This is a genomic window from Burkholderia sp. MSMB1078WGS (genome assembly GCF_001528895.1).
Lineage (GTDB): Bacteria > Pseudomonadota > Gammaproteobacteria > Burkholderiales > Burkholderiaceae > Burkholderia.
Genome location: NZ_LPDI01000025.1, coordinates 115,344 through 230,686 on the forward strand (window position 1 = coordinate 115,344; position 115,343 = coordinate 230,686).

The window sequence follows — 115,343 nt, forward strand, 5'->3', positions numbered from 1 at the left end:
AAACGCCGCCGGTCGCGATACAACCTGCGCATCCGCCCGAGATGCCGGCCGTACTCGCCCGTCTCGATGAAATCGGCCAGCGCAAGCTGCACATGGCGCGTCCCGCCGCGCAGCATCTCCGGCAACGCCGGCCGCACGGCGGCCAGCAACGCGTCGGGCAGCACGAGAAAGCCGATCCGCAGCGCCGGAAACATCGTCTTGCTGAACGAGCCGAGATAGACGACCGGCGAATCGGGCGCGAGCCCATGCATCGCGCCGATCGGCTCGCCGGTGTGACGGAATTCGCTGTCGTAGTCGTCCTCGATGATCCACGCGCGATGGCGGCGCGCCGCATCGATCAGCGCGAGCCGGCGCGAGATCGACAGCACGGCGCCGGTCGGGAACTGGTTCGACGGCGTCGTGTAGACGAGGCGCGGCGGTCGCTCGCGCCAGTCGTCCGGTTCCGCGCGCAGCCCTTCCGCGTCGACCGGCATCGGCACGACGTCGAGGTCGGCCGCCTGCATCGCGGTGCGCGCGCCACGATAGCCGGGCTCCTCGACCCACACCGTATCGCCCGGATTCGTCAGCAACTGCGCGCACAGCGCGATCGCCCCCTGCGCGCCCTCCGTGATCACGATCTGCTCGGGATCGCAGCGTACGCCGCGCGTGACGGCCAGGTGGCGCGCGATCGATTCGCGCAACGCGGGCTCGCCGAGCGGATCGCCGTACGCCAGCAGGTCGCGGCCGGCGCGGCGCAACGCGCGGTCGATCGCGTGCCGCCACGCGTCCACCGGGAAATGCGACAGCGCCGGCACGCCCGGCCGGAAGCCCTCCGATTCGCCGGCGCCGACGAGGCTCGCGCGAATCCGGCCGAGCCGCTGCGCGACGGTCGGCGGCGCGGCACGCCGGCGCGGCGGCGCCGGCCGCGACAGCCCGACGACCCGCGTGCCGCGACGGTCCGACTGCAGGAAGCCTTCGGCGACGAGCTGCTCGTACACGGCGGCCGTCGTATTGCGCGACACGCCGAGCGTTTCGGCCAGCGCGCGCGTGCCGGGCAGCCGCGTGCCGGCCGGCATCGCGCCGCCGAGAATCGCGTCACGCACGCGGCGCAGCAACTGGCGCTGCAGCGAAGGTGCGCCGGGCGTGCGCGCCAGCGGCGCATCGAGCGGCAGCAACGGCGCGCCACCGGAAGGAAAGGCAGTCGTCATCGGGACATCGCAACGTGAAAAGGTCGAACGTACGGTGAGCGGCGCACGGCTGACATGCCACCGATCGTGGCACCATAAATTTGCCGTTCGCTGGCGCTTCTCATGGTACCTCGCCAGGACTACGATCGTCTGCACGCCGGCATGTCGCCGGCCGCCAACCGAAGCGAGATCGACCTTGCCCACGCTCACCAACGCTTTCCAGCAGCCCATCGGCCACCCCGTTCCCGACTGGTCCGCGCGTCCGCGCCCCGAGCGCATCGCGCTCGAAGGCCGCTACTGCCGGCTCGAACCGCTCGACGCCGAGCGCCACGCGGCCGACCTGTACGCCGCCTACGCCCAGGCGCCCGACGGCAGCGACTGGACCTATCTGGCGCACGGCCCGTACGCCGACGAGTCCAGCTACCGCGATTACGCGCGCGGCGCGCAGGCGAGCACCGATCCGCTGCACTACACGGTGATCGACCGCGCCACGGGCCGCGCGGTCGGCACGCTCGCGCTGATGCGCATCGATCCGGCCAACGGTGTGATCGAGGTCGGTTCCGTCACGTTCTCGCCGCTGCTCAAGCGCACGCCGGTGTCGACCGAAGCGCAGTTCCTGCTGATGAAGTATGCGTTCGACACGCTCGGCTACCGTCGCTACGAATGGAAGTGCGACGACCTGAACGCGCCGTCGCGCAAGGCGGCCGCCCGGCTCGGGTTCCGCTACGAAGGCACGTTCCGGCAGGCGATCGTCTACCGCGGCCGCAATCGCGACACCGCGTGGTTCTCGATCATCGACGGCGAATGGCCGGATGTCCGCGCCGCATTCGACGCATGGCTCGCACCGGAGAACTTCGACGCGCAAGGCGAACAGCGACAGTCGCTCGCCGCGATTCGCCACGCGCAGGCCAGCGCGCGCGACGCCGCCGGCCGCGCGAACGACGCCACGCGCGTCACGGTGCGCCCGCTCGTCGCCGCCGACGAAGCCGCGTGGCGTCCACTGTGGCAGGGTTACCAGAAGTTCTACGACACCGCGCTGAGCGACGCCGTGTTCGCGACGACGTGGGCGCGCCTGATGGATCCGGCCGAGCCGATGTTCGTGCTCGGTGCGTTCGACGCGTCGGGTGCGCTGGTCGGGATCGTGCACGCGATCTACCACCGCTCGTGCTGAACCGAAGGGCCGTACTGCTACCTGCAGGATCTGTACACGGCGCCCGACGCGCGCGGGCAAGGCGCGGGCGGCGCACTGATCGAGGCCGTGTACGAACGGGCCCGCGAAGCCGGCGCGAGCCGCGTGTACTGGCTCACGCACGAGACCAACACGACCGCACGCGCGCTGTACGACAAGCTCGCGAACAACGCCGGTTTCATCCAGTACCGGCACGATCTGAAGAAGTAACGTCGCCCGCGGCCGGCCGACGTTCAGCCATGAACATCGGCCGGATGGCGGGCGCCGCCGTCCTCCGGCACGTCGTCGCGCGTCGCATCGGCCATGCCGGGCACCGCTGCCGGGCGGATCATCTCGTCGCCATTGGCCGGCACGGGCCGCCGTACCGGCCGGAACACCGGTTCGCCGGGCTCGATCGGCTGCCCCGAGAGCGCGCAGCGACCGGGCTGCAACGCGACGCGCAAGCGCCAGCGTTGTTCGCCGTAATGACACCGGCCGCTCTCGACCCATCGCACCAGCAGTCCGTCGTGCCCCGCCTCCAGCACCGTGACGAACAGTTGTGGGCGCAACGGCGACGCCGCGGCCGTCGCGTGCTCCGGAATCGGCGCGCGCCCGATCGTCACGAGCGAATGCGCGACCACGCCGCCGCGCGACGGCATCGGATCGTCTTCGCCGAGCGCCGACGCGGGCACGTCGCACGACAGGTCTTCCTCGCAGATCGGGCTTTCCATGATGTTGAGCATGCTTGACGGATTTCCGTGCAGGTTGAAAGACGCCGGCGCCGCACTCAGCGCCGGCCTATCGGTTCGCGCAGCAGGCACAGGCCGATCGCCGCGCCGGCGACGGCGGCCGCGAGCATCAGCCCGACACCGCCCGACCAGCCGAATGCCCCGACGATCGCGCCGATCGTCAGCGGCCCGATCACCTGGCCGAGATAGTTGCCCTGCACGACCCAGCCGATGCTGAGCGGCGCCAGCGACGGCGACGGTGCGGAACCCGGCGCGCACGCGAGAATCGTCGCGGGCAGCATCCCGGCCATGGCCGAGAACGCGAACCCGAGCGCGACCGCGAGCGGTGCGGGCGTCGCCGCGCTGAAAAGGCCCGCCCCCGCCGCGCCGATCGCGACCGACGTCGCGGCCATCACGAGCCCCGGGCGCGCACCGCGCGACAGCAACCAGCCGGCCGTCAGGTTGCCGATCACGCATGCAGCGACGATCGCCGCACTGATCAGCCCGGCCGCGCCGACGGCAACGCCGAGACGCTGCATCAGGAACACCGGCAGGAACGTCATCACCGCGAAGAACTGCACGTTGTAGGTCGCGAAACCGAGTGCGAGGAGCGTGGTCGAGCGCGCCGCGAGCACGGTGCGCAGCGCGGGCCCGACGGGTGCCGCCGCGGCCTGCCGCGACGGTGCGTCGGCCGACGTCGTGACCGGCACCGCGGCTGCGGCGACGAGCGTCAGCGCCGCGGCCGCGAGCCAGCCGTTGCGCCAGCCGCCGAGCAGCGGCCCGACCAGCATCGACAGCGCCATGCCGGCCGGCATGAAGGTGCTCCACAGGCCGAACGCGAGATTGCGCCGCTCGGGCGGCGTCACGCGGTTCAGCACGGCGGGCGCGGCAACCACCACGATCACGAACCCGAGCCCTTCCGCGAAGCGCGTGGCCAGCAGCAGCGCGAAGCTGCCCGCACATGCGCCGACGATGCTCGACAGGCCGAGGATGAAGAGGCCCGTCACCAGCAGTCGCCGGTCGCCCCAGCGCCGCACCAGCAGCCCGGCGGCGATCCCGCCGAACACGCCGACGAACGGAAACACCGACATGATCCCGCTCAGCGACGCGAGCGAGCCGCCGAACTCGTGCTGCAGCGACGGCAACGCGATCGTCGCCTTGCCGACGTGCAGCGCCGACACGATGCTCGCCAGCACGACGTTCGCGATGGCGGCCCGGTAGCTGCGCGACGGCAGCGTGGCGGCCTCGGCCGCGACAGGCGATTCGGTCATCGTCACCTCCGTTGAGGCGGCCGCGTGCAACGGGATGTCTCGCGCGGCCGCAATCGGACCGGCGCCCATGATACAAATTGAAGTTAACTTCAAGTAAAGGGGTAACGCGTGCAACGATTCGTTTCGGTGATCGTGACAATGGCTGGCACGGCAAGCGACGGCATCCTCGGCTAAGCTGTCGGCTTCGCTCCGACAACGCCCGCCCGAATGCCGACCGCCTCCCCTGCACCGGCCACGCTGTTCCCGCTCGACGAAGCCTGGTCCGCCTTCCCCCGCCGCAAGGCCGCCGTGCGTACGTTCATCGCCGGTTACTGCGCTGCGCGCGACCGGCGCGATGCGCCGCTGCACGACGGCCCGGACGGCCATGTCGTGCAGTTCGACGACGCGATGGGCCGGCCTTTCGAGCATTTCATGATCGAGGGGGCGCCCGAGTCCGGCGCCGGCCCGTTTGTCGTCGGTGCGTGGATCACGCGCTATGGCGCAGTGCCGCTGCCGTCCGCGCTGCACGGCAGGACGCGCCGGCTGACCGACGAGCACTTCATGGCCGCCGATATCGACCGTCTGCCGGGCGACGACGCGCTCGCGCAAGCGCTCGCCTGCGACACGCCGGACGCGATCGACGCGTTCAACGCCAGCGGCGCCTTCCCGCCGTTCCACCCGAATCCGGCCGCGTTCCTGTTCGCGCATCGGCTCGACGGGCAGATCGCGGCCACCGCGCGCTACGGCTTCGCGTCGCCGCACGATATCGTCGTCGATCGCGTCGCGACGGCGGACACATACCGCCGCCGCGGCCTCGCGACGCAACTGCTCGCCGCGATCGTCGCCCACGCACGGCACCGGGGCGCGCACCGCGTGTGGCTCATATCGACCGAAGCCGGCCAGCCGCTGTACCGCGCCGCCGGATTCACGCCGCTCGCGACCGTCGCCGTGGACGAAGTCGTCGCCTGACCGCGAATCGAACCGCATCGTCCGTCACCGTTCGCCACCGTCCGTCACCGTTCGTCTCGCGCTTCGTCTCATCGCGCTGAGACGAACGTCCCGGCGTCTCAGCGGATCCGATGTTGCGCTATCGCAGCAAATCCGACGCACCATTCCTTCCGAATCCCGGCCGGTCGGCATAGAGCGACATGGTGCAACGCATCCAGCGCCGCCTTTCGATCGCCCCGTACCGCCCCGATTCACGCTGGCCCCGTTCCTGCATACCGGTCGATTGCGCAATCGCGCGACGGGCACACCGGCAGCGTTGCCGCGCGCCCGACGACAACCCGACGGAGACAGCAAACGTGAGTACACCCGCACCGATCACGCCCCCCAGCATGAAGGCCGCCGTCTGGCATGGCCGCCACGACATCCGCGTCGAAGCGGTTCCCGTTCCGGAGCGCCCGCCCGCGGGCTGGGTCACGATCCGCGTGCACTGGTGCGGCATCTGCGGCTCCGACCTGCACGAATACGTCGCCGGGCCGGTGTTCATCCCGGTCGACGCACCGCATCCGCTGACCGGCCTGAAGGGCCAATGCATCCTCGGTCACGAGTTCAGCGGCGAGATCGCCGAACTCGGCGCGGGCGTGTCGGGCTTCGCGGTCGGCGACCGCGTGACGGCCGACGCGTGCCAGCATTGCGGCACCTGCTGGTATTGCCGGCACGGGATGTACAACATCTGCGAGAACCTCGCGTTCACCGGGCTGATGAACAACGGCGCGTTCGCCGAATACGTGAACGTGCCGGCCGAACTGCTGTACAAGCTGCCCGACGATTTCCCGACCGAGGCCGGCGCGCTGATCGAACCGCTCGCGGTCGGGCTGCATGCGGTGAAGAAGGCCGGCAACATCGTCGGACAGACCGTCGTCGTGGTCGGCGCGGGCACGATCGGCCTGTGCACGATCATGTGTGCGAAGGCCGCGGGCGCCGGGCGCGTGATCGCGCTGGAGATGTCGGCCGCGCGCAAGCGGAAGGCGCTGGAGGTCGGCGCGAGCGTCGTCGTCGATCCGAAGACGTCCGATGCGATCGCCGAAGTCAGGGCGCTGACAGGCGGCTACGGCGCCGACGTGTCGTTCGAATGCATCGGGCACACGGCCACCGCGAAGCTCGCGATCGACGTGATCCGCAAGGCCGGCAAGTCGGTGATGGTCGGCATCTTCGAGGAACCGGCGCCGTTCAACTTCTTCGACATCGTGTCGACCGAGAAGGAAGTGATCGGCTCGCTCGCGTACAACGGCGAATTCGCGGACGTGATCCGCTTCATCGCGGACGGCCGCATCGACGTGCAGCCGCTCATCACCGGACGCATCGCGCTCGGCGACATCGTCGCGCACGGCTTCGAGGAACTGGTCAACCACAAGGACCGCAACGTGAAGATCATCGTCCGGCCGGCCGTCTCCTGACCGCACGCGCGGCCGCGGCATCGATGGAGGCCGCGCAGGCTGCCTGCCCGCCCCGCCGCCGAGCGTCGCACGTGCGGGAACGGCGCGCCTGCGCGGCGCCGCCCTTCCCGCTATCGCCTCGTCCGAAGCGGCCGCCATGTCGAGCTCCATCCGGATGCGGCATGCAGCAACATTCGCAATCGCTAACTCGGCGCGATTCTTCGATATACTGGACCGAACCCTTTTCGGGCAACCGGGGGCAACCACGCGTTTCGCGCGTTCGCCCCGACCTGCGTGGAATGGCGCACCGTGAAACCGCGAGCCGGCCTGATTCTCGAACTCTTCGTCAACCTCGTGCTGCCTTGGGTGGCCTACCGGGTCGCGCATCCGTATTTCGGCGAAACCGGCGCGCTGTACGCATCGGCGGTTCCGCCGATCGTCTGGTCGATCGTCGAATTCATCCGCTCCCGCCGCGTCGACGCGGTGGCGGCCATCGTGCTGCTCGGCATCACGCTGTCGATCGTCGGGATGGCGTTCGGCGGCAGTCCGCGCACGCTGCTGATGCGCGAATCGATCGGTTCGGGCACGATCGGCGTCGTGTTCCTGCTGTCGCTGTTCCGCGAACGCCCGCTGATCTTCTATCTGGCCCGCGCGACCGTGGCCCGCGAGATGGACGGCGGCGCCGCCCACTTCGAAGCCGTCTGGGACGCGCAGCCGGGCCTGCGCCAGATGCTGCGGCTGATGACGTTCGTGTGGGGCGCCATCATGACGCTCGAGATGCTGCTGCGCTGGTGGATGGTCGTCAGCTGGCCGGTCGAGCGCGTGCTGGTCGTGTCGCCGGTCATGGGCTACACGGTGTTCGGCTGCCTGCTGCTGTGGACGTTCTGGTACCGGCGGCGCATGCGCGTGCGCAACAGCGTCGACATCCCGGGCGCCGGCGGCGTCACCGAAACCGCTGGCCGCTGACACACGGCTGCCCGGCCGTGCGGCGGCGTGTCACCGCACCTGCTGTATGATGCGCGGCGTCTCGTCCGCCCATCCGTTTCCCGTCATGTCCCTTTCGCTCCTTCCGTGTGCCACGATCTGGCTCGCCCTGTTCGCGGCCGCCGCATTCGCGTGGCATCGCCCGCTGCACGGCCTGAGCATCGGCCTCGCCGTGCTGGGCTATGCGGGCGCCCTGGCGTTCGGCCAACTCGCGCCGATCACGCTGGCGCCGTTCGCGCTGCTGATCGCGGCCGGCTGGGGCGTGTTGCCCGAGCGCCCGCTCGCGGTGCGCATCGCCGCGCACCTCGTCTTTGCCGCGCTCGCGATCGCGCTGAGCCTGCACCTGCTTCCCGGCTTCCACAATCCGCGCGTGATCGGCCCGACCCGCTTCACGCCGGACGCCGCGCCGTTCACGATGTACCTGAATTTCGACAAGCCGCTCGTCGGCTTGTGGCTGGTGTGGGCGCTGCCGTGGGTGGCTCCCGACGTCGCGCCGTTGCGCGCGCTGCGCACCGGTGCGGTGGCGGCCGTCGCCACGGCCGCCGCGTGCCTGGCCGGCGCGCTCGCGTTCGGGATGGTCGGCTGGGCGCCCAAGTGGCCGCCGTCCGGCTGGCTGTGGCTCGTGAACAACCTGTTGCTGGTGACACTCGCCGAGGAAGCGCTGTTCCGCGGCTACGTGCAAGGCGGCCTGACCCGCGTGTTCCGCGCCTGCTCGTGGGGCCCGTGGGTCGCGCTCGCGGCCGGCGCGGTGCTGTTCGGCGCCGCGCACGCGGCCGGCGGCTGGCAGTGGATCGTCCTCGGCACGGTGGCCGGCGTCGGCTACGGGCTCGCGTGGCGGCGCGGCGGCCTGCTCGCCGCCGCGCTCGCGCATGCGGGGCTGAACGTCGTCCACTTCGGCCTGTTCACCTACCCGATGCTCGCCGCCGCGCGCTGATCGCGGCGCCCGCGCGGCCGCTCAGTTGAACCCGGCCACCGCGTGCGGCACGTACGGGCGTTCGAGCGCAGCGATCTCGTCTGCGGTCAGCTTCAGCGCGAGCGCGCCGAGCGCATCGTCCAGTTGCTGCGGCTTCGAGATGCCGACGATCGGCGCGGTCACGCCGCGCTTGTGCGCCACCCACGCCAGCGCGACCTGCGCCCGCGGCACGTTGCGCGCGGCGGCGATCGCGGCGACGGCCTCGACGACCGCCTTATCGGCGTCGACCGTCGCGTCGTACAGCCGCTGGCCGACATCGTCCTTCTGCTGCCGTTCCGACGTTTCGTCCCAGTTGCGCGTCAGGCGCCCGCGTGCGAGCGGGCTCCACGGAATCACCGCGATGCCTTCGTCCTCGCACAGCGGCAGCATTTCGCGCTCCTCTTCCCGATACAGCAGGTTCAGGTGGTTCTGCATGCTGACGAAGCGGGTCCAGCCATTCTGCTTCGACGTATGCAGTGCCTTCGCGAACTGCCACGCGAACATCGACGACGCGCCGATATAGCGCGCCTTGCCCGCCTTCACGACGTCGTGCAGCGCCTCGAGCGTCTCCTCGATCGGCGTGCCGTAGTCCCAGCGGTGAATCTGGTAGAGATCGACGTAGTCGGTGCCGAGCCGCTTCAGGCTCTGGTCGATGTCGGTCATGATCGCCTTGCGCGACAGGCCGGCGCCGTTCGGCCCCGGCCGCATCCGGTAGAACACCTTCGTCGCGATCACGACCTCGTCGCGCTTCGTGAAATCGCGCAGCGCGCGGCCGACGATCTCCTCGGACGTCCCGTCCGAATACATGTTCGCGGTGTCGAAGAAGTTGATGCCGGCCTCGACCGCCCGCTGGATGATCGGGCGGCTTTCCGCTTCCGGCAGCGTCCACGGGTGCGTGCCGCGCGACGGCTCGCCGAACGTCATGCAGCCCAGCACCAGCTTCGACACGTCCAGCCCGGTCGATCCGAATTTCACGTATTCCATTGCACGCCTCTCCATTCGAGTCGGGTTTGCGGCCGGATGCGCTCCGCGCATCCGCCAGACGTCGCATGGTATCCCGCATGCCGCGAACGCGTACGACCGCGCGCCGCATGCAGGCTGCGTGAAAGGAAGACGAACCGGAAAGTCCTGCTACTTGACCTGGTCGGCGAGCGGCTGCAGGAACGCGGAGAAGCCGGTCAGCATGATCTGCACGCCGATACACAGCAGCAGGAACGCCGACACGCGCTTCGCGACCTTGGTCCCTTCGCTGCCGAGGTAGCGCGCGAGCAGCGCGGAGCGGCTGTAGACCTGCCAGATCACGAGCGCGACGAGCACGGACACCGCGATCGACACGATGCTCGACAACATGAATTCCGACAGCTTGTGCGTGCGGTTCGCGTTCAGCGCGATCGCGGTCGCGATCGAGCCGGGGCCAACCGTCAGCGGCACCGTCAACGGGAAGAACGCGCGCGTCATGATCGCGTTCGCGTCGATCGGCTTGACCGGCGTGTCGCCGCCGCCCGGCCCGTCCGGTTCGTTCAGCATCTGCCAGCCGGCGACGGCAACCGCGAAGCCGCCGCCGATCCGCAGCGCTTCCATCGAGATTCCGAAGAAATGCAGCACCGGCGTGCCGGCGAAGAACGCGACCATCAGCACGACGAATGCGTTGAACGCGACCTTCCTCGCAAGCAGATCCCGTTCGTGCGCGGTGAGCGCCTCGGTCCGTTCGAGAAACAGGAACGCGATACCGATCGGATTGATGATGCCGATCAGGCCGGTAAAGCCGAACAGGATCTCGGAGACGAGGCGATTGACGATCATCGTGCGAAGCAGCGGTCGGGACGGGGGCCGGCAGCGCGCCGGGGGTCACGCATTGTAGTGCAAGCGCCCGCGCCCGAGCCGCAAAATGCGGCCGGCCCGGTTTCGCCGTCGATCGTCGTGAACGTGCGGCGCGCAGCCTTATTCGGCGGCCGCCTCCCAGGCCGGCGGCCGCTTCGCGAAGAAGGCCGCGAAGCCTTCCTTCGCTTCCGGCGTCGCGCGCACGCGGGAGATCGTCTGCGCGGTGAACGCCGCGCGTTCGTCCGACGGCGGGTACTCGCCGATCGCATCGAAAAAGCGCTTGATCTCCGTCAGCGCGTGCGGGCCGTTGCGGCCGAGCTCCGCGAGCGTCCGCTCGAGCGTGTCGTCGAGCGCATCGAGCGGCACGGCCTGATGAATCAGGCCGATCGCGACGGCTTCGGCAGCCGCGAGCTGCGTCGCGGTCAGCGCGAGACGGCGCGCCTGGCGCTGGCCGACCGCCTCGACCAGATACGGGCCGATCACGGCCGGCAGGATCCCGAAGCGCGCCTCGCTGACCGAGAACCGCGCGTGATCGCTCGCAATCACGATGTCGCAGGCGGCGCACAGGCCCACGCCGCCGCCGAACGCGTGCCCCTGCACGCGGGCGACCGTCGGTTTCGGGCACTGCCGGATCGCGTGCATCATCGCGGCGAACCGCTCGGCGTCGCGCAGGTTCGCGGCCGCATCGTTCGCGCTCGCGCGCTGCATCCACTGCAGGTCGGCGCCCGCGCAAAATGCGCGACCGTCCGAACGCAGCACGATCGCGCGCACGTCGTCGCGCCGGCCGAGCGTCGTGAACGCGTCGGTGAGCTCCGCGATCATCGTCTCGTCGAACGCGTTCAGCACGTCGCCGCGCCGCAGCGCAACGGTCGCGATGCCGCGCGCATCGACCGCGACGGCCAGGGTCTTCAATTCATCCATCGAACAGGTTTCCTCGGGTAGAACGATGCACACATCGAAATCAGGCGGCCTGGCGGCGATCGATCACGCGGCGCGCCTTGCCGGTCGCGGTCGCGGGGATGCCGCCGGCCGCCAGCACCGTCACGCCGGCCGACACGCCGACCATCGTCTTGATCCGGTGCTGCAGTTCGCGCGCGAGCGCCGCGCGCTCGCCGTCGGTGACGGACGCCCCCGCTTCGGAGCGCAACTCGACCGCGAGGTCGAGCCGGTCCATGTGACCGTCGCGCGACAGCGTGATCTGGAACTGGCCCGACAACTGCGGCAGCGCGACGACGATTTCCTCGATCTGGCTCGGGAACACGTTCACGCCGCGCACGATCAGCATGTCGTCGGAGCGGCCCGTGATCTTCGCCAGGCGCCGCATCGCGCGCGCGGTCGGCGGCAGCAGCGCGGTGAGGTCGCGCGTGCGGTAGCGGATCACCGGCATCGCCTCCTTCGTCAGCGACGTGAACACGAGTTCGCCCTGGCTGCCGTCGGGCAGCACTTCGCCGGTGACGGGATCGATGATCTCCGGGTAGAAATGATCTTCCCAGATCACCGGGCCGTCCTTCGTCTCGACGCATTCGCACGCGACACCCGGCCCCATCACTTCCGACAGCCCGTAGATGTCGAGCGCGTCGATACCCGCGCGCGTCTCCACTTCATTGCGCAGCGCCTGCGTCCACGGCTCGGCGCCGAAGATGCCGATCTTCAGCGACGATTCGGCCGGGTCCATCCCCTGCCGCACCATCTCGTCGATCAGGTTCAGCATGTACGACGGCGTGACGAGGATGATCTTCGGCTCGAAATCGCGAATCAATTGCACCTGCTTCTCGGTCTGCCCGCCGGACATCGGCACGACCATGCAGCCGAGCCGCTCCGCGCCGTAGTGAATCCCGAGACCGCCCGTGAACAGGCCATAGCCGAACGCGTTGTGCAGCGTATCGCCCGGGCGGCCGCCGGCCGCGCGGATCGAGCGCGCGGTCACGTTCGCCCACGTGTCGATGTCGCGCGCCGTGTAGCCGACCACCGTCGGCTTGCCGGTCGTGCCGCTCGACGCATGCACGCGCACGACCTGCTCGCGCGGCACCGCGAAGAGGCCGAACGGATAGTTGTCGCGCAGGTCGCTCTTGGTCGAGAACGGAAATTTCGCGAGATCGGCGAGCGACTTCAGGTCGTCCGGATGCACGCCTGCCGCCTCGAACGTGCGCCGATAGTGGGGGACGTTGTCGTACGCGTGGCGCAGCGACCATTTGAGGCGTTCGAGCTGCAGCGCCTGCAGTTCGTCGCGGCTGGCGGTCTCGATCGGATCGAGGGCGGCGGCGGGATGCGTCGGGTGAGTCATCGGGGTGCTCCTCCAATGGAGTGATGTCGTTGTCGTGTTCGAGGTGACGGGGCCGGTCACGACCGAAACGTGCGGCCGGCCGCGTGCAGCGCGGCGAGGCGCGGCGACACGCGATAGCGGTCCTCGCCGTAGCTCGCCGCCAGATTCGACAGCACGCGATGCACGCGGCCGATGCCGATCGCATCGGCCCACGCGAGCGGGCCGCACGGGTAGTTCACGCCCTTCTCCATCGCAAGATCGAGATCGGCCGGCGAGCACACGCCCTGGTTGACCGTGTCGGTCGCTTCGTTCGCGAGCATCGCGACGGTGCGCATCACGACCATCCCCGGCACGTCCGCGACGCCGACGACGCGAAAACCCGCCTGCTGGAACAGGCCGACCGCGTCCGCATACGCCGCGTCGCTGCACTGGAGCGCGCGCGTCAGCGCGACGAGGCCGGCCTGCGCGTAATCGCGCGCGAGATCGACCAGCACGAGATCCGCCACGCCCGTTTGCGCGGCGCGCGCGGTGGCCGTCCGGCCGTCGGTCAGCGCGATCGACGCGCGGCCGGCCACGGCGAGCAGATCGTCGGCATGCGCGTCGTTGCGCCGCGCGTTCGCGATGCGGTCGACGAAGCGCGCATGCAGCGCGGCGGCCGGGCCATCCTGTGCAAACAGCGCGACCTCGGCCGGCGCGGTGCGCGAAGGTTCGAGATCGGGAGCGGGCGGCGTCGCGCCGTCCGCATACGAGTAGAACCCGCGCCCGGACTTGCGCCCGAGGAAGCCCGCATTCACGAGTTCCTGCTGGATCAGCGACGGCGTGTAGCGCGGGTCGTTGAAGTACGCGCGGAACACCGACTCGGTCACCGCGAAATTCACGTCGTGGCCGATCAGGTCCATCAGCTCGAACGGCCCCATCCGGAAGCCACCGGCTTCGCGCATCACCGCGTCGATCGAAGCCGGCGCGCCGCCCTGCTCGTTCAGCACGCGCAGCGCCTCCGCGTAATACGGCCGGGCGACGCGATTCACGATGAAGCCCGGCGTCGATTTCGCCATCACCGGTTGCTTGCCCCACGCGGCGGCGGTCGCATGAAGCATCCGGGCGATCTCGGGCGCGGTCGCGAGCCCGCTGACCACCTCGACGAGCGCCATCAGCGGCGCCGGGTTGAAGAAATGCAGGCCGGCGATGCGCTGCGGCACGCGCAGCCCGGCCGCGATCGACGTGATCGAGATCGACGACGTGTTGGTCGCCAACACGCATGCGTCGTCGACATGGCGTTCGAGGGTCGCGAAGATCTCGCGCTTCACGTCGAGCCGTTCGGCCGCCGCCTCGACGATCAGCGCGGCGCCCGCGAAATCGGCCAGCGCGCGCACCGCGCGGATCCGGTTGCCGGCCGCCTCGGCCCGCGCCGGTTCGAGCCGGCCCTTCTCCGCCAACCGCGCAAACTGTGCGCGGATGCCGGCCAACGCCTTGTCGCAGGCCGCCTCGCTCAGGTCGTACAGCAGCACCGCATGGCCGGCCGCCGCCGCGACCTGCGCAATACCCGCGCCCATCGCGCCGGCACCAATCACGCCGACGACGGCCGACGGCGCGAGCGCGCCCGAGTTCACCGAATGTGCAGAGGAAACAGCCATCGCTTGCGATCCGTCATGAAGTGGAAGTGCGAGCGATTATAAACCGACCGGTCGGTAGATTTATGTCAGGGCGAGCCCGAATGTGTTGGGCAAAAGACCGTTACGAAACCTGCAACGACAAAAAATCGAAAGATCAGGGCAACTTTTTGTAAACCGAAAGGTCAACGTAAGGCATCGAATATGAGATAGTACCCCTCGAACGCCTGATAAAATTCGACAAATTGCCGGATTTCAGGGGGAATACGTGTCGCGCCGTCATCGCCGTCCATCGCCCCTTTCCGGGGTCGAATCGAGCTTCCGGACCGCGCGCCCCCACGTGTGCTCGTCTCGCTGTCCGCGGACAACCGCTTCGAACCGTTTCATCCCGCGACGGGCTTTGGCCCACCCGCGCCCCTCGCCGCCTCGCGGCAGCGAACCCAGGGCAGCGCCGTTGCGTGCCGCCCCTCTTCGGTTTCATCGTCTTCGTTCGGCGGATAGTACGGCCGGGCTTCGTCAACCCGTGACGGCGCGTCGCGCGCCGCCACTCGCATAAGGAAACCCTCATGCCGCTCTCGTCCAACCAGCTCCCGCGCTGGACCCTCTGGGCCCCGCTTGCCGCCTGGCTGGTACTCGCGCTGTCGCGCGTCGTGCCGGTCGAAGGTCTCGTCATCGCGGTGTTCGCCGCCGCGCTCGCCGGCGCCGTGTTCGCCGCCGTCCACCATGCGGAAGTCGTCGCGCACCGCGTCGGCGAACCGTTCGGCACGCTCGTGCTCGCGGTCGCCGTGACCGTCATCGAAGTCGCGCTGATCGTGTCGGTGATGCTCGGCGCGGGCCCCGAGAAATCGGGCCTCGCCCGCGACACCGTGTTCGCCGCCGTGATGATCATCTGTAACGGCATCGTCGGCATCTGCCTGCTGGTCGGCGCATGGAAGCACGGCGAACAGGACTTCCAGGGGCGCGGCGCGAGCAAGGCGCTGGCGGTGCTCGCGTCGCTGTCGGTGCTGTCGCTCGTGATGCCGAACTACCTGAACGCCGCGCCCGGCCCGTTCTTCTCGAAATCGCAGCTCGCGTTCGCCGGCGTCGCGTCGCTGGTACTGTATGGCGCATTCGTGTTCGTGCAGACCGTGCGCCACCGCGACTACTTCCTCGCCGCGCACGACAGCGCGGACGAAGCGGTACACGCGGCGGCGCCGAGCAACCGCACCGCGATCATCAGCATGGTGCTGCTGTTCGCGAGCCTCGTCGCGGTCGTGCTGCTCGCGAAGCTGCTGTCGCCGGCCGTCGAGCATGCGGTGCTGAAGCTCGGTGCGCCCGAAGCCGCGGTCGGTATCGTGATCGCCGCGCTCGTGCTGCTGCCGGAAGGGCTCGCGGCCGTCACCGCCGCGCGGGCGAACCGCCTGCAGACCAGCATGAACCTCGCGCTCGGTTCGGCGCTCGCGAGCATCGGGCTCACGATCCCGACCGTCGCGGCCGTGTTCATCTGGGTCGGCCAGCCGCTCACGCTCGGGATCGGCGCGATGGAAACGGTCCTGCTGGCGCTCACGCTGCTGGTCAGCACGCTCACGCTGAGCCAGGGGCGCACGACGGTGCTGCACGGCGTCGTGCACGTCGCGCTGTTCGCCGCGTATCTGTTCCTGTCGATCACCCACTGACGTCCCGATGCGCGCGGGCCGGCGGATTCTCGCCGCACGGCCGCGCGCACGTCTTCCAGTCCCTTTCCCCCTCCTCCGCTCCACGCCGCCGTTGCCGGCTGCAGTCGCACGATGCTTCCGGATCGACGGCGCGTTACCCGGCACTAGCGGCGGGCACCCGTTCGCGCGAGCAAGCGCGGCTAGACGCCCGTGTCGTCCGTGTTCTGGGTCAGAAACCGCTCGACCATCGCGTTGAACACCGGCAGCGCCGGATTGTCGTTGTCCGCGCGCCATGCGAGATACAACTCGGCCGCCACGTTGACGCCCGCCAGCGGCCGGAACACCACGCCGTCCACATGAAGCTCGCGTGCCGACGCGGGCACGAGCGCCGCGCCGAGCCCCGCGCGCACGAGGCCGAGGATCGTATGCGTCTGACCGACGTAATGCAGGTAGTTCGGCAGCCGCCCGGCACCCGCGAACATGCCCGAAATCATGTCGTGGAAATACTTGCCCTCGTTCGGCGAATACGCGATGAACGGCTGCCGGTCGAGCTCGTCGGGGCCGATCTGCTCGTAGGCCGCGAGCGGCGCGCCTTCCGCGACCGCGACGAGCATCGGTTCGCGCTGCACGAGCCGGTATTCGAGCGGTTGGCGCGCGGCGCGCTGGCGCACGAAGCCCGCGTCGAGCATCCGCGACGCGAGCGCGTCGATCTGCACGGTCGACACCATCTCGCGCAGTTCGACGTCGACGTCCGGCAACGCATGCGCCGCGTGCGCGAGCAGCACCGGGATCATCCGGTACGCGCTGACGGCCGTGAACCCGAGCGTGATGCGCCCGGCCCCGCCATGCGCGACGCGCTGCGCGGCCTGCTCGGCCCGTGCGGAAAATTCGAGGATGTGCCGCGCGTCACGCAGGAAGCGTTCGCCGGCCGCGGTCAGGCTGACCTGCCGGCTGCTGCGCTCGAGCAGCGCGATGCCGAGCGCGTGCTCGAGCAACTGGATTTGCCGGCTGAGCGGCGGCTGGGTCATGAAAAGCCGCCGGGCCGCACGGCCGAAATGCAACTCTTCGGCCACCGCGACGAAACAGCGAAGCTGATGGAGCTCAATCATTCAAATCTTGAATCAATCGATAGTCTTTCGATGTTAGACCGATATCGATGCGATTTCTATACTCGGTTCCACCTGATCGGTAACTTCGCCGGGATCGTCACGCCGCTGCGATCGGCTACTTCGTCGCCAGCACGGGTTCGTTCGCCGGCGCGTTATGGTTCGTCGCCGCGCACGGGCTGATCGGCATTGCGGCGTACGCCTGGCTCGCGGGCCGCTTCGAGCGGATCCGCATCGCGCCGGCCGCATGAGCGGCGCGGCGGCACGCAGGCGCCGTCACGCGGACTGGCGGCCGCCCGGCATGTGCTCCGTCGTGAGTCGGTCGAGCTCGCGCAGATCGTTCTCCAGCGCCGGCGTGAGCGTCGTGCGCAAGTGATCGAGGAAGGTGCGGATCTTCGCATCGAGATAGCGGCGCGTCGCGTAGACGGCATAGACGCTGACCGTCTGCAGCCGGTACTCGGGCAGCACGCGGATCAGGCGCCCTTCGCGGATATCGTCGAGCACCGTATACAGCGCCACGCACGCGATCCCGCGCCCGGCGCGCACCGCGACGCACAGCGCGTCCGGCACGTTGACCTGGAACGGCGCCGGCTGCAGCGCGTAGACGGTTTCCTCGCCGTCGCTGCGCTCGAGCCGCCATTCGCCGGCCGGCGACGCGGGCGTGTCGAGACGCAGGCACACGTGGTTCGGCAGATCGTCGGGCGTGTGCGGCGTGCCGTGCCGCGCCAGATATTCGCGCGATGCGACGAGCACGCTGCAGCTCGTGCCGCAGGTCTGCGCGACATAGCCCGAATCGGGCAACTGCGACGCCGTCACGATCGACACGTCGTAGCCCTCTTCGACCAGATTCGGCATCCGCTGCGCCAGCGTCAGCTCGACCGACACGTCGGGATTGTCCGCCTGGTAGCGCACGATCGACGACACGACATGACTCTGCCCGAGCCCCGTCATCGCATGAATGCGCATCTTCCCACTCGGCCGCAACAGCGCGTTGCGCGCCTCCGCGTTCGCGTAGTCGAGTTCCGCGAGGATCGATTTCGCGCGCTCGAAATAGCGCTCGCCGCTTTCGGTCAGGCCGAGGTGGCGGGTCGTGCGATGCAGCAGGCGCGTCTGTACGTGGGCTTCGAGGTTCGAGACGGCGCGCGACACCTGTGCGGTGGTCGCGTCGATTTCCTTCGCGACCGCGGTAAAGCTGCCGGCTTCGACAACGCGCACGAACAGGCGCATGTTTTCGAGCATGTCCATTGAATTGGCTTGGGGAAAGTCAGTGGGGAGGCGTCGGCGGCGCTCGCGTCAGAGGAGCAACGGAACGCGGCCGCGAACCGCGCCGAATCGATCGCCGTGCCGGGGAAAAGGCGGGAGAGCAGGCATCGCGGACGGGGTTCTGGCATGACGGGGGGAATTGACTGCGCCGAATTGTACGCCGCTGCAGACAAATTTGCGCGATGACGCGCGCAGAAGCTCTCACCCGACGAAAGGTTTTTGCAAGACTCGCGCGTCGCGCGCGTGCACCGGCTTGATGCGGCGCGACAACATGTATCACAACGCGATATAATTCCGCGCTTGTCGCCCGCCCCGCGCCGTCATTTCTACCGCTTACCATCCATGTCGTCAGGTTCCTCCCCGTCGCGCCGCACGTTGCGGCAATGGCTGCACAGCTTCATTCCCCATCCGATGACGCTCGGCTGGCGCGAGCGCCTGCGCTCGTGCACCGGCGCGCTCGTGGGCATTGCGACGGTCGGCGTCACGATGCGGCTGCTGCCCGGCGTGCCGGGCCTCGTGCCGCTACTCGTCGCGCCGATGGGGGCATCGGCCGTGCTGCTGTTCGCGGTGCCGGCGAGCCCGCTCGCGCAGCCGTGGTCGATCATCGGCGGCAATCTCGTCGCGGCGACGGTCGGCGTCGCGTGCGCGCAATGGATCGCCGATCCGATCACGGCCGCCGCGGTCGCGATCGCTTGCGCGATCGGCGGCATGTTCGCGCTGCGCTGCGTGCATCCGCCGTCGGGCGCCGTCGCTCTCACGGCCGTGGTCGGCGGCCCCGCGATCCATTCGCTCGGCTTCGGCTTCGTCCTGCAGCCGATCGCGCTGCAATCGGCGATCCTGCTCTCGGCCGCGCTCGTCTATCACGCGCTGACCGGGCACCGCTATCCGCACGGCGGCGTGCGCCCCGAAGCGAAACAGCAGGCCGGCGCCGCACCGGCGCGCGGCGGCTTCACGCGCGGCGACCTCGACGCGGTGCTGAAGCGCCGCAGCGAATGGCTCGACGTCGATCCGGACGATCTCGAAGCGCTGCTGCGCGAAACCGAAATGCAGGCCTATACGCGCACGTTCGGCCAGTTGAAGTGCGCGGACCTGATGACGAAGAATGCGATCGAGGTCGCGCCGTCGACGTCGATCGCGGCCGCACTGACGCTGCTCGACCGTCACCGCGTGAAGGCGCTGCCCGTGGTCGACGGCGAAGGCCGGCTGACCGGCATCGTCACGCGCGCCGACCTCACGCGCCAGTTGCGCCGTCCGACCCCGCTGTGGCAGCGCCTGTCCGCACGGCTGCCGCAATCGTTCGGCGGCCGGCCCGCGAGCGTCGCGTCCGTGATGACGCGCGACGTCGCGTCGGTGCCGGAAACGATGCCGATCACGGCGCTCGTGCCGCTGTTCACGCATTCGGGCCACCACCATATTCCGGTCGTCGATGCGTCGCGCCGGCTCGTCGGCATCATCACGCAGACCGATCTCGTCACGGGCCTTTATCGGCAGACCCAAATGCTCGAGGCCGCGTAGCGCGCATCCCGCGCCGTCACCGCCTGCGAAATGCGAAATGCGAAATGCGAAATGCGAAATGCAGCATTCCGCCGCATTTCGGCCATTTACATCATGTTGTGATATATTTGCCGCAACCGTAACCGACTGCCCGACCGACCTCGATGAACGATACCCGACGCGCGCTCGCGAAAAGCGATTTCCAGCAACTGTCCGAGTTCCGCTATCAGATGCGCCGCTTCGAGCGCTTCTCCGAACGCGCCGCGCAAAGCGAAGGCGTGACGCCGCTGCAATACCTGCTGCTGCTGCACATCAAGGGCTATCCGCATCGCGAATGGGCGACCATCGGCGAGCTCGCGGAACGCCTGCAGGCGCAGCACCACGGCGTCGTGGCGCTGGTGACGCGCTGCGAAGCGCTCGGGCTCGTGAAGCGCAAGCCGAGCGAGGCCGACCGTCGCCAGGTTGAAGTCCACCTCGAACAGGCCGGCGAAACGCTGCTCGCCCGTCTCGCGGCCATGCACCGCGCCGAGCTGAAGTCGCTCAAGGGCGCGTTCCAGGTTCCCCAGATCGATTACTGACCCTTGCCCTCGCCACGCCGATGAACGCACCACACAAACGCGATTTCTCGATCAACGAACGCCTGCCCAGGATCGCGTTGCTTGCCGCCGGGATCGGCCTGCTCAGCACGCTTGCCGCGTTCGTGCTGTTGAGCCTGATCCACCTGTTCACGAACCTGTTCTTCTTCCAGCAGTTCTCGTTCGCCGACCATTCGCCCGCGAACAACACGCTCGGCGCATGGGTGATCGCCGTGCCGGTGATCGGCGGGCTGATCGTCGGCCTGATGGCGCGTTTCGGTTCGGAAAAGATCCGCGGCCACGGCATTCCCGAAGCGATCGAGGCGATCCTGTTCGGCAAGAGCCGCATGTCGCCGAAGGTCGCGATCCTCAAGCCGCTGTCGTCCGGCGTCGTGATCGGCAGCGGCGGCCCGTTCGGCGCCGAAGGCCCGATCATCATGACGGGCGGCGCGCTCGGCTCGCTGATCGCGCAATGCGTGCACGTGACCGCCGCCGAGCGCAAGACGCTGCTCGTCGCCGGTGCGGCCGCCGGCATGACGGCCGTGTTCGGCACGCCGGTGGCCGCCGTGCTGCTCGCGGTCGAACTGCTGCTGTTCGAATGGCGTCCGCGCAGTTTCCTGCCGGTCGCACTCGCGTGCGCGGTGGCAGGCTTCGCACGCGCGGTGTTCTTCGGCGTCGATCCGCTGTTTCCGGTGACGACCGCCGCGCCGACGCCCGTCGCGCTGCTGTCGTGCATCGTCGCGGGCCTGCTGTCGGGCATGCTCGCGTGCGGCCTGTCGGCGGCGCTCTACCGCGTCGAGGACACCTTCGCGAAGCTGCCCGTGCACTGGATGTGGTGGCCTGCGCTCGGCGCGATCGTGATCGGCATCGGCGGCTGGCTCGAGCCGCGCGCGCTCGGCGTCGGCTACGACGTGATCGGCGACCTGCTGCACCAGCACATCGCGCTGAAGGTCGCGCTCGCGCTACTGATCGTGAAAGCCGTGATGTGGGTGATCGCGCTCGGCTCGGGCACCTCGGGCGGTGTGCTCGCCCCGCTGCTGATGCTCGGCGCCGGCCTCGGCACCGTGCTGTCGCCGGTGCTGCCGGGCGGCGATCCGGTGCTGTGGCCGCTCGTGTGCATGGCCGCGACGCTCGGCGCGACGCTCGGCGCCCCGCTCACCGCGATCGTGTTCGCCTTCGGCCTCACGCACGACGCCAACGCGCTGCTGCCGCTGCTCGCCGCGACGCTCGTCGCGCACGGCTTCGCGACCATCGTGATGAAGCGCTCGATCATGACGGAAAAGATCGCACGCCGCGGCTACCACATCTATCGCGAATACGGTGTCGATCCGCTCGAGCGGCACGATGTCGGCGAAGTGATGACGTCGGCCGATCGGCTCGTCGCGATCGACGGTTCGGCGACGCTCGATACCGTCGAGACGCAATACTTCGGCGCGAAGCAGGCGCACCGCGCGTATCCGGTCGTGCAGAACGGCCGCCTGCTCGGCCTCGTCGATCGCGCGACGCTCGACGCCCAGCGTGCACAGGCGAGCGCCGATACGCCGATCTCGGCCGCATTCGCCGATCGCGCACCGGCCGTCGCGCTGGCTCACGAAACGTGCCGCGTCGTCGCTTCGCGTCTCGCGATGCTCGGCCTCGAGCGCCTGCCGGTGGTCGCCGACGAGCAATCGCTGCGCATCACGGGCATCGTGTCGCGCAGCGACCTGATCAAGCCGGCACTCCAGCACTTCGACGACGAACACAAACGCGAACGCTTCCGTCCGATCGTCCCGGCCAACCTGCGCGAGGTCGGCTCGCGCAAGATCGGCTGACACAACCCGCGTGCGCGGCGCCCTGCCGCGCACCGCTTCCCCGCCTCACGTCGCTGCACGATGCCGCGCGCCCGTCGCGCGCCGCGTCGCATCGCGGCCACCTTATCCGTTTAAAGTTGGTTAACAATTCGGCGGACGAAAGTTTGTCATCATGGTGTTCATGCGACGGGGCCATCCATCAGCCATTCCACTTCGTCATTCAGATAAAGAGTCGCGGCGCGGCATGCAGCACATGCCGCCCGCCGCGGCCGTCACCTCACCACACCACGACCGGGCAGCGCACCGACCGCCACGCATGACGTCGAGCCATACGCGACGCATGCGGCGCCGCAGCAACATGCGCAGCATCCGAGCCGCCGTTTGGCAAGCGCGTTAACAACTTGTTTCGGAATGACCGGAACCGAGCCTGCCAGATGCGATCTCACTTGAACGCAGCACTGCTGCGCATCCCACTCAATCAATCACGACTCGAGGGAGATAACGTGAACGTGAAATACTTACCGCTCATCGCATTGACCGTGGCAATTTCTGCTCATGCCGCCGAATCTGCCGTGCAGAACGTGGGACAAAGCCAGAAAGCGGCTCCCGACGTCTCGGCGTGCATCGCCAAGACCTGGGCCGACAAGTCGCAACAACAGGTGATCTCGCAGAACGTGCTGGCCAACGGCCTGGCGACCGACGTGTACGCACCGGGCCAGCAGCCGCCGAACGGCGCCGCCGCGATGGTTCGTCCGTCGTGGAAGCCGGGTGCGAAGACGTGGGTCGGCGTGCGCGGCGACGCAGCATCCGCCGGCGACATCAACGCCTGCCTGTGACGACGTAACGAGAACAGGCGCTCCGGATGGCCTTGCGCCATCCGTTTGCGACGAGCCCCGCTTCGGCGGGGCTTTTTCTTTGCTGCGCGGAAAGCGTCTTACAGGTAGCTGCAGACGTAATCGAGCGTCTCGAGCACTTCGATGTCGAAGCGGCTCTTGCCCGGCACGGAGAACGATTCGCCGGCGCCGTAGGTCTGCCATTCGCTGCTGCCGTCGAGCTTCACGCGGCACTTGCCGGCCTGCACTTCCATCAATTCGGGCGCGTCCGTGCCGAAGTTGAGCGCGCACGGCAGGATCACGCCGAGCGTCTTGCGCGTGCCGTCCGGGAAGAGCACGGTATGCGACACGCACTTGCCGTCGAAATAGACGTTCGCGCGCTTGACGACCGATACGTTGTCGAATTGGGTTGCACTGGTCATGTGATGCCTCTGATTGCTGGATGCCGGATGGCGATGGAGTGGGAGGCCGGCCGTAGCGGCGGGCCGGCCGCTATGATACCGGCTCGCGCAACGTGTGTCGGAATCGCATGCGGCCCGCACATGCCGGGCACACGATCGTCAGGATCACTACGTGATCTGCGCGGGGTGACGGCTCACCGCAATCCCTTGCGCCGCGCGGAATCGCGCAGGCAATCGAGCAGCATCGCCGCGGCCGGCGTCAGCGGGCTGTCGCGGCGCGTGACGACCTGCACCGATACGGCCGGCAAGCGCTCGCGGATCGGCAGTACCGCGAGTTGATCGCGCGCCCATTCGCCTTGCAACAATTGCTCGGGCATCGATGCGATCAGGTCGCAACCGGTCATCAGGCTGTGCGCGAGACCGAAGCTCGGGCATTCGACGACGCGCGCCGGCACCGGCAACCCGTACGCGACGAACGAGTTGAACAGCACCTGTGTCGAGCTTTCCGGCGACGGATTCATCAGCCAGTCGGCTTCGACGAGATCGGCGAGCGACGTGGCCGACGCGAGCGGATGTCCTTTGCGCGCCACGATCAGCGAACGGCTCGCATAGAGTTCCGCGTGATCGAACTCGGCCGCCAGCAACTCGGGGACGACGACGGCCACCGCGAAATCGAGCGAACCGTCGTGCAGTCGCGGCAGCGCGACGCCAGGAAATCCTTCGATCAGATTGACGCGCGCCACCGGAAAGCGGCGCCGGAACGCACGAAACGCGTCGGGCAGGATCGTCACCGCCGCCGCCGGCGTGATCGCCGCCGCGACGGAACCCGTCATCGCGCCCTGTGCCTGCTCGATGTCGTCGCGGGCGCGCTGCATTTCGGCGACGATCAGCCGCGCGCGCACCTGCAGTTGCTGGCCGAACGCGGTCAGCTGCACGCCGCGTGCGGTGCGCACGACGAGCGATACGCCGAGCGCGATCTCCAGTTCCTTGACCGCCTTCGTGAGCGCAGCCGGCGACACGTTCAGGCGCCGCGCGGCCGCGCGAATGCTCCCTTCTTCCGCGGCGGTGACGAACGCTTTCAGCTGGTGATATTTCATGGCGGCAATGCGTGATCCGTGGAAACCCTGTGCGGCCGGTCGCGCAATGGCTCAGGGTATTCCCGAGCGGCAACCGGCGGTGTGCACCAAAGCAATTTAGCAGCTTCTGGTACGCAAAAGAAATTTATATGCTTGGTCGTCACATGCGCGTCAAACGCCCCGGCCCCACAGGAGACACCATGCTGCAAGCCGCGAACCCCGTCATCCCGGCCATCGCCGCCATCGCCCCCGAGCTCGTCGAAGTGCGCCGCCGAATTCACGCCCATCCCGAACTCGCATTCGAAGAAACGCTCACGAGCGACCTCGTCGCCGAGCTGCTCACCGGCTGGGGCTACGAAGTGCATCGCGGTATCGGCAAGACGGGCGTGGTCGGCGTGCTACGCGAAGGGCAAGGCACACGCACGGTCGGGCTGCGCGCCGACATGGACGCGCTGCCGCTCTCGGAAGCCACGGGGCTGCCCTACGCAAGCCGTCACGCGAACAAGATGCATGCATGCGGCCACGACGGTCACACCGCGATGCTGCTGTGCGCGGCGCGCCACCTCGCGGCGACGCGCCGGTTCTCCGGCACGCTGAACCTGATCTTCCAGCCCGCCGAGGAAAACTTCGGCGGCGCGAAGGCGATGATGGACGACGGCCTGTTCGACCGTTTCCCGTGCGACGCGATCTTCGCGATCCACAACATGCCGGGCCGCGCGGCCGGCAACATGGCGTTCCGCACCGGCGCCGCGATGGCGTCGGCCGACCGCGTGACGATCACGCTGCGCGGCGTCGGCGGCCACGGCGCGATGCCGCATTTCGCGCGCGATCCGATGTCGGCCGCGGGCAGCATCATGGTCGCGCTGCAAACGATCGTCGCACGCGAGGTCGACGCGCAGCATGCGGCCGTGATCACCGTCGGCAGCGTGCAGGCCGGCGAAACGTTCAACATCATTCCCGAAACCGTCGTGATGAAATTGTCGGTGCGCGCGCTGAACGCCGACGTGCGCGCCCTGCTCGCGCGCCGCATCGAGGCGCTCGTGAAGGGCCAGGCGGAAAGCTTCGGCGTCACCGCGGAGGTCGACTACGACTATGGCTACCCGGTGCTCGTCAATCACGCGGAACCAACCGCGTTCGCGGCCGACATCGCATGCCAGATGCTCGGCGCGGAACGCGTCGAAACCAACACCGCGCCGCTGATGGGCAGCGAGGATTTCGCGTTCATGCTCGAAGCGCGCCCCGGCTGCTACGCGTTCATCGGCAACGGAATCGGCAGCAAGGGCGGCTGCATGGTGCACAACCCCGGCTACGACTTCAACGACGACATCCTCGCGATCGGCGCGAGCTACTGGGTTCGCGTCGCCGAAGCCTGGCTCGCGGCCTGACAGCCTTTCAACACGCAGTTCCGCGCTCAAAGCAAGGGAACCCATGGAAACGTCCGCCATTTCATTCGCCGGCACGCCGGTCGATGCCCGCGCCGCCGCGAAGAAGCGCCGTCTGATCGCGGCCGCCGCCGTCGGCAACGCGCTCGAGTTCTACGACTTCACGGTCTACAGCTTCTTCGCGATCCTGATCGGCAAGCTGTTCTTTCCCGTGCATTCGTCGTTCGGACAACTGATGCTCGCGGTCGCGAGCTTCGGCGTCGGCTTCGTCACGCGTCCGCTCGGCGGCCTCGTGATCGGCATGTATGCGGACCGCGCCGGCCGCAAGAAGGCGATGATCCTCACGCTGCTGCTGATGGCGCTCGGTACCGCGACGATCGCGGTCGCGCCGACCTTCGCGCAGATCGGCATCGCCGCGCCGCTGCTGCTCGTGCTCGCACGGCTGCTGCAAGGGTTCGCGTCGGGCGGCGAAGTCGGCGCATCGACGACGCTGCTGCTCGAACAGGCACCGCAGCATCGTCGCGGTTTCTATGCGTCGTTCCAGTTCTCGAGCCAGGGGCTCGCCGCGCTCGCGGGCGCACTCACCGGCGTCGCGCTGACGTCGACGCTGAGCGCCGCGCAACTCGAAAGCTGGGGCTGGCGCGTGCCGTTCATCATCGGCACGCTGTTCGTGCCGCTCGGCTACTGGTTGCGCCGCACCGTCGAGGAAGTGCCTGCTGCCGCGCCGGCCGCCACACACGACGAGCCGGTCGCATCGCTGCCGCTCGCCGACGTGCTGCGCCATCACGCCAAGGCCGTATTCGCGGGCCTCGGCGTGACGATCGGCGGCACGTCGGTCCACTACATCATCGTGTTCTACATGGCGATCTATGGCGTGCAGGTGCTGCACTTGCCGACCTGGCTGTCGATGACGGCCGGCTGCGTCGCCGGTGCGATCCTGATGCTCGTGACGCCGATCGGCGGCCTTCTGTCGGACGTGTACGGGCGCAACCGGATCGTCTGGTGGACACGCATCGTGCTGATGGCCGCGATCTACCCGGCGTTCATTGCCCTGAACCGTTGGCCCGGCGCCGTTTCGCTGCTGTCGATCATCGCCGCGCTGTCGATCGTGCATGCGATCAACATCGGTGCGACGGGGGCAATGCTCGGCGAGTTGTTTCCGCGGGCAGTGCGTGCGACGGGCGGTGCGCTGGTGTATAGCGTCGGCGTCGCGATCTTCGGCGGCTTCGCGCAGTTCTTCGTCACGTGGCTGATCGCGGCGACCGGAGATCCGAATGCGCCGGCGTGGTATGCGATCGGCTGCGGCGCGATGACGTTGCTTGCGATTCGTTTCATGGACGAGAAGGCCGGGAAGGCGCTGGATTGAGCGGCGGACGATGCGCGACACGTGAACCGTGATTGACGTCACGCGCGCGCATCGGGCATCATCGAGCCATGCACCGCGCTCCGATCACCCTTTCGACGACCACGCGCACGACCGCCATTGGCGGGCCCGTGCGGCGAGTGCGCGCAAGATCGTAGCGTCACCGATTCCCACAGGCCCCGCCGGTTCCGGACGGGGTCTCGTCGTTTCTCCGTCTGCATCGGCCACTCAGGAGAAACGCGATGTCCGAAGCCCCTTCCCCGAAACGCGCGCTGCTCGTGATCGATATGCAGGTCGGGTTGTTTCATGGCCCCGATCGCCCGCATGACGGCGAACGCGTGCTGGCCAATATCAACCGGCTGATTTGCCGTGCGCATGACAGCGGTGCCCCCGTGTTCGCCGTGCGTCACGTCGGCCCGGCCGGCTCGCCGATCGCATCCGACGCGCCGCTGGCCGCACTGCTGCCGGAGCTTGCGATCGATACCGCACGCGACATCGTGTTCGACAAGACGCGGCCGAGCTGCTTCGCGGGCACGCGGCTCGCCGAGTGGTTGCATGCGGCTGGTATCGGCGAGATCGTGATCGCGGGGATGAAAACGCAGTACTGCGTCGATACAACGTGCCGTGCGGCCGCCGATCTCGGCTTTCGCCCGGTACTCGTTGCCGATGCGCACACCTGTATGGATACACCAGCGCTGCCGGCCGAGCGGATCGTCGCGCACCATAATGCGACACTCGGCGGGCCGTTTGCGACGGTGACGACGACCGACGCATGCGTGTTCTGAAGTACGGCGCCGATCGGACGGCGATGCGCGAGCGTGCGCATTGCAATCGCGTCGGCATGAACCGTCAATTTACCGAGCTCGCCATGTCGATCGCTCGACGCGTCATACCGACTTTCGAGAACAGGACTGGCCTCGAAGCAGGTGAGTGCTTGTCGAAACCATATCGCGTCACGTCCCGGACAGCAACGATACGGCAGCCGGCGTAAACGCAAAAAGGCACGGACCTTCACCGCCCGTGCCTTCTTCACCTACCCAAACCGCCCGTGCTCAGAACGTATGCATCATCCCCACATACGCGCCCGTCTGCGACTCGCCCGTCATCGGGCTCGTCCCCGACGTCGCGTCACGCGGCGTCGCGAGCAGCGAGAAATTCGAATTCCCGCCGTTGCGCACATACGCAACCGTGCCGTACAGGAACGTGCGTTTCGACAGGTTGTACGTGGTGCCGAGCACGTACATCATCGCGTGCCCTGACGGGTCATGCGACGCATCGCCACCGCCGTCGCCCACCTTCACGTAATACCCGCCGCCCGTCACGGCCCACTGCGGCGTCGCCGAATAGGTCGCGCCGAGCCAGTAATGATCGGCACGGTCGGCAACACCGGCCGGGCTGTCCGGCGCCTGGTAGTGCGTATACGCCCCCTGGATCTTGAACTTCGACACCTTCACGTTCGCGCCGACGAAGTACTCGCGCGACGCGGTGAAGATATTGCTGAACTTGCCGTTGTTGTCGCGCAGCTCGTCGTAGATACCGCGCACGTCGAGCACCGGCGAGTGGTACGAGATCATGATCCCGTCCGAGCGGCCGAAATCGTCGGCCGCACCGTAGTTGAAGCCGCGCGACTGATTGCCGAACGCGTATTGCGCCTGCACGTCGAAGCCGCCGATCACCGGGCTGTGATATTCGATGTTGTTGCTGGTCTGCTGCCAGTTGCGGCCACGCACGAGCGACGCCGACGAAAATGCCTGCTGGACGAACGGATCGAATTCCCACACGCCGTCGCTGTCGATGAACAGGTTGCGGCCGGCCTGCAACTGGCCCCACGTGTTGCTCTTCAACCCGACGTATGCGCGCCGCGACCACATGCGTCCGCCCCCCGTCTGGCCGTTCATCACCTGGAACGCGGTTTCCAGGTTGAACACCGTCGACAGCCCGCCGCCGAGATCCTCGACGCCCTTCAACCCGAACATGCTGGTGCCCCAGTCGCCGCTTTCCGCGCTCCAGCGCGTCCCGCTGCCGCCGTTCGGCTTCGCGATGTGGTTCAGGTATTCGATGCCGCCGTCGATCCGGCCATACAGCGTGACGCTCGTCTGTGCAAACGCAGCCGCTGGCGTGGCGGCCGCAATCAGCCATGCGAAGTATTTGAGTCGCAAAATGATGCCCCCTCGAAGTCTCGACCGTCCGACGCGCGCCCCATGCACGCGCCTCGGGTCTGCTTATCCGCGATCGAGCGAAAAACGTCCGGGGCCGGCCGCGCAGAGCGCGAGCAAGCCGCCCGAGATCGCGATGTTCTTGTAGAAATGAATCATGTTGTTGATCTGCTCGCCGCCCGTCATCGTCCAGTAATGGTGACCGATAACGGCGGTGCCGATCGTATACAGCGCAAGCAACAGCGCGAGCGGCCGCGTCTGGAAGCCGATCAGGATCGCAATCCCGACGAACAGCTCCATCACGACGGAGATCGCCGCCGAGATGATCGGCGCCGGCGCGCCCTCGCTACCCATGAACGCGATCGTACCGGAGAAGTCGATAATCTTCTTCCAGCCGAACATCACGAACAGGATCACGATCAGGATTCGGGCAAGCAGCAGCAGCACATCGCGCTGAGACGCGAGAAACGGTTGATTCGGTGTCATGGTGTGATCAACGAAAACGATGCGCGCAATCGCACGCACCGGATTGCCTGTGAACCGGGGCGGACGGCCATCCGCGCCGCCGCCCCGCTCTGCAACAACCGGCATCGGGGCCTGCCCGATGTGCTGTGCTCCTCCTCTTTTACGTTGTCGCCCTGCTTCGTCGCGTGTCGCGTCAGCGCAGCTTCGCGACGTCCTGCTCGGTCACCTTCGCGGCCGGATTGCCGAACTGCCCGGTCAGGTAGTTCGTCAGCGCGGCGATCTGCGCATCCGACAACTCGTGGCGGAACGCCGGCATCCCGACGTCCTCGCTACCGGCCTTGCGCTGCACGCCGTTCAGGATCACCTGCACGAGGTTGGTCGGATTCGACGCACCGACCGTCGAGTTATGGAACAGCGGCGGGTAGTAACCGTCCGGCGTGCCCTTCCCCTGCATCTGGTGACAGGTCGCGCAGTTGCCGAGATACAGCCGGGCCGGATCGATGCCCGACGACGCGAGCGCCGCGCCGCGCAGCTTCAGGCCGTCCTCGGCCGGCTTGCCCCACGACGAGCGCGACTGCTTCGCGTCGCCGCTGGCCACGGCCGGCACCGTGCGGATGTACGTCGAGATCGCGCCGATGTCGGCTTCGGTCATCTTCGAGAAGCTGTGCTCGATCGCCTCGGCCATCGGGCCGGCCGCCTGCGCAAGGCCCGGCACGCTGCCGGTGCGCAGATACTGGACGAGCTGCTGCTGCGTCCAGCCGCCGATCCCCGCGTTCGGGTCGGACGTGATGTTGTAGCCGTCCCAACCCGCGAGCACCGAGCCCGACAGGAAGCTGCCGCCCGTTTCGTCGAGCGACTTCTCCTGCATCGCGATGCCGCGCGGCGTATGGCACGTGCTGCAGTGCGCAAGGCCCTGCACGAGATACGCGCCGCGGTTCCACTCGGCGCTCTGCGCCGGCTTCGGCTGGTAGACGCCGTCCTTCAGGAACAGCCAGTTCCAGATCTTCAGCGGCCAGCGCATGCTCAGCAGCGCGGGGATCTCGTTCTTCGGCGGCGCCTGCTTGACCGGTTCGACGCCGTGCATGAAGTACGCGTACAGCGCCTGCACGTCGTCGTCGTTGATCTTCGCATACGACACGTACGGCATCGCCGGGTACAGGTTGTCGCCGTTCTTCGACACGCCATGACGCACCGCACGCTCGAAGTCGTCGAACGTCCAGGTGCCGATGCCCGTATCGGGATCGGGCGTGATGTTGCTCGTATAGATCTTGCCGAGCATCGGCACCGGCATGCCGAGGCCGCCCGCGAACGGCTTGCCGCCCTTCGCGGTGTGGCAGGCCATGCAGTCGCCCGCGACCGCGAGGTATTCGCCGCGCTTGACCTGCGCCGGATCGGCCGAGTCGGCCGCGCGTGCGAGGCCGGGCAGTGCGAGGCAGCCGGCGAGGAGGAAGGTGAGAGTAGATTTCCGCACGGTCAGACTTCCTTCTTCAGCGTGTCCGACATCCGCAGCGCGAGCGCCGCGATCGTCAGCGTCACGTTCACCGTACCGACGGTCGGCATCGTCGAGCTGCTCGAGATGAACAGGTTCGGATGGTCGAACGTGCGGCAGTCCTTGTCGACGACCGAGTCGCGTGCATCCGCGCCCATGATCGTCGCGCCGGTGATGTGGTTGTTCGGCGCGAACTCGTCGTTGAACACGACGTCGGTGCCGCCGAGCACCTTCGCGGCCGTCGCGTAAACCTCGCGCGTGTGCACGGCGCCGCGCTTCACGTAATCGTCGATCGCATACGTGATCTCGGGGCGCGGGATGCCGATCGCGTCGGTGGCCGTCTTGCTCGGCACGATGCGGTTCTCGGGTTGCGGCAGGATTTCGTGGAAGCAGTCGAACTGCACGTAGCGTGCGGAACGGTCGCGGATCTGCGCGTCGAGCTCCTCGTGCTTCATCAGCTTGCCGGCCTTGAAGATCTTCTGCGTCTCCTGGTTGATGCGCGACATGTTCGACAGGTGGATCTTCTTCGCGGCTTCGGTCGCGCGGAACGGGCCATCGCGGAAACCGATCAGCGACGTCATCTCCTGCGGGCCGCGGCCCGGCCACAGCTTCTCGCTCGCGTAGAACGATACGCCGGTGCCCGGGTGGTCCATCAGGTTGCGCCCGACCATGTCCGAGCTGTTCGCGACGCCGTTCGGGAAATCGCGGTTCGCGGACATCAGCAGGATCTTCGGCGTCTCGATGCCGTTCGCGGCGAGCACGAAGTACTTGCCCTCGACGCGATGGTCGGCGCCCGTCTTGTCCTTGTAGATCGCGGCGACGATGCGCTTGTCCGGCCCCGTCTCGAGCTTGTAGACGACCGCGCTGTCGATCAGCTTCGCGCCGGCCTGCTCGGCCTTCTCGACGTGGACGATGCCGTTGTACATCGCACCGATCGGACAGATCGGCATGCAATTGTTGTTTCCGCAACAGGTCGGCCGGCCGTCGTACGGGCGGCTGTTGCGCGCGACGGGCTCGGTCACCACGTGGAACTTCGGGTCATGGCCGTTGAGCGCGCTCTTGATGGTCTGCTCGTTGAACGACAGCGGCAGCGGCGGCATCGGATACGCCTGCTTGCGCGGCGAGTACAGATCTTCCTCGGGGCCCGGGCCCCACACGCCGAGCTCTTCCTCGGCACGCTGGTAGTAATGCTCGAGGTCGTCGTACTGGATCGGCCAGTCGCGGCCGACGCCGTACACGGTCTTCATCTTGAAGTCGTTCGGAATGAAGCGCCACGCCGACGCGGCCCAGTGCCACGTCGTGCCGCCCACCGCGCGGATGTACTGCGAGTTGAACTTGTGCTCGCCCTTCAGGATCAGGTAGTCGTTCGGCGGGCCGTATTCCGGATGCGGGGCCCACGGGCTCGACGGGTACGGCGCCATGAAGTCGGTCTTGTCGGGCTGGTTGCGAAAGCGCTCGACGATTTCCCAGCGCGGCATGCGCGGGCCGGCTTCCAGCAGGATCACGGACTTGCCCGCCATCGCGAGCTGGTGTGCAACGATCGCGCCGGCGACACCCGATCCGACGACGACGACGTCGGCTTTTTGCGTATCGGTATCGGCCATCAGGCTTGCCTCTCGATCGGTTTTTCGGCCCAGAAGCCGGGTTTGTTGGGGCAATACGAAGGGATCACGAGCGTATCGGACACCACGCTGAACATTAATGCTTCTTCGTAGGTAATCACGACGTTGTCGACGATGCCGAGATACCACGCGCCGAGAATCGTCAGTGCGAGCGATTCCTGGTCGGGATTCAGCGAGCCGGATGCAAGCGCGCCGGCGAGCTGCGGCAGGCTGTCGGCCGTCTTGAACGAGCCCTTCTGCAAGGCCTGCAGATAGCGCTGGCCGGTGACGCGGCTCAGCCCTTTCTTGCCGGTCAATGCTTCGGAAAGCGTCATGAACGTATCGAGCGGCGCGGTGCCGGGATCGTCGGCCAGGGCCCGCAACGCCAGCGAGCCCGTGAGGCCCGCCGCCGTCAGCGCCAGTGCGCCCTGCAGCCATTGACGCCGCGTGATGCCGGTTGCGGCTGCGTCGTTGTCACGACGCGATTGGGGGGTGTTGTCGTTGTGCATGTTTCCTTCTCTCGAACACCGGATTCGGGAAAACCACGCTTGATATTTCTCAAACATTGGCGCGGACCTGCAATGTACGCGCACACGCCGGATCAAACAATCTTTTTATAGTCCATTTAATGTTCCGCAATCCGTGACAATCGACATTTCGCTGCATTTTTGTGTCGTCGACGCGACAAATCTGCGGCACGCACCGCCGTGTCGCGCGCCGGCGACACATTGCATGCCATGCTGCGCGCGCATGACGGTCGGTTAGAATCCCGTGCAATCAAACAGAAAGCTTCCCTCCGAGGGCAATCGAGCGATGAAGCAGCGCGACAAGCACAACAAAGAAACTCATCGAACCAACCACACGATCCGGCTGCTCTGGCGCATCGGCGCCGTGGCGGCGCTCGGCGGCGCCGCGGCCCTGTCGCTGCATGCGGGCGCGGCGCGCACGGTGAGCGTGTCGCCGCAAGGCACCGTCACCGAAGTCCGGCAGAGCGTCGTCAAGTTCGACGAACCGATGGTCGCCTTCGGCTCGGCCTCCGCGCCGAATCCGGCGCGCGTGAGCTGCAACGATTCGGCGGCCGCACGCGGCCAGGGCCACTGGCTCGACGACAAGACCTGGGTTTACGATTTCGAAAGCGACCTGCCGCCCGGCGTACGCTGCTCGGTCGCGCTCAACGACACGCTGCGTTCGGTCGCGGGCAATGCGGTCAGCGGCCCGCGTCGCTTCACGTTCCAGACGGGCGGCCCGTTTCCGGTGTCGGTGCGCCCCGGCTCGCGCGAGATCGAGGAGCGGCAGGTCTTCGTGATGAAGCTGAACGGCCCGGCCGAGCCGCGCTCGGCGCTCGCGAACATCTGGTGCGAAGCGGCCGGCATCGGCAACCGCATTCCCGTCGCGGCGGCCGACGACGATACGCGCAACGCCCTGCTCGATCATTTCGGGTTGAAGAAAGAGGCGGCGCGCGTGCTGACGCTGTCGTGCTCGCAAGCGCTGCCGGCGAGCGCGAAGGTGCAGCTGGTGTACGGCAAGGGCGTCGCGAGCCCGAGCGGCATCGCGAACGAAACCGAACGGCGTTTCGATTTCACCGTGCGCGCACCGTTCGCCGCGAGCTTCTCGTGCGAACGCGAGAACGCGAAGGCGCCCTGCACGCCGCTGCGCCCGCTCACGCTGTCGTTCAACGCGCCGATCTCGCGCAAGCAGGCCGACGCGATCAAGCTGCGCGGCCCCGACGGTTCGCTGTCGCCGACCTTCGCGGCCGACGACCACAACGAGGAAGTGACGACCGTCACGTTCAACCCGCCGCTGCCGGCGCAGGCCGGCCTGACCGTCGAGCTGCCGTCGGGCCTGCGCGACGTGACCGACCGGCCGCTGTCCAACGCCGACCTGTTCCCGCTCGCGACGCGCACCGCGCCGATGCCGCCGCTCGCGAAATTCTCGTCGGGCACCTTCGGGATCGTCGAGCGCTTCGCCGAACCCGGTACGCCCGCGCTGGTGCCCGTCACGCTGCGCAACGTCGAGGCCGACCTGCATATCGCCGGCCTCAATGCGGGTGGCGCGCAATTCGCGAACCTGAAGGTCGAGAACGACACCGCGATCCGCCAATGGATGCGCACCGTCGATCGCTTCGACAACTGGTCGATGACGGCCGGCTCGATCGACGACCAGATACCCGGCCTGCTGGAACGCAAGGGCCAACACCCCGTCTACGTGCCGCTCGCGGCCGGAGAGAAGCAGCCCGCGCCGCAAAACCGCCGCATCGACGTGCGCTCGCTGTCGCTGCTGACGGGCGAGCCCGGCGCGCAGGTGCTGACGCTGCCGAAGGCCGACCCGAAGACGCTGCGCCCGTTCGAAGTGGTCGGCGTGCCGATCGACAAGCCCGGCTTCTATGTGCTCGAACTCGCGTCGCCCGCGCTCGGCCGCTCGCTGCTCGCGAAGCCGTCGAGCATGTACGTGCGCACCACCGTGCTCGTCACGAACCTCGGCGTGCACCTGAAACAGGGGCGCGAGAACAACCTCGTATGGGTCACGACACTCGACAAGGGCAAGCCGGTGCCGAACGCGCAGATCCGCGTGTCGGACTGCAACGGCGACGAAATCGCGGCCGGCAAGACCGACGCGCAAGGCCTGCTGAAGATCGACGGGCCGTTCGAGCCGAAGCGCGCGTGCGGCGCGTCGGAACAGCGCTACGACGACTACTTCGTGTCGGCGCGCGTCGACGATCCGAAGACGGGCCCCGACATGGCGTTCGTCAGCTCGGGCTGGAACCGCGGGATCGAATCGTGGCGCTTCAACGTGCCGACCGATACCGACAGCGCACCGACCGTGCGCGCGCATACCGTGTTCGACCGCACGCTGCTGCGCGCCGGCGAAACCGTGTCGATGAAGCATTTCATCCGCACCGAGACGCTGCAGAGCCTCGCGTTCCCGTCGCAATACCCGACGCGCCTGACGATCCGCCATCTCGGCACGGGCCAGACGTACAAGCTGCCGCTCACGTGGGCGGCCGACCACAGCGCGGACTCGCAGTTCACGCTGCCGGCCGCCGCGAAGCTCGGCGAGTACAGCGTCGAACTCGAAGACGGCCCGGAAGACGCGCCAACCGCCACCTATTACAGCGGCAGTTTCCGCGTCGAGGCGTTCCGCCTGCCGGTGCTGAAAGGCTCGATCGGCGCGCGCGACGCGCAGAAGAGCCCGCTCGTCGCCGTGAAGGAAGCGCCGCTCGCGGTGCAGATCGACTATGTGTCGGGCGGCGGCGCATCGAACCTGCCCGTGCAGGTGTCGGCGCTGATGAAATGGGCGTCGCCGCCGTTCGCGGATCGTTTCGAGGATTTCAGCTTCACGCCATATCGTCCCGACACGAGCGACGGCAACGCCGACGACGATTCGCAGGACGGCGACAACGCGTCGTCGTCGAACAACGATCCCGACGCGACGAAGCTGATCGCCGACAAGCTGCCGCTGACGCTCGATCGCAACGGCGCGGGTTCGGTCACGCTCAAGGGCCTGCCCGACGTCGACGCGCCGAAGCGCATCGCGCTGGAGGCGACGTTCGCGGATCCGAACGGCGAAGTGCAGACGATCCGCGGCGACACGATCCTGTGGCCGGCCGCGGTGGTGGCCGGCATCAAGGCAGGCCGCTGGGTGTCGGTCGGCCAGCGCGTGCCGGTGCAGGCACTGGCGGTCGACCTGCAGGGCAAGCCGCGCGCGTCGGTGCCGATCGAGATCAAGGGCGTCGCGCGCATCACGACGTCGTCGCGCAAGCGGATGGTCGGCGGCTTCTATGCATACGACAACAAGAGCGACACGCGCGACCTCGGCGTGCTGTGCTCGGGCAAGACCGACGACAAGGGCCGCATGGCCTGCGACGCGACGCTCGAGCAGGCCGGCAACGTGCAGCTGATCGCGGTCGCGAAGGACGGCGACGGCCGCACGTCGAATGCATCGACGTCGGTATGGGTCACGCGCGAGGACGAACTCTGGTTCGGCGGCGACAACACCGACCGGATCGACGTGATCCCCGAGAAAACCTCGTACGAGCCGGGCGAAACGGCCCGCTTCCAGGTGCGCATGCCGTTCCGCTACGCGACCGCGCTCGTCGCGGTCGAGCGCGGCGGCGTGATGGAAACGCACATCGTCGAGCTGAACGGCAAGAACCCGACCGTCGACCTGAAGGTCGGCGAATCGTGGGGGCCGAACGTCTACGTGTCGGTGCTCGCGCTGCGCGGCCGGATTCGCGAGGTGCCGTGGTACTCGTTCTTCACGTGGGGCTGGAAGGCGCCGGTCGAATGGGCGCGCGCGTTCTGGCGCGAAGGCCGCCACTACGAGGCGCCGACCGCGTTCGTCGACCTGTCGAAGCCCGCGTTCCGCTACGGCCTCGGCGAAATCAAGGTCGGCACGGGCGTTCACCGCCTCGGCGTGACCGTGACGACCGACGCGACGCGCTACACGGTCCGCAGCAAGGCGCAGGTGCACGTGAAGGTCACGCTGCCGAACGGCCAGCCGGCACCGGCCGGCACGCAGATTGCGCTCGCGGCTGTCGACGAAGCGCTGCTCGAACTGATGCCGAACGACAGCTGGAACCTGCTCGACGCGATGCTGCGCCGGCGTGCGTACGGCGTCGAGACGGCCACCGCGCAGATGGAAATCGTCGGCCGCCGCCACTTCGGCCGCAAGGCCGTGCCGGCCGGCGGCGGCGGCGGCAGCGCGCCGACCCGCGAGCTGTTCGATACCCTGCTGCTGTGGAACCCGCGCGTGACGCTCGACGCGAACGGCAGCGCAACCGTCGAGGTGCCGCTGAACGATGCGCTCACGCGCTTCCGGATCGTCGCGATCGCGGCGGTCGGCCCCGACCGTTTCGGCACGGGCAGCACGTCGATCCGCAGCACGCAGGATCTGCAATTGATCTCCGGCCTGCCGCCGCTCGTGCGCGAAGGCGACGCGTTCCGCGCGCAGGTCACGCTGCGCAACACGACCGACCGCGCGATGCAGGTCGTCGTGACGCCGCGCGTGACGGGCCTCGACGTCGCCCCGCAAACCGTATCGCTGGCGGCGAATGCCGCGACCGAAGTCGCGTGGACGATCACCGTGCCCGAGCAGGCGCTCGATGCGGCCGGTGCGCTGAACTGGCGCATCGAGGCGGCCGAGCAAGGCGGCAAGCGCGCGTCCGACGCGCTGGCCGTCGCGCAGAAGGTCGTGCCCGCGCTGCCGGTAACCGTCCAGCAGGCGACGCTCGCGCAGGTCGACGGCACGCTGACGGTGCCCGTGGCGGCTCCGGCCGGCGCGGTGAGCAACGCCCAGGGCGCACCGCGCGGCGGCATCGCCGTGTCGCTGCAGTCGAAGCTCGCCGATGGCCTGCCCGGCGTGCGGCGCTGGTTCGAACGCTATCCGTACCGCTGCCTCGAACAGCAGACGTCGCGTGCGATCGGGCTGCGCGACCCTGCGCAATGGCAGGCGCTGATCGCCCGCATGCCCGTCTACCTCGACAGCGACGGCCTGGCAAGCTACTTCCCGCCGTCGTCGGACGATTCGCATCACGGCAGCCCGACGCTGTCGTCGTACCTGCTCGTGGTGTCCGACGAAGCCAGCCGTCTCGATCCGCGCTTCGCGCTGCCGGAAGACCTGCGCACGCAGCTCGAAGCCGGGCTCGCGCGCTTCGTCGACGGCCGCCTCGATCGCAACGCGTGGGCGCCGCGCCAGGATCGCGACCTGCGCAAGCTCGCCGCGATCGAGGCGCTGTCGCGCTACGGCGCCGCGCAGGGCCGCATGCTCGGCTCGATCGAAATCGCGCCGAACCAGTGGCCAACGTCGGCCGTGATCGACTATCACGCGATCCTGACGCGCGTGAAGGACATCCCGCAACGCGACGAGAAACGCGCGCAGGTCGAGCAGATCCTGCGGGCGCGCCTCACGTATCAAGGCACGCAGCTCGTGTTCTCGACCGCGCGCGACGACGACCTGTGGTGGCTGATGACCAGCAACGAGACCAACGCCGCGCGTCTCGCGCTGGAATTCGCCGGCGACCCGGCGTGGAAGGACGAAATGCCGCGCGTGACGGCCGGCCTGCTCGCGCTGCAACGCCAGGGCGCATGGCAGACGACGACGTCCAACGCGCTCGGCCTGCTCGCGGTCGAGCGCTTCTCGCGAACCTACGAGAGCACGCCGGTCGCCGGCGCGACGAAGGTTGCGCTCGGCGGCGACGCGCGCTCGATCTCGTGGTCGCAGGCGGCATCGGCCGCGCCCGCCGATACGCCCGCATCGGCCACACCCGCGACCCGCGCGGCCGCCGCGCGCAGCGTGCTGCTGCCGTGGCCGCGTGCGTCGCAGGGGCCCGCCACGCTGTCGGTCACGCAGGACGGCACCGGCCGGCCGTGGGCGACCGTCGAAAGTCTCGCGGCCGTGCCGCTGCGCTCGCCGTTCGCGGCCGGCTACCGGATCACCAAGACCGTCACGCCCGTGTCGCCCGCCGTCAAGGGCGTGCTGACGCGCGGCGACGTCGTGCGCGTGCATCTCGACATCGATGCGCAGAGCGACATGACGTGGGTCGCCGTCAACGATCCGATCCCGGCCGGTGCGACGATCCTCGGGTCGGGCCTCGGTCGCGATTCCGAAGCCGCGACGCAGGGCGAGAAAACGCCGGACGGCGCGTGGCCGACGTTCGTCGAGCGCGACTTCGACGGCTACCGCGCGTACTACGACTATTTGCCGAAGGGCAAATTCTCGGTCGAGTACACGGTGCGGCTGAACAACGTCGGCACGTTCGGACTGCCGCCGACGCGCGTCGAGGCACTGTATGCACCGTCCGTGTACGGCCTGTGGCCGAACCCGCCGATGACCGTGAAGCCGGCCGACGCGGGCAAGTGACGAGACCGCGATGATGGATCCGGCTTTGCCGCGGCCGGCGCGTTTCGCCGGCCGCGTATTCTTCGCCGTCGTGCTGGCCGCGCCGCTCGTCGCGCATGCGCTGCCCGGCTACGACGACGTGCGCCGCAACTGGCGCAGTTCCGACTGGGTGCTGCTCGCCCGCGACGGCACGCCGCTGCAGCGCACGCGCGTCGACCTCGCCGAACGGCGCGGCGAATGGGTGTCGCTCGCCGACGTGTCGCCCGCGTTCCGCGAGGCGATCGTCGTGTCCGAGGACAAGCGCTTCTACGAACACAGCGGCGTCGACTGGCGCGGCATTGCCGGGGCCGCGTGGGGCAACCTGTGGAACGAGCGCACGCGCGGCGCGTCGACCGTCACGATGCAGCTCGCGGGCTTGCTCGGCGATTCGCCGCGCCGCTCGGGCCAGCGCTCGCTGCCGCAGAAAGCCACGCAGGCCGTGAACGCGCTGTGGCTCGAACGCAGCTGGCGCAAGGACCAGATCCTCGAGGCCTACCTGAACCTCGTGCCGTTCCGCGGCGAGACGATCGGGCTCGGCGCGCTGTCGCAGGTGCTGTTCGGCAAGGCACCATCGGGCCTCGACGCGCGCGAGGCCGCGATCGCGGCCGCACTCGTGCGTGCGCCCAACGCGGCGCCCGCGAAGATCGCCGAGCGCGCGTGCCGGATCCTGCGCGACATGCATGCCGGGCAGGCGTGCGCATCGCTCGACGGTTACGTGCAGCTCGTCACGGCGCGCCCGGCCAACGCCGTGCGTAACGACATCGCGGCGGACGGCACCGCGCTCGCCCCGCACTTCGCGCGGCGCATCGCCGCCGAAGTCAAGCCGGCGGCCGGCGCCCAGGTCCGCACGACGCTCGACGCGCCGCTGCAGCGCTTCGCGCGCGACACGCTGATGCGCGCGCTGACCGAACTCAATGCGCCCGCGCACCGGCGCAACGTGCAGGACGGCGCGGTGGTCGTGATCGACAACGCGACCGGCGAGATCCGCGCGTGGGTCGGCTCGTCGGGGGCGCTGTCGAGCGCGCGCGACGTCGACGCCGTGCTCGCGCCGCGCCAGGCCGGCTCGACGCTCAAGCCGTTCCTCTATGCGCAGGCGCTCGACGAAAAACGGCTGACAGCCGCGTCGCTGCTCGACGATGCGCCGATCAACCTCGCCGCCGGCGGCGGCCTGTACATTCCGCAGAACTACGACAAGGATTTCAAGGGCTGGGTAAGCGTGCGCAGCGCACTCGGCGGCTCGTTGAACGTACCCGCCGTGCGCACGCTGGTGCTCGTCACGCCGCATCGCTTTGCGCGCACGCTGACCGCGCTCGGCCTGCCGCTCGCGCAGGAAGGCGATTACTACGGCTTCAGCCTCGCGCTCGGCAGCGCGGACGTCACGCTGCTGTCGCTGACCAATGCCTACCGCGCGCTCGCGAACGGCGGCGTCGCGCGCAAGGTCGTCGACCTGCCGGCCACGGCGCCGACGTCGGCCTCCGGTGCATCGGCGCCCGCGCGGACGGACGCCGGCACGCGCGTGTTCAGCGAAGCCGCCAGCTTCGTCGTCACCGACATCCTGTCCGACAACAACGCGCGCGTGCGCACCTTCGGCTTCGACAACCCGCTCGCGACGCGCTTCTTCTCGGCGGTCAAGACCGGCACGAGCAAGGACATGCGCGACAACTGGACCGTCGGTTTCACGTCGCGCTATACGGTCGGCGTGTGGGTCGGCAATGCGGACGGCTCGCCGATGTGGGACGTGTCGGGCGTCACGGGCGCGGCGCCCGTGTGGTCGGCCGTGGTCGGCTATCTGCACCGCGACCTGCCGAGCCGTGCGCCGCGCGCGCCGGCCGGTGTCGAGACGCGCCGCATCGCGTTCGAGCGCGGCATCGAGCCGGCTCGCAACGAGTGGTTCGTCGCGGGCACGGCGGTCGACACGATCCGGCTCGCGGCGCCCGTCGCGCCGGGCAAGGACGGCGCGCGTGCGCCGCTGACGATCGGCGCGCCGACCGACGGCACGATCTTCGCGATCGACCCGGACATTCCGCCGAAGAACCAGCGGATCTGGTTCGAACGCTCGGCCGGGCGCGCGACGAAATTCGCGTGGCGGCTCGACGACAAGGTGATCGGGCATGCCGACCGCGTCGCGTGGCTACCGTGGCCGGGCCGGCACCGGCTGGAACTCGTCGACGCGCGCGGAAACGTCGCGGATGCGATCGGCTTCGAGGTGCGCGGCGCGTTCGCGAAGCCGGCCGCGCGCAAGCCCTGAGCCGGCGCGCCGGCGTGACCGGCCGGCCGTGTTCGCTTTCGCCCCGGTTCAGGACATAGAATGACAACAGCGCCGCATTCCCCACGCGCACCGGTTGCCTCATTCTCTCGGATTGCCCGCGACCATGAACATTCGCCTTATGCGCTTCACTCGCCCCGCGCTGGGCGCATTGTGCGTTGCAACGCTCGCCGCGCTCCAGGCGTGCAACGGCGATGCCTGCTTCGGCGTCGATGCGTGCTTCGACGACAACACGCAAACCGTCTCGTTGTCGGGCACGGCCGCTACGGGCGACCCGCTCGCGAGCGCGCAAGTAACGGTCAATTGCGCGGCGGGCTCGGCCACGACGCTGACGGACGGCGGCGGCAACTACCGTGTGACGCTCAACGCGGCGCTGCCATGCGTCATCGCCGTAGCGTCGGGCGGCGCGAGCCTGCATTCGCTCGCCTACGCGGGCGGCACCTTCAATACGACGCCCGAGACCGAGCTGATGCTCGTTTATCTCGCGGCGCAACTCGGGACGAACACGGCCGGGCTGATCGGCAATTTCCAGGGCACCCTGCGCTACCAGCGGGCGATGAACAGCCCGGACATCGTGCAGGCCGCGCAATCGGCCGTGGTGACGAACCTGCAGCAGCGCTATGCGGTTACGCTCGCCGCGCCGGCGTTCCTGACCACTTCGTTCGTGGTCGGGCAACCGGGCGTCGACAGCGATCTCGTCGCGCTGGCCAAGGCTGGGGCAATCGATCCGAACGGACTGCCGGATCCGGTGGCCGTGTCGCTGTTGCAGCAGGCCGGGGCCGCGCATCCGCTGTAAGCGACGCGCGACGGGACGGAAATCGATCGTCAGGCGCCGCCTTCGCGCGCGTCGTCCGCCAGTAGCGCCCAGCGCTCGTGGTCGCGCCATTCGCCGCCGATGCGCAGATAGCGCGGCGAAAACCCCTCTTGCCTGAACCCGAGCCGTCGAACCAGCGCGATCGATGCATGGTTGCCGGGCTGGATGTTCGCTTCGAGACGGTGCAGCCCGAGTTCGCCGAACGCGACGCCGATCGCCGCGCGCAACGCTTCCGTCATCAGCCCCTTGCGGCTGGCCTCCGCCATGCCGTAGTACGCAAGATAAGCGCTCTGAAACACGCCGCCGACGATCTCGTTGAGGCACACCACGCCGACCACCGCGCCTGACGCCCGCTCGCGCGCGACGAATCCGACGTTCGGCCCCGTCAGGCAGCGGGCGAACCATTGATCGAACCCGGCCTGGTCGACGAACGAATCGACCCACGGCAGATGATGACTCCGGCTCGCGCGGTTGGCGGCGATCAGATCGGCGGCGTCGGATCGGGCGACGCGATTCAGCAGGATCCGGTTCATGAGTCGATCAGCAGCCGGCGCTTACGCCGCCTCCTCACTCCCGCACACCACCGGCGCCGCCTGCTGCTGCGACAGATACCGCAGCAGCTTCGTCACCATCCACACCACGACGAACGACAGCGCGACGAAGAACACGGCCAGCGGCGTCAGCACGTGAATCGACACGAAACCGGCCAGGCCCATCATCGCGGACGACACGAGCAGCAGCGCACAGCCGAGAATCGCGCTCGTCAGACCGGCGATATGCGGGAACAACGAATTGCCCTTGGCCATCAGCGTCGGATACATCGCGCCCGCGCAGAAGCCCATCACGAGCACCGGCGTCGCGAGCGTCCACACGCGCAGGCCGACGGTCAGCGCCAGCACGAGCATCACGACCGACGCACCCGCCATCACGCGCGCACCGATACGCAGCCGTTGCTCGGCGCTCGGCAGCCCGCGCCCGTGAATCCGGTTCGACAAGCCGCCAAGGAAATACATGAGGCCGATGCCGAGCGCGAGATAACCGAAGAAGGTCGGCGGCTTGTGCAGCGTGGTCTGCACCATGAACGGCCCGACGATGTTGAACACCAGCAGGATGCTGTAGCACAGCCCCTGTGCGAGGAAACAGCTCTGGAACACCGGGCTCGCCAGCACCTTGCCCGTGTTCGCCATCAACGTGCGCGGCTCGAGATGCACCGGCTTCGGCAAGGTTTCGCGGTAACGCCACAGCAGCGCCCACATCGCCAGCGAGTAGACCAGCAGAAACACGAGGCACGCGCGCCAGCCGAACCATTCCTGCAGGTGCGCGCCGATCACCGGCGCGACGATCGGCGCGAGCCCCCACGCGATCGACATGTACGTGAACGCGTGCATCAACGCCTGGCCGGAGAACGAATCGGTGATGATCGCCTTCGCCAGCAGGTTGGTGGTCGCGATCCCGAAGCCCTGCAGGCAGCGCGCCAGCACGAACGTCTCGAGGTTCGGCGCGCCGAGCGACAGCAGGCAGCCGATCGTGTAGATCACGAGCCCGAACGCGAGCACGCGCTTGCGGCCGTAGGCGTCGGCGATCGGCCCGAAGATCAGCTGCCCGAGCGCGTAGGCCGCCATGTAGCCGGACACGCTGGACTGGATCGCCTGCGGCGTGGTCGCGAACGAACGGGCCATGTCGGGCAGCGCGGGCACGTAGATGTCGATCGCGAGTTGGCCGGCGGAAGCGAACAGGCAGATCAGGAACAGCAGGAAGCGCGGCGAATTCGACTCGCGCGCGGGAGTGAGCGTGGCGTTCATGACGACTGGGAAGGAGGACAGGCAGCCGTAGCGCATCGCCATGTTCGATTGGCGAACATGCGTGCGGTCGCGGCGAATTCCGTATTGTGCCCGTTGTTGCACCGCACGACAGGATGCCCCTGGCGCGGGCGCGGTTGAATACCGATCGCGGCACGTCCCGAAATGCGCCGATCGGCCCGGCCGGCCGCGATTTTAATGTTGATTTAAGCCGCCTGTCGCATTGTCTCGGATGGCTCACTCCGTGAGCCGCACGTCATTGTTGATTCGATCAGTCTCGTTTGATGGAGATACGAAGATGCGATTCCGTTCGTATATGGCGGCGGGCGCGCTGGCGCTTGCGCCCGTGTTCGCGCTGGCCGGGCAGACCGGCGCGGCGGCGGCCGCCCAACCGATGTTCGTCAATGTCGACGGGCAGGCCGTGCCCGTGAAAGCCGAAACGCGCGTCGTCCAGACGGCCGTCGGCCCGATGAAGGTCAGCACGTGGAGCTGGCACAGCCCGCAAGGCGGCGCGAGCTTCGAGATGCAGACGTCGTCGTCGGGCGGCATGCCGCCGGCAGCCACGCTGCGGCAGATGCAGGCCGCGCAGTACCGGATGCAGGCGGCCCAGGCGCAGATGGTCGCGATGCAGCAGCAGATGATGGCGCTCCAGCACATCGCGCTCGCCAACGCGTTCGCGATGCCGATGCCGATGCCGCAAACGGTCGGCTTCGCGATGCCGCTCTGGGCGATGCCGGAACCGGTCGTCGTCCTCGTGCCGGCACAGCCGCCGGCGCGTTCGGCGGCCCCGGCAACGCCGGCCGCACCTGTCGCACCCGCTGCACGCGGCCCGGAAATCAAGGCCTGACACGCTTCGCGCCACCCGGCGCGGCACGCTCGAACCGCCGGCATACGTCGGCGGTTTTTCATTGCGCCGGCCGAATCAGTACTGCGCCTGGTCCGTCGGATTCCTGAACAGCTGCTTCATCTCCGCCGACAGCGGATAGTTGAGGCTCACGCCCTTCGGCGGAATCGGTTGCATGAACCACTGGTCGTACAGCTTCTCGGCCGCGCCCGAGGTCTGCATCTTCGCGATCACGCCGTCGACGACGCGCTTGAACGCCGGATCGTCCCTGCGCATCATGCACGCGTAGTTTTCGTGAACGAGCGGCGTACCGGTGACCGTGTACGCACCCGGGTTGCGGTCCTTCGCGATCTCGCCGTACAGCAGCGGCTCGTCCATCACGAACGCGACCGCGCGCCCGGTCGTGACGTTCATGAACGCTTCGGCGTGATCCTTCGCGCTGATGATCGTCATGTTCATCGCCTTCTCTTCGTTGAGCTTGCGCAACAGGCGCTCGTCCGACGTGCCGGCCGTCGTCGCGACCGTCTTGCCGGCCAGGTCCGCAAAATCCTTCACGCCCGAATCCTTGCGCGTGCTGAAACGGATGCCGTACAAAAAGATGCTGTTCGAGAACGCGGCCTGCTTTTGGCGTTCGAGCGTGTTCGTCGTCGAGCCGCATTCGAAGTCGATCGTCCCGTTCTGCAGCAGCGGAATCCGGTTTTGCGACGTGATCGGGATTTCCTTCACCGCGAGGTTCGGCAGGTTCAGGTCCGTCTTCAACTGATCGATGATGCGCGACGCGATGTCGCGCGAGTAGCCGATGTTCTTCTGCTGGTTGTCCGAATACGAAAACGGCACCGACGATTCGCGAATGCCCAGCGACACGACACCCGTGTCCTTGATTTTCTTCAGCGTACCGGTAAGGGCCTGCGCGTGCGCGGTGCCGGCCAGCGCACAGGCCAGCGCGACGGCGAGCCAACGGAAACGGCGATCCATGCGTGTCTCCTGACGAAACGTTGATCGAATCACGATCCTACGCCCGACAATATTCGCGTCACATCAGGGGAAGCGTAAACAACCTTCCGCCGCGGCCCGATCCTGAACGATGTTTTCCGTGCCGCGCAAACCGCCCCGCGCCGCTCATCTCGCCCGATCGACCCGCGCGCGGGCTTGGCCGCACCGTCCGTGCCGGCCGTTCCAAACGCGCGTTCGTGCTGCGACGCAACAACGTAATCGTTTGCGGCACCCGGCGTTTTTCTCGCGAAACGCACTCAAGAAGCCGCCGCGCACGCCGTTACCCAGTGCATGGCGCGTCGCAGCAACCCGCTGCAGCCGTCAGACAAAAACGACAAGGTCCGGCTCGCCCGGACCGGCGCCACCGCCGGCACGACGGTTATCTAAGAGGATCGAGTTTCAACATGAGAGCCAAACGTTTCCATTTCGCGCTGGCGCGCCCCGCACATGCGCGCATGCTCGCCGGCATGCTGTCCGCCGCCGCCCTGCTGCCCCTCGCCGGCTGCGGCGGTGGCGGCGGCGACGGCAGCAATCCGTCTTCGTCCAACGCGGCGCCCGCACCGGCCCCCGCACCGACGCCCGCTCCCGCGCCCGCCCCGACCACCCCGCCCGCGTCGTCCGGCAGCAATGCGTGCACGTCGCAGCAGGCCGCCGTGCAGATGGCCGCACAGGCCGCACCGGTCGAGCCGCCGGTCGATCACCTGATCGTCAAGCTGAAAACGCTGACGGCCACGCGTGCGATGGCGGCCGTCGACAACGGCTCGCGACTCGACGCGGTGATCCAGCGTGCGATGACGCGCTGGACGGCACCGGTGACCGGCAGCGCACGCGCGTACGCGAGCACGGTCCCGCAAACGCCGGTGAACGTGCAGGTCGAGCGAACGATCTCGAACGGCGCGGCCGTGCTGTCGCTCGGCCAGCGCATGGCCGCCGCCGATGCCGCCGCGCTCGCACAGGCGTTCGCGGCCGACAGCGATGTCGACTACGCGGAACCGGATCACCCGATGCAGATCCGCGACACGCCGAGCGATCCGCTCTACAACCAGCAGTGGTACCTGTCCGACCCGACCGCCGGCGTCGACCTGCCGCCCGCATGGAACGTGACCAAGGGTTCGCCGACCGTCGTCACGGCCGTGCTCGACACCGGCTACCGGCCGCACGGCGACCTCGTCGGCAACCTGATACAGCAAGGCTACAGCTTCATCAGCAACGTCAACACCAGCAACAACGGCTTGACGCGCGGCCCGGACGCAACCGATCCGGGCGACTGGGTCACGCAGCAGGAACTGGACGACGCCAACGGCCCTTACTATCACTGCGCGAGCCAGCCGAGCAACAGCAGTTGGCACGGCACGCGCGTGATGGGCGTGATCGGTGCGGCGGCCAACAACGGCACCGGTATCGCCGGCGTATCGTGGCTCAGCCGAATCCTGCCGGTGCGCGTGCTCGGCAAGTGCGGCGGCGTGACGAGCGACATCGCCGACGGCATGCGCTGGGCAGCCGGCATTCCCGTCAACGGCGTGCCGAACAATCCGAATCCCGCGAAGATCATCAACCTGAGCCTCGGCGGAGTCGGCGCATGCAGCACGACGTTCCAGCAGGCGATCGACGACGTGACCGCGAAGGGCGTGACCGTGGTCGTCGCGGCCGGCAACGACGGCCTGTCGAACGGGCTCGATCAGCCCGCGAACTGCCGCGGCGTGATCACCGTCGGCGCGACCGACGCGACGGGCCGCCGCGCATCGTTCAGCAACTTCGGCGCCGATGTCGCGCTGAGCGCACCGGGCGTCAACATCCTGTCGACGTCGAACACCGGCACGACGACGCCGGGCACCGACACCTATGGCCTCGCGAACGGCACCAGCCTCGCGACACCGCAGGTGACGGGGGTCGCCGCGCTGATGCTGTCGGTGAACGGCAATCTCACGCCCGCGCAGATCCTGCAGAAGCTGCAAGGCGGCACGCGCGCGGCGAAGCTGGCGGCCGGTACGTCGTGCACGGCAATGCCGGCAGGCTCCGGCATCCTCGATGCAGGGACCGCGGTCGCGGCCGCGAACCGGTAACCCGCACCCCGTTCGACGCAGCCGCGCGCATGCCGACATGGCACGCGCGCGGCTGTTTCGTGACAGGCTGTCGCATGTGCCCGCGAACGTGCATCGGCACGATCGATTATCCCGAAAAAACGCCTGAAAAAAGGGCCGACAAAAGGCCGACAAAAGGGTTGACGCTTCGCACAGCGAGCCATTACCATCGCTCCCGTCTAATTACATGGAGTGTTCTGTGAACACCGATGCGAGTTGTAGTTGGTGTCCGACCAACTTGACTGCTGCCTGAGGAAAACGCGCAGAGCCTCGTCTTCTGCCGCATCCCGGGAAGCAGGATGCGGCGCCCTTCCGGCCTGATTACCGGCCAGATCCCCCGCCGAATTTTCGATGTTGTCGAATGCACGCGACGCGCCGTCGCGCGCGTGCGTTCGTGTTGCGCGCGGCACCGGCCGCGTGCGCTCTCCGTTCGCGTGCCGTCCGGCCGCGCGCCTCGTTGCGCGCGCCGCTGCCGATCGCCCGTGCCGACTATCCGCAACCGACAGGAGTGCAGATGAACTCAGACGACAGTAGTCGATTATCGCTCGCCGGTGCGACGCTGCGCATCGACACGCCGTCCGCATCACGCGCGCCGGCGAGCGTTCCCGTTTTTACCGATCTTACCGATCCACAGCCGATCGCGCCTGACGCGACGCGGCGGGGAGCGCTCGTGCGTCGATAACGTCACGGTCGCTCCCCGCCCGCCGCCTCGTGCGCAAGGAGCGATTCATGACGACACGATACGACACCTCGCACAAGAAACAGCGCGGCTTCATCAAGGCCGGCGCCGGCCAGCAGCACGACCCGCGCATCATGCGCGCCGCGCAGGAAGCGGCCCGCCCGCTCGAAGCCACGCTGAAGTCGCTGCGCACCAGCACGCGCGGCCTCACCTACGACCAGGCCGCCGACCGCCTGCAGCATGACGGCCCGAACGAAATCGCGCACGACAAGCCGCCGCACTGGACCCGCCAGTTGCTGCTTTCGTTCCATAACCCGTTCGTCTACGTGCTGCTGGTGCTGGCCGCCATCAGCTTCTGCACCGACGTCTACTTCGCGGCACCCGACGATCGCGATTACGTCGGCATGACGATCCTGCTGACGATGGTCACGATCAGCGCGCTGCTGCGCTTCGTGCAGGAGTTCCGCTCGCTGCGCGCGGCCGAGAAGCTCAAGGCGATGGTCCGCACGACGGCGACCGTGCAGCGCGCGGTGACCGACACGTCGGAGCCGGCGCGCCGCGAGGTGCCGATGCGCGAGGTCGTCGTCGGCGACATCGTGCATCTTTCGGCCGGCGACATGATCCCCGCCGACGTGCGCCTGCTCGCGTCGCGCGACCTGTTCATCAGCCAGGCCGTGCTGACCGGCGAGGCGCTGCCCGTCGAGAAGTACGACACGCTCGGCGCGGTGGCCGGCAAATCCGCGAGCACGCATGCGGCCGCCGCGGCCGACGACGCACCGGCGTCGCTGCTCGACATCGAGAACGTCTGCTTCATGGGCACCAACGTCGTCAGCGGCACGGCGACGGCCGTCGTCGTCGCGACCGGCGAAGACACGTACTTCGGCTCGCTCGCGCGCAACGTCGTGAGCCACAAGCGCGTCGAGACGAGCTTCGACCGCGGCGTCGCGAGCGTCAGCTGGCTGCTGATCAAGTTCATGTTCGTGATGGTGCCGATCGTTTTCATGATCAACGGCCTGACCAAGGGCGACTGGCTGAGCGCACTCACGTTCGCCCTCGCGGTGGCCGTCGGCCTGACGCCCGAGATGCTGCCGATGATCGTCAGCGCGAACCTCGCGCGCGGCGCGGTCGCGATGGCGCGCCGCAAGGTCGTCGTCAAGCGGCTGAACTCGGTGCAGAACTTCGGCGCGATGGACGTGCTGTGCACCGACAAGACCGGCACGCTCACGCAGGACAAGATCATCCTCGAACATCACCTCGATCTGTCCGGCCACAAGAACGAGGACATCCTGCGGCTCGGCTGGCTGAACAGCTTCCACCAGAGCGGCCAGAAAAATCTGATCGACATCGCGGTCGTCGCGCGCGCCGACGAAATCGGCGAACGCGTGAAGCCGCAGGGCTACAAGAAGATCGACGAACTGCCGTTCGACTTCGTGCGGCGCCGCCTGTCGGTCGTCGTCGAGGACACGCACGGCGCGCACCTGCTGATCTGCAAGGGCGCGGTCGAGGAAATGCTGGCGGTTTCCACGCACGTGCAGGATGAAGACGGCGTGCGCCCGCTCGACTTCGTGGCCCGCAAGCGGCTGCTCGAACAGGCCACCGCGTACAACGAGGACGGTTTCCGCGTGCTCGTGCTCGCCACGCGCACGATCCCGCGCGGCGACGAACGCGCGCAATACCGCACCGCCGACGAACGCGATCTCGTCGTGCGCGGCTTCCTGACCTTCCTCGATCCGCCGAAGGAATCGGCCGCGCCGGCGCTCGCCGCGCTGCGCGAGAACGGCGTCGCGGTGAAGGTGCTGACGGGCGACAACCCGACCGTCACGATGAAGGTGTGCCGCCAGGTCGGCCTCGACCCCGGCAAGCCGATGCTCGGCACGGAAATCGAAGCGCTCGACGATGCCACGCTCGCGCAGGTCGTCGAACGCACCACCGTGTTCGCGAAGCTCACGCCGCTGCAGAAGGCGCGCATCGTCAAGGCGCTGCAGGCGAACGGCCACACGGTCGGCTTCCTCGGCGACGGCATCAACGACGCGCCCGCGCTGCGCGACGCCGACGTCGGCATCTCGGTGGACAGCGGCGCCGACATCGCGAAGGAAACCGCCGACATCATCCTGCTCGAAAAGAGCCTGATGGTGCTCGAGGAAGGCGTGATCAAGGGCCGCGAGACGTTCGGCAACATCCTGAAGTACCTGAACATGACCGCCAGCTCGAACTTCGGCAACGTGTTTTCGGTGCTCGTCGCCAGCGCGTTTCTGCCGTGGGAGCCGATGCTCGCGACGCAGTTGCTCGTGCTGAACCTGATCTACGACACGTCGCAAATGCTGCTGCCGTGGGACAAGATGGACCCCGAGTTCCTGAAGAAGCCGCGCAAGTGGGAAGCCGGCAACATCGGCCGCTTCATGCTGTGGGTCGGGCCTACGTCGTCGGTATTCGACATCACGACATACATCCTGATGTGGACCGTGTTCGGTGCGGGCGCGCTGTATCACCTGAACGGCGGCGCAAGCGGTCAGATCGTGATGAATTCGGGCTGGTTCATCGAGAGCCTCGTGTCGCAGACGCTCGTCGTGCACCTGCTGCGCACGCAGAAGATTCCGTTCCTGCAGAGCACGGCGTCGCTGCCGATGCTGCTGTCGACCTTCACCGCGATCGCGATCGGCTGCTGGCTGCCGTTCTCGCCGTTCGCGCAAGCGCTCGGCTTCATGCACCTGCCGGGCACCTACTGGCTGTGGCTCGGCGCGACGATGGTCGGCTACATCGTGCTCGCGCAGATCGTCAAGACGATCTACGTGCGCCGCTACAAGCAATGGTTCTGACGTCCCGCGGATGTCGACGTGCCGGCCCGTGCGCCACCCGCGCGGGCCGAACGCCCCGACCCGCCGTCGTTCGGTGACGAACGGGCCGCATCCGCGGCCCGTTTTTCGTTCATCCGGCGTCGTTCGCGCCGAACAGCTGCGCGCACACCGCGCGCCCTTCGTCGGTCAGTGCGGCGCTGCCGGTACCGTCCTCGTTCAGCGTCGTCGCGCTCAGGCCCGCGGCGTCGAGCTGCGTGAGCACGCGGCGCAGCGTGCTCATCGGCAGTTGCGTACGCTTCGCGATCTTCGGCAGCGACCACGTCTTGCCGGCCGGATCGCTCGCGGCTTCGTGCAGCGTCGCGAGCGTGGCAACGAGTGCGGGATCGAGCGGGGATGCGTCGGTTTCTGAAGTCATCGGTTCGGGTTCGTCGGCCGGCGTCGGCACCGGCATGCATTGAGAAAACGATCGCGGACACTATACGCCGCGTCACGCCCCCTTGAGCGCCGCGCGCATGAACGACACGAAACGCGCGGTGACGGGATCGTCGCGATCGGACCGCCACGCGAGCCCCACGCGCCACTTCGCGTCCCGGCCGTCGAGCGGCAGCACCGTCGCGTCGCGCAGCAGGTACCGCGCGCTCGACGGGATGAACGCGACGCCGACGCCGGCCGCGACCGACGTCAGCACCGACTGCACGTCCTCCGCCTGCTGCATCACGTGCGGCACGAAGCGGCGCTCGACGCACCACCGGTCGATCTGTGCGGCCAGCCCCGGCCCGCGCGCACGCTGCAGCGCGATGAAGCCGATCTCGTTGAGCACGTCGAGGTTGGCCGGCACGCGCTTGAAGCCGAGATGCGGCGGCGCCGCGAGCGCGAGCGCTTCGTCGGTCACCTTGAACGACGACAGGCCTTCGTCGGCAGGCACACGCAGGAAGCCCGCGTCGAGCTTGCCGGCGCGCAGCCGACGCGTCTGTTCGGACGACGACAGATCGCTCAGCGTCACCGCGATACCCGGATTGCAACGGCGGAATTCGGCGATCAGCTTCGGCACGAGCGTGAGCACGGACAAGCAGATGCCGAGTCGCAAGTGCCCGCGCTGGCCACTCGTTGCTTCCCGCGCACGCGCCAGGATTTCGTCGGCATCGCGCACGAGCGCCTGCGCGTCGGGCAGGAAGCGTTCGCCGAACGGCGTCAGTTCCGCGCCATGCCGGCCGCGCTCGAACAGCTTGCCGCCGAGGCTCGCCTCGAGCGCGCCGATCTGCTTGCTGAGCGCAGGCTGGCTCATGTGCAGCGCATCGGCCGCACGGCTGAAATGGCAGAGCTCGGTGACCGTCAGGAACGTGCGCAACAGTCTGAGTTCCATTCTTCAACGGAATCGTAATGATCGAAATATTCATTTTACCGATCGAATGCAATGGCGTTCAATACGGACATGCCCTTCCCGGAATTCACCGTCATGTCTCTCGATCCAGCGGCCGACTGCGTGGCCGAGCCATCATCCGATGTCGCGGATACAACCGCATGCCCCGTCGTCGCCGATGCGCGCGCACCGAAGCGTCGTGCCAAATGCACGGACGGGCGCAGCCGCCGCTTCCGCTTCGGCGACGCGCTGGAAGACGCGCCGCCACGCGCGGTGACGGGTTCGATCGCGATCAGTTTTGCGGTCGTGTCGCGGCGGAACTGGCCGCGCTGAACCGCACGCCCGCCCGCTTTTCATCCCACGCGCACCGCTGTCCGGCAGCGCGAAAACGGCGGAAATCCTCCCGTATCACGCGTCATTGCACGTCATCCGATCGTCATCGCGCGGCGATCGACCGTATAATTTCCCGCACCCGCTGACCGCCCACACGTTCCGCGCAGCCGCATCGCGCGTGAAAAGGAGACTTTCGCTTGACCGGCCTCATCGCGCGCCTGCCTCGCGCCCGGACCACCCTGATCCTGGCCCTTTCGTTCCTGGTGCTCGCATTCGCCACGAACGCGTCCGCGCAAAGCGTGCAGCCGCATCGCACCCAGCCGCATGCGCACACGAAGGCCGTCAAGAAGAAGCCTCATCGCAAGAAAAAGGCCGTCAAGCATCGCCGCCCGCGCGTGACGCATCAGGCGGTCAAACGCCACGCGGCACCCGCACCGCAGCAGCGACGCGCGAAACGCACGACGGCCGTGCGCCCGCGCCCGCCCGCCAAACCGAAGCTGCTCGCCAGTTGCGGCTACACGCCGCGCGCGGTCCGGTCGCTGCATTCGCGCGCGGCCTACGTGCTCGACGTCGATTCCGGCACCCCGCTGCTGGCCCGCAATGCGCGCGCCGTACGGCCGATCGCATCGATCTCGAAACTGATGACGGCCGTCGTCGCGCGCGACGCCGATCGTCCGCTGAACGGCGTGCTGCGCGTGACCGCGCGCGATCGCGACACGATCAAGTTCACCGGTTCGCGCCTGCAGGTCGGCTCGGAACTGTCGCGCCGCGAGATGTTCCATATCGCGCTGATGTCGTCGGAGAACCGCGCGGCCGCCGCGCTGAGCCGCGACTATCCGGGCGGGCGCACCGCGTTCGTCAAGGCGATGAACCGCGAAGCGCGCCGGCTCGGCATGCGGCATACGCACTTCCGCGAGCCGACCGGCCTGTCGCCGCACAACGTGTCGACGGCGGAAGATCTCGCGCGGCTCGTCGGCGCGGCCGCGCAGGATCCGCTGATCCGCTATTTCTCCACCGATCTGTCGACCACCGTGCGCCCCGGCGACGGCGAACTCGTATACGTCAACTCCGACCCGCTCGTGCGCTACCGCCGCCTGCCGATCCGGCTGCAGAAAACCGGCTTCATCAACGAATCGGGGCACGGCGTCGTGATGCGCATGCGCGTGAAAGGCCGCCGCGAAACGGTCGTGCTGCTCGGCGCACCGACGCGTGCCGGCGTATCGAGCGACGCAATCCGGATCCATCGCTGGCTGTCCTGCTCGATCCGGTAACCGCGCCCGGGCAGCCGGCGCGTTCACGCTACGGGAGCGACGTCATGCAGCACGAATACCGCTTCAACGCGTTCGGCCGGCTGCTCGCCGTCGTGCGCACGAACGGCCGCTGGGCCGTGTTCGATCTCGGCGCCGATGGCAAGCGGCGCCCGGCCAATCTGCAGATCCCGTCGACGCTCGCCGCCGACGAACTTGGCCAGTACCTCGGCGATCTGCTGCACGAAAACGCGACCCCGCGATACAGCGAAGTCGTACCGATCGCACATCAACGCGCGTAATCGCGCCCGGCAGCGCCGCCAGCCGGCGACCAATTCGACAGTCAAACTTGCAAGTTTAACTGTCGTGTTCTATGCTTCGCCGCATGAACCCGCCACGCAAACCCGGCGTTTCCGCCGAAACCGTCGCCGCCGACCTGACCCTCGCGGTCGGCCAGCTCATCCGCCGGCTGCGCTCCGAGATCGATTCCGAAGGGCTCGGCATGTCCCAGACGAGCGCGCTCGCACGGCTCGAACGCCACGGGCCGATGACGACCGCCGATCTCGCGCGCGCCGAGGCGATGAAGCCGCAGTCGATGAAGGCGATCCTCGCGAGCCTCGAGGAAGACGCGCTCGTCGAGCGCGAACCGCATCCGACCGACGGCCGCCAGATCCTGTTCAAACTCACCGCCGCCGGCCTCGACGCGAGACGCAAGCGCCACGCCGCGAAACACCGATGGCTCGGCGCCGCGATCGAGAAGCTCGACCCGCAAGACATCGACACGCTTGCCGCGGCCATCCCGCTGATCCGCCGCATCGGCGAGCAATGAACCGGCCCGTGCGCCACGCGGCATACGCGCGCACGGCTTTCCTCGTCCCTTCCCCGGAGTCCCATCATGAGCGCAACCCGTCTCGACACGAACACGGCGCTGGTCGTCATCGACCTGCAGAAAGGCATCGTCGCCCTTCCCACCACGCACCCGGTCGCACCGGTGATCGCCCGCACCCGCGAACTGCTCGACGCATTCCGCAGCCGCGGCCTGCCGGTCGTGCTGGTCAACGTCGCGGGCGGCGCACCGGGCCGCACCGAGCAACCGCCGCGCACGGCGCAGCTCCCCGCTGACTGGACCGAACTCGTGCCCGAACTGAACCGCCAGCCGACCGACCACGTCGTGACGAAGCGGACCTGGGGCGCCTTCACCGGCACCGGTCTCGACGCGCATCTGAAGGCAGCCGGCGTCACGCAGATCGTGCTGACCGGCGTCGCGACGAGCATCGGCGTCGAATCGACCGCGCGGCAGGCGCACGAACTCGGCTACAACGTGACGCTCGCCGTCGACGCGATGACCGACCTCAACGCGGACGCGCACGTCAACAGCGTGGAGCGACTGTTCCCGCGCCTCGGCGAAACGGGCACGACGCAGGACATCGTCGCGCTGCTCGACCGGCGCGGCGCGTGAGCGACGAGCGCATCCGGTCGGCGCCGGGCCACGCGGCCGGCCGGCTCGATCCGTCGATCTGGAAAGTCAGCGCGGTTGCGACGCTCGGCTCGCTGCTGTCGCAGCTCGATGCGACGATCGTCAACGTGTCGCTGTCGAGCCTCGCGACCGACCTGCATGCCGGCCTGTCGACGATCCAGTGGGTGACGAGCGGCTACCTGCTCGCGCTGACGCTGGTGCTGCCGCTGAACGGCTGGCTCGTCGACCGCATCGGTGCGAAGGCGCTCTACCTGTGGTGCTTCTCGGCGTTCACGCTAACGTCGGCGCTGTGCGGGCTCGCGTGGTCCGCGCCGTCGCTGATCGCGTTCCGCGTGTTGCAAGGCGTCAGCGGCGGCTTGCTCGCACCGATGGCGCAGATGATGATCGCGCGCGTCGCCGGCCAGCAGATGGCGCGCGTGATCGGCTACGCGGCGGTGCCGGTGCTGCTCGCGCCGATCCTCGGCCCGGTCGTGGCCGGCGCGATCCTGCAGCACATGTCGTGGCGCTGGCTGTTTCTGGTGAATCTGCCCGTCGGCGCGCTCGCGCTCGCACTGGCCGCGCGGTTCCTGCCCGGCGACCGGGACGATGCGCCGCGGCGCGCACTCGACTGGATCGGCCTCGCGTTGCTGTCGCCGGGCCTCGTGCTGTTCCTGTACGGCGTCGAGCGGATCGGCTCGGCGCCCGGCATCGCGGCGGTCGCAAGCTCGGCGCTGCTGCTCGTCGCGTTCCTGCGCTTCGAGCGCCGCCAGGGCGAGCATGCGCTGATCGATCTCGCACTGTTTCGCTCGCGCGTGTTCGGCGCGGCAGCCAGCACGCAATTCCTGTCGAACGGTGCGCTGTATGCAGGCCAGATGCTGATTCCCGTATTCCTGATCCAGGCATGCGGGCGTACCCCGGGCGAAATGGGCTGGCTGCTCGCGCCGCTCGGGCTCGGCATGCTCGTCACCTATCCGTCGATGGGCGCGCTGACGAGCCGGTTTGGCGTACGCCGGCTGGCCGCGGCCGGCGCCCTGCTCGCACTCCTCGCCACGCTGCCGTTCGTGTTCCTCTCGCTGACCGGCTACGATCCACTCGTGCTCGTGCCGGCGCTGTTTCTGCGCGGCATGGGCCAGAGCGCGATCGGCGCGCCGTCGATCACCGCCGCGTATGCGTCGGTCGAGCGCCGCAACCTGCCGATGGCGACCACGTCGCTCAACATCGTGCAACGGCTCGGCGGCCCGACGTTCACGACGTTATGCACGCTGTTTCTCGCGTGGCGGCTGCAGGCCGAATCGACGTCGGCGGGCGGCACGCAGGCCGTCGCGTATGCATGGGCGTTCGGGCTGCTGTGTGCGCTGCATGCGGCGAGCTTCGCGACGACGCTGCGGTTGCCGTTGCGCTCGGCTGGCGCAGGCGGCGACGGACGAGCCCGCAACACACCGGCCGGTTCGCGCTGAAGACGGGCCGCGCCGCGTGCGCGGCCTCCCGCTAAGGCAACCACATCGGCACGATCGACGCCACGAGCAACAAGCCGAGCCCCGCATTCAGGCAGCGCCACTGCCGCTCCGTGCGCAACACGCGTGCGAACAGCAGCCCGGCGAGGCACCACAGCGACAACGACGCCATCGCAGCCACGCCGAATGCGAAGCCGAGCAGCACGCCGAGCCCTGCCGGCCCCGACGCCAGCGCCGCGAACGATGCGGCCGCGCCGAGCGTCATCGCCCAGCCTTTCGGGTTGTGCCACAGCATCCACACGCCGCTCACGAACCCTTGCGGCCGATGCACGTCGACATCGAGCCGCGGCTTGCCGCCACGGCCGATGCGCACGGCCAGCCACATCAGGTATGCCGAGCCGACCGCTTTCATCGCGAGCTGCAACGCAGGCAGCGCGAGCAGCACACTGCCGAGGCCGGCGGCAGCCGCCGCCGCCATCGACGCGAGGCCAGCCGCGATGCCCGCCATCAACGGCAACGAACGCCGATAGCCGAAATGGGCGCCCGACGCGGTCGCGAGCGTCGTCGCGCCGCCCGGCGTCACGGTGGACACGATCACGAACAGCATCAGCGGCAAATAGTCATGAAGCGGCACGAAGGCTCCCGGTCGTCGTCACGGAAACCCTGTTTTTACCTGCGATTTCGTCATTACGACAGCGAAAGCTTTTTATGCTACCCATTAGCATTCATAATGCGACGCATGGCACGCAATCTCGACCTCGCGCTGCTGCGCGCATTCGTCTCGGTCGCCGATCATCGCAGCATGACGGCAGCCGGCCACGCGCTGCATCTGACGCAAGGCGCGATCAGCCAGCAGGTCGCGAGGCTCGAAACGCTGTCCGGGCCGCTGTTCGTTCGCGAGCATCGCAACCTGCTGCTGACGGCGGCCGGCGAGCGGCTGCTCGAACAGGCGCGCCGGCTGCTCGCCGCTCACGATGCGCTGCTCGCCGACCTGAGCGCCGGCGCGGTGGAAGGCGCGGTGCGTCTCGGTGCGCCGCAGGATCTGGTCGGCACCTGTCTCGCACCGATCCTGAAAAGCTATGCGCATGCGCATCCGCAGGTCGCGCTCACGCTCGTGTGCGCGGCGTCGCCGGAGTTGCGGCGCGGGCTCAAGCACGGCGAGCTCGACGTCGCGCTGATCGAGGCGCCGGTCGGGTCGTCGCGCGGCGAGTGCATCGCCGTCGACCGGCTGGTATGGGTCGGCGCGAAAGGCGGCATCGCGCATCGGCACTCGCCGCTGCCGGTATCGATGGTCGCGCAGACCTGCGCATTCCGCCCGACGGTGCTCGACGCACTACGCAGCTGCGATCGCCCGTGGCGCACCGTGTTCGAGAACGGCAGCCTCGATGCAACGGCCGCGACCGTGCGCGCCGATCTTGCCGTGACCGTCTGGCTCGCGTCCACCGTGCCGCCCGATCTCGACATCCTGTCGGCCGGCAGCGGCCTGCCCGCCCTGCCGAATTTCTCGATCGACCTGCACGTGCCGCGCGGCCAGCACACGCCCGCCGCGACGGAGCTGGCCCGCTACCTGCGCAACGGCTTCGCGCGGCTGCGCGCGGTCGCGTAGCGGCGCTGCCCGCTACACCGTGCCCGGCTCCTGCGGCGCGGGCATCGTGCCCGCCGCCTCGAGCGCCTGATGCAGCGTGGCGAAGATGCACGACGCACCGACCACGTCGGTGATCCCATGACGATCCATGTCCGCGCGCAGATAGCGGTTTACGCGCCCGAACAGCACGCCGATCCCGCGCGCATGCAGCGTCCTGACGAGATCGGCCAGGGTCCGCGCGGCCGAATAATCGACATCGGTGATCGCCCCCGCATCGACGACGAACCAGCGCGGCGGCACCGGCGCCGCATCGACGAGCGCGGTCACTTCGGCAGCGAACAGATGATCGTTCGCGAAGAACAGGTCGGCACCGAACCGGTAGACGATCAACCCGGGCGCCGTCATCGCGCCGCGCCGGGCGGGCACTGGCTGCCACCGGCCGTTGCCGGCGACGGGTTCGAGCACCATCGTGTGCGGCTGGTAGCTGTGGCGCACGTGCCGCATCAGCGACAACGCAACGGCCAGCAGGATGCCCTGTTCGACGCCGACGGCACGCATCCGGAACCCGATGGCACAATCACGGTCCCTTTCATGCGCCCTTCACCGGGCGTACGTCGCATCGCGGCGCCGATTCAACGCACAAGAAGGCCCCAGTCCACCCCTATGACCCTGAATGAATCCTGGTTGACGCCGCTCGTCGGCATCGTCGTCCTGCTCGCCGCCGCCGGCGCGGTCACCGCCGTCGTCCACTTCCTGCTGTTTCGCGTGGTCGCGCGTCTCGCGCGGCTGTCCGCCACGCGTGTCGACGACGCGCTGTTCGAATTCGGCGCGTTCAAATGGCTGAACCGCATCGTCCCGTTCGTCGTGATCAAGCTCGGGCTCGGCGCGGTGCCCGGCATGCCGGGCCTGGTCGCGCAGGTCGCCGACAAGGTGCTGTTCGCGCTGATCGTGTTCCTCGTGACGATGACCATCAGCGCGACGCTGTCCGCGCTCGAGCATACGCACCGCACGTCGCAGCGCGACCAGCCGCGCCTGTCGCTGAAAGGCGCGATGCAGCTCGTCAAGCTGGTGATGTTCATCACGGCCGCGCTCGTCGTGATCGGCGACGCGACCGGCAAGCAGATCGGCCTGCTGCTGTCCGGCATCGGCGCGATGTCCGCGGTGCTGATGCTGATCTTCAAGGACACGCTGCTCGGCCTCGTCGCCGGCGTGCAGCTGTCGTCGAACGACATGCTGCGGATCGGCGACTGGATCACGATGCCGTCGGCCGGGGCGGACGGCACGGTCATCGACATCACGCTGAACACCGTCAAGGTCGCGAACTTCGATCACACGATCATCACGGTGCCGACGTGGAAGCTGATCACCGAGAGCTACCAGAACTGGCGCGGGATGACCGAAGCGGGCGGCCGCCGCATCAAGCGCGCGCTGTTCGTCGATGCGACGAGCGTGCGCTTTCTCACGAACGACGAGATCGAACGGCTCGAACGCCTGACGCTGCTGAAGGACTATCTCGAGGACAAGGTCGACGCGATCGAGCAATGGAACGGCACGCTCGGCGCGGCCGGCGACTGCCCGGCGAACCGCCGCCAGTTGACGAATCTCGGCACGTTCCGCGCGTACGTCGCGAACTACCTGAAGGGCCATCCGCGCATTCGCCGCGACATGACGAACATGGCGCGACAACTGCCGCTCACGGCCGAGGGCATTCCGCTCGAACTGTACTGCTTCACCGATACGACGACGTGGGTCGACTACGAAACCATCCAGGCCGACCTGTTCGACCATCTGATCGCGGTGCTGCCTGAATTCGGGCTGCGCGTGTACCAGCATCCGTCGGGCTTCGACATGCGGCAGATGGCCGACGCCGCGCAAGCCGGGCTGCACGCGCCGCGCGCGGCTTGATAGCGGCCACGACGGCCGGCCGCCAGCGGCCGTCTGCCCCGCCGTCGGGCAGCGGCGCTCACCGCGCCGCGCACTCCGACGCGAGCCGCCCCAGCACCTTCAGCGCGTCCTCGATCTGCCGCGACCACGGGTAGCTGTAGTTGAGCCGGATGAAATGACGGTAATCGGTGCCGGCCGAGAACATGTGCCCGGGCCCGACCGTGATCCGCTGCGCGAGCGCCAGCGTATACAGCTTCATCGCGTCGACCTGCGGCGGCAGTTCGACCCACAGCACATAGCCGCCCTGCGGCTGCGACAGCCGCGTGCCTTCCGGGAAGAAACGCCGCACCATCGCACTCATCAGGCTCGCCTGCTGCGCATACTGCTTGCGCATGCGCCGCAGGTGAAAATCGTAGCCGTCGTATTTCAGGTATTCGGCGATCGCGAGTTGCTCGATCGCGGGCGTCGCGAGCGTGTTCAGGAATTTCAGCTTCTCGACCTGGTCGCGATAACGGCCCGGCATCGCCCAGCCGATCCGGTAGCGCGGCGACAGGCTCTTCGTGAACGACGCGCAATGCAGCACCAGTCCGTCGCGATCGAACGACTTCAGCGCGCTCGGCGCCGTGTCGCCGAAGTGCAGCTCGTGATAGACGTCGCTCTCGATCGCCGGCACGCCGTGCTTCGCGAGCAGTTCGACCAGCGCGCGCTTGCGCGCATCGGGCATCTGGAAGCCGAGCGGATTCTGGAAATTCGGCATCACCATGCATGCGGCGACGGGCTCGCGCGCGAGGACCCGCTCGAGCGCGTCGAGATCGATGCCGTCGCCCGGGTGCGTCGCGACCTCCAGCGCGCGCATGCCCATCCGCTCGATCGCGTGCAGCATCGCGTAGAACGTCGGCGACTCCACCGCGATCGTGTCGCCCGGCTTCGCCACCGCCTGCAGGCACAGGTTGATCGCCTCGGTCGCGCCGATCGTCATCACGATCTCGCCCGGCTCGACCGCGACGCCGCGCTCCGCATAGCGCCGCGCGATCTGGCGGATCAACTCCTGATTGCCGGGCGGCAGGTCGTCGATCACGCCCCAGCGCGTGCGCCGCCGCCCGATCGTCTGCGCATAGCGCGCGAGGCGCTGCACCGGAAACTGGGACGCGTCGGGATACGGCGAGCCGAGCGGCACCGCGTCGTCGCGCGCGATCGAGCGCAGCGTCGACAGCACGAGCCGGCTCACGTCCACGGCCGACGGCTCGGCGGCGGGTGCGGAGACATGCAGCTCGGCCTCGGCCGGCGCCGCCGCGCGCGCCCGCACGAAGTAGCCCGACTGCGGCCGGCTTTCGATCAGGCCGCGGCTTTCCAGCACGAGGTACGCGCGCAGCACGGTCGTGACGCTGAGCTGCTGCTGCCGGCTCGCCTGCCGCACCGACGGAATCCGTTCGCCGGGCCGGTACACGCCTCGCTCGATCTGCGCCTGGAGATCGTCGGCCAGTTGTTCGTAACGCTTCACGTGCCTCCTTTCAGCTTCCCTTCAGCAACACAGTTGCGATCCGCATGGTATGGATGGCCGAAACTGTACTCTTTTTTGAAGTGAACAGGTGTACACACAGCGGTACGGGCGCCGCGCGTACTCTGCACGCATCGACCCCGACACCCGCATCATGAAAAAGAAATCCGCCACCGCGCGCATCGAACCGTATACCCATCCGGCCGCCGGCTGGGGCGCGCTGAAAGCCGTCACGATCAACCTGATCAAGGAAAAGGTCGCCGGCGGCAACTACCGCACGCTGCTGCGCCAGAACCAGCCGGACGGCTTCGACTGCCCGGGCTGTGCATGGCCCGACCGCCAGCACGCGTCGACGTTCGAATTCTGCGAGAACGGCGTGAAGGCCGTGGCCGCGGAAGCGACGAGCAAGCGCGTGACGCCCGACTTCTTTGCCGCGCACACGGTGACCGAACTGCTCGAACAGTCGGATTTCGAACTCGAACAGCACGGGCGGCTCACCGACCCGATGGTGTACGACGCGCAGACCGACCGCTACGTGCCGATCGCGTGGGACGACGCGTTCGAGCTGATCGCGCGCCACCTGCGCGCGCTGCCGGACCCGAACCAGGCCGCGTTCTACACGTCCGGCCGCGCCAGCAACGAGGCCGCGTTCCTGTACCAGCTGTTCGTGCGGCGATACGGCACGAACAACTTCCCCGACTGCTCGAACATGTGCCACGAGGCGACGAGCCGCGGGCTGCCGGCGTCGGTCGGCGTCGGCAAGGGCACCGTCACGCTCGACGATTTCGAGCATGCCGACACGCTGCTGATCTTCGGCCAGAACCCCGCGACCAACCATCCGCGGATGATGGGCGAGCTGCGCGAGTGCGCGAAGCGCGGCGCGACGATCGTGTCGATCAACCCGCTGAAGGAGCGCGGCCTCGAACGCTTCGCCGATCCGCAAAGCCCGCTCGAGATGCTGACGATGTCGGGCACGAAGATCGCATCGACGTTCATCCAGCCAACGATCGGCGGCGATTTCGCGCTGATCAAGGGGATGGCCAAGCGCGTGCTCGAACTCGACGACGCCGCGCGCGCCGCCGGTGCGCCGCGCGTGCTCGACACCGCGTTCATCGACGCGCACACGGCCGGTTTCGACGTGTTCGCCGATGATCTGCGCAACGAAAGCTGGTCCGCGCTGACGGCCGAAAGCGGCGTGCCGTACGAGCAGATCGACGCGCTCGCGCAGCTCTATGCACGCAGCGAACGCGTGATCGCGACGTGGGGCATGGGCATCACGCAGCACAAGCATTCGGTCGCGACGGTGCAAATGCTGACGAACCTGATGCTGATGCGCGGCAACATCGGCCGCCCCGGCGCCGGCCTGTGCCCGGTGCGCGGCCACTCGAACGTGCAGGGCAACCGCACGGTCGGCATCGAGGAAAAGCCGTCGCAGGCGTTCCTCGACCGGCTCGGCCACGTGTTCGATTTCGAACCGCCGCGCCATCACGGCTACGACGTCGTCGAGACGATCGAAGGGATGCTCGACGGCCGTGTGAAGGTGCTGATCGGTCTGGGCGGCAATTTCGCGATGGCGACGCCCGACACGCCGCGCACGTGGGAAGGCATGCGGCGCTGCGCACTGTCCGTGCACATCACGACGAAGCTGAACCGCAGCCACCTGATCCACGGCCGCGACGCGCTGATCCTGCCGACGCTCGGCCGCACCGAGATCGACCTGCAGGACGGCGTCGCGCAAGGCGTGACGGTCGAGGATTCGATGAGCATGGTCCACGTGTCGTACGGGATGAACAAGCCGGCCTCGCCGAACCTGATGTCGGAGCCCGCGATCGTCGCGCACATGGGCCACGCGCTGTTCGGCAGCGGCACGATCGACTGGCTCGCATACAAGGACGATTACGCGAAGATCCGCGACGCGATCGAGGCGACCGTCGACGGCTTTCACGACTACAACGCACGCATCGCGCGGCCCGGCGGCTTCCACCTGCGCGTCGCATCGCGCGAGCGCGAATGGCTGACGCCGACGGCCAGGGCGAACTTCATCGCGCACGCGCTGCCGACCGACACGCCGATCCAGCGCGCCCGCGCGCTGCACGGCGACCGGCTGATGACGCTGATGACGACGCGCTCGCACGACCAGTACAACACGACCGTCTACGGGCTCGACGACCGCTATCGCGGCGTGTTCGGCCAGCGCCGCGTGGTGTTCGTCAACCGCGACGATCTCGCGATGCTCGGCCTGAAGGCCGGCGAATGGGTCGACATGGAAACCGTGTGGCACGACGGCATCGAGCGGCGCGCGGACGGCTTCCTGCTCGTCGAGTACGACATTCCGCGCGGCTGCATCGGCGCGTACTACCCGGAAACCAACCCGCTCGTGCCGCTCGACAGCGTCGGCGACGTGTGCAACACGCCGACGTCGAAATCGGTGCCCGTGCTGCTGCATCGCGCGGCCGCGCCCGCCTCGATCGCCGCCTGACGGAGCACGACGATGATCGTTCGTCCGCGCGAGCACTGGCTGCGGATGCTGCTCGTCTGGAACGGCTCGGTGCTGCCGACCATCCTGCCGCAGCTCGTGCTGACGCTCGCGATCAGCCTCGTCGCGGTCTGGGGCGGCGGCCGCGTGCTCGGCGAGAAGGTGCCGCTGAACCCGACGCCGTTCACGCTGATCGGCCTGACGCTCGCGATCTTCGCCGGGTTTCGCAACAACGCCAGCTACGAACGCTATCGCGAAGGCCGGCAGCTGTGGGGCGGCGTGCTGACCGCCACGCGCACGCTGGTATCGCAGGCGCTCTGCTACGGCGCGCTCGACCGTGACGACGCCTCGCGCCGCGCATTCGTGCGCACGGTCGTCGCGTTCGTCTATGCGCTCAAGCACCAGCTGCGCGGCACCGATCCGGCCGCGGACCTGCGCGCGCTGCTCGACGGCGCCACTTACGCGCGCGTCGCCGCTTCCCGGTTTCGCCCGATCGTCATCGTGCACGCGCTGCGCGAAGCGTTCGCCGCGCGCGCCGATGCGGGCCATCTCGCCGACACGCGCCTGTGGATGCTCGATGCGCGCCTCGACGATCTCGTCGCGATGGTGAGCGGCTGCGAGCGTATCGCATCGACGCCGATTCCGTTTTCATACGACGTGCTGCTGCACCGGACCATCTACGCGTATTGCGTGTTGTTGCCGTTCGGCCTCGTCGACTCGATCGGCGCGGCGACACCTTTTGTAACAGTTTTCGTCGCCTATACGCTGATCGCGCTCGATGCAATCGCGCATGCGATCGCCGAGCCGTTCGGCGACGGCCCGAACCATCTCGCGCTCGATGCGATGACGCGGCAGATCGAGCGCACGCTGCTCGAACTGAACCGCGAGCCGCTGCCGGCCGAGGTGACGCCCGGCCCGTCCTACCGCCTCACCTGAGCGGCCATCCTGCCCGATCGCGGCGGCCGCGCAGGAAGTCGCCATGCGCGGCCGCCGCATCCGCGATCCGCCGCAGCAGGACCACGCCGTGCAGCAACGCATGGGCGGCGTCGCCGTCGCGCGCGGCCACGCGCCGTCGCAACAGGCCGGCCGCGGCGTCGCAAGTTCGCTCGAGCCGCGCGAAATCCGCCCGTGCGACGCGCCCACGCACCGCCGCCGCCGCACGGCGCGCGGCCGGTTCGCGCGTGGCCAGCTCGGCGAGCGACAGCAGGCTGTCGCCGATTCCCCAGATCGCGAGCAGATCGCGCATGTCGTGCTCGATCAGCGTCTGCGGCACGCTACCCGCGAACCCGAGCTCGCGTGCGAGACGGTCGGCCGTGCGGCTCAGCCATGCGCTCGCCGACCACGCCCGCGGATCGCGCGCGATCCGCGCCAGGTCGCGGCGCACCGCGCGATGCAGGCGTCGCCGGCTCGTGCCCGGATCGCCGGGAAACACCAGCGCGAATACCAACGCGCCGAACGCAATGCCGAGCAGCGTCGCGAGCGCGCTGTTCAGAAACGCGGCATCGCCGATCCGCGTCGTGTTGTTCGGCGACGTGAAATTCCAGAAGAAGATCGAGAACGCGCTGCCCATCGCGGCCGTGCGCGGATGGCGTATCGCGAGGCCGGTGCCGATCAGGAACACGCCGAGGATGTAGGCCAGCATCTCGAAGCCCGACACCGCGGGCAACAGCGCGAAGTTGCAGACAACGCCCGCGACCGCCGCGCATGCCGTGCCTTTCAGGAAACCGAAGATCGCCCGCACCGAATTGGGACGTGTCGAGAACAGCGCGCTCACCACGGCCGTGATCGCGACGAACCCGCCGCCCGCCGGCCACGCGGTGAAGATCCAGATCGCCGACGCGGCCAGCACCGCGATGAACGCGCGGACGCCGTTGTGACATGCGAGCACCGGATCGCGGTGGAACGCGTAGCGCACGCGTGCAGGCGGCGGCACCGGCCGGTCGAGCAATGCCTGGCTCGCGAATGCACGGTCGAAGCCGCCGAGCAGCGCCGACAGCCGATCGAGCGTGAGCAGGCGCGACGTATCCGGGCCGGCCGGCGCGGCCGCTTCGGCACGCAGTGCGTCGTCCACGCGTGCGCGCAGCGCGGCCATCTCGTGCCCGGCGTCGCCCGATACGGCGACCCGGTCGAGCACGCGTGCCGCCTCGTCGACGAGCGGTTCCGGCGCATCGCCGCCGCGCGCCGCATGCTCGCGGATCGCCTGCCCCGCGGCTTGCGCGGCGAGCACGCCGAGCGCCGCCGCGCGCAGATGGCCGATCATGTTGCTCACCGGCGGCGCGCCGGCCGCCGCATATTCGGCCGCCGTATCGAGTTCGAGCGCGTCCGCGAACAACCGGTGCACGGCCGCGTCGTTCGGCTCGCGGCGCAGCGCGTCCGCGCCGACCGTCACCGCGCGGTCGAGATAGCGCGCGAGTCGCGTGCGGACATCCTTCAGCGGCGCGCCGGGTGCGAAGACCGTTTCGAACAGCGCACCGCACAGGATGCCGACCACCACGTACAGAAACCGCGCGACGGCGATGTCGAACGCATGCAGCGGCGCGGATACCGCGTCCATCGCGACGATCGCGGCCGTATAGCCCGCGAGCACCGCCGCATATGCACGAAAATTCCGCTGGAACGTCGCGATGGCCGCGCACAGGCCGATCCACGCGGCGAGCGCGGGCAGGAACAATTGGGGCGTCTGCGCGAATGCGCTGGTCAGCGCGAGCGCCACGGCCGCACCGATCGCGGTGCCGAGAATCCGGTACTGGCTCTTCGACAGCCCCATTCCGCGGCTGCCCTGCGCGACGATCCACACGGTCGAGGCGGCCCATATCGGATCGTCGAGATTCATCCGGAACGCGATATAGAGTGCGGTCAACGACGCGGCGGTATTGCGGAGTGCGAATGCAAGCGCGCCGGGCGGCAGCGTCGGACGCGCGTCGCGCAGCGCGGCCCGGACGGCCGCGAGCGGCGGCATGCTGGGGAAAGCGAATTTCATCCGGCGAGCATACGGTCGCGCGGCGGCCGCCACTACGGGGCGCGGGCAGGATGCGTTATTGCGCCGGGCGGGATAATCGGCTCGATCCGCAGCGTTCCGGCCCGCGACGGTAAGATGCGCGCAGGCCAACCACCGAAACGAATCGCATGGACCTCGAGAGCATCCGGATATTCTTGCGCGTGGTGGAACGCGACAGCTTCACCGCCGCGGCCACGCAGATCGACATGCCGCTCAGTCGCGTGAGCCGCAAGATCAGGCAGCTCGAGGACGACCTCGGCGTCCAGTTGCTGTACCGCACGACGCGCCGCGTGTCCGTCACCGAAGCCGGCCGCGACTATTACGAACGCTGCCTGCGCGCCGAGGAGATCCTGCTCGACGCGGATCGTCAGGTGCGCGCACTGCGCACGGAACCCGAAGGCACGCTGCGCGTGCTGGTGCCTTACGCGATCGGCCTGTTCGAACTGGAACCGGCGCTCGCCGAGTTTCGCCGGCGCTACCCGCTGGTCCAGCTCGTGCTGATCTACGACAACAGCGCGCTCGACCTCGTCGAACACGGCTTCGACGTCGCGCTGCGCACCGGCGTGCTGACCGATTCCGGCTATGTCGCGCGCGCGCTCGGCTGGTCGCACGCGAAACTCGCGGCCAGCCCGCGCTATCTCGACCGCGCCGGCCGGCCGCGCACGCCGCAGGATCTCGTCGATCACGACATCCTGTTCGTCGGCCGCGACACGCCCGGCCTGACGCTGCGCCTCACCAACGCGGCCGGCGACGTCGCCGACGTGCCGGTGCGGCCCGTGCTGATCTCGAACGAATCGGTCACGGTGCTGCGCCAGGCCGCGAGCGGCGGCGGCATCGCGCTGATTTCGACCCACTTCACCACACGGCGGATCGAGAGCAACGAACTCGAAATCGTGCTGCCCGACTGGCATCGCACCGACGACGTCGAGCTGCACGCGCTCTACCCGAAACGCGCGACGCTCGACAGCAAGGTGCGCGCATTCGTCGAGTTCCTGACCGAAGTCTTCACTGCGTGGCGGACCGTGCCGTAGGGCCTGCGATCGATGCACGGCGCCCACATTATTGCGGCCCACGAAAGGAATTAATGAGTGCGCAAGCGTTGATCGTCGTTCGCCGCATCGTTAGCCTGTGACGATGAAAAACGACCACACCCGCTACGGCAGCCACGTGCCCGCTGCCCGCCGACGCGTCACGCGCGTCGCGCCCTCCTGACCGGCACCCTCCCGCTCCGCGAAGCCGGCCCCGGCTTCGCCATTCCGATTCACCGTTCGAACCGACCACCGCACGCGACGGCACCGCTCGTCGGGCCGCCGTGCGGCGCGCGCGTCCGTCCGTTTCGCGCTTCGCCGCGCGCCGCACGCCACGTGCGGGCGCGGCGTACGGCCTTCGTCCATCACGCAGGAACGCCATGTCCTCTCCCTCGTCTTCAGGCCCGCTGTCGGGCGGCCGGCTCGTCATCGGCACGATCGCGGTATCGCTGGCGATGTTCATGAACGTGCTCGACTCGTCGATTGCGAACGTCGCGATCCCGACGATCTCGGGCGAGCTCGGCGTGTCGGTCGACGAAGGCACGTGGGTGATCACGATCTTCGCGGCGGCCAACGCGGTGTCGATTCCGCTGACCGGCTGGCTCACTCAGCGCTTCGGTCAGGTACGCCTGTTCGTCACGTCGATCCTGCTGTTCGTGCTCGCGTCGTGGCTGTGCGGAATCGCACCGAACCTGCCGACGCTGCTCGCCGCGCGGATCCTGCAGGGTGCGGTCGCGGGGCCGCTCGCGCCGCTGTCGCAGGCGCTGCTGCTCGGCGCATGGCCGCGGCAGAAGTCGTCGACCGCGCTCGCGCTGTGGTCGATGACGGCGCTCGTCGGCCCGATCGCGGGGCCGTCGCTCGGCGGCTGGATCACGTACGACTACAACTGGTCGTGGATCTTCTACATCAACATTCCGGTCGGCTTCTTCGCGGCCGCCGTCACGTGGTTCGTGTTCCGCGATCGCGAATCGGCCACGCGCCGCATGCCGATCGACACGGTCGGCCTGCTCCTGCTCGTGCTGTGGGTCGCGTCGTTGCAGATCATGCTCGACAAGGGCAAGGATCTCGACTGGTTCAACTCGCCGGTGGTCGTCGCGCTGGGCATCGTCGCGCTGATCGGCTTCGCGTTCTTCCTCGTGTGGGAGCTGCACGAAGCCAACCCGATCGTCGACCTGCGACTCTTCACGCAGCGCAATTTCGCGGGCGGCACGATCGCGATTTCCGTCGCGTACGGGATGTTCTTCGGCACGCTCGTACTGCTGCCGCAATGGATGCAGGGCTATCTCGGCTACCGCGCGGTCGATTCGGGGCTGGCCACCGCGCCGCTCGGATTCTTCGCGATCCTGCTCACGCCCGTCATGGGGCGTCTGCTGCCGCGCACCGATCCGCGCTATATCGCGACGCTCGCGTTCGTCGGCTTCGCGGTCGTTTTCATGATGCGCACGACGTTCTATACCGACGTGTCGCGCCGGGATCTGGTGCTGCCGACGCTGTTGCAGGGCATTCCGATGGCGATGTTCTTCGTGCCGCTGACGTCGATCATCCTGTCCGGGCTGCCGCCGGAAAAGATTCCGGCCGCGGCCGGCCTGTCGAATTTCGGCCGCACGTTCTGCGGAGCGGTGGGGACGTCGCTGATCGGCAATGCGTGGAACGACCGCACGATCCTGCATCACGTGCGGCTCACCGAACAGGCGAGCGTCACCAATCCGGTCTTCACGCAACAGCTCGACACGAGCCGTTCGCTGCTGCACCTGAGCCCCGATTCGGCACTCGCGTTCTTCAATGCATCGGTCGATTCGCAGGCGGCCGTGATGGGCCTGAACGACATCTTCTACGTGTCGGCGATCATCTTCATCGCGATCATCCCGCTCATCTGGATCACGAAACCGTCGCGCTCGGGCGGCGGCGATGCCGATGCGGCGGCGGCCGGCGCGCATTGATCCGCATGCGCGGCGCCGGACTGCGCGCCGGCATCGCGACGACCGCGCGATGCGCCGATAACGGCGACGACCGACGCAAGCGCCCGTCCGGCAGCGGGCGCTTTGTATCGAATCGTTTCAACGCGCCGACGGCGTCAAATGCTGCGGGTATACTCCGTCGTCAGCCGCCCGTTGCATCGTCGTCCGTCAAAAGCGGCCCGATTCCGGGCGGTTTCGTCGCGAAGCTTCGCGTTTCGCCACCCCGCGCTCCAGCCTCGATACGAGACACCCGACGACCGACCATGAAACGATTCCTGCTGCTCCTCCCCGCTGTCCTGCTCGCCGCCTGCGGTTCCGCTCCGTCGTCCGACTCGGCCGGCTCGGGGGCTGCACCGATGATCTACGTGTCATCGCAACGCCCGGCCTACGCGATCGCGAACTGCCTCGACAGCCGCCTGTCGGGCACCGAACAATCGCAGCACAACGGCGTGACCGACATCGCCGTCGGCTCGAATTCGTACTTCGTCACGCTGACGCCGTCGGGCAACGGCTCGGTGATCAAGGTCGTGCGCGGCTCGGGCAGCGAGCCCCCTGAGGAAGCGATGCGCTTCGCGGTCGCGCGCTGCGCGATCTGACGCCCGACGGCGCGAGCCGCCCGGTCCGTCGCGACGCGCCAACCGGCGCACCTGCCGAATATTTTCATCCGGGCGCCCGTCGATGAGAGAATCGCACCACGATTCCTTTTCAACGGAGCCCGCATGAAGCACCTGCTGTCCCGGCTGTTCGTCAGCGCCGCGCTCGTCGCGCTTGTTCCGGCGCTGCCGGCGCAGGCTGCCACGCCGCCCGGCATCTTCGTCGTCGCCACGCAACTGGGCGAATTCACGACCCTCGATCCGAGCGGGATCTACGAGCTGGTGCCGTCCGAATACGTCGCGAACACCTACGAACGGCTGGTGCGCGTCGACCTGAAGGACCCGACGCGCTTCGACGGACAGATCGCGCAATCGTGGACGGTCGGCGCCGACGGCCTGACCTACACGTTCAAGCTGCGCCCGGGCCTCACGTTCCATTCCGGCAACCCCGTCACCGCCGACGACGTCGCATGGTCGCTGCAGCGCACCATCCTGCTCGACAAGGGGCCGGCCGGCGTGCTCGCCGATCTCGGCCTCACGAAGGCGAACGTGATGCAGAAGGTGCGCGCGATCGATCCGCAAACCGTCGTGCTCGAAACCGACCGCAAGTACGCGCCGAGCTTCGTGCTCAACGTGTTGAGCGCGTGCCCGGCATCGGTGTTCGACAAGAAGCTGCTGCTGTCGCACCAGCAAGGCAACGATTTCGGCAGCGGCTGGCTGCGCACCAACGACGCGGGCTCGGGCCCGTACCAGCTCGTCAAGTGGACGCCGAACGAATCCATCGTGCTGCAGCGCTTCGACAAATACCGCACGCCGTACCCGATGAAGCGCGTCGTGCTGCGTCACGTGCCCGAAGCGTCCGCGCAACGGCTGCTGCTGGAGAACGGGGACGCCGACGCCGCGCGCAACCTGAGCCCCGACAGCCTTGCCGCGCTGTCGAAGGCCGGCAAGATCAAGGTCGCGTCGTGGCCGGTGTCGGCCCTGCTGTACCTGAGCCTGAACACGAAGAACCCGAACCTCGCGAAGCCCGAGGTCCAGCAGGCGATGAAGTGGCTCGTCGATTACGACGGCATCCAGCGCAACATCGTCAGCACGACCTACAAGGTGCATCAGACCTTCCTGCCCGAGGGCTTCCTCGGCACGCTGAACGCGCGGCCGTACAAGCAGGACGTCGCGAAGGCGAAGGCGCTGCTCGCGAAGGCCGGCCTGCCGAACGGTTTCGACGTGACGATGGACATGCCGAACGACTATCCGTACCTCGAGATCGCGCAGGCGCTGCAGGCGAACTTCGCGCAGGGCGGCATCCGCGTGAAGTTGATCCCCGGCGACGCGAAGCAGGCGATCGGCAAGTATCGCGCGCGCCAGCACGACATCTTCGTCGGCGAATGGTCGCCCGACTACATGGACCCGAACAGCAACGCGCGCGGTTTCGCGTGGAATCCGGACAACTCGGACCAGTCGCCGACCAAGATGCTCGCGTGGCGCAACAGCTGGGACATTCCGCAACTGACGAAGGACACCGAGGCCGCGCTCGTCGAGCCGTCGCCCGCGAAGCGCGCGCAGCGTTACGAAGCGCTGCAGAAGGCCGTGCTCGCGAACTCGCCGTTCATCATCATGTTCGAGAAGGTCGTGCAGGTCGCCACGCGCCCCGGCGCGACCGGACCGGAAATCGGGCCGATCAACGACCTCGTGTCATACCGCACGCTCGCGAAATAATCGCGGCTACCCGCACGCGCGGCCACACCGCCGTGCAGGTAATCGCCGCGGGCCGCCGGGCCGGCGACGGCCCGTGCGGCGGCGGCGATCTACAATGACCTGCATCGCGCGGATACCGCGCCGGGCACACGTAACGGGACGAGAGCATGCATTCGAACGAGCACGCAGTGTGCGTGGCGATCAACGACAACAACCGCGCGTGGTACGAAATGCTCGTGCCGTTCCTGCTGTCGCTGCGGCACGCCGGCTACGACGGGCGGATCGCGGTGATCGGCTACGGGCTGTCCGAGCGCAAGCGGCAGATTCTCGCGAACCAGTCAGTCGACGTGATCGACGCGTCGAGCGCCTACGCGCTGCCGGTCGGCCGCTTCATCGAGGCTGCCGAGTACTGCGCACGCCATCCGCAGATCCGCAAGCTCGCGCTGTACGACGCGGACATCTGGTTCTGCGCGCCGCAGTTCGACCTGTTCTCGCGGATCGGCGACGACCGCATCCACGTGTGCCCCGACCCGCTGTTCTGCACGTTCGTCGTCACGCCGCTGATCGGCGAGCGGCGCGACCACCACTGGCGCCTCGTCGTCGACGAAGTCAATGCGCGCCACGGCGGTGCGCTGCAGGCCGGGCTCGTCGCCGGCACCGCCGCCGCATGGGCGCGCTATGCCGGCCACCTGCGCGACTGCATCGCCCGCGTCGGCACCGATTTCCAGGAATGCTTCGGCATCGATACGACGTTCCTGCATCTGTGGAGCGCGCAAGGCGAAACGGCGCTGCTCGACCCGGTCCAGAACTTCGTCAGCAAGTACGGCATTCACGAATCGTTCGATGCGGGCAGCGGCAAGACCACGCTCCGGTATCACGGCGAGCCGATCCGTGCGCTGCACATGACCGGCGACATCCGCTTTCTCGACCGGTGGCGCTACTACGCGAACCACACCGACGCCGCGCTGCGCGACGGCAGGCCGTTCGCGCTGTCGGACGGCACGCCGGCCCCGTCCGATGCGCTCGCCGCACGCATCGCGGCGGCGGATTACGTGCAGTCGGCCGGGCTGAGCGTTGCGTCCGCAGCGATCGAGACGAGCGCGGGCGCCTACCTGCAGGCGATCGACGAACCGGGCGGCACGATGCTCGTCGGCAGCGGGAACCACGAAATCGTGTTCGCCGCGACCCGCGACATCGCCCGGCTGAACGTCTACGTCACGCACCCGTCCGGCTCGCCGTCGCCGCTGCTGTGCGAAGTGCTGGTCGACGGCCACGCGCAGCGCAAAGGCACCGAACTGATGGCGCATTTCTGGTACCGGATAGCGGCCGGCGCCGTCGTCACGCTGCGCGCGACGAGCCTCGGCGGCCAGCAGTGCAACGCGATCTGGCGGCTACGGGAAGCGCCGGACATGCAACAGTAAGCACGCGCCCACACGCGTTCAATTGAACGCCGCCCATACCAGGTAAGCATTCAGCCCGACGATCACGACCGTTGCCGCGCCGGCGACGATCCGCAGCGGCATCCGCATCGCGTAAGCGCCCATCACGTCCTTGCGCGCCGACAGCATCAGCAGCGCGATCATCGGCATCGGCAGCACGAAGCTCAGCACGACCTGGCTCGCCACCATCGCCCGCGTCACGTCGCAGCCGAGCGCGACCACCGCGAACGCGGGCGCGATCGTCACCGCACGCCGCACCCAGACCGACATGCGGCGGTGGATGAAGCCCTGCATCACGACCTGCCCGGCCATCGTGCCGACCACCGAGCTCGACACGCCCGAGGTCAGCAGCGCGACGAGAAACAGCGCGCCGGCCGCCGGCCCGAGCACCGGGACCAGCGTGTGATAGGCGTCGCCGATGTCGGTCATGCCCGGCGCGGTCACGTGGAACGCCGACGACGCCATCATCACCATCGCGAGATTCACGAATCCGGCGAGCCCGAGCGCGATCACGACTTCACGGTTCGAGAAACGCACGAGCCGCCGCCGCTGCGCGTCGTCGCGCGGCGCGGTGCGATCCTGCGTGAGGCCCGAATGCAGATACAGCGTGTGCGGCATGATCGTCGCGCCGATGATCCCGACTGCGATCGTCAGCGCCGCATGATCCGGAATCTGCGGGACCACCAGATGGAATGCGGCCGCACGCCAGTCCTGCGGCGCGATCAGCAACTCGCCGAGATAGCAGGCGCCGATCACGCCGACCAGCGCCGCGATCGCCGCTTCGAGCGGCCGGAAGCCGCGCTTTTCGAGCGCGAGGATCGCGCAGGTCGCGAACGCGGTCGCGATCATCCCCGCGAACAGCGACAAATGGCACAACAGCCCGAACGCGAGCGCGCCGCCGAGGAATTCGGCGAGGTCGGTCGCCATCGCGGCGATCTCGGATGCGATCCACATGCCCCACACGACCGGCGCGGGAAACCGGTCGCGGCACAGTTCGGCGAGATTGCGGCCGGTCACGATGCCGAGCTTCGCCGACATCGCCTGGAACAGCATCGCGATCGCGTTCGCGGCCAGCACGACCCACAGCAGCCGGTAGCCATACGCGGCGCCGGCCTGAATGTTGGTCGCGAAGTTGCCGGGGTCCATGTAGCCGATCGACGCGATCACGGCCGGGCCGACGAACGGCAGCAGCGCGGCGACGCCGGTGCGGCGCCCTTCCAGCGCGGCGCGCGCCGCGCCGTCGGTGTGCTCGGTGGTGCGGCCCGGCAGCGCGAAGCCGCCGGCAGGTTTGCTCGGGACGGGAAGCATGGTGGAGTTTCCGTTCGAATGAGAAAGACCGATTCGGGCGCACGTGCCGTGGCCGGCCTGCCGCGTGCCGGCCATGGCAGGACGATGGCGGCGTTACAGCGGCACGACGTCGGGACGATTGCGCGGAAACTGCGCGATCACGTCCGGCGCGACGTTCAGGTGCGCTTCGACGAGCTTCGGCGGCGTATGCGCGAGCCAGTCGGACAACGACACCTCCGCATAGCGGTCGGTCTTGAAGATTTCGAGGAACACGAGGTCGGTCTGGCCAGTGTTCTGCACGTAGTGACCGAGGCTCTTCTTCACATAGCCGACGTCGCCCGCGCGGAAGTCGGCCGTCTGCGCCTTCGGCCCCGTGTCGAACACCGTCATCCGCGCCTCGCCTTGCAGGTAGTACTGCCATTCGTCGGCGTTCGGGTGCCAGTGCAGCTCGCGCATGCCGCCCGGATGCACGGTGACGAGCGCCGCCGCGACGGTCGTCGACACGTTGAAGTTGGTGCTGTCCGCGATCCGCACCTCGCCGCCGCGCGTCTTCCTGACCGGCTTCATGTCGCCGAGCGAAAAGACGAACGGATGCGGCGGCACACCGGCCGATGCGGCCGACGCGCGCTGCGCGTCCGCGAGCGGGCCCGGCTCGTCGCCCTGGAAGATCCACAGGTTGTCGAGCGGCACGTTCCTGAACGCATCGGCCGGCACGCCGAAGTTGAGCGCGAGCACGTCGGGCGGCGTATGCGCGATCCAGTCGGTCAGCAACAGCGTGTTGAATTCCGATGCGCGGCCGTTATCGAATGCGAGCAGGAACTCGGCGCCGTCGCGGCCGACGCCCTGCAGCGAATGCGGCAGGCCGGGCGGGAAATACCAGAGATCGCCGGTTTTGACGTCCTGCACCGACGGCCGGCCGAGTTCGTCGAGCACCGTGATCCGGCAGCGGCCGTCGAGCATGATGGCCCACTCGGCCTGCTGGTGCCAGTGCATCTCGCGAATGCCGCCGCGCGTCAGCCGCATGTTGACGCCGGAAATGGTTTCGGAAATCGCGAAATCGTCCTGCGTCACTTCGCGCGCCCAGCCGCCATTTTGAATGCGTTTATGGGCATTATTGAAAGACGCCCAGAATAACGGCATCCCGTTGATATCGGTGGCCGGCGGATCCTGAAAAGACGGAAATTGATTGGCGATGGCCGGATTTTTAGGCCCCGGGTCGGTCAGGCTCTGGCGATTGCGCGCATTCACCGCGCCTTCCGGCGGACTGTCCGGATTGCCGAACGAGGCGGCCTTGGCCGATACCGCGATGCCCGCGGCGGCAATGGCGCCGGCCGTACCTGCCAGCATCCTGCGTCGAGAAAGATTCGTCATGATTTCCTCTTCATTCTTGCGATTGAGAGAATTCCGGTTACGGAATACTTGCCGTTTTCGGATTATCGAAAATCAAACATCCCGTGACGCAAGTTAAATCCAAATCACAGAAAAACTTAAATGAATTATTAACCTGAATAAATGATTTAATCTGATCGACTTTAATTTTGTAATTATTGCGGTGCGGAGGAACGCCGGGCGGCGACGGTTGTCGGCGAATCGGTCGGGTGCGATGAATGCGGAAATACGACCGCTGCAGGTCGTGACGTCACGCATGGCGACGGGAAGCGATCGAGGCGCCACGTGCGATCGCCGATGCGATGCAGTCGATCCGGAGAACCGATCGTGAAAAACGGGAAACAAGCGAACGCCGGTCCGTCGACCACCGGCTAGCCGGGCCGCGTCGGGCCGCGGTTTACTCCCGCGGCATGTCGGCGAGCCGCTGCGCGGCGAACCGCAATCCGCCCAGAATGCGCTCCGCGACCCTGGCCGGGAAACCGGGAGGCAGTGCGGCACCGACCGACTCGATCACCTGCGGCGTCGCGGCGATGAGCCGTTCGACGATCGGCGTCGCGATGTCGCCGAGCAGGCAATATTCGGCCATCGCGGTAAAGTGCCGTCGCGTGATATCGCGCATCGCATAGTGCTTGCGCTTGCCGTGCACGGCCATCGCTAGCTTCGCCTTGTGCCACGACCACTGGTTCGCGCCATCGCCTTCGTCCGGCCAGATCGACATCACGTCATAGAGCGGCGTGAGGCGGAAACGGCCGCCCGGCAGCAGGCGCAGGCTGAAGTTCTTCGCATGCCCGTCCGGGGCGGCGAGCATCCAGAACACGATCAGGGCGGCGAACAGTGTGTCGAGATCCTCCCGCGCCGTCTCCGAACGGCGCAGAAGGCCGGCCAGATCGGGCACGCCGGGGCCGCCCTGCGACTCGTACTTCAGGTGAGGCGGCACGCCGAGCGCCTGGCAGAAATCTTCCTGCGGCAAGCGCAACAGCCATCCGCCGTCGCGATGCAACACCCGATCGAACCGTTCGACCGACAGTACCTTGTGCGCGCCGAAACGCACGATTTCCGCACCCGCCGCCGGCAGACCGAATGCTCGCAGGATCGCGAGACACAGCCACTCGTTCTCGACGGAGGCCGTGAGATCGGCCCGCTTGTTGCCGACCAGCCCGAGCGGCAACTTGAGAATATGCGTCGTCGGCGTGGCGCCGTGCGGGCGCATCCAGCGCCCGTCGTGAAACAGCAGTGCGGTCTTTTCCTGCGCACCGGCCAGCGACAGCCGGAAATCGTCGTCGTCTTCGGCCCCCGTCGCCACACCGCTCGCCTGATCGAGCACGCGTGCGACGTCCTCGTCCGACAGCGGCGTGCCGTCGATGCGATCCAGGCCAGTCGGCGCATCGTCTTCGCCGAGCAATTGCACCGCCCCGACGCAATCGCGACCGAGCGCGGCAAGCAGATCGAACGGCTCGGTCGTCGCCGTGCCGAACCGGGCGGCCAATCGGCGCCGAATGGCGTCGCTGTCCGGAAGCAGGTTGTCGAAGTAATGATTGACGCGTTCGCCGCGCAACGGGGCATCGCCGACACCGAACGGCAGCGACAACGACAACGGGCGGCCGACAGCCGACTGCTTCCAGCCGGCGTCGTACAGCAGTTCCATGCCGCCGCGCACGGGAATCCGCCATGTGCCGACTCTCTGGCCGTTCGTCCAGATCGACAGCGCGCGAGTATGCGATTTGCGTCCCATCGCTTACCACTCGGCGGCGGCTGCGTCGCGCCCGTCCTTGGTGCGAATGATGAGTTCGAGACCGTACAGCGCGGTCAGCTCGAGCAATTGCCTGAGCGACAGGCTTTCGGTACGCGTGGTTTCGAGCAGCGACAGCCGCGACTGGCCCACGCCGATTCGCACTGCCGCTTCGGCTTGCGTCAGGCCGTTGGCCTGACGCGCGGAAGACAGGATTTCGCCCAGTTGCGCGGGCGTATTGACGATGAGATTCACGGCGCGTATTCCTGTAGGCAATAAGCGCAGTATATTCCCAACAGGCATAAACGCAAATTATTCCTTACACGCATAAATGCAAAATATGCATGACAGACATAAAAAGGACGCCCTTGCATGCTGCCATCCGCTCTTGAACAGCCCCTATCGCCCATCCTCACACCATAGTTTTTATCCGCTGGCGCGAATGATTTTGGCTTTGTTAGATGGATGACATTCGATCAATCAACGACAACGATCTAACATCCAATGACTTGCGCGTTCGCCCGTACCGTCGAATCCCGCTATGCCGAGCTGACGCCGACGGCCAAGCGCATCGCGAGCTACATGCTCTCGAACCTCGACCGGCTCGGGCTCGAGACGGCCGACCAGATCGCGCAGCAGGCCGGCACCAGCGGCATCTCGGTCGGGCGCTTCCTGCGCAGCGTCGGCTACCGCAATCTCGACGACCTGAAGCGCGAACTGCGCGGTGGCGGCGATCGTCCGTGGATGATCACCGACCGGCTCGACGAATACCGCCGCATCGCGGGCACGCAACCGGCCGAACGCAACCGCGGCAACGGGAGTGACGGCCCGCTCGCGTCGTCGCTCGAGCGCGAGCTCGACGCGATCCGTCACGTGTACCGCCTGGCCGAAGGCCCGGTGTTCGCGCAGGTCGCCGACCGCATCGCGCAGGCCGACGCCGTGTTCATCCTCGGCATCCAGTCGACGCGCGGCATCAGCAACGCATTCAGCAGCTACCTCGAATACCTGCGCCCGCGCGTGTTCTATTCCGACGGCCAGTCGGGCTCGTACGTCGATTCGCTGAACTCCGAATTCGAGCGGCCGTACTGCGTCGTCACCGATACGCGCGCGTATTCGCGCAGCGCGCGCCGCTATTGCGAGGCGGCCGCCGAGCTCGGCCAGCCGTTCGCGCTGGTCACCGATCTGTCGTGCCCGTGGGCGCGCGAATGGCCGGCCGACCTGCTGCAGGTGAAGACCGACGTCGGCCAGTTCTGGGATTCGCTCGCGCCGCTCACCTGCCTGTTCAACCTGCTGATCACGGCGGTGGTCGACCGCCTCGGCCCCGCGATCGACCGGCGCGTCGCGCGCAACCGCGAACTGCAGCGCACGTTCGATCAATTCGAATCATGAGCGAGCCCACCCTGCCGATGAACGATCACCGCCTCGTCGAAATCACGCCCGCCACGCATCGCGTCGATATCGATCTCGTCTATGCGACCGAGCGCAACCTGACCGGCAAGCCGATCTACCGCAACGCGCACTGTCTGCTGCTCGAGCCGGCCGAAGCCGCATTGCGCCGCGCGGTCGACGTCGCCGCGCAGGCAGGCTTCACGCTGCGCATCTACGACGCCTACCGGCCGCCGCAGGCGCAGCAGGTGCTGTGGGATTTCCTGCCCGATCCGAACTTCGTCGCCGATCTCGGCCGCGGCTCGAATCACAGCCGCGGCACCGCGCTCGACCTGACGCTCGTCGGCGCGAACGGCGCGCCGCTCGACATGGGCACCGGCTTCGACGAGATGGTCGCCGCGTCGGGCCACTTTCACGCGGGGCTGCCCGAGCAAGTGCAACGCAACCGCCTGCTGCTGCTCGGCGTGATGCACGCGGCCGGCTTCGCGCACATCGACAGCGAATGGTGGCACTACGAACTGCCCGGCTCTCGCGCGTTGCCGCAGATCGACAACGCGGCGAGCGGCCCGTGGCGCCTGATGTAACGACGAAGCACGCCCCCTTTTCCGTTCACGTTCAACGACTTCAACGACCGATGGAGCGCACATGAAATTCCCGACATCCCGGCTCGTCGCGGCGCTGGCCGCCGCGTCCGTATTCGCCGCCGTTCCGCTTTGCGCCGCCCATGCGGAAACGCCGAAGGACTTGTTCGTGATGGCCACGCTGCTCGACGAATTCACGACGCTCGACCCCGGCGAGATCTACGAGCTGGTGCCGGAGGAATACGTCGCGAACACGTACGACCGGCTCGTGCGCGTCGACCTGCGCGATCCGTCGAAATTCAACGGCGACGTCGCGCAGTCGTGGACGGTCAGCCCCGACGGCCTGACCTACACGTTCAAGCTGCGCACCGGCCTCAAGTTCCACTCGGGCAACCCGCTGACGGCCGACGACGTCGCGTGGTCGATCCAGCGCGCGGTGCTGCTCGACAAGGGGCCGGCCGCCGTGCTGACCGGCATCGGCCTCACGAAGGCGAACGTCGCCGCGAACGTGAAGAAGCTCGACGACGCGACGGTGTCGATCACGACCGACCGCAAGTACGCGCCGACCTTCGTGCTGAACGTGCTCGGCTCGTGGCCCGCGTCGGTGCTCGACAAGAAGCTGCTGCTGTCGCACCAGCAGGGCAACGACTTCGGCAACGCGTGGCTGAAGACCAACGAAGCCGGCTCCGGCGCATACAGGCTGGTCAAGTGGACGGCCGGCGACAGCCTCGTGCTGCAACGCTTCGACGGCTACCGGCTGCCGCTCGCGATGAAGCGCATCGTGCTGCGCCACGTGCCCGAAGCCGCAAGCCAGCGCCTGCTGCTGGAAAACGGCGACGTCGACGCGGCGCGCGACCTGAGCCCCGACGATCTCGCGTCGGTGGCGAAGTCCGGCAAGGCGAAGGTGGCGGCATCGCCGCAGGCGACGCTGCTGTATCTCGGCCTGAACACGAAGAACCCGACGCTCGCGAAACCCGACGTGCAGGAAGCGCTGAAATGGCTCGTCGACTATGCGGGCATCCAGAGCAACGTCGTGAAGACGACCTACAAGGTGCACCAGACCTTCTTGCCCGAAGGCTTCCTCGGCACGCTGAACACGAACCCGTACAAGCTCGACGTCGCGAAGGCGAAGGCGCTGCTCGCGAAGGCCGGCGTGCCCGGCGGCTTCTCGGTGACGATGGACGTGCGCAACGATTATCCGTACACGGAGATCGCACAGGCCGTGCAGGCGAACTTCGCGCAGGCGGGCATCAAGGTTCAGCTGATCCCCGGCGACAACAAGCAGACGCTCGCGAAATACCGCGCGCGCCAGCACGACATCTACATCGGCGAATGGTCGGCGGACTACATCGACCCGCACAGCAACGCGCAAGGTTTTGCGTGGAATCCGGACAACTCCGACAAGTCGAGCTATAAAATGCTGGCCTGGCGCAACAGCTGGGACATCCCGCAACTGACGAGGGAAACCGACGCCGCGCTCGCCGAGCCGGCCACCGCGAAACGCGCGCAACGGTATCAGGCGATGCAGAAGGAAGTGCTCGCGCGCTCGCCGTTCGTGATCATGTTCGAGAAAGTCGCGCAGGTCGCGACGCGGCCCGGCGTGAGCGGGCTCGAAGTCGGGCCGATCAACGATCTCGTGTCGTACCGCAACCTGAAGAAGCAATAAGATTCGCCGCATGTCGACTCCCGCCTCCTCCCTCGAAGCCCTGCGCACGCTGCCTGCGCGGCGCCCGGCCGTACGCTGGGCACTGCGCGTGCTGCGCTGGGCGCTCACGCTCGCCGTCACGTTCGCGGGGCTGCTCGCGCTGACGTTCGTGATCGGCCGCAAGGTGCCGATCGATCCCGTGCTCGCGATTCTCGGCGATCGCGCATCGGCCGACGCCTATGCGGCCGAGCGCATCGCGCTCGGGCTCGACAAGCCGCTCGTCACGCAATTCCTGATCTATGCACGCGACGTGCTGCACGGCAACCTCGGCGTGTCGCTGCTGACCGCGAACCCGGTGCTCGACGACATCCGGCGCGTGTTCCCGGCCACGCTCGAACTGGCGACGATCGCGACGTTGATCGGCATCGCGATCGGCGTGCCGCTCGGCGTCGCGGCCGCCGTGAAGCACAACCGGCCGATCGATCACATCGCGCGCTTCGTCGGGCTGATCGGAAATTCGGTGCCGGTATTCTGGCTCGGGCTGATGGGGCTGCTGCTGTTCTATGCGCGGCTGCACTGGGTCGGCGGCCCCGGCCGGCTCGATCCCGTGTACGACGGGATGGTCGACCCGCGCACCGGCAGCCTGCTGCTCGATGCGGCGCTCGCGGGCGAGTGGGACGTATTGCGCAACGCGGTGTCGCACATCGCGCTGCCGGCCGCGATCCTCGGCTACTACTCGGTCGCGTATCTGAGCCGCATGACGCGCTCGTTCATGCTCGACCAGCTGAGCCAGGAATACATCGTCACCGCGCGCGCGAAGGGCCTGTCCGAGCGGCGCGTGATCTGGCGGCACGCGTTCGGCAACATCGCGGTGCCGCTGCTCACCGTGATCGCGCTCACGTACAGCAACCTGCTCGAAGGCTCGGTGCTGACCGAAATCGTGTTCGCGTGGCCGGGGCTCGGCTCGTACCTGACCGGCGCGCTGCTGAACGCCGACATGAACGCGGTGCTCGGCGCGACGCTCGTGATCGGCGCGATGTTCATCACCGTCAACCTGCTGACCGACGCGCTGTACCGCGTGTTCGATCCGCGTGCGCGCTGAGGGCCGCTTCGACATGACCGCTTCCGCCCCGCTTCTTTCCCCGTCCACCCCGAAGGCCGCCCGATCATGAATGCCGAGCGTCTCACGCTGCGCGCGTGGCTTCTTTCCGATGCGCCCGCGTCGCGCTCGCAGGCCGCGTTCGGCCTCGCGTACCGCCGCTGGCGCCGCTTCGCGGTCAATCCGCTCAACCTGTTCGGGCTCGCGATCCTGGTCGCGCTGATCGCGGTCGCGATCGTCGGCCCGCTGATCATGCCGCACGATCCGCTGCGCCAGGTGCTGGCCGACCGGCTGCTGCCGCCCGGCTCGCCGTCGCACTGGTTCGGCACCGACCAGCTCGGCCGCGACATCCTTTCGCGGCTGATCGCGGGGTCGCGCCTGACGCTCGGCATCGCGCTGCTCGTCGTCGTGATCGTCGTGCCGATCGGTCTGCTGATAGGCACGACGGCCGGCTATTGCAGCGGCTTCGTCGACAGCGTGCTGATGCGCATCACCGACATCGCGCTGGCGTTCCCGAAGATCGTGCTCGCGCTCGCATTCGCGGCCGCGCTCGGCCCCGGCGTGATCAACGCGGTCGTCGCGATCTCGATCACCGCATGGCCCGCGTATGCACGGCTCGCGCGCGCGGAGACGATCCGCATCGCGCAGGCCGACTACATCCATGCGGCGCGGCTGCAAGGCGCGTCGGGCCCGCGCATCCTGCTGCGCTACATCATGCCGTTGTGCATGTCGTCGGTGATCGTGCGCGCGACGCTCGACATGGCCGGCATCATCCTGACCGTCGCGGGCCTCGGCTTTCTCGGCCTCGGCGCGCAGCCGCCGAGCCCCGAATGGGGTTTCATGGTCGCGTCGGGCCGCAACGTGCTGCTCGACGCGTGGTGGGTCGCGACGCTGCCCGGCATCGCGATCCTGCTCGTGAGCCTCGCGTTCAACCTGCTCGGCGACGGGCTGCGCGACGTCTTCGATCCCCGCCATGGAGCGTGACATGCCGATGAATTCCACCGCCGCGCCGGCGCCGCTCTGCGAGATCGACGGGCTGAAGATCGGTTTCCGCGGGCACGACGGCAGCGTCACCGACGCCGTGCGCGACCTGTCGCTGACCCTCGCGCCGGGCGAACGGCTCGGCATCGTCGGCGAATCGGGCTCCGGCAAGTCGCTGACGGGCCGCGCGCTGCTCGGCCTGCTGCCCGACGCCGCGCGCTGGTCCGCGCACACGATGCGCTTCGCGGGCCACGACCTGCTCGCGATGTCGCCGCGCGAACGCAGGCGGCTGTGCGGCAGCCAGATGGGCATGATCCTGCAGGACCCGAAATATTCGCTGAACCCGGTGATGACCGTCGCGAAGCAGATGGGCGAAGCGTTCCGGCTGCACGAGCCGGGCTTGCGCGGCCGCGCGCTGCGCGAGCGGATCGTCGATGCGCTCGCGGCCGTGCAGATCCGCGACCCGGCGCGCGTCGCCGATGCGTATCCGCACGAGCTGTCGGGCGGCATGGGCCAGCGCGTGATGATCGCGATGATGGTGTCGACCGGCCCGCGCCTGTTGATCGCCGACGAGCCGACCTCCGCGCTCGACGTTGCGGTGTCGATGCAAGTACTCGCGGTGCTCGATGCGATGATCGCGCGACACGGCACCGGCCTGATGTTCATCAGCCACGACCTGCCGCTCGTGATGTCGTTCTGCGACCGCGTCGCGGTGATGTATGCCGGGCGCGTGGTCGAAACCTGCGCCGCGCGCGACCTGCGCGATGCGTCTCATCCCTATACGCGCGGGCTGCTCGCGGCGCATCCGCCGCTCGCGAACCCGCCCGCCGAACTGCCGGTGCTGCGGCGCGACCCGGCATGGCTCGAGCCCACGCCGCCGGCCGCCGTACGCGCCGATCGACAGGAGGCCCCACGATGATCGACGTCGATCACGCATCGATCCGTTTCCCGACCCGCACGGGTCACGTCGACGCCGTGCGCGACGCGAGCTTCGCGGTACGCGACGGCGAAGTGTTCGGGCTCGTCGGCGAATCGGGTTCCGGCAAGTCGACGCTGCTGCGTGCGCTGACGGGCCTCGCGCCGCTCGCGTCCGGCAGCCTGTCGATCGACGGCCGCCCGGTGGGCGGCACGCCCGATCGTGCGTTCCGCCGCCACGTGCAGATGGTGTTTCAGGATCCGTACGCGTCGCTGCATCCGCGCTTCACCGTCGACCAGACGCTGCGCGAGCCGCTGTCGATCCATGCGATCGGCGACGCCGACGCGCGGATCGCCCGCGCGCTGTCCGAGGTCGGGCTCGGCCCGGCGTTCCGCTTCCGCTACCCGCACCAGTTGTCGGGCGGCCAGCGCCAGCGCGTGGCGATCGCGCGCGCGCTGATCGTCGAGCCGCGCGTGCTGCTGCTCGACGAGCCGACGTCGGCGCTCGACGTGTCGGTGCAGGCCGAGATTCTGAACCTGCTGCGCCGCCTGCATCGCGAGCGCAACCTGACGATGATCCTCGTCAGTCACAATCTCGCGGTGATCGGCTTCCTGTGCCAGCGCGTCGCGGTGATGCGGCACGGCGAGATCGTCGAACAGCTGCGCATCGAGGACGTGCGCGCCGGACAGGTCGCACGCGACTACACGCGCACGCTGCTGCAGGCGACCGAAGGCTACCGCCGCCTCGATCCGGTGGCCGACGCGTCCGCCACGTGACATCCGCCGGACGCGAACACATGCGATACTGCGCACGCCACGTGCCGGCTTGCCGCCGCGTGGAACCCCTTGCGCACTGCAGGGGTCAACTTCCTTTCGTCAACAGCTCAATCGCAATAGGGAGGCGTTCATGCTGCAATTCATCGAAACCCTGGTCGTCGGGCTCATCGTCGGCCTCCTCGCCCGCGCGTTCAAGCCGGGCGACGACAAGATGGGCATCCTGATGACCATCGTGCTCGGCGTCGTCGGCTCGCTGGTCGCCGGCTACGTCGGCCGCGCGGCCGGGTGGTATGCGCCGGGCCAGGGCGCGGGCTGGATCGCGTCGATCATCGGTGCGATCGTGCTGCTCGTGATCGTGGGTGCGATCCGCAAGCGCGCCGGCTGATCGCCTAACGCGCCGCTCGCCAGAGCGGGCACCCCAAGCAAAACGGCCGCTCGCACACGAGCGGCCGTTTTGCTTGGGGCGTTCCGATCGCGCGCCCAGGCGCCCGTTTGCGCAGGCGCGCGCACCGCGCCGCGATCGAATGGCGGGATATTGCCTCGCGTCGAACGCGAATCACGTGCGGCTTCCGAGGTCGCATGTCCGTCGTGCCAACGGCAAACACGTGAATCACGCAACACGGCGGGCCGCGGCACGATCCTCATCGCCGACAGCCGTTACGGGCACGACCGGGCTCTCCCTTCCCGCGCGACCCGCCCCCTCCTTCCCGGAGCCGTTCCGGTCCATCGGAAAGCAAGTTCAGGACACTCGGCTTCGGCCGCGCCCAACCCTATTTAACATTTTCTCGTACTCGTCCTACCAACTTCAAAATAGACATCGTAATCGTCTCATTAACAACGATTTCATAGACCTTCAAACTTCATTCCGAAACGCGATTGTGGTTTTTTAAATCACAAATCTGCGATTTTCAACGTAAATTCCTGTGGAGATTTGAAGATGGAAATCAAAAAAATTGCACGTGCGCTGCCCTTCGTCCTGATCGCGGCGGGCGCGACGGTCTCGACCATGGCCCATGCGTCCGACGGCACCATTTCGTTCGACGGCAAGGTCATCGCGTCGACGTGCAAGATCGACGGCGAATCCAGCGGTAACTTCACCGTTCACCTTCCCCCCGTCAGCACCAATGCGCTCGCCGCGACAGGGGCCGTCGCCGGCCGCACGCCGTTCTCGTTGTCGCTGAGCGGCTGCACCGTCGGCGAAGGCAATCCGGTGAAGGTCGGTGTCGTGTTCGAACCCGGTGCGAACGTCGATCAGTCCACCGGTCGCCTGACGCTCGACCAGGGCGAAGACAAGGCACAAGGCATTCAGCTCAACGTGCTGGATGCGCAGCAGAAGCAGATCATGATCGGTTCGGCTTCCTCGTCGAATCCGCCGCAGGCGGTCGACATCGGTGCAGACGGCAAGGCGAAACTGGACTATTTCACGGAGTACTACGCATCGGGCGCCGTGAAGGCCGGCGACGTGAATTCGCGCGTCGAGTATTCGTTGATCTACCAATAACGGGCGGCGAACGGCGGTCGCCTACGCGGCTATCGCCGAGCCATTCGGTTGCTGCCTGCGCAACGATTGCGTTGCACGGGCCGCATGGTCCCAACGATACGACGAAGCATGCTCATGAAACCGTTGAAACTCCTCCGCACCCTGACCGTCGCTGCCGCAGCACTCGCGACCCAGGCCGAAGCCAGCGTGGTCATCGCCGGCACGCGCGTCGTCTTTCCGTCCAGCGAGCGCGAAGTGACGATCCAGCTCACGAACGACGGCAAGCGGCCTGCGCTGGTCCAGGCGTGGATCGACGACGGCGATCGCAACGCGCTGCCGGAACAGATCGACGTGCCGTTCGCGCTGACGCCGTCGATGTTCAGGATGGAGCCAGGCACCGGGCAGACGCTGCGCGTGATGCATACCGGCCAGCCGCTGCCGGCCGACAAGGAATCGCTGTTCTGGCTGAACGTGCTCGAAGTGCCGCCGAAGGCAACGGCCGGCGACAATCCGAACCGGGTGCAGCTTGCGTTCCGCTCGCGCATCAAGATCATGTACCGCCCGGCGAGCCTGAAGGGCGATGCGAATGCCGCTCCGGCACGGCTCGACTGGCGCGTGACCCGCACCGACGGCGGCCGCTATGCGCTGCAGGCAACGAACCCGACGTCTTACGTCGTCAATCTCGGCAGCGTGATGCTGAAATCCGCAGGACGCCAATACGACGCCGGCTCGGGCTATGTGCTGCCGGGCGCCACCCAGCGCTTCCCGATCAAGGATCTCGTCGCGGCCCCCGCCGCCGGCGCTGCGGTCGGATTCGCCGCCATCAACGACTGGGGCGCGTCGACCGACATCGAACTCCCGGTGTCCGTCGCACCGTAACGCCGTCGGCCCCGGACGGCCGCACCGCCGACCGATAGCGTCCCCCTTCCGTTTCCTTCCCTCCGGTTGCCCCGTCGGCCGACGCAAGACGCCGCTGGCCGCGCGCGCCGACCGTCGATCGCGCCACGGCGCGACATGGAGAAAACGGCACGGCTTCGGCCCGATGAACGCCAGGAATTGCGAATGTCTTCGAATCGACCTTTGAGAATCGGCACGGCACGGCTGCCGCGCATGAAACTGATCCCGCTGTTGGTGACGGGCTGCGTCGCCACGTGGGTCGGCGACGGTCGCGCCCAACCGGCAGCGTCCGCTCAAGCCGCGACTTCGCAGCCTGAGCGGGTCGAGTTCGACGACGCCTTTCTTGCCAATCGCGTCGGCAAGCACTTCGACATCACCCGCTTCGAGCAGCGCAATATCACGGCCCCGGGCGTGTACGGCGTCGACATCCGCGTGGGCAACGACTGGATCGGCCGGCACGACGTGCGTTTCGCAGCCGTGGCCGATACGGCGGACGCGCAGCCCTGTTTCGACCGTGCGCTGCTGGAACGCGCCGGCGTCGACCTGACCCGGCTTGCGCCCGACGCCGTCGCGCGGCTCGACGCGAGCGAAGCCTGTCATCGGATCGGCGACATCGTGGCGGATGCGAGCGCGACCTTCGACTTCACGCGGCAGACGCTCACGCTCGGCATTCCGCAGGCGGCGCTCGTGCGGCGCGCGCGCGGCTACGTGAGCCCCGATCAATGGACATCCGGCGTGCCGGTCGGCTTGCTCGGCTACAACCTCAACGTCTACACGTCGAAAAGCAGCGGCGAGGCGGCCCGCACGCAAGGCTACCTCGGCCTGAGCGGCGGCGTGAACGTCGGCGACTGGCATCTGCGCCACGAAGGCTCGTACTCGTGGTCGTCGAGCGGCGAGCGTCAATATCAGGACATCGCCACCTATCTTCAGCGCGACCTGACGGCGCTGTCGTCGCAACTCGTGATCGGCGAAAGCTACACGTCGGGCGAACTGTTCGATTCGACCCGGTTCCGCGGCGTGCGCGTGTCGACGGACGACCGGATGCTGCCCGATTCGCTGCGCGGCTACGCGCCCGTCGTGCGCGGCGTCGCGAACAGCAATGCGAAGGTGACGATCCGCCAGAACGGCGTGCTGCTCTACGAGACGACGGTCGCGCCCGGCAATTTCGAGATCGACGATCTGTACCCGACCGGTTACGGCGGCGATCTCGACGTGTCGGTGAACGAGGCCGACGGCACCGTGCACACGTTCTCGGTGCCTTACGCGGCCGTGCCGCTGTCGCTGCGGCCCGGCATCAGCCGCTACAACTTCGTCGCGGGCGCGCTGCGCAGCACGGGCGGCGGCCAGCCTTTGTTCACGCAGGCCACCTACCAGCGCGGGCTGACCAATCTGCTGACCGGGTACGGCGGCGTCACGCTTGCGGGCGGCTATGCGGCGTTCATGATCGGCGGCGCGCTGAACACGTCGTTCGGCGCGATCGGCATGGACGTCACGCATGCGACGACGTCGATTCCCGGCGCCAGGCGCTTCAACGGCTCGAGCATGCGCGTCAGCTATGCGAAATCGGTCGCGCAAACCGGCACCGACATCGCGCTCGCCGCGTATCGCTATTCGACGGACGGCTATTTCGGGCTCAACGATGCGATGCAGGCGCGCGACGCCGCGCGAAACGGCCTGTCGTCGAGCGCATCGGTGTGGCGTCAGCGCCACCGCGCGTCGCTCACGCTCACGCAGCGCCTGGGCGAGAAAGGCGGACGCGTCGACCTGACCGCGTCGGCGGCCGACTACTGGAACCGTTCGGGTTCGGACGTCAATTACACGGTCGGCTACACCAACAGCTTCCGGAACGTGTCGTACAACCTGTCGGCCACCCGCCAGCGCAATATCGGCGGCGACATGAGCACGCTGTATTACGCGAGCGTCACGATTCCGCTCGGTCGCGCTCGGCCGACGACGCTCACCGGCAATCTGTCGTACGACACGCGCGGTCGCACGCGCATGCAGTCGACGCTGTCCGGTTCGACCGGCGTGGACAACGCGTTGTCGTACAGCGTCAGCGCGAACCACGCGTCCGGCTCGGGCATGTCGACGACGGACGGCAGCGGCAACGTCGCCTATCGTTCGCGAGTCGCCGAGTTCAGCGCCAGCGCCGGCGCAAGCGCGGAATACCAGCAAGGCTCGCTCGGCATGCGCGGCGCGATCGTCGCGCACGGCGGCGGCATCACATTCTCGCAGCCGGTGTCCGAGACGTTCGCGATCGTCGAAGCGCCGGGCGCGGCCGGTGCGCGCATCACCAACGCGTCGGGTGCGCGGGTCGACGGCAGCGGCTACGCGATCGTCCCGTATCTGACGCCGTACAGCCTCAACACGGTCGCACTCGATCCGAAGGGCATCTCGATGGATGTCGATCTGAAGGAAACGAGCCGGCAGATCGCGCCGCGCGCGGGCGCGGTGCCGCTGATCCGCTTCGCGACCGACAACGGCCGCGCCGCGCTCGTCCACGCGCGCCAGGCGGACGGCGCGCCGCTGCCGTTCGGCGCGGCCGTGTACGACGAGACGGGCAAGGAGATCGGCGTCGTCGGCCAGGCCAGCAGGATCTTCGTGCGCGGGCTCAAGCATGAAGGCGAGTTGACCGTGCAATGGGGCACGGACGACGGCTCGGCGTGCCGGATCACGTACGAGCTGCCGACCGTGAACAAACATCAACGGAAGTCGTCGGGACTTCAATCGATCGACGGCGTGTGCGCAGCCGCGCCGACACTCGCCGGCGGCGAATAAGGAGGGAGCATGCGTAACATTTCTCGATCGGACGTACCGACTCGACGCGATCGATCGGCGTTCGTGCCCGCTGCGATTCTATTGGCATCGGCCGCATGGTTCGCACCTGAGCCGGCGGTCGCGCGCTTGTTGTACGCATTCGGACAAACGTCCGTCTCGATTCCGTCGAACGCCGTATCGGGCACGATCGTGGCGCGCCAGTATTACTCGCCCGAGGAATTTTGCGGAAAGGACTCGTGCACGATCACGGGCGTCGTCCTCTCCGAGAAAGGTTCGATCTGGTCGTTCGCCAAAGGCCCGGATCTGCTGACGAACGTCTCCGGCTTGTCGACCCGCATGCTCGTCGACGGCACGCCGGTCACCTCGTCTCTCAGGACGACGGTGCGCAACGCAGTCGAAATTCAACTGTTCCGCGACGGCCGTGCCCCCGAAAGCGGAGCATTGAGTCCGGGCGCAGTCAACAGCTACTATCAGATCAGCTACAGATCCGGCCTCCTGGGTGACGAAACGTTCGTCTACCTGGCCACGAAAGTCAGCTTCATCAACGGCACCTGCTCGGTACCCGACCAGACCGTCACGCTGCCGCCGGTTCAGCAAAACGCGTTCAAAGGCGTCGGCTCGACCACCGGCACGGTCGATTTCCAGCTGCGCCTGAACAACTGCCCGCCCGGCTACAACCGGATCGGCTATCAGCTTTCGCCTCTGGATGGTGCCGTTACCGGTAGCCCCGGCACACTGCAACTGCGCCCGGGATCGACCGCCGCCGGCGTCGGCGTCCAGATCGCCGACGGCACGACGGGAAATCCATTGCCGTTCCAGCAATCGATCCCCGTGACCGGCTACAACAAGAACACGGGCGGTTCGCCGTCGATTCCGCTGCGCGCGTCGTACATCCAGACCGACGCAACCGTCAAGGGCGGTTCGGTGCGCGCCGCAGCCCAGGTGCTGCTCGACTATCAATGATGTCCGGCGCGTCGGCCGGGCCGGCGTTCGCGGGCGGGACGCGCACGCCCCGATCGCGAACGCTCGCTGATCCCGGTCGCCGCCTGACCGACGACAGCCCTCGCTACCCGCGAAAAACGCCATTGCGAGATACGTGAAGCAACAGGCAGACGCCGGGCTCGAGATCGATATCGGACGGCCGCTCGATTGAGCGACCGTTTCCCCTGGTTCCCGCAAATTCGCGAGCGCGCCGATTGGCCGACTCCACCGCGATTTGCGTTCGAGATCGGCATCGGGCGACGGTCTTCTACCAGCTTCCGCCTCCGGCCATACCCTGCCTTGCGCCCGCACAAATTTGAGATAAATTGATTGAAGGAATACGCCGTCGTGTGCGTATTCCCGCTATTTCCGGATTTTCATTCAAGAGGTTCGATGAAGTTGCCGTTTACGCATTCAGCACCGCAGCGTTGACGGACTGCCATTCGAGCGGCCTCGCTGCGACGCGCTTCCTCTCTGGAGCCTGTCATGAAGCATCGCCTGTTCGCCGCCTCGTTCGCCCTGGCTGCCTCGCTTCTGGCCACGTCCTCTTCATTTGCCGCCGGCACGTCCGGCATCATCTACTTCACCGGCATGATCGTCGAGCCGCCGTGCTCGTTCGCGCTCGACGCCACCGGCACCGCGCCCGCGCACGTGCGCGCCGACTGCCCGCGCCCCGCGACCGGACAGATCGCGTTCGTCGACGCGGCGAGCATGCGGGCCGTGAAGACCACGACCTTTACCCAGGCCTCTCGCGCAATCGTTTTACCGAACCGTCCGGGCAACGATCAGGCGCCGATGATCGCCGTCGTCACGTATCAGTAACGCCCGGCGCCGGTGCGGCATGGTGCGGTTTCGCGCCGCGGTCGGGCGCGTGCGATCGCCGGTCAGTCGCGATGGCAGGCGATCCAGTCGCTGAACGCGCGGATCTTCTGCTGGCTGCCGAGGCTCTCCGGATAGACGAAGTAGTAACGCGCGCCGGTCTCGAGCACGACGTCGAACGGCCGTTCTAGCCGGCGCGCACTGACGTCCTCATCGACGAGCGTCACGTCGCCGATCGCGACGCCGAACCCCTGCATCGCCGCGTTCGTCGCGAGATCGAGCGTGTCGAACGTCGGCCCGCGCGCGGGATCCACACGGCGCTCGCCCGCATGATCGAGCCATGCACGCCAGTCGCGATGGTCGCGCGTGGGATGCAGCAGCGTATGGCGCGCAAGATCGCCGGTCGCATCGAGCGGCGCGGTTTGTCGCAATTCGGGTGCGCAGACGGGCGTCAGCCGTTCGTCGAACAGCGGCAGTGCGACGACGCCCGGGCCCGGCGACGTCCCGTAGACGATTGCCGCGTCGAACGGCTCGCTCGAAAAATCGACGACGTGCTGCCACGCGGTCGTAATCTGCACGTGGAGATCGGGATGCTCGCCCTGGAAGCGCATGATGCGCGGCAGCATCCAGCGGATCACGCAGGTCGGCACCTTCAGCGCGAGATCGGTGCGCTGCCGCGTGAGCTTCATCGAGATGTCCTCGATGCGCGCGAAGCTCTCGTCGACCACCGGCAACAACTGCTCGCCCTCGGCCGTCAGCGTGAGGCCCTTCGCATGCCGCTTGAACAGCGGAAAGCCGTAATGCGCCTCGAGCGTCTGGATCTGCCGGCTCACGGCGCCCTGAGTGAGACACAGCTGTTCGGCCGCACGCGTGAAGCTGCGGTGGCGGGCCACCGTCGAGAAGATCTGCAGCGCGTGCAGGGGCGGAAGTCGGCGCATGGCGAACGGAAAACAGGAAACGGCGAGGAAAACGGCGCGGAAGGGCCGCGCGCCGATGCCGGCGCGTGCTGTTCGACACGATAAGCCAAACGCCGGCTTTGCGCGAGATGCTGGATGCTCAGGCCGTCGCGGTCAGCGCGCCTGACGCGATGCGCGCCGCCGCTGCGACGACATCCGCGCGCGCGGCGGCGGCGGCCTCCGGCTGCGTGAACGACACGGCCATCACGATCGGTGCGCGCGACGGCGGCCACAGCACCGCGATGTCCGTCGTCGTACCGAAGCCGCCGGTGCCGGCCTTGTCGGCAACGCGCCAGCCGGGCGGCACGCCCGCCGCGATGCCGGTCGCCCCGCGTGCGCCGCCGACCATCCATTCCGTCAGTTGCGCGCGCTGCGGCTCGCGCAGCGCGTCGCCGAGCAGTAACCGCTGCAGCGTGTCGACCATTGCGACCGGCGTCGACGTGTCGCGCTCGTCGCCGGGCGTCGCCTTGTTCAGTTCGGGTTCCCAGTGATCGAGGCGGAAGGTGGTGTCGCCGCTTTCGCGCGCGAACGCCGTGACGGCCTGCGGGCCGCCGAGCACGCCCATCAGCAGGTTGCCCGCGCCCTTGTCGCCCGACTGCAGCATCGCCGCGCACAGCTGCGCGATCGTCATGCCGGTGTCGACATGGCTTTCCGTAATCGGCGAGCCGGACACGATTTCATAGCGGCGGTACAGGATGCGGCGCGGCAGCAGCGATGCGTCGAGCGAACCGCGCGCGAGCATCGCGGCGGCCGCCATGACCGCATACGTGCCGCACAGCGGGAAGCGCTCGCGCGCATGGTGCGCGATGCGCACGCCGTTCGACGTATCGAGCGCGGCGACGCCGAGTCGCCCGTTCGATGCTTTTTCGAGCGCGGCGAGTTCGGCTTGTGCGGTGTGGGCGCGCCCCTGGTCGGCGACCGGCGCGGACGTGCATGCGGCAACGAACGGCGCGGCAACGGCGGCGAGCAACAGCGAGCGGCGTGTCGGAGAGTATTCCATGAATGCGATCTGTTCTGTCGGAACGGTGGCTCGAAGCAACGCGGCCGCGCCTCGGCGACGCGCGACCGCTCACGCCGACGGCCGGCCCGCGACGGCATTCGCCGCGCATCCCCGAAAGACGCCCGTCGGCCCCGCGCGAAGGCGGGATTCGAATGAACAGACCCTAGCGTAGCAGCGACCGCCGTCGCGTTCCAGCGAAACGGCCGCGCTTCACCCTTGCAACGAAGGCAGATACGGCATCGGATTCACCGGCTTGCCGTCGCGTCGCACCTCGAACAGCAGCGCGACGCGCGAATTGTCGAGATCGCCCATCTCGGCGATCGCATCGCCCTGATGCACGATGTCGCCCGTCTTCACGAGCAACTTGCGGTTGTGCGCATAGGCAGTCAGGAAATCGGCGTTGTGCTGGACGATGATCAGGCTGCCGTAATCGTTCAGGCCGGTGCCCGCATACATCACGCGGCCGTCGGCTGCGGCGCGAACCGGGTCGCCCGGCCGGCCGGCGATCTGAATGCCGCGGTTCTGCCCGGGCCGGAACCCTTCGACGATCTTGCCCGTTGCGGGCCACTTGAGCGCGACGCGGCCCGCATGACGCCTGGTTTCCTTGACGACCTCGCGATCGCTCGCGGTCGACGCGGCGGCTTGCGAATTGGCCTGCGCGGTGGCCTGGTTACCCACCGCGCCATTGCCCGCCACGGCCTGCGTGTCCGCCGCGCGCGCGGGCGGCAGCGGCTGCTGCTTGACGATGCGCAGCACCTGCCCCATGCGCAGCCTGCCGTTGGCGGTCAGCTTGTTCCAGGTGCGCAAGTCGGCCACGCTGCAACCGTTCACGGATGCGATGCCCGTCAGCGTGTCGCCGCGTTTCACGACGTACTTTTGCGCGACGAGAATCGGCGCAGGCGGCATCGTGGCGGCCGACGGCGCGGCAGGCGGGCTCGAATCGGAAGGCTGCCCCGCCAGCGTGTCGCTCGGCGGAACGGACGGGTTACTTGCACAACCGGCCATGACGAGCACGGCGGCCAGGCCCGACAGCCACGCCGCCTTGCGGTGAATCTCGCGCGTTTTCATGGACGATCCGACTCCGGTTTGACAATCTTTCAAGCATCTCAAAAACGGAACGGCCGACGTGTAACCGGATGCAAACAATGATGACAAACGATCACGGACCGGATGCCGGCCGGCATTCGCTACCGGTAATACGGTCCGATCCGGAAAAACTTGATGGTCTTTTCGCTGAAAAACGGAAGAATTTTCGTTGTTAAAAACTATGGCCAGAATGTTTCAATAGGCACGAGCACGCCATTCACCGCAACCATGCGACGAATTCGGCACACGCCCATGCGATGCCGATGCACAGGAACAGCAGGTGCAACGCGATCTTGAACGACACGCCCCAGGACGAATCGGTCTGCATGACAGGCTCCCCGACGGATGTGCGTCCATCATCGGCCATCGATCGCGCCCCGAAAATGCGGAAGCGGCGAACCGGGTCTCAGGCGGCCCCTGAGACCGGCGCGGCGGTTCCTGCTAACTTATCGACCACTCTCACCCATCGCTTCGCCCATCATGCGCTTCGACCTGACCGACCTGCGGCTTTTCCTCAATATCTGCGAAGCCGGCACGATCACGAGCGGCGCCGAACGAACGCACATCACGCTGCAGGCGGCGAGCGAACGCATTCGCGGGATGGAGGACGAACTCGGCGTGCCGCTGCTGCACCGGACCAAGTCGGGCGCGCAGGCGACCGATGCGGGCCGCGCGCTCGAACATCACGCACGCACCGTGCTGCAGCAGATCGATCACATGCGCGGCGAGCTGCAGCAATACGGCCAGGGGCTGCGCGGCCATATCCGGCTGCTGTGCAACACCGCGTCGCTGAGCGAATACCTGCCGGACGCACTGGCCGAGTACCTGCCGCACCACCCGAAGCTGTCGATCAGCGTCGAAGAGCGCTCGAGCCAGGAGATCGTGCATGCGATCCGCAACAAGACGGCCGAGGTCGGCATCGTCGCCGATTCGGTCGGGCTCGGCGGACTCGAACAGAAGCCGTTCCGCGAAGACTGGCTGATCGTCGTCGCGCCGGCCGCGCATCCGCTCGCGTCGCGCGACAAGGTCGCGTTCGACGACATCGCCGGCGAAGACTTCATCGGCCTCACCGACGGCAGCGCGCTGCAAGTGCATCTGGCCGACCAGGCGCGCGCGCTCGGCAAACGGATCCGCTATCGCGTGCAGTTGAAGAGCTTCGACGCGATCTGCCGCGTGATCGCGAGCGGCGTGGGCATCGGCATCGTGTCGCGGCACGCGGCCGAGCGCGCGATGCAGACGATGGACGTGCGGCTCGTCGAACTGTCCGATCCGTGGAGCCATCGGAAACTGACGCTCTGCGCGCGGTCGTTCGATGCACTGCCGAAGTACACGCGCGAGTTCGTCGCGTTTTTGTCGGGCGACGCGCCGCCGCGGTGACGCGCGCCGCACTCGACTCGCCCCATCGACATACGGAGACATCGCCATGACCGATATCGATCTCGCAACCCGTTATCGCGCGTATATCGACTGCCTGAACCGGCAGGACTGGGCGGCGCTCGGCGAGTACGTGTCCGGCGACGTGATCCACAACGACCGGCCGCTCGGCCTCGCCGGTTACCGCGCGATGCTGGAACAGGACTTCCGCGACATCCCCGATCTCCGTTTCGAGATCCGCTTGCTCGCGTGCGACCCGCCGCACGTCGCGTGCCGCCTGCGCTTCGCGTGTTCGCCGAAAGGGACGTTCATGGGGCTCGCCGTCGACGGCCGCAAGGTCACGTTCGCCGAAAACGTGTTCTACGAGTTTCACGAAGGCAAGATCCGCCAGGTGTGGTCGGTGATCGACAAGGCGGCGATCGAAAAGCAGCTTTGAACGTCGTCGAAGCGGGGGCGTCGCCTGCGGCGGCCGGTGGGCAGCGGCGGCTCAATGCATTTCGATTCTTATGGATAACGTTTTCTCTCGTCATCCATCGAGAACCCCTTTCCATGCGATGCGCGCTTCCGCCGCGCCCAAGCCGGTTCATCGCGCGCGGTGAACACGCGATCATCAAGAAAAATCCCGACGATTTCGTGTAATCCCGATTCCATTCCGCCTCCTCCGCTCCCGCCATTCGGGTTTCTACCGGCGTCTCCGACGAGAAAGTTCATTGACATCGCGCCGATCGATGCCTAAATTTGGAAAACGTTTTCCAATACCGAAGTGCGACGCCGGTCTCGGCCCGCGCAGGGGAAACGCTTGCCCGCTCGATTTGTGATTCAGGCCGTCCGTCTTCAGGGATCAGGGTTGCAGGCGGAAGCCGGGTACGGGCATCGAGCGCGGCATCGGCCACACGTGCCCGTCCTTCACCACTATTCAAAACCGGAGACACCATGTATCAGCGCAGCAGATTCGCGCTCGGCGCCGCGCTCAGCGCCCTTTCCGTCGTGCTCGTCAGCGCGTGCGGCGGCAACGACGTGACCGACACGCCGCCGTCGCCCCCGCCGTCCACCCCGCCCGCGCTCGCATCGAACTCGCTGCAGGCGCTCGTCTATGGCGCGCCCGACACCAGCGTGCCGGCCGGCACGAACGTTCCGCTCACGATGATGGGGCAGATGCGTGCGCTGTTCGATCTGATCCGGAAATCGCCCGACTTCACGCAGGTCGTGATGGATCTCGGCGACGGCACGCCCGTCCACGTGCTCGACACGAATACCGGCGACAAATTCCTGCCCGGCAAGCTCGCGCTCGGCCTGTCGTACATCCTGATCGACATGAAGTCGAAGAACGACCCGCAATACGCGAGCTACCTCGCGACGTACCAGACGATCACGACCGCGATGATGGCGCAATCGGGCAGCAACTACACGTATGCGAACACGTCGTGGGGCGAGTACTACTACCTCGTCGCGCTGAACAACCTGAAGGCGCACGGGATGCTCAACGAAGTCTTCAGCGATGCGATGCTCGCGACGCTGCAGCAGCGCCTCACCTTCTGCGACATGTTCGGCCCCGACGCGAGCGGCAAGACCACGACGTGCCCGGCCGCCGGCACGCCGATCGACATCGCGTCGCTCAACACCGCGCAGAACTACTATGCGGTGTCCTACGGAATCGCCGGACTGCGCCAGAAGCTCGGCTGGAGCAGCCCGTCGTTCGCGTCGAAGACCGATCCGGCGGTCGCGACGATGAGCGCGCGCGACGCGCTGCTGTACACGCTGACGAACCACATCCGCAACGACTCGTCGGGTGGCTTCTCCGACGAAGCATCGAACACGCACACGACCTACTACGATCAGGCGCGCTTCGACCGCTATAGCACGTTGCTGATCGGCGAAGTGGTCGAGCGCACGTTCGAAATGGGCAACGAAGCGAATCTCACGCCGGAACTGAAGGGTTATCTGCGCAAGTCGGTCGACCTGATCCTGCCGCAGCTGAACGCCGACGGCCAGGGCTTCAACTACGGCCGCTCGATCGGCCCGTACGGCGATTCCGCGTTCATGGAGGTACTGACGGCCGCGGCCAATGCCGGCGTGCTGACCGATCGCGAGAAACAGGTTGCGTATGCATTCATCTACCAGGCCGCGCGTCGTTTCGACACGTACTGGTACGACCCGTCGCTGCCGACGCCATCGGTCAACATGTGGGTCAAGGGCCGCGGCACCGACGCGTATCGCGGCAAGCCGCGCGTGATGGGCGAGAACTTCAGCCTGCTGCACCAGTACCTGTACGTGAACGCGTGGTGGAACAAGCTCGGCTTCGGCGGTCAGGCGCCGATGGCCGACGCGGACTACCGCGCGTGGCTCGACGCGCTGCCGCACTACACGCTCACCTGGTACAACCAGCCGGGCGACGCCGCGCATCCGTACAGCGCCGCGCTGCTCACCGTGCGCGACGGCCGGCGCGTGATCAACCTGAACCTCAGCCAGGCGCCCGACTACAACTCGTATACGCCGTATTACCCGGTGCCGTTCTCCGACAAGCTGATCTACGGCACGACCGACCTCGGCTATGCGCTGCTGCTCCCGCAGGTGACGTACAACGCGAAGACCTACATCCCCGTCACGTACTACAAGAACCTGAACGTGCAGCAAAGCAACGGCCAGGTGATCGTGTCCTTCGATACGACGAAGTTCCGCCTTGCGTCGAAGAACGCCGCTTACACGACGGATCTCGACCTGCAGGTGCACACGGTGCTGACGTTCGCGCACGGCATGGTCTCGCGCAGCGATACGCTCAGTTCGGGCACGCTCGCGGGCACCCTCGCGGTCGAAACGGACTTCACGTCGTTCGCGGATTTCGCGTCGACGCGGGCCAACGGGGACGGCGTGTCGGTGACGTACGCGAACAGCGCCGCGACCGGCTATGCGGCATCCGGGTTCGACAACTGCGCGCTGTCCGCCTTCGACACCGCAAACGGCACGACGAATCCGCTGTCGACGACGCCGATCGGGCAGTTGCATTCGAACTTCGCCTGCACGACGAAGCCGTTCGCACTCGGCGCGGGCGCGACCCGCACGGTCGGATGGACGCTGAGGTACGCCGATCCGGCGTAAGCGATCCGGCGTAAGCGGCGCGACCGCGATCCCGAAGGCGGTTGCCGAAACCGGCTTCGGGATCATTCGGCGGCCACACGCGCGCTCACCACCAGCCCGACCCCGCCATATACGCGCCGAGCGCAATCAGCCCGACGAAGAAACAGCGCTTGAACGTCTTCTCGCTCATCACGCGCCGCGCGTATTGCCCGCCGGCCATTCCAGCCAGGGCGGGCACGAGCGCGAGCGCCGACACGCCGAGATCGACCGTCTGCAGTGCGCCCGTCATGCGCAACTGCAGGCCGAGCACGATCGTCGACGCGGTGAACGACAGCCCGAGCGCCTGGATCAGATCGTCCTTCGACAGCCGCAGCGCCTGCAGGTACGGCACGGCCGGTACGACGAACACGCCGGTCGCGGCCGTCACGACGCCCGTCAGGTAGCCGACCACGGCCGACAGCCATTTTTCGTGACGGCCCGGCGCGGGCAGCCGCGCAGCCGCCAGCCCCCACAGCCCATAAAGCACGAGGACCACGCCGAGCGCCGCATGCGTCCACGTGCTGCCGGCCGCGAGCGCCGGCAGTCCGCCCGCCAGCGTGCCGACCGTCAGGCCCGCGAGCAGCGGCCACAGCCGGCGCAGCAACGCGCCGAACGACGGGCCGAGCCCCAACTGCCATACGTTGGTGACGAACGACGGCACGAGCAGCAGGCTCGCCGCGGCCGACGGCGGCATCGCGAGCGTCAGCAGCCCCATCGCGATCGTCGGCAGCCCGAGTCCGATCATGCCCTTGACCGCGCCGGCCAGCAGGAAAACCAGCACGACGATCGTCAGCGTATGAGTTTGCATGGCACGCATTCCGTCCGGTGAGTACGGCGCCGATGGTGCCTGCCCGTCATGCCGCCCGCCATCTGGTTTTGCCTGAGGCTGGCTCGCCCCCGTCGGACGGTTTTTTCGGGCCGGTCGATCCGGCCCCGAGAATCACCCCCGGCCCTGCTCGCTATCGAGATGCGCCATCTGAGCGGCCGGATAGCGCTCGCCGGCAGCCGCCCCGGCGGGAACCGCCGCTTCGATGCGAGCGAGATCATTGACCGTTAGTTGCAATTCTGTCGCCAGCAAACCGTCCTGCAGTTGCGTGCGCTTGCGGGCGCCGACCAGCGGCACGATGTCAGCACCGCGCGACAGCGCCCATGCGATTGCGATCTGCGCCGGATTGCTGCCCTTCTCGTCGGCGATCGCGCGCAGCGCATCGACGAGCGCGAGGTTGTGCGCGAGGTTCTCGCCCTGGAAGCGCGGGCTTGCCGCGCGGAAATCGCGCTCGCCCTGCCGCGCCGCGCTCCAGCGCCCGCCCAGCAACCCGCGCGACAGCACGCCATAGGCCGTCACGCCGATGCCGAGCTCGCGGCATACGGGCAGAATCTCTGCCTCGATCCCGCGCGACAGCAACGAGTATTCGATCTGCAGATCGGCGATCGGCGCGACGGCGGCCGCGCGGCGGATCGTGTCCGCGCCGGCTTCCGACAGGCCGATATGACGCACGTACCCGGCCTTCACGAGATCGGCGATCGCGCCCACCGTCTCCTCGATCGGCACGGCCGGATCGACGCGGGCCGGGCGGTAGATGTCGAGGTAGTCGGTGCCGAGCCGCTTCAGCGAGTACGCGACGAAGTTCCGGATCGCCGCGGGCCGCGCGTCGTAGCCGGCAAACCCGCCGGCCGGATCGCGCAGTGCGCCGAATTTCACGCTGATCAGCACCTGATCGCGCACACGGCCGCGCAGCGCGTCGCGGATCAGCATCTCGTTGTCGCCCATGCCGTAGAAGTCGCCGGTATCGAGCAGCGTGATCCCGTGGTCGAGCGCCGCGTGCAGCGTCGCGATGCTTTCGTCGCGATCGGCCGGCCCGTACAAATCCGACATCCCCATGCAGCCGAGCCCGATCGCCGATACCTGCGGGCCGGTGCGGCCCAGTTGACGCATGTCCATGTCCGTTTCCTTCGAATGGTGAGTGGATGAAACGGATTCTGGACGCGCGACGCCGCGCGATAAACGCGAAACGCTCCACCAAACCATTCGACGCTGATTAACAATGGAGCCTTTCCCTTTCCCGCCGAGGCCCTCGCCCGCATGGACCATCTGCAAGCAATGCGCATCTTCGCGCGCGTCGCCCATCTCGGCAGCTTCACGAAAGCGGCCGAGCAACTCCAACTGCCGCGCCCGACGGTCAGCAACGCCGTCCAGTATCTGGAAAAGCACCTGAAGATCCGCCTGTTGCAACGCACGACGCGGCGCGTCGCGCTGACCGCCGAGGGCGCGACCTATTACGAGCGCTGCGTGCAGTTGCTGGCCGATCTCGACGATGCGGAAACGCTGTTCGAGGATGCCGGCGCGTCGCCGCGCGGCGTGATCCGCGTCGACCTGCCCGAACGTTTCGCGCTGAACCGGGTGATTCCGGCGCTGCCGGATTTTCACGCGCGCTACCCCGATCTGCGCGTCGCGATCAGCACGACCGATCGCTTCGTCGATCTCGTCGCGGACGGCATCGACTGCGCGGTGCGGGTCGGCGTGCTGTCCGACACGTCGCTCGTCGCGCGGCGCGTCGGCGAGATGGCCCAGATCAACTGCGCGTCGCCCGCCTATCTCGCGCGCCACGGCACGCCGCGCTCGCCGGACGAGCTGCCGGACCACGTCGCGGTCGGCTATTTCTCGACCCGGACGGGGCGCGAGCTGGACTGGGAATATGCGGACATGGATTCGGGCGAGATGCACACGGTGAAGATGCGCAGCGTCGTGTCGGTCAACAGCTCGCAGGCGTATCTCGCGTGCTGCGTCGCGGGCCTCGGGCTGATCCAGGCGCCGCGCGACGGGCTCGCGCCGCTGCTCGCCGACGGTTCGCTGGTCGAGGTGCTGCCGGAATGGAATGCCGGGCCGCTGCCCGTGTCGGTAGTGTTTCCGTACGGCCGGCATCTCGCGCCGCGCGTGCGGATCTTCGTCGACTGGCTCGCGGAAACGCTCGACGGCCGCGCGGATTGACGGCGGCCGTGCCGGGGCTGGCCCTTCGCCCCGGCCCCTGCGCCGCCGCCCGGTCAGAACTTGTGGCGGATCGCGGCGCGCACCGAGAACTGGTTCGACGACGCCGACGGGCCGTCGGTCCCGACGACATAGCCGCCGTCGGCCGCCGTGCCCGTCTTGTCGCCGCCCACCTTCTGCCACGCGCCCTGCAGGTACACGTCGGTGCGCTTCGACAGGCTGTAGTCGGCCATCAGGCCGACCGTGTGGTACTTCGGCTTGAACGAGCCGGCCGCGGCATCGTATTTGCCGTCCGTGTACACGTACTGCGCGCCGAGGTAGAAATCGGACGTGAGCTGGTACTTGCCGTTGATCTCGAAGTTCTGGAACTTGGTCGCGGTCAGCCCGAGGCCGGCGAACGTCGACGCCGGCAGGTAGACCGTCGACACGGGATTCTTCACGTCGGTCTTCGTATAGACGATGCCGACCGTGGCCGGGCCGAACGTGTAGTTGACGCCGCCGCCGAAGATGCGCAGCCGATCGGCGACGAAGTTCGCGTCGTCGGCCGCGATCGCGCCCGCGCTGCCGACGCCCGGGTTGTTCGCCTGCAGGTACGCGGCCGCGACCTGCAGCCCGGCCAGCGAATACTGCGCGCCGATGCTGTACTGGCGGTTGTTCGAGAAACCGGTGCCGTTGCTGAAGCTGTACGTGCCGCCGAACGTCAGGCCGTTCCAGTCGGGGCTCGCGTACTTGACCGTGTTGTTGACGCGGAACGAGTTGTCCGTGTTGTCGTTGTCGAACGGGTGCGAGAACAGCGTGCCGCCCCAGTTGCCGTTCGCGGTCAGCGGCGCGAGATAGTCGACGACGGAATCGTACTGGCGGCCGAGCGTCAGCGTGCCGAAGCGCGACTCGGAAAGCCCGACGAACGCCTGACGGCCGAACATGCGGCCGCCCTGGCCGAGCCGGCCGTTGTTCACGTCGAACCCGTTTTCCAGCGTGAAGATCGCCTTCAGCCCGCCGCCGAGATCCTCGCTGCCCTTCAGGCCCCACCGGCTGCCCTGCGCATAGCCGCTCGCGAGCTGGTAATTCGTCTTTCCGACCCCATTGACGTTGACGTTGTTCGTGTAATTGAAGCCTTCGTCGATCACGCCGTACAGCGTCACGCTGCTCTCGGCAAAGGCCGGCGCGGCGAATGCAGCGAGCGCGGCGGCAAAAATGACGTGCTTCCTCATGACGGATCTCCGGAGCCGAGGGCCGGGCAGGCCGAACGCCCGGCGAATGTTTGGTCTGTGTATGGGTGGCCCGCAGGGCGGACGACGCGGTGTGCGGCCGCGTGAGGACAAAATGGTGTCACGACGCAAACCTGCCGTCCATCGGGTGCGGGTCGTCGCGCGCAAAGCGTTGCGCTCGTCCAACTGCCCCGTTGCGCGGATAGCCTGACCGGGCTTATCGGCAGCGGCAGACAGGCAGGCCATCCGCGTAAACCCGATGGGCGTCGCATCGGTGGCACAATGCGCATCCGTTCGTCATTTCTTCACGAAGTCATGCTTCACCCCGATTCATGCGCGGCGCGCGCCGGCCGTGCCCGCGGCCCGCGCCGGAAGGCGCGCCGATGACCGCGCCGGCCCGCGCCGGCCGCTACGCCGAGCTCGATTTCTTCCGCGGCCTCGTGCTGCTCGTCATCGTCGTCGACCACATCGGCGGCAGCATTCTGTCGCGCGTCACGCTGCACGCGTACGCGCTGTGCGATGCGGCCGAGGTATTCGTGTTCCTCGGCGGCTTTGCAACCGCCATTGCGTACAACTCGCTCGCCGAGCGGCACGACGAGGCCGCCGCGCGCCAGCGTTTCATCCGGCGTGCATTCGAGATCTACCGCGCGTTCCTCGTAACGGCCGGCCTGATGCTGCTGATCACGGCCGTGCTGAATGCGTTCGCGATCGACGGCCCGAACATGCCGACCAACGATCTCGACGGGCTGCTGCACAAGCCGCTCGCCGCGCTGCGCGACATCCTGCTGTTCCGCCGCCAGCCGTATCTTGCGTCGGTGCTGCCGATGTACGCGTTCTTCGCGCTGCTCGTCCCGCTCGCGCTGCCGCTCGCGCGCACGCAGCCGTGGCTGATGCTCGCATTCAGCGGATCGCTGTGGTACGCGGCGCCGCACGTCGCGCGCTTCCTGCCGACCGTCGAAGGCGCGCCGTGGGATTTCAATCCGTTCGCGTGGCAATTCCTGTTCGTGCTCGGCGTGATCGCACGCTGCCAGCCCGTCTACCAGACGCTCTCGCCCCGGCCGCAAGGCTGGCTGCTGACGGCCGCGTCGCTCGCGATCGTCGCGGCCGGCGCGTACTACCGGCTGCGCATCGAGCCGTTCCCCACCGATCCGTCGATCAAGCAGAATCTCGGCGTGCTGCGGCTCGTGAACTTCCTCGCGATCGCGTGGCTCGCCGCCAAGCTCGTGCACCTCGGCTGGATGAAGAAGGTCGCGCACGCGATGCCTTGGATCGGCACGATCGGCCGGCAGGGGCTGCTGTGCTTCGTCGCGGGCACCGGCATCTCGCTCGCGGTCGATTCGCTGCTCTACCAGGCGACCGAAGGCTATCTCGACGTGCCGCTGGGCCTGACCGCCGACGCCGTCGCGATGGGCCTGCTGTATCTCGTCGCCAAGCTCTACGGGCCGCTCGTCGCGCGGCTGTCGTTCCGTTCGCGGCAATGACGCGCCGCGCCGTCATGCGCCGCTGCTACGATAGCCGGCGCCTCTCCTGAAACGATTCGCCATGCGCCGACTCGCCCTTCCGTTCGCCATCGCCCTGCTCGCCGGCGCCATCGCCACCGCCCATGCCGCGCCGCCGGCGGCGCCTGCTCCGGCCGTATCGACCGCGCCGCCGGCCGTCCAGACCGCGACGACGCCGTCCTCCGCGCCGGAGCCGTCCGTCAATCCGGGCAGCAGCGTCGTGCTGCGCACGTTCCGCTCGGCATCGCTGAAGCGCGACTGGTCGTACACCGTCTACCTGCCGCCCGGCTACAACGCGGAAGGCGCCCGCTACCCGGTGATGTACCTGCTGCACGGCAACGCGGGCAACGCGAACGACTGGATCACGCAGGGCCGGCTGCAGGCCACCGCCGACACGCTGATCGAGCGCCACGACATCCCGCCCGTCGTGATCGTGATGCCGCAGGGCGGCACCGACTGGTACGTCGACCGCAAGGAGAAAATGCAGAGCGCATTCCTCAACGACCTGCTGCCCGAAGTCGAAGCGCACTTCGCGGTGTCGAACCAGCGCGCGGGCCGCGCGATCGGCGGCGTGTCGATGGGCGGCTTCGGCGCGCTGCGCTTCTCGCTGCTCGAGCCGGGCCTGTTCTGCGGCGCGATGCTGCTGAGCCCCGCGATCTATGCGAACGAGCCGCCGCTCAATTCCGCCGCGCGCTACGTCGGCGTGTTCGGCGACCGGCAGTTCGATTCGCGCGTGTGGCACGAGCTGAACTATCCGGCGCTGCTGCGCGGCTATTTCGCGCGCAACTGGCGTGTGCCGATGTTCATCGCGGCCGGCGACGACGACCTCACGATCCAGGCGGAATCGAGCGTGCTGTACACGCATCTGCGCCGTGCGCAAAACCCGGCCGAGCTGCGCATCGTCGACGGCGGGCATACGTGGGACGTCTGGCGCGGATTGCTCGGGCACGGGTTGAAGTATGCGCTGGAGTGCGTGAAGTGACGGCCGGCGGGCGCGGCAGGAAAGCCGCGCCCGGGCGGAAGAAATGGTCGCCGCCGCTGTCTCGTCGAGCACGTTTCACGATGTCTCACGAATCCGGGCATCGCGCATTTCGACTACAGTGCCGAAGTGGCGACGGCATCGACCGGCCACCTCTCCCGTCACTCAACCCGCAGGGTATCCCGTCATGTCTGACTCGAAGAAATTCGCCGCCGTCACGGGCGCCGGCTCCGGCATCGGTCGCGCCGCGGCGCTCGCGCTCGCCCGGGCCGGCTTCACCGTCGCGCTGCTCGGACGCACGGAGGCGTCGCTGCGCGACACGCAGGACGCCATCCGCGCCGCCGGCGGCGACGCCGACGTGTTTCCCGTCGACGTCACCGCCGAAGCCTCGGTCGATCACGCGTTCGCGCAGGTCGCGCAACGGTTCGGCCGGCTCGATGTGCTGTTCAACAACGCCGGCCGCAACGCCCCGGTCGTTTCCGTCGACGAATACGAACTCGACGTGTGGAACAGCGTCGTCGCGACGAACCTGACCGGCGTCTTTCTGTGTGCGCGGGCCGCGTGGCGGCTGATGAAAACGCAGACGCCGCAGGGCGGCCGAATCATCAACAACGGCTCGATCTCGGCACACGCGCCGCGCCCCGATACGATCGCGTACACGGCCACCAAGCACGCGGTCACCGGGATCACGAAGTCGCTCGCGCTGGACGGCCGCCGGTACAACATCGCGTGCGGCCAGATCGACATCGGCAACGCGGCCACCGCGCTCACCGAACGGATGACGCAAGGCGTCCCGCAAGCGGACGGCAGCGTGGCGCCCGAGGCGCGGATGGACGTCGCGCATGTCGCGAATGCGGTCGTCCAGATGGCGAATCTGCCGCTCGACGCGAACATCCTCAACATGACGATCATGGCGACCGCGATGCCGTTCGTCGGGCGCGGATAGTGCGTGGTGCGCGCCCGCGCCGGACGGCGGCGTTCACGCACGGGCTGCTGCCGAACCGGTCCGTGGCGACGGCGCCGAATGCCCGCGCGTTCACGACGCACATTCAGTGAGGCAGGCTAATCGCTTGCTGCTCGTCCTCGAGCAACTGCGTCAGCGAACCATGCAACCGCTCGAGGCTGCGCGGCGGTAGTGCGAAGCCTGCCCAGCCGAGCCCACTATGACGCAGCAACAGCACCGCGCCGCCCTCCAGTGGATGGCGCTCGGCATACCAGCAAGGATCCATCTCCGTCACGAATTGCTGCGCGTGCGGCGGACGTTCCGGCACCGCGGGCCGCATCGACGCGCGCAACAGGCTCAAGTACTGGATGACTGCGTCCACGTCTTCCGGATCGAGCACTGCCGCGCCCCGCTCGATCGACATCAACACGACAAGCTTGCCGCGCTCTTCGATCATCTTGATGCTCAACGGTTGTGCCATTTCTGTGGTCCTTGCCGCGGTTACGTGATCCCATTATCGATCTCGGTACACGTCTGCCGCCTGAAGATTCGTGATCCGCGCATGAATCTTTTTTTAGAAATCTTTTAGAAAATGCGCCGCGCCATCGTCCGTCGAGGCTCCGCCGCTTTCTAAACGAAATTTCATCCGGCCAGCACTGTTTTTTTAGCGTCCCGCACCCGCGTGCCTTCCATAATGAATTCGCTGCCCGCCCCGGCAGGCGCCGCGCGATGCGTCGACGTAGCCCGCTGAAGACGGACGCGCCACCCGTATTTCCGGCAAATCCATTCCTCGCCGATCATGAACCAACTGCAAGCGATGCGTGTGTTCACGCGTGTGGTCGAATTATCGAGCTTCAGCCTCGCCGCACGTCAGCTCGGCATGTCGGCCGCCGCGGTCACGCGCAGCGTCGGCATGCTCGAGGCACATCTGAACATGCGCCTGTTGAACCGGACCACGCGCAGCCTGTCGCTCACCGAGACGGGCCGCGAATATCTCGACGGCTGCCGCGCGATCATCGAGAAGCTCGACGAGATCGAATCGAATCTCGCGCAGGTCAATCGCGACCCGCACGGTACGCTGCGCATCGCCGCATCGGCAACCTCGGTTGCGGCCGGGCTGGGCGCACTGCTTTCCACGTATCGCCTCGCGCATCCGCGCGTGCGATTCGACGTGACGACCTTCGATATCCAGGTCGACATGGTGGAAGGCGGCTACGACGTATGCTTCTGCGACGATCACCGCCTCGTCAACTCGACCTTCGTGTCGCGCACCTTGACGATCGTTCGCGACGTGATCGTCGCTTCTCCCAATTACCTCGCGCGCCACGGCACGCCCGTCGAGCCGGCCGAACTGAATACGCACTGCCTGCTGACCGTGTCGAATGGCGCCGCGCGCAACTGGGCGTTCTCGGACGTCGACGGGTGCTCTCGCATCGATACCGGCAATGCGCTGGCGTCGACCAGCAACACGATGGTGCGGATCGCGGCGCTCAATCACATGGGCATCGCACAATTGCCGCATCCGCTCGTTGCCGACGATCTCGCACGCGGCGCCTTGGTGCCGATTCTCGAACGCTACGACGTGAACGGCGGGCCGCGCTGCGTATCGATCCTCTACCCGAGCCGCAATTATCTGTCCACGAAAGTGCGCAGCTTCATCGACTACGCGGTCGATCACTATCGCACGCCCGAGCGCACGGCCATGCAGCTTGCCGCGGCCTGATTCCGCCGATCGCGTACGCCATGGCTCACATCCTGACGATCGAAGACGATCCGCTGATCGCGGATCACATCGCGCACACGCTGCGTGCCGAAGGCCACCGGATCGACATCGCGCGCACCGGCCGCGACGGCATGGCCCGGGCGATGAGCGCGAACTACGACGTCGTCACGCTCGATCGCATGCTGCCCGACCTCGACGGGCTGACGATCCTCGCAACGATGCGAGGCGTCGGCCTCGATACGCCGGTACTCGTGATGAGTTCGATGGCCGACGTCGACCAGCGTATCCAGGGGCTGCGCGCAGGCGGCGACGACTACCTCGTCAAGCCGTTCTCGCTCGAAGAAATGTGCGCGCGCATCGACGTGCTGATTCGCCGGCGGCCGCGCGGCACGCACGTCGAGACAGTGCTGCGCGCCGGCGAGCTGGCGCTCGATCTGGTGCGGCGACGCGCCACGTTGGGCGCGCGCGAGCTCGCGCTGCTGCCGACCGAGTCCCGCGTACTCGAATTCATGATGCGCAACGCCGGTCGCGTACTCACGCGCACGATGATCTTCGAGGCCGTGTGGGGCTGCCGCTTCGATCCCGGTACGAACCTGATCGACGTGCACATCGGCCGCCTGCGCAAGAAGGTGAACCGGCCAGGCGCGGCGCCGCTGATCCGCACGATCCGAGGCTCGGGCTACATGCTCGGTTGAATCCGCCCGCTACTTAAAACTTGTTTCATCTTTTTTGCGACCCGTTGTTAGGGGCTGCTCCGCAGAATGCGGTCGTCGGATACGCATCGGTGTTTTCCCGAAGGCGCGCACATCCGGCTCTTCTTCACGACGCTTTTGAACGGAGCAGCATCTCATGCTGAAAATTGTCCGGCTCGCGCTCACGCGGCCCTATACGTTCGTCGTACTGGCGCTGCTGATCCTGATCGCGGGCCCGCTCGCTGCAGTCCGCACGCCGATCGACATCTTCCCGGACATCCGCATCCCGGTGATCAGCGTCGTCTGGAACTACGCCGGATTGCAGCCGGACGACATGTCCGGGCGCGTGATCACCTACTACGAGCGCACGCTCGGCACGACGGTCAACGACGTCCAGCATATCGAGTCGCAATCGTTTCGCGGCTACGGCATCGTGAAGATCTTCTTCCAGCCGACCGTCGATATCCGCACGGCGACCGCGCAGGTCACCTCGATCTCGCAGACCGTGCTCAAGCAGATGCCGCCCGGCACCACGCCGCCGCAGATCCTCAACTACAACGCGTCGACCGTGCCCGTGCTGCAGATCGCGCTGACCAGCGACACGCTCGACGAACAGAAGCTGGGCGATTACGCGGTCAACTTCATTCGGCCGCAGTTGCTGTCGGTGCCGGGCGTCGCGATTCCGACGCCGTACGGCGGCAAGACACGCGAAGTCCAGATCGACCTCGACCCGCAGGCGCTGCAATCGAAAGGGCTGTCGGCGCAGGACGTCGCGCACGCGCTCGCGCAGCAGAATCAGATCATCCCGGCCGGCACGCAGAAGATTGGCCGCTTCGAATACAACATCAAGCTCAACAACAGCCCGCTCGCGCTCGACGCGTTGAACGACCTGCCGATCAAGTCGGTCGGCGGCACGACGATTTACATCCGCGACGTCGCACACGTGCGCGACGGCTACCCGCCGCAGGGCAACATCGTGCGCGTGGACGGCCACCGCGCGGTGTTGATGAGCATCCTGAAGAACGGCTCGGCATCGACGCTCGACATCATCGCGGGCGTGAAGGCGAAGCTGCCGCTCGTCGAACAGACGCTGCCGCCGGGCCTGAAGCTCGTCACGATGGGCGACCAGTCGACCTTCGTTAACGGCGCCGTCAGCGGCGTGGCGCGCGAAGGCATCATCGCGGCCGCGCTGACCTCGCTGATGATCCTGCTGTTCCTCGGCTCGTGGCGCTCGACGCTGATCATCGCCGCGTCGATCCCGCTGGCCGTGCTCTCGGCGATCGCGCTGCTCGCGGCCACCGGCGAAACGCTGAACGTGATGACGCTCGGCGGCCTCGCGCTCGCGGTCGGGATCCTCGTCGACGATGCGACGGTGACGATCGAGAACGTGAACTGGCACCTCGAACAGGGCAAGGACACGCGCACCGCGATCGTCGACGGCGCGAAACAGATCGTGATGCCGGCGCTCGTCTCGCTGATGTGCATCTGCATCGTGTTCGTGCCGATGCTGATGCTCGACGGCATCTCGCGCTTTCTGTTCGTGCCGATGGCCAAGGCGGTGATCTTCTCGATGGTGTCGTCGTTCGTGCTGTCGCGCACCTTCGTGCCGATGCTCGCGCAATATCTGCTCAAGCCGCATGCGTCGGCCGGTCACGCATCGGGCGAACTGGCCGCGGTGATGGACCCGCACGCGGGCCACACCGGCGCGCACGACGTCCCGCCGTCGCGCAATCCGCTGGTGCGGTTCCAGCGTGCGTTCGAGCGCCGCTTCGAGTCCGTGCGCGCGTCGTACCGGATCCTGCTGGGCCTCGCGCTCACGCGCCGCAAGCCGTTCGTCGCCGCCTTCCTCTGCATCGTGGCCGCGTCCTTCCTGCTCGCACCGTCGCTCGGCCGCAATTTCTTCCCGACCATCGATTCCGGCGAGATCGCGCTGCACGTGCGCGCGCCGGTCGGCACGCGTGTCGAGGAAACCGCCGCCGAGCTCGACCGCATCGAAAACACGATTCGTAGCGTGATCCCGCCCGCGCAATTGCGCGAAGTGATCGACAACATCGGCTTGCCGAACAGCGGGATCAACCTGACCTACAACAACAGCGGCACGCTCGGGCCGCAGGACGGCGACATCCTGATCTCGCTGTCGCGCGATCATGCGCCGACCGCCGACTACGTGCGCACGCTGCGCGAACGCCTGCCGCGCGCCTATCCGGGCACCACGTTCTCGTTCCTGCCCGCCGACATCGTCAGCCAGATCCTCAACTTCGGCGCACCGGCCCCGGTCGACCTGCAGGTGGCCGGCCCCAACCAGCAGGCCAACCTCGCTTATGCGCGCGAGCTGTACCGCAAGCTGCGCCTGATCGCGGGGGTCGCCGACCCGCGCATCCAGCAGGCCAGCACCTATCCGCAGTTCACGGTGACGGTCGACCGCACGCGCGCCGACCAGCTCGGTATCACCGAGCAGGACGTGACGAACTCGGTGGTCGCGACGCTCGCCGGCACCAGCCAGGTCGACCCGACCTACTGGCTCAACCCGCGCAACGGCGTGTCCTATCCGATCGTCGCGCAAACGCCGCAGTACAGGATGACCACGCTGTCGGCGCTGCAGAACCTGCCGGTCACCGGTGCGAACGGCCAGTCCCAGCTGCTGGGCGGCCTGGCCACGATCACGCGGGGTGTCGGCAACGCGGTGGTGTCGCACTACAACATCGAACCGCTGTTCGACATCTACGCGACCACCCAGGGGCGCGACCTCGGCGCGGTCGCGGCCGACATCGACGATATCGTCAAGGCCACCGCGAAGGATGTGCCCAAGGGCTCGACCGTCACGCTGCGCGGCCAGGTGCAGACCATGAACGGCGCGTTCGCCGGCCTGCTGCTCGGCCTCGTGGGCGCGATCGTGCTGATCTACCTGCTGATCGTCGTGAACTTCCACTCGTGGGCCGACGCATTCGTGATCGTCTCGGCGCTGCCGGCGGCGCTGGCCGGCATCGTGTGGATGCTGTTCACCACGCATACGCCGCTGTCGGTGCCGGCGCTGACCGGCGCGATCCTGTGCATGGGCGTGGCCACCGCCAACTCGATCCTCGTCGTCAGTTTCGCGCGCGAGCGCCTGGCGGAAACGGGTAACGCGCTGGCCTCCGCGCTCGAAGCCGGTTTCACGCGTTTCCGCCCGGTGCTGATGACCGCGCTCGCGATGATCATCGGCATGGCGCCGATGGCGCTCGGCCTCGGCGACGGCGGCGAGCAGAACGCGCCGCTCGGCCGCGCCGTGATCGGCGGCCTCGCGTGCGCGACGATCGCGACGCTGTTCTTCGTGCCCGTCGTGTTCAGCCTCGTGCATCGGCGCGACGCGCTGAAGCACGACGCGCCCCGCGCTTCCTCCCCTTCCGCGTCCGGAGCTTCCCATGTCCACTGAGATCGATATCAAGTCGCCGAAACGGCTGCCCAACCTCAAGCTCGTCGCCACGATCACCGCGCTGATCGCGGTCGGCATCGTGGCGACCGGCATCGTCGGCCGCGCGCACGCGAAACAGGAAATGACCCGGTGGTCCGCCGAACAAGCGGTGCCGACCGTGGTCGCGTACACGCCATCGACCGGCGGAGACGGCGCAACGCTCGTGCTGCCCGGCCACCTGTCCGCGTTCGAAAGCGCGCCGATCCACGCGCAGGTGTCGGGCTACCTGCATGCGTGGTACGCCGATATCGGCGCGCACGTGAAGTCGGGGCAGTTGCTCGGGCTGATCGATACGCCCGAACTCGACCAGCAACTGCAGCAGGCGCGCGCCGACCTGCAGAGCGCGCTCGCCAACGAGAAGCTTGCCGCGTCCACGGCCGCGCGCTGGACCAGGATGCTCGCGCAGGATTCGGTGTCGCAGCAGGAAACCGACGAGAAGACCAGCGACCTCGCGGCCAAGCAGGCGATCGTCGCCGCCAACGAGGC

General features: G+C 67.7%; 95 protein-coding genes and 3 pseudogenes (2 of these 98 cut by a window edge). 61 read left to right on the plus strand and 37 right to left on the minus strand.

Going from position 1 to position 115,343, the window contains the following annotated elements:
• On the minus strand, positions 1-1,187 hold the 5' portion of the coding sequence (locus WT24_RS05365; RefSeq protein ID WP_060031682.1) for a PLP-dependent aminotransferase family protein. The gene continues 292 nt to the left of window position 1, outside the view; only the first 1,187 of its 1,479 coding nucleotides appear in the window; its start codon is at positions 1,185-1,187; its stop codon lies beyond the left edge, outside the window.
• A 175-nt stretch (positions 1,188-1,362) separates the two neighbouring features.
• Between WT24_RS05365 and WT24_RS05370 the strand changes: the two are divergent.
• Positions 1,363-2,565: pseudogene (locus WT24_RS05370) on the plus strand (GNAT family N-acetyltransferase).
• A 23-nt stretch (positions 2,566-2,588) separates the two neighbouring features.
• Here WT24_RS05370 and WT24_RS05375 read toward each other — a convergent pair.
• Both WT24_RS05375 and WT24_RS05380 read right to left on the minus strand, forming a co-directional pair.
• The gene (locus WT24_RS05375) at positions 2,589-3,077 is read right to left on the minus strand and encodes a DUF3331 domain-containing protein (RefSeq protein WP_060031684.1); all 489 of its coding nucleotides are present in this window, start codon (positions 3,075-3,077) and stop codon (positions 2,589-2,591) included.
• 44 nt (positions 3,078-3,121) lie between these two features.
• A complete protein-coding gene (locus WT24_RS05380) occupies positions 3,122-4,333 on the minus strand; it encodes a CynX/NimT family MFS transporter (protein ID WP_060032057.1) in 1,212 nt (403 codons plus the stop codon).
• 207 nt (positions 4,334-4,540) lie between these two features.
• Here WT24_RS05380 and WT24_RS05385 point away from each other — a divergent pair, with 207 nt between their 5' ends.
• The 4 genes from WT24_RS05385 (at position 4,541) to WT24_RS05400 (ending at position 8,611) form a co-directional block, all read left to right on the plus strand.
• Positions 4,541-5,281, plus strand: coding sequence for a GNAT family N-acetyltransferase (locus WT24_RS05385; RefSeq protein WP_060031689.1), 741 nt, complete (start codon positions 4,541-4,543; stop codon positions 5,279-5,281).
• Positions 5,282-5,649: 368 nt separating this feature from the next.
• Positions 5,650-6,714, plus strand: a complete 1,065-nt coding sequence (locus WT24_RS05390) for a 2,3-butanediol dehydrogenase (RefSeq protein WP_059789569.1) — start codon at positions 5,650-5,652, stop codon at positions 6,712-6,714.
• Positions 6,715-7,002: 288 nt separating this feature from the next.
• Positions 7,003-7,659, plus strand: a complete 657-nt coding sequence (locus WT24_RS05395) for a VC0807 family protein (protein ID WP_059505526.1) — start codon at positions 7,003-7,005, stop codon at positions 7,657-7,659.
• Between the two features lie 85 nt (positions 7,660-7,744).
• Entirely contained in the window at positions 7,745-8,611 is an 867-nt protein-coding gene (locus WT24_RS05400) for a CPBP family intramembrane glutamic endopeptidase (RefSeq protein ID WP_059789570.1), read from the plus strand.
• 21 nt (positions 8,612-8,632) lie between these two features.
• Here the strand turns inward: WT24_RS05400 and WT24_RS05405 are convergent, their stop codons facing one another.
• The 5 genes from WT24_RS05405 to WT24_RS05425 form a co-directional block, all read right to left on the minus strand.
• Positions 8,633-9,613, minus strand: coding sequence for an aldo/keto reductase (locus WT24_RS05405; RefSeq protein WP_059505455.1), 981 nt, complete (start codon positions 9,611-9,613; stop codon positions 8,633-8,635).
• Positions 9,614-9,760: 147 nt separating this feature from the next.
• The gene (locus WT24_RS05410) at positions 9,761-10,432 is read right to left on the minus strand and encodes a MarC family protein (protein WP_059505457.1); all 672 of its coding nucleotides are present in this window, start codon (positions 10,430-10,432) and stop codon (positions 9,761-9,763) included.
• Between the two features lie 138 nt (positions 10,433-10,570).
• Positions 10,571-11,371, minus strand: a complete 801-nt coding sequence (locus WT24_RS05415) for an enoyl-CoA hydratase-related protein (protein ID WP_060031692.1) — start codon at positions 11,369-11,371, stop codon at positions 10,571-10,573.
• Between the two features lie 40 nt (positions 11,372-11,411).
• The gene (gene paaK / locus WT24_RS05420; RefSeq protein ID WP_060031697.1) at positions 11,412-12,734 is read right to left on the minus strand and encodes a phenylacetate--CoA ligase PaaK; all 1,323 of its coding nucleotides are present in this window, start codon (positions 12,732-12,734) and stop codon (positions 11,412-11,414) included.
• 56 nt (positions 12,735-12,790) lie between these two features.
• Complete coding sequence (locus tag WT24_RS05425) at positions 12,791-14,347, minus strand: 3-hydroxyacyl-CoA dehydrogenase (RefSeq protein WP_060031700.1); 1,557 nt, start codon at positions 14,345-14,347, stop codon at positions 12,791-12,793.
• Between the two features lie 542 nt (positions 14,348-14,889).
• Here WT24_RS05425 and WT24_RS05430 point away from each other — a divergent pair.
• Entirely contained in the window at positions 14,890-15,978 is a 1,089-nt protein-coding gene (locus WT24_RS05430) for a calcium:proton antiporter (RefSeq protein WP_034204707.1), read from the plus strand.
• A gap of 179 nt (positions 15,979-16,157) precedes the next feature.
• Here WT24_RS05430 and WT24_RS05435 read toward each other — a convergent pair whose 3' ends face one another.
• Positions 16,158-17,066, minus strand: a complete 909-nt coding sequence (locus tag WT24_RS05435) for a LysR substrate-binding domain-containing protein (RefSeq protein WP_059505465.1) — start codon at positions 17,064-17,066, stop codon at positions 16,158-16,160.
• Positions 17,067-17,132: 66 nt separating this feature from the next.
• Between WT24_RS05435 and WT24_RS32215 the strand changes: the two are divergent.
• Positions 17,133-17,314: pseudogene (locus tag WT24_RS32215) on the plus strand (MFS transporter); the annotation flags it as partial.
• 25 nt (positions 17,315-17,339) lie between these two features.
• Here WT24_RS32215 and WT24_RS05440 read toward each other — a convergent pair.
• Complete coding sequence (locus WT24_RS05440) at positions 17,340-18,308, minus strand: LysR family transcriptional regulator (RefSeq protein ID WP_059505467.1); 969 nt, start codon at positions 18,306-18,308, stop codon at positions 17,340-17,342.
• Positions 18,309-18,668: 360 nt separating this feature from the next.
• Here WT24_RS05440 and WT24_RS05445 point away from each other — a divergent pair, with 360 nt between their 5' ends.
• The 4 genes from WT24_RS05445 (at position 18,669) to WT24_RS05460 (ending at position 23,021) form a co-directional block, all read left to right on the plus strand.
• On the plus strand, positions 18,669-19,841 hold the full coding sequence (locus tag WT24_RS05445; RefSeq protein WP_060031703.1) for an HPP family protein: 1,173 nt from the start codon (positions 18,669-18,671) through the stop codon (positions 19,839-19,841).
• 143 nt (positions 19,842-19,984) lie between these two features.
• The gene (locus WT24_RS05450) at positions 19,985-20,398 is read left to right on the plus strand and encodes a MarR family winged helix-turn-helix transcriptional regulator (RefSeq protein WP_059505471.1); all 414 of its coding nucleotides are present in this window, start codon (positions 19,985-19,987) and stop codon (positions 20,396-20,398) included.
• A gap of 20 nt (positions 20,399-20,418) precedes the next feature.
• Entirely contained in the window at positions 20,419-22,206 is a 1,788-nt protein-coding gene (locus WT24_RS05455; RefSeq protein ID WP_060031706.1) for a chloride channel protein, read from the plus strand.
• 482 nt (positions 22,207-22,688) lie between these two features.
• Positions 22,689-23,021 (plus strand): hypothetical protein, encoded by a 333-nt coding sequence (locus tag WT24_RS05460; RefSeq protein WP_179949320.1) that lies wholly within the window; start codon positions 22,689-22,691, stop codon positions 23,019-23,021.
• Positions 23,022-23,119: 98 nt separating this feature from the next.
• Here the strand turns inward: WT24_RS05460 and WT24_RS05465 are convergent, their stop codons facing one another.
• Positions 23,120-23,440: a pyrimidine/purine nucleoside phosphorylase gene (locus tag WT24_RS05465; RefSeq protein ID WP_006478890.1), complete on the minus strand. Its 321-nt coding sequence runs from the start codon at positions 23,438-23,440 to the stop codon at positions 23,120-23,122.
• 173 nt (positions 23,441-23,613) lie between these two features.
• Entirely contained in the window at positions 23,614-24,516 is a 903-nt protein-coding gene (locus tag WT24_RS05470) for a LysR substrate-binding domain-containing protein (RefSeq protein ID WP_059505475.1), read from the minus strand.
• 179 nt (positions 24,517-24,695) lie between these two features.
• On the opposite strand from WT24_RS05470, the gene WT24_RS05475 reads away from it, so the two are divergent.
• From WT24_RS05475 to WT24_RS05485, 3 genes are all read left to right on the plus strand, one after another.
• Positions 24,696-25,880 carry a M20 aminoacylase family protein gene (locus WT24_RS05475; protein WP_156441754.1) on the plus strand — a complete coding sequence of 395 codons (1,185 nt, stop codon included), beginning with the start codon at positions 24,696-24,698 and terminating at the stop codon, positions 25,878-25,880.
• Positions 25,881-25,923: 43 nt separating this feature from the next.
• Positions 25,924-27,243 carry an MFS transporter gene (locus tag WT24_RS05480; RefSeq protein ID WP_060031709.1) on the plus strand — a complete coding sequence of 440 codons (1,320 nt, stop codon included), beginning with the start codon at positions 25,924-25,926 and terminating at the stop codon, positions 27,241-27,243.
• A gap of 239 nt (positions 27,244-27,482) precedes the next feature.
• Entirely contained in the window at positions 27,483-28,025 is a 543-nt protein-coding gene (locus WT24_RS05485; RefSeq protein WP_060031712.1) for a cysteine hydrolase family protein, read from the plus strand.
• Positions 28,026-28,292: 267 nt separating this feature from the next.
• Here the strand turns inward: WT24_RS05485 and WT24_RS05490 are convergent, their stop codons facing one another.
• The 5 genes from WT24_RS05490 to WT24_RS05510 all read right to left on the minus strand — a co-directional run bounded on the left by WT24_RS05490 (position 28,293) and on the right by WT24_RS05510 (position 33,460).
• Entirely contained in the window at positions 28,293-29,399 is a 1,107-nt protein-coding gene (locus tag WT24_RS05490; RefSeq protein WP_059500344.1) for a porin, read from the minus strand.
• Between the two features lie 63 nt (positions 29,400-29,462).
• Entirely contained in the window at positions 29,463-29,882 is a 420-nt protein-coding gene (locus tag WT24_RS05495) for a DoxX family protein (RefSeq protein WP_059500375.1), read from the minus strand.
• A gap of 172 nt (positions 29,883-30,054) precedes the next feature.
• The gene (locus WT24_RS05500; protein WP_059500343.1) at positions 30,055-31,332 is read right to left on the minus strand and encodes a cytochrome c; all 1,278 of its coding nucleotides are present in this window, start codon (positions 31,330-31,332) and stop codon (positions 30,055-30,057) included.
• Positions 31,333-31,334: 2 nt separating this feature from the next.
• Positions 31,335-32,954 carry a GMC family oxidoreductase gene (locus WT24_RS05505; protein WP_059500342.1) on the minus strand — a complete coding sequence of 540 codons (1,620 nt, stop codon included), beginning with the start codon at positions 32,952-32,954 and terminating at the stop codon, positions 31,335-31,337.
• Positions 32,954-33,460, minus strand: coding sequence for a sugar dehydrogenase complex small subunit (locus WT24_RS05510; protein ID WP_034204693.1), 507 nt, complete (start codon positions 33,458-33,460; stop codon positions 32,954-32,956). Before WT24_RS05510 ends, WT24_RS05505 begins: the two co-directional genes overlap by 1 nt.
• Before the next feature lie 304 nt (positions 33,461-33,764).
• Between WT24_RS05510 and WT24_RS05515 the strand changes: the two genes are divergently transcribed.
• From WT24_RS05515 to WT24_RS05525, 3 genes are all read left to right on the plus strand, one after another.
• Positions 33,765-39,809 (plus strand): alpha-2-macroglobulin, encoded by a 6,045-nt coding sequence (locus tag WT24_RS05515; RefSeq protein ID WP_060031714.1) that lies wholly within the window; start codon positions 33,765-33,767, stop codon positions 39,807-39,809.
• Between the two features lie 10 nt (positions 39,810-39,819).
• On the plus strand, positions 39,820-42,075 hold the full coding sequence (pbpC, locus tag WT24_RS05520) for a penicillin-binding protein 1C (protein ID WP_060031717.1): 2,256 nt from the start codon (positions 39,820-39,822) through the stop codon (positions 42,073-42,075).
• Between the two features lie 124 nt (positions 42,076-42,199).
• Positions 42,200-42,889 (plus strand): hypothetical protein, encoded by a 690-nt coding sequence (locus WT24_RS05525; protein WP_060031720.1) that lies wholly within the window; start codon positions 42,200-42,202, stop codon positions 42,887-42,889.
• Positions 42,890-42,918: 29 nt separating this feature from the next.
• On the opposite strand, the gene WT24_RS05530 is transcribed toward WT24_RS05525, so the two are convergent.
• Together WT24_RS05530 and WT24_RS05535 are read right to left on the minus strand one after the other, a co-directional pair.
• The gene (locus WT24_RS05530) at positions 42,919-43,440 is read right to left on the minus strand and encodes a GNAT family N-acetyltransferase (RefSeq protein WP_059500338.1); all 522 of its coding nucleotides are present in this window, start codon (positions 43,438-43,440) and stop codon (positions 42,919-42,921) included.
• 21 nt (positions 43,441-43,461) lie between these two features.
• A complete protein-coding gene (locus WT24_RS05535; RefSeq protein ID WP_060032063.1) occupies positions 43,462-44,709 on the minus strand; it encodes a multidrug effflux MFS transporter in 1,248 nt (415 codons plus the stop codon).
• A gap of 295 nt (positions 44,710-45,004) precedes the next feature.
• Here WT24_RS05535 and WT24_RS05540 point away from each other — a divergent pair, with 295 nt between their 5' ends.
• Positions 45,005-45,553, plus strand: a complete 549-nt coding sequence (locus WT24_RS05540) for a hypothetical protein (RefSeq protein WP_060031723.1) — start codon at positions 45,005-45,007, stop codon at positions 45,551-45,553.
• Between the two features lie 75 nt (positions 45,554-45,628).
• Here the strand turns inward: WT24_RS05540 and WT24_RS05545 are convergent, their stop codons facing one another.
• Positions 45,629-46,525, minus strand: a complete 897-nt coding sequence (locus WT24_RS05545) for a glutamate/aspartate ABC transporter substrate-binding protein (protein ID WP_059500335.1) — start codon at positions 46,523-46,525, stop codon at positions 45,629-45,631.
• A gap of 422 nt (positions 46,526-46,947) precedes the next feature.
• Here WT24_RS05545 and WT24_RS05550 point away from each other — a divergent pair, with 422 nt between their 5' ends.
• From WT24_RS05550 to mgtA, 3 genes are all read left to right on the plus strand, one after another.
• Positions 46,948-48,606: a S8 family peptidase gene (locus tag WT24_RS05550; protein WP_060031725.1), complete on the plus strand. Its 1,659-nt coding sequence runs from the start codon at positions 46,948-46,950 to the stop codon at positions 48,604-48,606.
• A 532-nt stretch (positions 48,607-49,138) separates the two neighbouring features.
• Entirely contained in the window at positions 49,139-49,306 is a 168-nt protein-coding gene (locus WT24_RS34825; protein ID WP_179949316.1) for a hypothetical protein, read from the plus strand.
• A 47-nt stretch (positions 49,307-49,353) separates the two neighbouring features.
• Positions 49,354-52,119, plus strand: a complete 2,766-nt coding sequence (mgtA, locus tag WT24_RS05560) for a magnesium-translocating P-type ATPase (protein ID WP_082742108.1) — start codon at positions 49,354-49,356, stop codon at positions 52,117-52,119.
• A gap of 109 nt (positions 52,120-52,228) precedes the next feature.
• Here the strand turns inward: mgtA and WT24_RS05565 are convergent, their stop codons facing one another.
• On the minus strand, positions 52,229-52,513 hold the full coding sequence (locus WT24_RS05565) for a transcriptional regulator (protein WP_082742109.1): 285 nt from the start codon (positions 52,511-52,513) through the stop codon (positions 52,229-52,231).
• A gap of 72 nt (positions 52,514-52,585) precedes the next feature.
• A complete protein-coding gene (locus tag WT24_RS05570) occupies positions 52,586-53,461 on the minus strand; it encodes a LysR family transcriptional regulator (protein ID WP_059500332.1) in 876 nt (291 codons plus the stop codon).
• A 51-nt stretch (positions 53,462-53,512) separates the two neighbouring features.
• Here WT24_RS05570 and WT24_RS05575 point away from each other — a divergent pair, with 51 nt between their 5' ends.
• The 6 genes from WT24_RS05575 to WT24_RS05600 all read left to right on the plus strand — a co-directional run bounded on the left by WT24_RS05575 (position 53,513) and on the right by WT24_RS05600 (position 57,951).
• The gene (locus WT24_RS05575; RefSeq protein WP_060031734.1) at positions 53,513-53,791 is read left to right on the plus strand and encodes a hypothetical protein; all 279 of its coding nucleotides are present in this window, start codon (positions 53,513-53,515) and stop codon (positions 53,789-53,791) included.
• A 197-nt stretch (positions 53,792-53,988) separates the two neighbouring features.
• Positions 53,989-55,062, plus strand: coding sequence for a serine hydrolase (locus WT24_RS05580; RefSeq protein ID WP_059500330.1), 1,074 nt, complete (start codon positions 53,989-53,991; stop codon positions 55,060-55,062).
• A 44-nt stretch (positions 55,063-55,106) separates the two neighbouring features.
• The gene (locus WT24_RS05585; RefSeq protein ID WP_060031737.1) at positions 55,107-55,340 is read left to right on the plus strand and encodes a hypothetical protein; all 234 of its coding nucleotides are present in this window, start codon (positions 55,107-55,109) and stop codon (positions 55,338-55,340) included.
• Between the two features lie 71 nt (positions 55,341-55,411).
• Positions 55,412-55,867: a MarR family winged helix-turn-helix transcriptional regulator gene (locus tag WT24_RS05590; RefSeq protein ID WP_060031740.1), complete on the plus strand. Its 456-nt coding sequence runs from the start codon at positions 55,412-55,414 to the stop codon at positions 55,865-55,867.
• A gap of 66 nt (positions 55,868-55,933) precedes the next feature.
• The gene (locus tag WT24_RS05595) at positions 55,934-56,497 is read left to right on the plus strand and encodes an isochorismatase family protein (RefSeq protein WP_060031743.1); all 564 of its coding nucleotides are present in this window, start codon (positions 55,934-55,936) and stop codon (positions 56,495-56,497) included.
• Positions 56,494-57,951: a DHA2 family efflux MFS transporter permease subunit gene (locus tag WT24_RS05600; RefSeq protein ID WP_060031746.1), complete on the plus strand. Its 1,458-nt coding sequence runs from the start codon at positions 56,494-56,496 to the stop codon at positions 57,949-57,951. Before WT24_RS05595 ends, WT24_RS05600 begins: the two co-directional genes overlap by 4 nt.
• 31 nt (positions 57,952-57,982) lie before the next feature.
• Here WT24_RS05600 and WT24_RS05605 read toward each other — a convergent pair whose 3' ends face one another.
• A complete protein-coding gene (locus WT24_RS05605; RefSeq protein WP_082742102.1) occupies positions 57,983-58,582 on the minus strand; it encodes a LysE family translocator in 600 nt (199 codons plus the stop codon).
• Between the two features lie 96 nt (positions 58,583-58,678).
• Between WT24_RS05605 and WT24_RS05610 the strand changes: the two genes are divergently transcribed.
• Positions 58,679-59,554: a LysR substrate-binding domain-containing protein gene (locus WT24_RS05610; protein WP_060031749.1), complete on the plus strand. Its 876-nt coding sequence runs from the start codon at positions 58,679-58,681 to the stop codon at positions 59,552-59,554.
• Positions 59,555-59,566: 12 nt separating this feature from the next.
• Here WT24_RS05610 and WT24_RS05615 read toward each other — a convergent pair.
• Positions 59,567-60,082: pseudogene (locus WT24_RS05615) on the minus strand (STAS domain-containing protein); the annotation flags it as partial.
• A gap of 114 nt (positions 60,083-60,196) precedes the next feature.
• Between WT24_RS05615 and WT24_RS05620 the strand changes: the two are divergent.
• Positions 60,197-61,438 (plus strand): mechanosensitive ion channel family protein, encoded by a 1,242-nt coding sequence (locus WT24_RS05620; RefSeq protein WP_059500323.1) that lies wholly within the window; start codon positions 60,197-60,199, stop codon positions 61,436-61,438.
• Between the two features lie 58 nt (positions 61,439-61,496).
• On the opposite strand, the gene WT24_RS05625 is transcribed toward WT24_RS05620, so the two are convergent.
• Positions 61,497-62,918: a PLP-dependent aminotransferase family protein gene (locus WT24_RS05625; protein ID WP_060031756.1), complete on the minus strand. Its 1,422-nt coding sequence runs from the start codon at positions 62,916-62,918 to the stop codon at positions 61,497-61,499.
• A gap of 151 nt (positions 62,919-63,069) precedes the next feature.
• Between WT24_RS05625 and WT24_RS05630 the strand changes: the two genes are divergently transcribed.
• Positions 63,070-65,394 carry an FdhF/YdeP family oxidoreductase gene (locus tag WT24_RS05630; RefSeq protein WP_060031759.1) on the plus strand — a complete coding sequence of 775 codons (2,325 nt, stop codon included), beginning with the start codon at positions 63,070-63,072 and terminating at the stop codon, positions 65,392-65,394.
• A 12-nt stretch (positions 65,395-65,406) separates the two neighbouring features.
• The gene (locus WT24_RS05635; RefSeq protein ID WP_059500320.1) at positions 65,407-66,327 is read left to right on the plus strand and encodes a bestrophin family protein; all 921 of its coding nucleotides are present in this window, start codon (positions 65,407-65,409) and stop codon (positions 66,325-66,327) included.
• On the opposite strand, the gene WT24_RS05640 is transcribed toward WT24_RS05635, so the two are convergent.
• Positions 66,320-68,371 carry an FUSC family protein gene (locus tag WT24_RS05640; RefSeq protein ID WP_060032072.1) on the minus strand — a complete coding sequence of 684 codons (2,052 nt, stop codon included), beginning with the start codon at positions 68,369-68,371 and terminating at the stop codon, positions 66,320-66,322. The two genes, WT24_RS05635 and WT24_RS05640, sit on opposite strands and share 8 nt — an antisense overlap.
• A gap of 146 nt (positions 68,372-68,517) precedes the next feature.
• On the opposite strand from WT24_RS05640, the gene WT24_RS05645 reads away from it, so the two are divergent.
• The 5 genes from WT24_RS05645 (at position 68,518) to WT24_RS05670 (ending at position 75,084) form a co-directional block, all read left to right on the plus strand.
• A complete protein-coding gene (locus WT24_RS05645; protein ID WP_060031762.1) occupies positions 68,518-69,420 on the plus strand; it encodes a LysR family transcriptional regulator in 903 nt (300 codons plus the stop codon).
• Between the two features lie 377 nt (positions 69,421-69,797).
• On the plus strand, positions 69,798-71,357 hold the full coding sequence (locus tag WT24_RS05655) for a DHA2 family efflux MFS transporter permease subunit (RefSeq protein WP_060031769.1): 1,560 nt from the start codon (positions 69,798-69,800) through the stop codon (positions 71,355-71,357).
• A gap of 281 nt (positions 71,358-71,638) precedes the next feature.
• Positions 71,639-71,971 (plus strand): hypothetical protein, encoded by a 333-nt coding sequence (locus WT24_RS05660; RefSeq protein WP_060031772.1) that lies wholly within the window; start codon positions 71,639-71,641, stop codon positions 71,969-71,971.
• Positions 71,972-72,094: 123 nt separating this feature from the next.
• Entirely contained in the window at positions 72,095-73,684 is a 1,590-nt protein-coding gene (locus WT24_RS05665; protein ID WP_059500316.1) for an ABC transporter substrate-binding protein, read from the plus strand.
• A gap of 146 nt (positions 73,685-73,830) precedes the next feature.
• Positions 73,831-75,084 (plus strand): hypothetical protein, encoded by a 1,254-nt coding sequence (locus WT24_RS05670; RefSeq protein WP_060031775.1) that lies wholly within the window; start codon positions 73,831-73,833, stop codon positions 75,082-75,084.
• An 18-nt stretch (positions 75,085-75,102) separates the two neighbouring features.
• Here WT24_RS05670 and WT24_RS05675 read toward each other — a convergent pair whose 3' ends face one another.
• The 4 genes from WT24_RS05675 to WT24_RS05690 form a co-directional block, all read right to left on the minus strand.
• Positions 75,103-76,410, minus strand: coding sequence for an Nramp family divalent metal transporter (locus tag WT24_RS05675; protein ID WP_060031778.1), 1,308 nt, complete (start codon positions 76,408-76,410; stop codon positions 75,103-75,105).
• A 93-nt stretch (positions 76,411-76,503) separates the two neighbouring features.
• Positions 76,504-77,760, minus strand: a complete 1,257-nt coding sequence (locus WT24_RS05680) for an oxalate decarboxylase family bicupin (RefSeq protein WP_059789601.1) — start codon at positions 77,758-77,760, stop codon at positions 76,504-76,506.
• A gap of 415 nt (positions 77,761-78,175) precedes the next feature.
• The gene (locus WT24_RS05685; protein WP_060031780.1) at positions 78,176-79,510 is read right to left on the minus strand and encodes a type II toxin-antitoxin system HipA family toxin; all 1,335 of its coding nucleotides are present in this window, start codon (positions 79,508-79,510) and stop codon (positions 78,176-78,178) included.
• Positions 79,511-79,513: 3 nt separating this feature from the next.
• Positions 79,514-79,762 (minus strand): helix-turn-helix transcriptional regulator, encoded by a 249-nt coding sequence (locus WT24_RS05690; RefSeq protein WP_059500312.1) that lies wholly within the window; start codon positions 79,760-79,762, stop codon positions 79,514-79,516.
• Positions 79,763-80,011: 249 nt separating this feature from the next.
• Here WT24_RS05690 and sapR point away from each other — a divergent pair, with 249 nt between their 5' ends.
• From sapR to WT24_RS05755, 13 genes are all read left to right on the plus strand, one after another.
• Entirely contained in the window at positions 80,012-80,896 is an 885-nt protein-coding gene (gene sapR / locus WT24_RS05695; RefSeq protein ID WP_060031783.1) for a sap1 transcriptional regulator SapR, read from the plus strand.
• A gap of 17 nt (positions 80,897-80,913) precedes the next feature.
• Positions 80,914-81,477, plus strand: a complete 564-nt coding sequence (gene ddpX, locus WT24_RS05700; protein ID WP_059500371.1) for a D-alanyl-D-alanine dipeptidase — start codon at positions 80,914-80,916, stop codon at positions 81,475-81,477.
• A gap of 61 nt (positions 81,478-81,538) precedes the next feature.
• Positions 81,539-83,140, plus strand: coding sequence for an ABC transporter substrate-binding protein (locus WT24_RS05705; RefSeq protein WP_060031786.1), 1,602 nt, complete (start codon positions 81,539-81,541; stop codon positions 83,138-83,140).
• A gap of 10 nt (positions 83,141-83,150) precedes the next feature.
• Positions 83,151-84,221: an ABC transporter permease gene (locus WT24_RS05710; RefSeq protein ID WP_034204661.1), complete on the plus strand. Its 1,071-nt coding sequence runs from the start codon at positions 83,151-83,153 to the stop codon at positions 84,219-84,221.
• Positions 84,222-84,287: 66 nt separating this feature from the next.
• The gene (nikC, locus tag WT24_RS05715) at positions 84,288-85,202 is read left to right on the plus strand and encodes a nickel transporter permease (protein ID WP_059500309.1); all 915 of its coding nucleotides are present in this window, start codon (positions 84,288-84,290) and stop codon (positions 85,200-85,202) included.
• Between the two features lies 1 nt (position 85,203).
• The gene (locus tag WT24_RS05720; RefSeq protein WP_059500308.1) at positions 85,204-86,118 is read left to right on the plus strand and encodes an ABC transporter ATP-binding protein; all 915 of its coding nucleotides are present in this window, start codon (positions 85,204-85,206) and stop codon (positions 86,116-86,118) included.
• On the plus strand, positions 86,115-86,891 hold the full coding sequence (locus tag WT24_RS05725) for an ABC transporter ATP-binding protein (protein ID WP_059500307.1): 777 nt from the start codon (positions 86,115-86,117) through the stop codon (positions 86,889-86,891). The genes WT24_RS05720 and WT24_RS05725 overlap by 4 nt, the downstream gene beginning before the upstream one ends.
• Before the next feature lie 130 nt (positions 86,892-87,021).
• Positions 87,022-87,276 carry a GlsB/YeaQ/YmgE family stress response membrane protein gene (locus tag WT24_RS05730; protein ID WP_059500306.1) on the plus strand — a complete coding sequence of 85 codons (255 nt, stop codon included), beginning with the start codon at positions 87,022-87,024 and terminating at the stop codon, positions 87,274-87,276.
• 552 nt (positions 87,277-87,828) lie between these two features.
• The gene (locus WT24_RS05735; RefSeq protein ID WP_082742103.1) at positions 87,829-88,392 is read left to right on the plus strand and encodes a fimbrial protein; all 564 of its coding nucleotides are present in this window, start codon (positions 87,829-87,831) and stop codon (positions 88,390-88,392) included.
• A gap of 114 nt (positions 88,393-88,506) precedes the next feature.
• Complete coding sequence (locus WT24_RS05740) at positions 88,507-89,250, plus strand: molecular chaperone (RefSeq protein WP_060031789.1); 744 nt, start codon at positions 88,507-88,509, stop codon at positions 89,248-89,250.
• A 231-nt stretch (positions 89,251-89,481) separates the two neighbouring features.
• Positions 89,482-92,046 (plus strand): fimbria/pilus outer membrane usher protein, encoded by a 2,565-nt coding sequence (locus WT24_RS05745; protein ID WP_257127432.1) that lies wholly within the window; start codon positions 89,482-89,484, stop codon positions 92,044-92,046.
• A gap of 9 nt (positions 92,047-92,055) precedes the next feature.
• Positions 92,056-93,009: a fimbrial protein gene (locus WT24_RS05750; RefSeq protein ID WP_257127433.1), complete on the plus strand. Its 954-nt coding sequence runs from the start codon at positions 92,056-92,058 to the stop codon at positions 93,007-93,009.
• A 504-nt stretch (positions 93,010-93,513) separates the two neighbouring features.
• The gene (locus WT24_RS05755; protein WP_059500303.1) at positions 93,514-93,849 is read left to right on the plus strand and encodes a hypothetical protein; all 336 of its coding nucleotides are present in this window, start codon (positions 93,514-93,516) and stop codon (positions 93,847-93,849) included.
• 62 nt (positions 93,850-93,911) lie between these two features.
• Here the strand turns inward: WT24_RS05755 and WT24_RS05760 are convergent, their stop codons facing one another.
• The 3 genes from WT24_RS05760 to WT24_RS05770 form a co-directional block, all read right to left on the minus strand.
• Positions 93,912-94,784 (minus strand): LysR substrate-binding domain-containing protein, encoded by an 873-nt coding sequence (locus tag WT24_RS05760; protein ID WP_059500302.1) that lies wholly within the window; start codon positions 94,782-94,784, stop codon positions 93,912-93,914.
• A gap of 118 nt (positions 94,785-94,902) precedes the next feature.
• Complete coding sequence (bla, locus tag WT24_RS05765) at positions 94,903-95,802, minus strand: class A beta-lactamase (protein ID WP_059500301.1); 900 nt, start codon at positions 95,800-95,802, stop codon at positions 94,903-94,905.
• 210 nt (positions 95,803-96,012) lie between these two features.
• Positions 96,013-96,870 (minus strand): peptidoglycan DD-metalloendopeptidase family protein, encoded by an 858-nt coding sequence (locus tag WT24_RS05770; protein WP_060031800.1) that lies wholly within the window; start codon positions 96,868-96,870, stop codon positions 96,013-96,015.
• Between the two features lie 498 nt (positions 96,871-97,368).
• Here WT24_RS05770 and WT24_RS05775 point away from each other — a divergent pair, with 498 nt between their 5' ends.
• From WT24_RS05775 to WT24_RS05785, 4 genes are all read left to right on the plus strand, one after another.
• Positions 97,369-98,265 carry a LysR family transcriptional regulator gene (locus tag WT24_RS05775; RefSeq protein ID WP_059500299.1) on the plus strand — a complete coding sequence of 299 codons (897 nt, stop codon included), beginning with the start codon at positions 97,369-97,371 and terminating at the stop codon, positions 98,263-98,265.
• Positions 98,266-98,311: 46 nt separating this feature from the next.
• Complete coding sequence (locus WT24_RS05780) at positions 98,312-98,698, plus strand: ester cyclase (protein WP_059500298.1); 387 nt, start codon at positions 98,312-98,314, stop codon at positions 98,696-98,698.
• On the plus strand, positions 98,695-98,901 hold the full coding sequence (locus WT24_RS34195; RefSeq protein ID WP_156441755.1) for a hypothetical protein: 207 nt from the start codon (positions 98,695-98,697) through the stop codon (positions 98,899-98,901). Before WT24_RS05780 ends, WT24_RS34195 begins: the two co-directional genes overlap by 4 nt.
• 294 nt (positions 98,902-99,195) lie before the next feature.
• Positions 99,196-101,358, plus strand: coding sequence for a hypothetical protein (locus WT24_RS05785; protein WP_060031803.1), 2,163 nt, complete (start codon positions 99,196-99,198; stop codon positions 101,356-101,358).
• 85 nt (positions 101,359-101,443) lie between these two features.
• On the opposite strand, the gene WT24_RS05790 is transcribed toward WT24_RS05785, so the two are convergent.
• Together WT24_RS05790 and WT24_RS05795 are read right to left on the minus strand one after the other, a co-directional pair.
• Positions 101,444-102,184 (minus strand): sulfite exporter TauE/SafE family protein, encoded by a 741-nt coding sequence (locus WT24_RS05790; RefSeq protein ID WP_060031806.1) that lies wholly within the window; start codon positions 102,182-102,184, stop codon positions 101,444-101,446.
• A 132-nt stretch (positions 102,185-102,316) separates the two neighbouring features.
• Positions 102,317-103,318, minus strand: coding sequence for an aldo/keto reductase (locus tag WT24_RS05795; protein WP_060031809.1), 1,002 nt, complete (start codon positions 103,316-103,318; stop codon positions 102,317-102,319).
• A 141-nt stretch (positions 103,319-103,459) separates the two neighbouring features.
• Between WT24_RS05795 and WT24_RS05800 the strand changes: the two genes are divergently transcribed.
• Positions 103,460-104,365 carry a LysR family transcriptional regulator gene (locus WT24_RS05800; RefSeq protein WP_060031812.1) on the plus strand — a complete coding sequence of 302 codons (906 nt, stop codon included), beginning with the start codon at positions 103,460-103,462 and terminating at the stop codon, positions 104,363-104,365.
• A 53-nt stretch (positions 104,366-104,418) separates the two neighbouring features.
• Here the strand turns inward: WT24_RS05800 and WT24_RS05805 are convergent, their stop codons facing one another.
• Positions 104,419-105,573, minus strand: a complete 1,155-nt coding sequence (locus WT24_RS05805) for a porin (protein ID WP_059500293.1) — start codon at positions 105,571-105,573, stop codon at positions 104,419-104,421.
• A gap of 380 nt (positions 105,574-105,953) precedes the next feature.
• On the opposite strand from WT24_RS05805, the gene WT24_RS05810 reads away from it, so the two are divergent.
• The 3 genes from WT24_RS05810 to WT24_RS05820 all read left to right on the plus strand — a co-directional run bounded on the left by WT24_RS05810 (position 105,954) and on the right by WT24_RS05820 (position 108,994).
• The gene (locus tag WT24_RS05810; protein WP_059500368.1) at positions 105,954-107,051 is read left to right on the plus strand and encodes an OpgC domain-containing protein; all 1,098 of its coding nucleotides are present in this window, start codon (positions 105,954-105,956) and stop codon (positions 107,049-107,051) included.
• 61 nt (positions 107,052-107,112) lie between these two features.
• Entirely contained in the window at positions 107,113-108,051 is a 939-nt protein-coding gene (locus tag WT24_RS05815) for an esterase family protein (RefSeq protein WP_060031815.1), read from the plus strand.
• Positions 108,052-108,235: 184 nt separating this feature from the next.
• Complete coding sequence (locus tag WT24_RS05820) at positions 108,236-108,994, plus strand: SDR family oxidoreductase (protein ID WP_060031818.1); 759 nt, start codon at positions 108,236-108,238, stop codon at positions 108,992-108,994.
• Between the two features lie 103 nt (positions 108,995-109,097).
• Here WT24_RS05820 and WT24_RS05825 read toward each other — a convergent pair whose 3' ends face one another.
• Positions 109,098-109,472, minus strand: a complete 375-nt coding sequence (locus tag WT24_RS05825; protein WP_060031821.1) for a hypothetical protein — start codon at positions 109,470-109,472, stop codon at positions 109,098-109,100.
• A 318-nt stretch (positions 109,473-109,790) separates the two neighbouring features.
• On the opposite strand from WT24_RS05825, the gene WT24_RS05830 reads away from it, so the two are divergent.
• From WT24_RS05830 to WT24_RS05845, 4 genes are all read left to right on the plus strand, one after another.
• Complete coding sequence (locus WT24_RS05830) at positions 109,791-110,714, plus strand: LysR family transcriptional regulator (protein ID WP_060031824.1); 924 nt, start codon at positions 109,791-109,793, stop codon at positions 110,712-110,714.
• A gap of 20 nt (positions 110,715-110,734) precedes the next feature.
• Positions 110,735-111,409: a response regulator transcription factor gene (locus WT24_RS05835; protein ID WP_059500288.1), complete on the plus strand. Its 675-nt coding sequence runs from the start codon at positions 110,735-110,737 to the stop codon at positions 111,407-111,409.
• Positions 111,410-111,563: 154 nt separating this feature from the next.
• Positions 111,564-114,818: an efflux RND transporter permease subunit gene (locus WT24_RS05840; protein WP_060031827.1), complete on the plus strand. Its 3,255-nt coding sequence runs from the start codon at positions 111,564-111,566 to the stop codon at positions 114,816-114,818.
• Positions 114,808-115,343: the beginning of an efflux RND transporter periplasmic adaptor subunit gene (locus tag WT24_RS05845; RefSeq protein ID WP_060031830.1), read on the plus strand. Its footprint extends 670 nt past the window's final position; the window shows 536 of its 1,206 coding nt (coding positions 1-536); the start codon lies at positions 114,808-114,810; its stop codon lies beyond the right edge, outside the window. The genes WT24_RS05840 and WT24_RS05845 overlap by 11 nt, the downstream gene beginning before the upstream one ends.

Bases quoted from the DNA above. Each gene is read 5' to 3' on its own strand.
- WT24_RS05375 (WP_060031684.1), bottom strand. From the start codon at position 3,077: ATGCTCAACATCATGGAAAGCCCGATCTGCGAGGAAGACCTGTCGTGC.
- WT24_RS05380 (WP_060032057.1), bottom strand. From the start codon at position 4,333: ATGACCGAATCGCCTGTCGCGGCCGAGGCCGCCACGCTGCCGTCGCGC.
- WT24_RS05385 (WP_060031689.1), top strand. From the start codon at position 4,541: ATGCCGACCGCCTCCCCTGCACCGGCCACGCTGTTCCCGCTCGACGAA.
- WT24_RS05390 (WP_059789569.1), top strand. From the start codon at position 5,650: ATGAAGGCCGCCGTCTGGCATGGCCGCCACGACATCCGCGTCGAAGCG.
- WT24_RS05400 (WP_059789570.1), top strand. From the start codon at position 7,745: ATGTCCCTTTCGCTCCTTCCGTGTGCCACGATCTGGCTCGCCCTGTTC.
- WT24_RS05405 (WP_059505455.1), bottom strand. From the start codon at position 9,613: ATGGAATACGTGAAATTCGGATCGACCGGGCTGGACGTGTCGAAGCTG.
- WT24_RS05410 (WP_059505457.1), bottom strand. From the start codon at position 10,432: ATGATCGTCAATCGCCTCGTCTCCGAGATCCTGTTCGGCTTTACCGGC.
- WT24_RS05415 (WP_060031692.1), bottom strand. From the start codon at position 11,371: ATGGATGAATTGAAGACCCTGGCCGTCGCGGTCGATGCGCGCGGCATC.
- paaK (WP_060031697.1), bottom strand. From the start codon at position 12,734: ATGACTCACCCGACGCATCCCGCCGCCGCCCTCGATCCGATCGAGACC.
- WT24_RS05425 (WP_060031700.1), bottom strand. From the start codon at position 14,347: ATGGCTGTTTCCTCTGCACATTCGGTGAACTCGGGCGCGCTCGCGCCG.
- WT24_RS05430 (WP_034204707.1), top strand. From the start codon at position 14,890: ATGCCGCTCTCGTCCAACCAGCTCCCGCGCTGGACCCTCTGGGCCCCG.
- WT24_RS05435 (WP_059505465.1), bottom strand. From the start codon at position 17,066: ATGATTGAGCTCCATCAGCTTCGCTGTTTCGTCGCGGTGGCCGAAGAG.
- WT24_RS05440 (WP_059505467.1), bottom strand. From the start codon at position 18,308: ATGGACATGCTCGAAAACATGCGCCTGTTCGTGCGCGTTGTCGAAGCC.
- WT24_RS05445 (WP_060031703.1), top strand. From the start codon at position 18,669: ATGTCGTCAGGTTCCTCCCCGTCGCGCCGCACGTTGCGGCAATGGCTG.
- WT24_RS05450 (WP_059505471.1), top strand. From the start codon at position 19,985: ATGAACGATACCCGACGCGCGCTCGCGAAAAGCGATTTCCAGCAACTG.
- WT24_RS05455 (WP_060031706.1), top strand. From the start codon at position 20,419: ATGAACGCACCACACAAACGCGATTTCTCGATCAACGAACGCCTGCCC.
- WT24_RS05465 (WP_006478890.1), bottom strand. From the start codon at position 23,440: ATGACCAGTGCAACCCAATTCGACAACGTATCGGTCGTCAAGCGCGCG.
- WT24_RS05470 (WP_059505475.1), bottom strand. From the start codon at position 24,516: ATGAAATATCACCAGCTGAAAGCGTTCGTCACCGCCGCGGAAGAAGGG.
- WT24_RS05475 (WP_156441754.1), top strand. From the start codon at position 24,696: ATGCTGCAAGCCGCGAACCCCGTCATCCCGGCCATCGCCGCCATCGCC.
- WT24_RS05480 (WP_060031709.1), top strand. From the start codon at position 25,924: ATGGAAACGTCCGCCATTTCATTCGCCGGCACGCCGGTCGATGCCCGC.
- WT24_RS05485 (WP_060031712.1), top strand. From the start codon at position 27,483: ATGTCCGAAGCCCCTTCCCCGAAACGCGCGCTGCTCGTGATCGATATG.
- WT24_RS05495 (WP_059500375.1), bottom strand. From the start codon at position 29,882: ATGACACCGAATCAACCGTTTCTCGCGTCTCAGCGCGATGTGCTGCTG.
- WT24_RS05505 (WP_059500342.1), bottom strand. From the start codon at position 32,954: ATGGCCGATACCGATACGCAAAAAGCCGACGTCGTCGTCGTCGGATCG.
- WT24_RS05510 (WP_034204693.1), bottom strand. From the start codon at position 33,460: ATGCACAACGACAACACCCCCCAATCGCGTCGTGACAACGACGCAGCC.
- WT24_RS05515 (WP_060031714.1), top strand. From the start codon at position 33,765: ATGAAGCAGCGCGACAAGCACAACAAAGAAACTCATCGAACCAACCAC.
- pbpC (WP_060031717.1), top strand. From the start codon at position 39,820: ATGATGGATCCGGCTTTGCCGCGGCCGGCGCGTTTCGCCGGCCGCGTA.
- WT24_RS05525 (WP_060031720.1), top strand. From the start codon at position 42,200: ATGAACATTCGCCTTATGCGCTTCACTCGCCCCGCGCTGGGCGCATTG.
- WT24_RS05530 (WP_059500338.1), bottom strand. From the start codon at position 43,440: ATGAACCGGATCCTGCTGAATCGCGTCGCCCGATCCGACGCCGCCGAT.
- WT24_RS05535 (WP_060032063.1), bottom strand. From the start codon at position 44,709: ATGAACGCCACGCTCACTCCCGCGCGCGAGTCGAATTCGCCGCGCTTC.
- WT24_RS05540 (WP_060031723.1), top strand. From the start codon at position 45,005: ATGCGATTCCGTTCGTATATGGCGGCGGGCGCGCTGGCGCTTGCGCCC.
- WT24_RS05545 (WP_059500335.1), bottom strand. From the start codon at position 46,525: ATGGATCGCCGTTTCCGTTGGCTCGCCGTCGCGCTGGCCTGTGCGCTG.
- WT24_RS05550 (WP_060031725.1), top strand. From the start codon at position 46,948: ATGAGAGCCAAACGTTTCCATTTCGCGCTGGCGCGCCCCGCACATGCG.
- WT24_RS34825 (WP_179949316.1), top strand. From the start codon at position 49,139: ATGAACTCAGACGACAGTAGTCGATTATCGCTCGCCGGTGCGACGCTG.
- mgtA (WP_082742108.1), top strand. From the start codon at position 49,354: ATGACGACACGATACGACACCTCGCACAAGAAACAGCGCGGCTTCATC.
- WT24_RS05565 (WP_082742109.1), bottom strand. From the start codon at position 52,513: ATGACTTCAGAAACCGACGCATCCCCGCTCGATCCCGCACTCGTTGCC.
- WT24_RS05570 (WP_059500332.1), bottom strand. From the start codon at position 53,461: ATGGAACTCAGACTGTTGCGCACGTTCCTGACGGTCACCGAGCTCTGC.
- WT24_RS05575 (WP_060031734.1), top strand. From the start codon at position 53,513: ATGGCGTTCAATACGGACATGCCCTTCCCGGAATTCACCGTCATGTCT.
- WT24_RS05585 (WP_060031737.1), top strand. From the start codon at position 55,107: ATGCAGCACGAATACCGCTTCAACGCGTTCGGCCGGCTGCTCGCCGTC.
- WT24_RS05590 (WP_060031740.1), top strand. From the start codon at position 55,412: ATGCTTCGCCGCATGAACCCGCCACGCAAACCCGGCGTTTCCGCCGAA.
- WT24_RS05595 (WP_060031743.1), top strand. From the start codon at position 55,934: ATGAGCGCAACCCGTCTCGACACGAACACGGCGCTGGTCGTCATCGAC.
- WT24_RS05610 (WP_060031749.1), top strand. From the start codon at position 58,679: ATGCGACGCATGGCACGCAATCTCGACCTCGCGCTGCTGCGCGCATTC.
- WT24_RS05620 (WP_059500323.1), top strand. From the start codon at position 60,197: ATGACCCTGAATGAATCCTGGTTGACGCCGCTCGTCGGCATCGTCGTC.
- WT24_RS05630 (WP_060031759.1), top strand. From the start codon at position 63,070: ATGAAAAAGAAATCCGCCACCGCGCGCATCGAACCGTATACCCATCCG.
- WT24_RS05635 (WP_059500320.1), top strand. From the start codon at position 65,407: ATGATCGTTCGTCCGCGCGAGCACTGGCTGCGGATGCTGCTCGTCTGG.
- WT24_RS05640 (WP_060032072.1), bottom strand. From the start codon at position 68,371: ATGAAATTCGCTTTCCCCAGCATGCCGCCGCTCGCGGCCGTCCGGGCC.
- WT24_RS05645 (WP_060031762.1), top strand. From the start codon at position 68,518: ATGGACCTCGAGAGCATCCGGATATTCTTGCGCGTGGTGGAACGCGAC.
- WT24_RS05655 (WP_060031769.1), top strand. From the start codon at position 69,798: ATGTCCTCTCCCTCGTCTTCAGGCCCGCTGTCGGGCGGCCGGCTCGTC.
- WT24_RS05660 (WP_060031772.1), top strand. From the start codon at position 71,639: ATGAAACGATTCCTGCTGCTCCTCCCCGCTGTCCTGCTCGCCGCCTGC.
- WT24_RS05665 (WP_059500316.1), top strand. From the start codon at position 72,095: ATGAAGCACCTGCTGTCCCGGCTGTTCGTCAGCGCCGCGCTCGTCGCG.
- WT24_RS05670 (WP_060031775.1), top strand. From the start codon at position 73,831: ATGCATTCGAACGAGCACGCAGTGTGCGTGGCGATCAACGACAACAAC.
- WT24_RS05675 (WP_060031778.1), bottom strand. From the start codon at position 76,410: ATGCTTCCCGTCCCGAGCAAACCTGCCGGCGGCTTCGCGCTGCCGGGC.
- WT24_RS05680 (WP_059789601.1), bottom strand. From the start codon at position 77,760: ATGACGAATCTTTCTCGACGCAGGATGCTGGCAGGTACGGCCGGCGCC.
- WT24_RS05685 (WP_060031780.1), bottom strand. From the start codon at position 79,510: ATGGGACGCAAATCGCATACTCGCGCGCTGTCGATCTGGACGAACGGC.
- sapR (WP_060031783.1), top strand. From the start codon at position 80,012: ATGACTTGCGCGTTCGCCCGTACCGTCGAATCCCGCTATGCCGAGCTG.
- ddpX (WP_059500371.1), top strand. From the start codon at position 80,914: ATGAACGATCACCGCCTCGTCGAAATCACGCCCGCCACGCATCGCGTC.
- WT24_RS05705 (WP_060031786.1), top strand. From the start codon at position 81,539: ATGAAATTCCCGACATCCCGGCTCGTCGCGGCGCTGGCCGCCGCGTCC.
- WT24_RS05710 (WP_034204661.1), top strand. From the start codon at position 83,151: ATGTCGACTCCCGCCTCCTCCCTCGAAGCCCTGCGCACGCTGCCTGCG.
- nikC (WP_059500309.1), top strand. From the start codon at position 84,288: ATGAATGCCGAGCGTCTCACGCTGCGCGCGTGGCTTCTTTCCGATGCG.
- WT24_RS05720 (WP_059500308.1), top strand. From the start codon at position 85,204: ATGCCGATGAATTCCACCGCCGCGCCGGCGCCGCTCTGCGAGATCGAC.
- WT24_RS05725 (WP_059500307.1), top strand. From the start codon at position 86,115: ATGATCGACGTCGATCACGCATCGATCCGTTTCCCGACCCGCACGGGT.
- WT24_RS05730 (WP_059500306.1), top strand. From the start codon at position 87,022: ATGCTGCAATTCATCGAAACCCTGGTCGTCGGGCTCATCGTCGGCCTC.
- WT24_RS05735 (WP_082742103.1), top strand. From the start codon at position 87,829: ATGGAAATCAAAAAAATTGCACGTGCGCTGCCCTTCGTCCTGATCGCG.
- WT24_RS05740 (WP_060031789.1), top strand. From the start codon at position 88,507: ATGAAACCGTTGAAACTCCTCCGCACCCTGACCGTCGCTGCCGCAGCA.
- WT24_RS05745 (WP_257127432.1), top strand. From the start codon at position 89,482: ATGAAACTGATCCCGCTGTTGGTGACGGGCTGCGTCGCCACGTGGGTC.
- WT24_RS05750 (WP_257127433.1), top strand. From the start codon at position 92,056: ATGCGTAACATTTCTCGATCGGACGTACCGACTCGACGCGATCGATCG.
- WT24_RS05755 (WP_059500303.1), top strand. From the start codon at position 93,514: ATGAAGCATCGCCTGTTCGCCGCCTCGTTCGCCCTGGCTGCCTCGCTT.
- WT24_RS05760 (WP_059500302.1), bottom strand. From the start codon at position 94,784: ATGCGCCGACTTCCGCCCCTGCACGCGCTGCAGATCTTCTCGACGGTG.
- bla (WP_059500301.1), bottom strand. From the start codon at position 95,802: ATGGAATACTCTCCGACACGCCGCTCGCTGTTGCTCGCCGCCGTTGCC.
- WT24_RS05770 (WP_060031800.1), bottom strand. From the start codon at position 96,870: ATGAAAACGCGCGAGATTCACCGCAAGGCGGCGTGGCTGTCGGGCCTG.
- WT24_RS05775 (WP_059500299.1), top strand. From the start codon at position 97,369: ATGCGCTTCGACCTGACCGACCTGCGGCTTTTCCTCAATATCTGCGAA.
- WT24_RS05780 (WP_059500298.1), top strand. From the start codon at position 98,312: ATGACCGATATCGATCTCGCAACCCGTTATCGCGCGTATATCGACTGC.
- WT24_RS05785 (WP_060031803.1), top strand. From the start codon at position 99,196: ATGTATCAGCGCAGCAGATTCGCGCTCGGCGCCGCGCTCAGCGCCCTT.
- WT24_RS05790 (WP_060031806.1), bottom strand. From the start codon at position 102,184: ATGCAAACTCATACGCTGACGATCGTCGTGCTGGTTTTCCTGCTGGCC.
- WT24_RS05795 (WP_060031809.1), bottom strand. From the start codon at position 103,318: ATGGACATGCGTCAACTGGGCCGCACCGGCCCGCAGGTATCGGCGATC.
- WT24_RS05800 (WP_060031812.1), top strand. From the start codon at position 103,460: ATGGACCATCTGCAAGCAATGCGCATCTTCGCGCGCGTCGCCCATCTC.
- WT24_RS05805 (WP_059500293.1), bottom strand. From the start codon at position 105,573: ATGAGGAAGCACGTCATTTTTGCCGCCGCGCTCGCTGCATTCGCCGCG.
- WT24_RS05810 (WP_059500368.1), top strand. From the start codon at position 105,954: ATGACCGCGCCGGCCCGCGCCGGCCGCTACGCCGAGCTCGATTTCTTC.
- WT24_RS05815 (WP_060031815.1), top strand. From the start codon at position 107,113: ATGCGCCGACTCGCCCTTCCGTTCGCCATCGCCCTGCTCGCCGGCGCC.
- WT24_RS05820 (WP_060031818.1), top strand. From the start codon at position 108,236: ATGTCTGACTCGAAGAAATTCGCCGCCGTCACGGGCGCCGGCTCCGGC.
- WT24_RS05825 (WP_060031821.1), bottom strand. From the start codon at position 109,472: ATGGCACAACCGTTGAGCATCAAGATGATCGAAGAGCGCGGCAAGCTT.
- WT24_RS05830 (WP_060031824.1), top strand. From the start codon at position 109,791: ATGAACCAACTGCAAGCGATGCGTGTGTTCACGCGTGTGGTCGAATTA.
- WT24_RS05835 (WP_059500288.1), top strand. From the start codon at position 110,735: ATGGCTCACATCCTGACGATCGAAGACGATCCGCTGATCGCGGATCAC.
- WT24_RS05840 (WP_060031827.1), top strand. From the start codon at position 111,564: ATGCTGAAAATTGTCCGGCTCGCGCTCACGCGGCCCTATACGTTCGTC.